The organism is Chryseotalea sp. WA131a (assembly GCA_025370075.1).
Taxonomy (GTDB): domain Bacteria; phylum Bacteroidota; class Bacteroidia; order Cytophagales; family Cyclobacteriaceae; genus ELB16-189.
Genome location: CP073016.1, coordinates 4,555,192 through 4,670,534 on the forward strand (window position 1 = coordinate 4,555,192; position 115,343 = coordinate 4,670,534).

The 115,343-nt window shown below is 41.6% G+C and carries 114 protein-coding genes (2 of these 114 only partly in view); 65 read left to right on the forward strand and 49 right to left on the reverse strand.

Annotation, left to right across the window (positions count from 1 at the left end; all coding sequences use genetic code 11):
- Positions 1-1,440, forward strand: the 3' portion of a protein-coding gene (ftsZ, locus tag KA713_21005) for a cell division protein FtsZ (GenBank protein UXE66877.1). 186 nt of this gene lie to the left of the window's left edge; the window shows 1,440 of its 1,626 coding nt (coding positions 187-1,626); its start codon lies beyond the left edge, outside the window; the stop codon is at positions 1,438-1,440.
- A gap of 368 nt (positions 1,441-1,808) precedes the next feature.
- Here the strand turns inward: ftsZ and KA713_21010 are convergent, their stop codons facing one another.
- A complete protein-coding gene (locus KA713_21010; GenBank protein UXE66878.1) occupies positions 1,809-2,525 on the reverse strand; it encodes an outer membrane beta-barrel protein in 717 nt (238 codons plus the stop codon).
- 113 nt (positions 2,526-2,638) lie between these two features.
- Here KA713_21010 and KA713_21015 point away from each other — a divergent pair, with 113 nt between their 5' ends.
- On the forward strand, positions 2,639-4,267 hold the full coding sequence (locus KA713_21015; protein ID UXE66879.1) for a D-alanyl-D-alanine carboxypeptidase family protein: 1,629 nt from the start codon (positions 2,639-2,641) through the stop codon (positions 4,265-4,267).
- Between the two features lie 390 nt (positions 4,268-4,657).
- Positions 4,658-4,798 (forward strand): hypothetical protein, encoded by a 141-nt coding sequence (locus KA713_21020; GenBank protein ID UXE66880.1) that lies wholly within the window; start codon positions 4,658-4,660, stop codon positions 4,796-4,798.
- Positions 4,799-4,916: 118 nt separating this feature from the next.
- Here the strand turns inward: KA713_21020 and KA713_21025 are convergent, their stop codons facing one another.
- Together KA713_21025 and KA713_21030 are read right to left on the reverse strand one after the other, a co-directional pair.
- A complete protein-coding gene (locus KA713_21025) occupies positions 4,917-6,191 on the reverse strand; it encodes a DEAD/DEAH box helicase (protein ID UXE66881.1) in 1,275 nt (424 codons plus the stop codon).
- Positions 6,192-6,359: 168 nt separating this feature from the next.
- Positions 6,360-7,088, reverse strand: coding sequence for an OmpA family protein (locus KA713_21030; protein ID UXE66882.1), 729 nt, complete (start codon positions 7,086-7,088; stop codon positions 6,360-6,362).
- 216 nt (positions 7,089-7,304) lie between these two features.
- On the opposite strand from KA713_21030, the gene KA713_21035 reads away from it, so the two are divergent.
- The 3 genes from KA713_21035 to KA713_21045 all read left to right on the forward strand — a co-directional run bounded on the left by KA713_21035 (position 7,305) and on the right by KA713_21045 (position 10,547).
- Complete coding sequence (locus KA713_21035; GenBank protein UXE66883.1) at positions 7,305-7,847, forward strand: hypothetical protein; 543 nt, start codon at positions 7,305-7,307, stop codon at positions 7,845-7,847.
- A gap of 150 nt (positions 7,848-7,997) precedes the next feature.
- Positions 7,998-8,906: a hypothetical protein gene (locus tag KA713_21040; protein ID UXE66884.1), complete on the forward strand. Its 909-nt coding sequence runs from the start codon at positions 7,998-8,000 to the stop codon at positions 8,904-8,906.
- A 12-nt stretch (positions 8,907-8,918) separates the two neighbouring features.
- Entirely contained in the window at positions 8,919-10,547 is a 1,629-nt protein-coding gene (locus tag KA713_21045) for a phosphatase PAP2 family protein (protein UXE66885.1), read from the forward strand.
- An 87-nt stretch (positions 10,548-10,634) separates the two neighbouring features.
- Here the strand turns inward: KA713_21045 and KA713_21050 are convergent, their stop codons facing one another.
- Positions 10,635-10,913, reverse strand: a complete 279-nt coding sequence (locus tag KA713_21050) for a hypothetical protein (GenBank protein UXE66886.1) — start codon at positions 10,911-10,913, stop codon at positions 10,635-10,637.
- A 374-nt stretch (positions 10,914-11,287) separates the two neighbouring features.
- On the opposite strand from KA713_21050, the gene KA713_21055 reads away from it, so the two are divergent.
- The 7 genes from KA713_21055 (at position 11,288) to KA713_21085 (ending at position 17,366) form a co-directional block, all read left to right on the forward strand.
- Positions 11,288-11,983 (forward strand): (d)CMP kinase, encoded by a 696-nt coding sequence (locus KA713_21055; protein UXE66887.1) that lies wholly within the window; start codon positions 11,288-11,290, stop codon positions 11,981-11,983.
- Positions 11,984-12,106: 123 nt separating this feature from the next.
- Positions 12,107-13,471, forward strand: coding sequence for a Na(+)-translocating NADH-quinone reductase subunit A (locus KA713_21060; protein UXE66888.1), 1,365 nt, complete (start codon positions 12,107-12,109; stop codon positions 13,469-13,471).
- A 14-nt stretch (positions 13,472-13,485) separates the two neighbouring features.
- Positions 13,486-14,688 (forward strand): NADH:ubiquinone reductase (Na(+)-transporting) subunit B, encoded by a 1,203-nt coding sequence (locus KA713_21065; protein ID UXE66889.1) that lies wholly within the window; start codon positions 13,486-13,488, stop codon positions 14,686-14,688.
- Positions 14,675-15,400, forward strand: coding sequence for an NADH:ubiquinone reductase (Na(+)-transporting) subunit C (nqrC, locus tag KA713_21070; protein UXE66890.1), 726 nt, complete (start codon positions 14,675-14,677; stop codon positions 15,398-15,400). Before KA713_21065 ends, nqrC begins: the two co-directional genes overlap by 14 nt.
- A gap of 6 nt (positions 15,401-15,406) precedes the next feature.
- A complete protein-coding gene (locus KA713_21075) occupies positions 15,407-16,075 on the forward strand; it encodes an NADH:ubiquinone reductase (Na(+)-transporting) subunit D (GenBank protein UXE66891.1) in 669 nt (222 codons plus the stop codon).
- Positions 16,076-16,084: 9 nt separating this feature from the next.
- Positions 16,085-16,699, forward strand: a complete 615-nt coding sequence (gene nqrE / locus KA713_21080; protein ID UXE66892.1) for an NADH:ubiquinone reductase (Na(+)-transporting) subunit E — start codon at positions 16,085-16,087, stop codon at positions 16,697-16,699.
- A gap of 103 nt (positions 16,700-16,802) precedes the next feature.
- Positions 16,803-17,366 (forward strand): DUF502 domain-containing protein, encoded by a 564-nt coding sequence (locus tag KA713_21085; GenBank protein UXE66893.1) that lies wholly within the window; start codon positions 16,803-16,805, stop codon positions 17,364-17,366.
- A 142-nt stretch (positions 17,367-17,508) separates the two neighbouring features.
- On the opposite strand, the gene KA713_21090 is transcribed toward KA713_21085, so the two are convergent.
- Positions 17,509-17,661 carry a hypothetical protein gene (locus tag KA713_21090; protein UXE66894.1) on the reverse strand — a complete coding sequence of 51 codons (153 nt, stop codon included), beginning with the start codon at positions 17,659-17,661 and terminating at the stop codon, positions 17,509-17,511.
- 192 nt (positions 17,662-17,853) lie between these two features.
- On the opposite strand from KA713_21090, the gene KA713_21095 reads away from it, so the two are divergent.
- A complete protein-coding gene (locus tag KA713_21095) occupies positions 17,854-18,519 on the forward strand; it encodes a hypothetical protein (GenBank protein ID UXE66895.1) in 666 nt (221 codons plus the stop codon).
- Here KA713_21095 and mnmA read toward each other — a convergent pair.
- Positions 18,516-19,691 (reverse strand): tRNA 2-thiouridine(34) synthase MnmA, encoded by a 1,176-nt coding sequence (mnmA, locus tag KA713_21100; protein ID UXE66896.1) that lies wholly within the window; start codon positions 19,689-19,691, stop codon positions 18,516-18,518. The two genes, KA713_21095 and mnmA, sit on opposite strands and share 4 nt — an antisense overlap.
- A gap of 50 nt (positions 19,692-19,741) precedes the next feature.
- Entirely contained in the window at positions 19,742-20,956 is a 1,215-nt protein-coding gene (locus tag KA713_21105; protein UXE66897.1) for a TlpA family protein disulfide reductase, read from the reverse strand.
- A gap of 47 nt (positions 20,957-21,003) precedes the next feature.
- On the opposite strand from KA713_21105, the gene KA713_21110 reads away from it, so the two are divergent.
- The 10 genes from KA713_21110 (at position 21,004) to KA713_21155 (ending at position 29,144) form a co-directional block, all read left to right on the forward strand.
- A complete protein-coding gene (locus tag KA713_21110; GenBank protein ID UXE66898.1) occupies positions 21,004-22,176 on the forward strand; it encodes a CoA transferase in 1,173 nt (390 codons plus the stop codon).
- A 78-nt stretch (positions 22,177-22,254) separates the two neighbouring features.
- A complete protein-coding gene (locus KA713_21115; protein ID UXE66899.1) occupies positions 22,255-23,601 on the forward strand; it encodes a Fic family protein in 1,347 nt (448 codons plus the stop codon).
- 184 nt (positions 23,602-23,785) lie between these two features.
- Positions 23,786-24,298 (forward strand): RNA polymerase sigma factor, encoded by a 513-nt coding sequence (locus KA713_21120; protein UXE69215.1) that lies wholly within the window; start codon positions 23,786-23,788, stop codon positions 24,296-24,298.
- Positions 24,288-24,806, forward strand: coding sequence for a hypothetical protein (locus tag KA713_21125; GenBank protein UXE66900.1), 519 nt, complete (start codon positions 24,288-24,290; stop codon positions 24,804-24,806). The genes KA713_21120 and KA713_21125 overlap by 11 nt, the downstream gene beginning before the upstream one ends.
- 30 nt (positions 24,807-24,836) lie before the next feature.
- Positions 24,837-25,364 carry a DUF4252 domain-containing protein gene (locus KA713_21130; GenBank protein ID UXE66901.1) on the forward strand — a complete coding sequence of 176 codons (528 nt, stop codon included), beginning with the start codon at positions 24,837-24,839 and terminating at the stop codon, positions 25,362-25,364.
- A gap of 170 nt (positions 25,365-25,534) precedes the next feature.
- Positions 25,535-26,113, forward strand: a complete 579-nt coding sequence (locus KA713_21135; protein ID UXE66902.1) for a DUF4252 domain-containing protein — start codon at positions 25,535-25,537, stop codon at positions 26,111-26,113.
- Positions 26,114-26,135: 22 nt separating this feature from the next.
- Entirely contained in the window at positions 26,136-26,624 is a 489-nt protein-coding gene (locus tag KA713_21140) for an ATP-binding cassette domain-containing protein (protein UXE66903.1), read from the forward strand.
- 31 nt (positions 26,625-26,655) lie between these two features.
- Positions 26,656-27,696: an IS5 family transposase gene (locus tag KA713_21145; GenBank protein UXE66904.1), complete on the forward strand. Its 1,041-nt coding sequence runs from the start codon at positions 26,656-26,658 to the stop codon at positions 27,694-27,696.
- 139 nt (positions 27,697-27,835) lie between these two features.
- Positions 27,836-28,288: a hypothetical protein gene (locus KA713_21150; GenBank protein UXE66905.1), complete on the forward strand. Its 453-nt coding sequence runs from the start codon at positions 27,836-27,838 to the stop codon at positions 28,286-28,288.
- A 37-nt stretch (positions 28,289-28,325) separates the two neighbouring features.
- A complete protein-coding gene (locus KA713_21155; protein UXE66906.1) occupies positions 28,326-29,144 on the forward strand; it encodes a hypothetical protein in 819 nt (272 codons plus the stop codon).
- 7 nt (positions 29,145-29,151) lie between these two features.
- Here the strand turns inward: KA713_21155 and KA713_21160 are convergent, their stop codons facing one another.
- Entirely contained in the window at positions 29,152-30,312 is a 1,161-nt protein-coding gene (locus KA713_21160; GenBank protein ID UXE66907.1) for an outer membrane beta-barrel protein, read from the reverse strand.
- Between the two features lie 781 nt (positions 30,313-31,093).
- Positions 31,094-32,464, reverse strand: a complete 1,371-nt coding sequence (locus KA713_21165; protein ID UXE66908.1) for a cystathionine beta-synthase — start codon at positions 32,462-32,464, stop codon at positions 31,094-31,096.
- Between the two features lie 428 nt (positions 32,465-32,892).
- On the opposite strand from KA713_21165, the gene KA713_21170 reads away from it, so the two are divergent.
- Genes KA713_21170 through hslV form a run of 4 tightly spaced genes read left to right on the forward strand, consistent with a single transcriptional unit; the run spans position 32,893 to position 36,835 of the window.
- Positions 32,893-34,539 carry a pyruvate dehydrogenase complex dihydrolipoamide acetyltransferase gene (locus tag KA713_21170; protein UXE66909.1) on the forward strand — a complete coding sequence of 549 codons (1,647 nt, stop codon included), beginning with the start codon at positions 32,893-32,895 and terminating at the stop codon, positions 34,537-34,539.
- Positions 34,540-34,545: 6 nt separating this feature from the next.
- Positions 34,546-35,283, forward strand: a complete 738-nt coding sequence (locus tag KA713_21175; protein UXE66910.1) for a Uma2 family endonuclease — start codon at positions 34,546-34,548, stop codon at positions 35,281-35,283.
- 23 nt (positions 35,284-35,306) lie between these two features.
- Positions 35,307-36,290 (forward strand): hypothetical protein, encoded by a 984-nt coding sequence (locus KA713_21180; protein UXE66911.1) that lies wholly within the window; start codon positions 35,307-35,309, stop codon positions 36,288-36,290.
- Between the two features lie 8 nt (positions 36,291-36,298).
- Positions 36,299-36,835, forward strand: coding sequence for an ATP-dependent protease subunit HslV (gene hslV, locus KA713_21185; protein ID UXE66912.1), 537 nt, complete (start codon positions 36,299-36,301; stop codon positions 36,833-36,835).
- Positions 36,836-36,854: 19 nt separating this feature from the next.
- Here the strand turns inward: hslV and KA713_21190 are convergent, their stop codons facing one another.
- Both KA713_21190 and KA713_21195 read right to left on the reverse strand, forming a co-directional pair.
- On the reverse strand, positions 36,855-38,177 hold the full coding sequence (locus KA713_21190) for an IS1380 family transposase (protein UXE66913.1): 1,323 nt from the start codon (positions 38,175-38,177) through the stop codon (positions 36,855-36,857).
- 414 nt (positions 38,178-38,591) lie between these two features.
- Positions 38,592-39,914 (reverse strand): IS1380 family transposase, encoded by a 1,323-nt coding sequence (locus tag KA713_21195; protein UXE66914.1) that lies wholly within the window; start codon positions 39,912-39,914, stop codon positions 38,592-38,594.
- Between the two features lie 18 nt (positions 39,915-39,932).
- Between KA713_21195 and KA713_21200 the strand changes: the two genes are divergently transcribed.
- A complete protein-coding gene (locus KA713_21200) occupies positions 39,933-40,775 on the forward strand; it encodes an IS4 family transposase (GenBank protein ID UXE66915.1) in 843 nt (280 codons plus the stop codon).
- 62 nt (positions 40,776-40,837) lie between these two features.
- On the opposite strand, the gene KA713_21205 is transcribed toward KA713_21200, so the two are convergent.
- Positions 40,838-41,386, reverse strand: coding sequence for a hypothetical protein (locus KA713_21205; GenBank protein UXE66916.1), 549 nt, complete (start codon positions 41,384-41,386; stop codon positions 40,838-40,840).
- 430 nt (positions 41,387-41,816) lie between these two features.
- Positions 41,817-42,770, reverse strand: a complete 954-nt coding sequence (locus KA713_21210; GenBank protein ID UXE66917.1) for a c-type cytochrome — start codon at positions 42,768-42,770, stop codon at positions 41,817-41,819.
- A 484-nt stretch (positions 42,771-43,254) separates the two neighbouring features.
- Between KA713_21210 and KA713_21215 the strand changes: the two genes are divergently transcribed.
- Together KA713_21215 and KA713_21220 are read left to right on the forward strand one after the other, a co-directional pair.
- A complete protein-coding gene (locus KA713_21215) occupies positions 43,255-46,398 on the forward strand; it encodes a glycosyl hydrolase (protein UXE66918.1) in 3,144 nt (1,047 codons plus the stop codon).
- Between the two features lie 312 nt (positions 46,399-46,710).
- The gene (locus tag KA713_21220; protein UXE66919.1) at positions 46,711-47,037 is read left to right on the forward strand and encodes a nucleotide pyrophosphohydrolase; all 327 of its coding nucleotides are present in this window, start codon (positions 46,711-46,713) and stop codon (positions 47,035-47,037) included.
- A 20-nt stretch (positions 47,038-47,057) separates the two neighbouring features.
- Here KA713_21220 and KA713_21225 read toward each other — a convergent pair whose 3' ends face one another.
- The 4 genes from KA713_21225 to KA713_21240 all read right to left on the reverse strand — a co-directional run bounded on the left by KA713_21225 (position 47,058) and on the right by KA713_21240 (position 48,897).
- Positions 47,058-47,384, reverse strand: coding sequence for a hypothetical protein (locus tag KA713_21225; protein ID UXE66920.1), 327 nt, complete (start codon positions 47,382-47,384; stop codon positions 47,058-47,060).
- An 84-nt stretch (positions 47,385-47,468) separates the two neighbouring features.
- Positions 47,469-48,005, reverse strand: coding sequence for an IS630 family transposase (locus tag KA713_21230; GenBank protein ID UXE66921.1), 537 nt, complete (start codon positions 48,003-48,005; stop codon positions 47,469-47,471).
- On the reverse strand, positions 47,986-48,507 hold the full coding sequence (locus tag KA713_21235) for a transposase (GenBank protein UXE66922.1): 522 nt from the start codon (positions 48,505-48,507) through the stop codon (positions 47,986-47,988). The genes KA713_21230 and KA713_21235 overlap by 20 nt, the downstream gene beginning before the upstream one ends.
- A gap of 120 nt (positions 48,508-48,627) precedes the next feature.
- Positions 48,628-48,897 (reverse strand): hypothetical protein, encoded by a 270-nt coding sequence (locus tag KA713_21240; protein UXE66923.1) that lies wholly within the window; start codon positions 48,895-48,897, stop codon positions 48,628-48,630.
- A gap of 216 nt (positions 48,898-49,113) precedes the next feature.
- Between KA713_21240 and KA713_21245 the strand changes: the two genes are divergently transcribed.
- Entirely contained in the window at positions 49,114-50,151 is a 1,038-nt protein-coding gene (locus tag KA713_21245; protein ID UXE66924.1) for a histidine kinase, read from the forward strand.
- A 1-nt stretch (position 50,152) separates the two neighbouring features.
- On the forward strand, positions 50,153-50,854 hold the full coding sequence (locus tag KA713_21250) for a response regulator transcription factor (protein ID UXE66925.1): 702 nt from the start codon (positions 50,153-50,155) through the stop codon (positions 50,852-50,854).
- 4 nt (positions 50,855-50,858) lie between these two features.
- On the opposite strand, the gene KA713_21255 is transcribed toward KA713_21250, so the two are convergent.
- Together KA713_21255 and gcvT are read right to left on the reverse strand one after the other, a co-directional pair.
- The gene (locus tag KA713_21255) at positions 50,859-51,560 is read right to left on the reverse strand and encodes a 2-phosphosulfolactate phosphatase (GenBank protein UXE66926.1); all 702 of its coding nucleotides are present in this window, start codon (positions 51,558-51,560) and stop codon (positions 50,859-50,861) included.
- Between the two features lie 106 nt (positions 51,561-51,666).
- On the reverse strand, positions 51,667-52,749 hold the full coding sequence (gene gcvT, locus KA713_21260; protein UXE66927.1) for a glycine cleavage system aminomethyltransferase GcvT: 1,083 nt from the start codon (positions 52,747-52,749) through the stop codon (positions 51,667-51,669).
- A gap of 242 nt (positions 52,750-52,991) precedes the next feature.
- Between gcvT and radC the strand changes: the two genes are divergently transcribed.
- Both radC and KA713_21270 read left to right on the forward strand, forming a co-directional pair.
- The gene (radC, locus tag KA713_21265) at positions 52,992-53,687 is read left to right on the forward strand and encodes a DNA repair protein RadC (GenBank protein ID UXE69216.1); all 696 of its coding nucleotides are present in this window, start codon (positions 52,992-52,994) and stop codon (positions 53,685-53,687) included.
- A gap of 35 nt (positions 53,688-53,722) precedes the next feature.
- Positions 53,723-54,340 carry a DUF1684 domain-containing protein gene (locus tag KA713_21270; protein UXE66928.1) on the forward strand — a complete coding sequence of 206 codons (618 nt, stop codon included), beginning with the start codon at positions 53,723-53,725 and terminating at the stop codon, positions 54,338-54,340.
- A 33-nt stretch (positions 54,341-54,373) separates the two neighbouring features.
- Here KA713_21270 and KA713_21275 read toward each other — a convergent pair whose 3' ends face one another.
- A complete protein-coding gene (locus KA713_21275) occupies positions 54,374-54,976 on the reverse strand; it encodes a hypothetical protein (GenBank protein ID UXE66929.1) in 603 nt (200 codons plus the stop codon).
- Between the two features lie 487 nt (positions 54,977-55,463).
- Between KA713_21275 and lepA the strand changes: the two genes are divergently transcribed.
- The 11 genes from lepA to KA713_21330 all read left to right on the forward strand — a co-directional run bounded on the left by lepA (position 55,464) and on the right by KA713_21330 (position 68,589).
- On the forward strand, positions 55,464-57,248 hold the full coding sequence (gene lepA / locus KA713_21280) for a translation elongation factor 4 (protein UXE69217.1): 1,785 nt from the start codon (positions 55,464-55,466) through the stop codon (positions 57,246-57,248).
- A gap of 25 nt (positions 57,249-57,273) precedes the next feature.
- Entirely contained in the window at positions 57,274-57,519 is a 246-nt protein-coding gene (locus KA713_21285) for a hypothetical protein (GenBank protein UXE66930.1), read from the forward strand.
- A 1-nt stretch (position 57,520) separates the two neighbouring features.
- Positions 57,521-57,874 (forward strand): hypothetical protein, encoded by a 354-nt coding sequence (locus KA713_21290; GenBank protein UXE66931.1) that lies wholly within the window; start codon positions 57,521-57,523, stop codon positions 57,872-57,874.
- Positions 57,871-58,764: a bifunctional 5,10-methylenetetrahydrofolate dehydrogenase/5,10-methenyltetrahydrofolate cyclohydrolase gene (locus KA713_21295; GenBank protein UXE66932.1), complete on the forward strand. Its 894-nt coding sequence runs from the start codon at positions 57,871-57,873 to the stop codon at positions 58,762-58,764. Before KA713_21290 ends, KA713_21295 begins: the two co-directional genes overlap by 4 nt.
- 128 nt (positions 58,765-58,892) lie before the next feature.
- Positions 58,893-59,474, forward strand: a complete 582-nt coding sequence (locus tag KA713_21300; protein ID UXE69218.1) for a 7-carboxy-7-deazaguanine synthase QueE — start codon at positions 58,893-58,895, stop codon at positions 59,472-59,474.
- 96 nt (positions 59,475-59,570) lie between these two features.
- Positions 59,571-60,533: an aminodeoxychorismate synthase component I gene (locus KA713_21305; GenBank protein ID UXE66933.1), complete on the forward strand. Its 963-nt coding sequence runs from the start codon at positions 59,571-59,573 to the stop codon at positions 60,531-60,533.
- On the forward strand, positions 60,517-61,113 hold the full coding sequence (locus KA713_21310; protein ID UXE66934.1) for an aminotransferase class IV: 597 nt from the start codon (positions 60,517-60,519) through the stop codon (positions 61,111-61,113). The genes KA713_21305 and KA713_21310 overlap by 17 nt, the downstream gene beginning before the upstream one ends.
- Positions 61,110-63,041, forward strand: a complete 1,932-nt coding sequence (locus KA713_21315) for an OmpA family protein (protein UXE66935.1) — start codon at positions 61,110-61,112, stop codon at positions 63,039-63,041. The genes KA713_21310 and KA713_21315 overlap by 4 nt, the downstream gene beginning before the upstream one ends.
- A 120-nt stretch (positions 63,042-63,161) precedes the next feature.
- Positions 63,162-66,440, forward strand: coding sequence for a TonB-dependent receptor (locus KA713_21320; protein UXE66936.1), 3,279 nt, complete (start codon positions 63,162-63,164; stop codon positions 66,438-66,440).
- A gap of 10 nt (positions 66,441-66,450) precedes the next feature.
- Positions 66,451-67,818 carry a RagB/SusD family nutrient uptake outer membrane protein gene (locus KA713_21325; protein UXE66937.1) on the forward strand — a complete coding sequence of 456 codons (1,368 nt, stop codon included), beginning with the start codon at positions 66,451-66,453 and terminating at the stop codon, positions 67,816-67,818.
- A gap of 66 nt (positions 67,819-67,884) precedes the next feature.
- Positions 67,885-68,589, forward strand: coding sequence for a hypothetical protein (locus tag KA713_21330; protein ID UXE66938.1), 705 nt, complete (start codon positions 67,885-67,887; stop codon positions 68,587-68,589).
- 22 nt (positions 68,590-68,611) lie between these two features.
- On the opposite strand, the gene KA713_21335 is transcribed toward KA713_21330, so the two are convergent.
- From KA713_21335 to KA713_21350, 4 genes are read right to left on the reverse strand one after another with little or no spacing between them, the layout of a single operon-like run.
- A complete protein-coding gene (locus KA713_21335) occupies positions 68,612-69,868 on the reverse strand; it encodes a beta-lactamase family protein (GenBank protein UXE66939.1) in 1,257 nt (418 codons plus the stop codon).
- Positions 69,869-69,928: 60 nt separating this feature from the next.
- The gene (locus KA713_21340; protein ID UXE66940.1) at positions 69,929-70,675 is read right to left on the reverse strand and encodes an SDR family oxidoreductase; all 747 of its coding nucleotides are present in this window, start codon (positions 70,673-70,675) and stop codon (positions 69,929-69,931) included.
- A gap of 13 nt (positions 70,676-70,688) precedes the next feature.
- Complete coding sequence (locus KA713_21345; protein ID UXE66941.1) at positions 70,689-71,228, reverse strand: hypothetical protein; 540 nt, start codon at positions 71,226-71,228, stop codon at positions 70,689-70,691.
- Positions 71,229-71,232: 4 nt separating this feature from the next.
- On the reverse strand, positions 71,233-71,601 hold the full coding sequence (locus KA713_21350) for a DUF2116 family Zn-ribbon domain-containing protein (protein ID UXE66942.1): 369 nt from the start codon (positions 71,599-71,601) through the stop codon (positions 71,233-71,235).
- A gap of 185 nt (positions 71,602-71,786) precedes the next feature.
- Here KA713_21350 and ssb point away from each other — a divergent pair, with 185 nt between their 5' ends.
- Entirely contained in the window at positions 71,787-72,125 is a 339-nt protein-coding gene (ssb, locus tag KA713_21355; protein UXE66943.1) for a single-stranded DNA-binding protein, read from the forward strand.
- A gap of 305 nt (positions 72,126-72,430) precedes the next feature.
- Here ssb and KA713_21360 read toward each other — a convergent pair whose 3' ends face one another.
- On the reverse strand, positions 72,431-72,979 hold the full coding sequence (locus KA713_21360) for a biopolymer transporter ExbD (protein ID UXE66944.1): 549 nt from the start codon (positions 72,977-72,979) through the stop codon (positions 72,431-72,433).
- 125 nt (positions 72,980-73,104) lie between these two features.
- On the opposite strand from KA713_21360, the gene KA713_21365 reads away from it, so the two are divergent.
- From KA713_21365 to KA713_21385, 5 genes are all read left to right on the forward strand, one after another.
- Positions 73,105-75,072 carry a BatA domain-containing protein gene (locus KA713_21365; GenBank protein ID UXE66945.1) on the forward strand — a complete coding sequence of 656 codons (1,968 nt, stop codon included), beginning with the start codon at positions 73,105-73,107 and terminating at the stop codon, positions 75,070-75,072.
- Between the two features lie 62 nt (positions 75,073-75,134).
- A complete protein-coding gene (locus KA713_21370; protein ID UXE66946.1) occupies positions 75,135-76,397 on the forward strand; it encodes a dihydroorotase in 1,263 nt (420 codons plus the stop codon).
- Positions 76,398-76,405: 8 nt separating this feature from the next.
- Complete coding sequence (locus KA713_21375; protein UXE66947.1) at positions 76,406-76,942, forward strand: DUF4199 domain-containing protein; 537 nt, start codon at positions 76,406-76,408, stop codon at positions 76,940-76,942.
- A gap of 1 nt (position 76,943) precedes the next feature.
- Positions 76,944-77,495 carry a DUF4199 domain-containing protein gene (locus KA713_21380; GenBank protein ID UXE66948.1) on the forward strand — a complete coding sequence of 184 codons (552 nt, stop codon included), beginning with the start codon at positions 76,944-76,946 and terminating at the stop codon, positions 77,493-77,495.
- An 8-nt stretch (positions 77,496-77,503) separates the two neighbouring features.
- Positions 77,504-78,463, forward strand: a complete 960-nt coding sequence (locus KA713_21385) for a glycosyltransferase family 2 protein (GenBank protein UXE66949.1) — start codon at positions 77,504-77,506, stop codon at positions 78,461-78,463.
- A gap of 17 nt (positions 78,464-78,480) precedes the next feature.
- On the opposite strand, the gene KA713_21390 is transcribed toward KA713_21385, so the two are convergent.
- Both KA713_21390 and KA713_21395 read right to left on the reverse strand, forming a co-directional pair.
- On the reverse strand, positions 78,481-80,205 hold the full coding sequence (locus KA713_21390; GenBank protein UXE66950.1) for a T9SS type A sorting domain-containing protein: 1,725 nt from the start codon (positions 80,203-80,205) through the stop codon (positions 78,481-78,483).
- Between the two features lie 23 nt (positions 80,206-80,228).
- Complete coding sequence (locus KA713_21395) at positions 80,229-81,881, reverse strand: SUMF1/EgtB/PvdO family nonheme iron enzyme (protein ID UXE66951.1); 1,653 nt, start codon at positions 81,879-81,881, stop codon at positions 80,229-80,231.
- A gap of 581 nt (positions 81,882-82,462) precedes the next feature.
- Here KA713_21395 and KA713_21400 point away from each other — a divergent pair.
- The 4 genes from KA713_21400 to KA713_21415 all read left to right on the forward strand — a co-directional run bounded on the left by KA713_21400 (position 82,463) and on the right by KA713_21415 (position 86,268).
- Positions 82,463-83,752: an OmpA family protein gene (locus KA713_21400; GenBank protein UXE66952.1), complete on the forward strand. Its 1,290-nt coding sequence runs from the start codon at positions 82,463-82,465 to the stop codon at positions 83,750-83,752.
- A 24-nt stretch (positions 83,753-83,776) separates the two neighbouring features.
- A complete protein-coding gene (locus tag KA713_21405; GenBank protein ID UXE66953.1) occupies positions 83,777-84,481 on the forward strand; it encodes a DUF1003 domain-containing protein in 705 nt (234 codons plus the stop codon).
- A 149-nt stretch (positions 84,482-84,630) separates the two neighbouring features.
- A complete protein-coding gene (locus KA713_21410) occupies positions 84,631-85,809 on the forward strand; it encodes an OmpA family protein (GenBank protein UXE66954.1) in 1,179 nt (392 codons plus the stop codon).
- A gap of 9 nt (positions 85,810-85,818) precedes the next feature.
- Positions 85,819-86,268, forward strand: a complete 450-nt coding sequence (locus KA713_21415) for a nucleoside deaminase (GenBank protein ID UXE69219.1) — start codon at positions 85,819-85,821, stop codon at positions 86,266-86,268.
- 62 nt (positions 86,269-86,330) lie between these two features.
- Here the strand turns inward: KA713_21415 and KA713_21420 are convergent, their stop codons facing one another.
- The 3 genes from KA713_21420 to KA713_21430 form a co-directional block, all read right to left on the reverse strand.
- Positions 86,331-86,555, reverse strand: coding sequence for a hypothetical protein (locus KA713_21420; GenBank protein UXE66955.1), 225 nt, complete (start codon positions 86,553-86,555; stop codon positions 86,331-86,333).
- Between the two features lie 110 nt (positions 86,556-86,665).
- Positions 86,666-87,334 carry a GTP cyclohydrolase I FolE gene (gene folE / locus KA713_21425; GenBank protein ID UXE66956.1) on the reverse strand — a complete coding sequence of 223 codons (669 nt, stop codon included), beginning with the start codon at positions 87,332-87,334 and terminating at the stop codon, positions 86,666-86,668.
- Positions 87,297-87,704, reverse strand: coding sequence for a 6-carboxytetrahydropterin synthase (locus KA713_21430; protein ID UXE66957.1), 408 nt, complete (start codon positions 87,702-87,704; stop codon positions 87,297-87,299). Before KA713_21430 ends, folE begins: the two co-directional genes overlap by 38 nt.
- 141 nt (positions 87,705-87,845) lie before the next feature.
- Here KA713_21430 and KA713_21435 point away from each other — a divergent pair, with 141 nt between their 5' ends.
- Complete coding sequence (locus KA713_21435) at positions 87,846-89,447, forward strand: Na+/H+ antiporter (protein UXE66958.1); 1,602 nt, start codon at positions 87,846-87,848, stop codon at positions 89,445-89,447.
- Here KA713_21435 and KA713_21440 read toward each other — a convergent pair.
- The 5 genes from KA713_21440 to KA713_21460 are packed head-to-tail and all read right to left on the reverse strand — an operon-like array spanning position 89,444 to position 92,997.
- Positions 89,444-90,376, reverse strand: a complete 933-nt coding sequence (locus tag KA713_21440; GenBank protein ID UXE66959.1) for a bifunctional riboflavin kinase/FAD synthetase — start codon at positions 90,374-90,376, stop codon at positions 89,444-89,446. The genes KA713_21435 and KA713_21440 overlap by 4 nt on opposite strands.
- A gap of 9 nt (positions 90,377-90,385) precedes the next feature.
- Positions 90,386-91,045 (reverse strand): tRNA pseudouridine(55) synthase TruB, encoded by a 660-nt coding sequence (gene truB, locus KA713_21445; GenBank protein ID UXE66960.1) that lies wholly within the window; start codon positions 91,043-91,045, stop codon positions 90,386-90,388.
- 7 nt (positions 91,046-91,052) lie between these two features.
- Positions 91,053-91,844 carry an undecaprenyl-diphosphate phosphatase gene (locus tag KA713_21450; GenBank protein ID UXE66961.1) on the reverse strand — a complete coding sequence of 264 codons (792 nt, stop codon included), beginning with the start codon at positions 91,842-91,844 and terminating at the stop codon, positions 91,053-91,055.
- Between the two features lie 5 nt (positions 91,845-91,849).
- Positions 91,850-92,074 (reverse strand): DUF3098 domain-containing protein, encoded by a 225-nt coding sequence (locus KA713_21455; protein UXE66962.1) that lies wholly within the window; start codon positions 92,072-92,074, stop codon positions 91,850-91,852.
- 26 nt (positions 92,075-92,100) lie between these two features.
- Positions 92,101-92,997 carry a permease-like cell division protein FtsX gene (locus tag KA713_21460; protein UXE66963.1) on the reverse strand — a complete coding sequence of 299 codons (897 nt, stop codon included), beginning with the start codon at positions 92,995-92,997 and terminating at the stop codon, positions 92,101-92,103.
- 165 nt (positions 92,998-93,162) lie between these two features.
- Between KA713_21460 and KA713_21465 the strand changes: the two genes are divergently transcribed.
- The 4 genes from KA713_21465 (at position 93,163) to KA713_21480 (ending at position 97,952) form a co-directional block, all read left to right on the forward strand.
- Positions 93,163-95,022 carry a gamma-glutamyltransferase family protein gene (locus KA713_21465; GenBank protein ID UXE66964.1) on the forward strand — a complete coding sequence of 620 codons (1,860 nt, stop codon included), beginning with the start codon at positions 93,163-93,165 and terminating at the stop codon, positions 95,020-95,022.
- A gap of 447 nt (positions 95,023-95,469) precedes the next feature.
- Entirely contained in the window at positions 95,470-96,786 is a 1,317-nt protein-coding gene (locus KA713_21470) for a beta-lactamase family protein (GenBank protein UXE66965.1), read from the forward strand.
- 152 nt (positions 96,787-96,938) lie between these two features.
- Positions 96,939-97,187 carry a hypothetical protein gene (locus KA713_21475; GenBank protein ID UXE66966.1) on the forward strand — a complete coding sequence of 83 codons (249 nt, stop codon included), beginning with the start codon at positions 96,939-96,941 and terminating at the stop codon, positions 97,185-97,187.
- Positions 97,188-97,598: 411 nt separating this feature from the next.
- Positions 97,599-97,952 carry a hypothetical protein gene (locus KA713_21480; GenBank protein ID UXE66967.1) on the forward strand — a complete coding sequence of 118 codons (354 nt, stop codon included), beginning with the start codon at positions 97,599-97,601 and terminating at the stop codon, positions 97,950-97,952.
- A 115-nt stretch (positions 97,953-98,067) separates the two neighbouring features.
- Here the strand turns inward: KA713_21480 and KA713_21485 are convergent, their stop codons facing one another.
- The 3 genes from KA713_21485 to uvrB form a co-directional block, all read right to left on the reverse strand.
- The gene (locus KA713_21485; GenBank protein ID UXE66968.1) at positions 98,068-98,730 is read right to left on the reverse strand and encodes a transposase; all 663 of its coding nucleotides are present in this window, start codon (positions 98,728-98,730) and stop codon (positions 98,068-98,070) included.
- An 11-nt stretch (positions 98,731-98,741) separates the two neighbouring features.
- Positions 98,742-98,999, reverse strand: a complete 258-nt coding sequence (locus KA713_21490) for a hypothetical protein (protein ID UXE66969.1) — start codon at positions 98,997-98,999, stop codon at positions 98,742-98,744.
- 193 nt (positions 99,000-99,192) lie between these two features.
- Positions 99,193-101,217 carry an excinuclease ABC subunit UvrB gene (gene uvrB / locus KA713_21495; protein ID UXE66970.1) on the reverse strand — a complete coding sequence of 675 codons (2,025 nt, stop codon included), beginning with the start codon at positions 101,215-101,217 and terminating at the stop codon, positions 99,193-99,195.
- A gap of 151 nt (positions 101,218-101,368) precedes the next feature.
- Here uvrB and KA713_21500 point away from each other — a divergent pair, with 151 nt between their 5' ends.
- Genes KA713_21500 through KA713_21510 form a run of 3 tightly spaced genes read left to right on the forward strand, consistent with a single transcriptional unit; the run spans position 101,369 to position 103,025 of the window.
- Complete coding sequence (locus KA713_21500; protein UXE66971.1) at positions 101,369-101,770, forward strand: hypothetical protein; 402 nt, start codon at positions 101,369-101,371, stop codon at positions 101,768-101,770.
- 24 nt (positions 101,771-101,794) lie between these two features.
- Complete coding sequence (locus KA713_21505; protein UXE66972.1) at positions 101,795-102,223, forward strand: TonB family protein; 429 nt, start codon at positions 101,795-101,797, stop codon at positions 102,221-102,223.
- Between the two features lie 13 nt (positions 102,224-102,236).
- The gene (locus KA713_21510) at positions 102,237-103,025 is read left to right on the forward strand and encodes a hypothetical protein (protein ID UXE66973.1); all 789 of its coding nucleotides are present in this window, start codon (positions 102,237-102,239) and stop codon (positions 103,023-103,025) included.
- 3 nt (positions 103,026-103,028) lie between these two features.
- Here the strand turns inward: KA713_21510 and KA713_21515 are convergent, their stop codons facing one another.
- The 9 genes from KA713_21515 to KA713_21555 all read right to left on the reverse strand — a co-directional run bounded on the left by KA713_21515 (position 103,029) and on the right by KA713_21555 (position 112,691).
- The gene (locus KA713_21515) at positions 103,029-103,772 is read right to left on the reverse strand and encodes a shikimate dehydrogenase (protein UXE66974.1); all 744 of its coding nucleotides are present in this window, start codon (positions 103,770-103,772) and stop codon (positions 103,029-103,031) included.
- Between the two features lie 7 nt (positions 103,773-103,779).
- The gene (locus tag KA713_21520) at positions 103,780-104,439 is read right to left on the reverse strand and encodes a DedA family protein (protein UXE69220.1); all 660 of its coding nucleotides are present in this window, start codon (positions 104,437-104,439) and stop codon (positions 103,780-103,782) included.
- A complete protein-coding gene (locus KA713_21525; protein UXE66975.1) occupies positions 104,436-105,242 on the reverse strand; it encodes a phosphosulfolactate synthase in 807 nt (268 codons plus the stop codon). The genes KA713_21520 and KA713_21525 overlap by 4 nt, the downstream gene beginning before the upstream one ends.
- Positions 105,242-106,651, reverse strand: coding sequence for a tetratricopeptide repeat protein (locus KA713_21530; GenBank protein ID UXE66976.1), 1,410 nt, complete (start codon positions 106,649-106,651; stop codon positions 105,242-105,244). Before KA713_21530 ends, KA713_21525 begins: the two co-directional genes overlap by 1 nt.
- Positions 106,652-106,752: 101 nt before the next feature.
- A complete protein-coding gene (locus KA713_21535) occupies positions 106,753-107,736 on the reverse strand; it encodes an SDR family NAD(P)-dependent oxidoreductase (protein ID UXE66977.1) in 984 nt (327 codons plus the stop codon).
- On the reverse strand, positions 107,733-108,455 hold the full coding sequence (locus tag KA713_21540) for a capsular biosynthesis protein (GenBank protein ID UXE66978.1): 723 nt from the start codon (positions 108,453-108,455) through the stop codon (positions 107,733-107,735). Before KA713_21540 ends, KA713_21535 begins: the two co-directional genes overlap by 4 nt.
- Positions 108,456-110,774 carry a polysaccharide biosynthesis tyrosine autokinase gene (locus tag KA713_21545; GenBank protein UXE66979.1) on the reverse strand — a complete coding sequence of 773 codons (2,319 nt, stop codon included), beginning with the start codon at positions 110,772-110,774 and terminating at the stop codon, positions 108,456-108,458. It abuts the gene before it with no gap.
- Positions 110,774-111,460, reverse strand: coding sequence for a polysaccharide biosynthesis/export family protein (locus tag KA713_21550; GenBank protein UXE66980.1), 687 nt, complete (start codon positions 111,458-111,460; stop codon positions 110,774-110,776). Before KA713_21550 ends, KA713_21545 begins: the two co-directional genes overlap by 1 nt.
- Positions 111,461-111,590: 130 nt before the next feature.
- Entirely contained in the window at positions 111,591-112,691 is a 1,101-nt protein-coding gene (locus KA713_21555; protein UXE66981.1) for a glycosyltransferase family 4 protein, read from the reverse strand.
- 179 nt (positions 112,692-112,870) lie between these two features.
- Here KA713_21555 and hflX point away from each other — a divergent pair, with 179 nt between their 5' ends.
- Positions 112,871-114,058, forward strand: a complete 1,188-nt coding sequence (gene hflX, locus KA713_21560; GenBank protein ID UXE66982.1) for a GTPase HflX — start codon at positions 112,871-112,873, stop codon at positions 114,056-114,058.
- A gap of 94 nt (positions 114,059-114,152) precedes the next feature.
- On the opposite strand, the gene KA713_21565 is transcribed toward hflX, so the two are convergent.
- Complete coding sequence (locus KA713_21565) at positions 114,153-115,325, reverse strand: caspase family protein (protein UXE66983.1); 1,173 nt, start codon at positions 115,323-115,325, stop codon at positions 114,153-114,155.
- A 5-nt stretch (positions 115,326-115,330) separates the two neighbouring features.
- Positions 115,331-115,343, reverse strand: partial view of a fibronectin type III domain-containing protein gene (locus KA713_21570; GenBank protein UXE66984.1) — the 3' portion only. 2,174 nt of this gene lie beyond the right edge of the window; only the last 13 of its 2,187 coding nucleotides appear in the window; the start codon falls outside the window, past its right edge; it ends in the stop codon at positions 115,331-115,333.

Consider the following 115,343-nt stretch of genomic DNA (forward strand, 5'->3'; position numbering starts at 1 on the left):
TATAAACTTCAGTTGGGCGTAACACTCACCGAAGGTTTGGGATGCGGTGCGAACCCCGAAGTGGGACGAGCAGCAGCGATTGAAAGCAAAGAACAAATTCGCGAGCTACTGGCCGGAACCAAAATGGTTTTTGTAACGGCCGGTATGGGAGGTGGCACGGGCACAGGCGCGGCACCAGTGATTGCCAAGATTGCGAAAGATATGGACATCCTCACGGTGGGGATTGTGACAGTACCCTTTTCGTTTGAAGGCAAGAAAAAATTGGCGCAAGCAGAGTTGGGCATTGAAGCGTTTCGTGCGAGCTGCGATACGGTGCTGGTGATATTGAATGACAAGTTGCGCGAGATTTATGGAAATCTTTCCATCGGCCAAGCATTTGGTGAAGCGGATAATGTGTTGACCACTGCGGCCAAAGGCATTGCCGAGATTATCACCTTGGCCGGGTATGTGAACGTTGACTTTCAAGATGTGCGCACGGTAATGTTGGGTGCGGGTGCAGCCGTGATGGGCACTGCAGAAACACGTGGCGATACACGCGCGATGAAAGCTGCACAACAAGCATTGGCTTCGCCTTTGTTGGATAACCACGACATCATGGGCTCGAAGAAAATTCTGCTTTCGATTATTTCAGGTGAAGAAGCGGAGTTGCAGATGGACGAGTTGACTACCATTACGGAATACATTCAAGGGCAAGCAGGCGATGATGCCGAAGTGATTTTCGGTCATGGCGTGGATGCTGCCTTAGGCGACCGCATTCGTGTGACGGTGATTGCCACTGGTTTTGCCAATGAAAGAAAGGCTGCAAAAAAAGAAGAAAAGAAAGTGCATGAGTTAGACCGCTCACAGATTTCATTGTTTGGCTCGGTTGATAATTCGGTGAACCAGCGCACGGCCGATTTAGAATTGAAAGTAAAATCAGACAATACTACGCAAGAAGTGAAGCCGGTGGAGATGCCGAAAGAAAGCACTCCTCCGCCAATTAAACCAGGTTTGCCCGTTCTTGAAAAAGAACGAGAAAAGCCCATTGAGCCTATAACAGAGCGCTCGTATGTTTTTGATTTGTTTGATAAAACAGAAAACGTAAAAGAAGAAGACGATGGTGAAGAAAGTTTGTTTGCCGATGACGATGACTTTAAAGTAGGGAAAGAAATTTCGGCCGACCAAGTAATCAATGAAGAGGGTTTGATGGAAGTGCGCAAAACTCGCGAGCGCTTAGAACAGCAAGCAAGGGAGCGGAGAGAAAGATTGAAATCCAATCGCAAGCAAGAGATGACGAAGGAAGAGTTCAACGACAAGTGGACACTGCCTGCGTACTTGCGCAGAGGTGTGAAGATGGATAACGTGCCTCATTCTTCTGAACCATTTATTTCGCGCTATAATTTAAATGACGATAACAACTTGTTGGGCAACAATAAATTTTTGCATGACAATGTGGATTGACCTCACTCCCGTCCCCTCTCCGGAAGAGAGGGGAGGAGTTGGTGAGGAGATTAGTTTTCGATTTGCCATTTGAAAACGTCAAATGGTTTTAAACATGCCTCGAGTAAAGAAATAGCTCCGTCCCCCTCTCCTTTTGGAGAGGGATTAGGGGTGAGGTCATGGCATATCCGGCACGACTGGTTTTTACTCCATTCGTAGTGGTTGTTGGTGGTAAATATTTTTTGCCGGTGCCGGAGTGCCTTCTTAAGACCAGACTTTTGGAATAGCTGTTGGTAATTTTTTGCAGCGTTCTGGTCTGTTGGATTTTTTAGTATGAAAAAGCCCCGTCTACGCGGGGCTTTTTTTGTTGCTAAGAAAATATGCTAGTGCTATTTGGTAATGTAATATTTAAGGCCCAAAGACAGATTGTTAAAGCTGGGCTGTAGCGTTAAGTTTGAGCTTGAATTAGATTGCTCTCCGAGTACTTCTGAATATCCAAGTAAACCAATGCTAAGATCAATGCCCCATTTTTCGTGTGGAAAAAAGATAATTCCAGGATTCAATCCTACACCCCAAGTATTTTGCTTTTCGTTAAGTTTTGTGTTAGAAAAAGTTTGAGATGTTATTGAACCATTCGAAGCAACTTCCGTAATCGTTGAGTTGTTTGTTTGTTCTCTGCTGCCAAATCCGTAAAAGCCATTGAACTCCGCGAAAAATACAAAGCTCTGCGAAATAATTTTGTGTATTCTATAATATGGTTTTACGATGAATTGGCCTCTAGCGTTTGTATTGTCGTACGAGTATAGTGTTGCTGGTTGACCAATCAGAATTGGGCTTGAATTTCTGGATTTTGAGATTTGATCGAAACGATCGTAGCCAATCCCAATTCCAAGGGAAGACGTTTCAGTGACAAAATACCCAATACTTGGTAGAAATGACCAGAATGTATTCGAGTTATTGAAAGTTTGACCTATTGATGATTGGTCTTGGCTATAACGACTGTATCCGAGCGTCCCGCCAAATTGCATGTTCCCTTTTTTGATTTGACCATATGCTCCTGGCAAGGCGAGTATAATCAGACAGCCGATCAATGAGATTTTTTTCATACTGTTTTTTTTAATGGTAGTAGCAAAAGATAGACCAAAGATTAATTTCAATTGGTTGCAAATGGTGTTAATCCTAAATTTTAAAACCCCTATCTTTATCCAAACAAATTTCTATGAACAAAAAGGTGCTTTACTTCACTATCCCTGTTATTTTGTTGGCAGGTATTTATTTTCTTGGCCCTGCTCCATCCAAACCTAAGTGGGATTTAGCTGTACCAATGGTTCCACAAGATCCAATTGCTCTTGAGAACTATGTAGCGACACAAGAAAGTAAACACGAGATAAAACGCGATAATAAGGCACGTATTGTGTGGGCGGACAGTTCTAAAAAGAAAACGGAGTACAGCGTAGTTTACTTGCACGGATTTTCGGCCAGCCAAGAAGAGGGAGACCCGGTGCATATCAATTTTGCGAAGAAGTTTAACTGCAATTTGTATCTGGCTCGCCTTGCCGACCATGGGGTTGACACCACAGAGCAACTTTTGTATTTCACTCCCGACCGGTGGTGGCAAAGCAGTAAAGAAGCATTGGCCATCGGGAAAGCTCTTGGAGAGAAAGTAATTGTGATGAGTACGTCTACAGGAGGAACCATGGCTTTGATATTGGCTGCCGAGTATCCACAAGATGTTTATGCGTTGATAAACATGTCCCCCAATATTCAAATATTTCATCCGCTTGCTTGGCTATCGAATAATCCTTGGGGATTGCAATTGGCGCGGCAAGTTGTGGGTGGTAATTACAATTTATCGAAACCGATACCAGGGGTGGATATGAAATTGCAAAATCAATATTGGAATGATCGATATCGATTAGAGGCGGTAGGTCAGATGCAAGAAATGCTGGAGGATAAAATGACGGAGCATACGTTCAAAAAAATAAAATCACCTTCTTTGTCACTCTACTATTATAAAAACGAAGCTGAACAAGACTCAACTGTGAAGGTTAGTGCCATTTTAAAAATGAATGAGCAACTCGGCACACCTGATTCGTTGAAAGAAGCGATAGCCATACCGGAAGCGGGGACGCATGTAATTGGTTCGTATATCCGATCGAAAGACATTTTTTCAGTCGAAAGAGCTGCGGAAAATTTTGCTGTGGAAAAGTTGGGGATGAAAATTAATTATGGATTGAACCCAATAAAAATAGATGCTTACAAAAATAGTTTGAAAGCAAATCCAGAAAATGAGTTGATTGACTTAGAGAAATTCATACCGAATGTTGTGTTGGACGTTCGCTATGCCACCACTAATAATTTCACCAAAGAGAAAATTTATGATCTACCAAAAGCATACGCGCGCAAACCCGTGGCAGGGGCGTTGAAAAAAGCACAAGAAGAATTCAATAAACTTGGCTACGGCATCAAGGTGTACGATGGCTATCGACCTTATTCGGCCACAGTAAAATTTTATGAAGTGATGAAAGGCGACACCATGTATGTTGCCAGTCCCTACAAAGGCTCGAAGCACAATAGAGGATGCGCATTGGATATCACCTTGGTGGATTTAAAGTCAAAACAAGAATTGAAAATGCCCACTCCATGGGACACAGCCGCCAAAGAAAGCTGGGCCGATGCACCTGTAAGCGACCCAACGATTGCCAAAAATCGGGAGACACTGATTTCAATTATGGAGAAAAATGGATTTAAAGTGTACACGGCCGAGTGGTGGCATTTTGATTTTGTGGGCTGGCAGAAGTATGATGTAATGGATATTGAGTTTGAGGAGATAAGCAAAGTAGAATGATTCTAATTCGCAATTTATTAAGGGTTAAATATCTCTTTGGATTATTCAAAATTTTTGGCGCGATTTATCTTTTTGTAATTAATTGGAAGTTGTTTTTCAGATTTATTAGTAAGTTGAATGAAGACGACTCCGCAACAAACTTAGGTAACTCGCTTTCTTTTTTTCTACTGTTGCTCTATTGTTTCTATTAATTTTACAGTGGTTTGATTGACTTAGGTAAGGTTAGCATCATTGATAAGAAGTTTGTTTGGGCTGGGATATTGATAGGAGGCTTAATTGCTGTTGCATTGTTTTCGTTTGAATCACTTTACTATACAATCTTCGGTTTAATTTTTTTATTAATCTCGTTAATTGAATTAGGAAGACTAGTTAAAAAGAAGAGGTAACTTTATGATGTTGTCTCAAGCCCAATCCCAAGTCGAGAAATGGATAAAGACCCATGGCTTACGCTACTTCAATCAACTTACCAACATGGCGATCCTCACTAAAGAAGTAGGCTTAGCTGTTGCCCAAACAGGCCCAGTATTGTGAATGTCTTATCCAGCTTGATTTCCTGTTGGGGTCAATACAATCAGAAATTTTGAAGCACGTCCCACCTTAACTTGTCTCCAATCTTGGTTACGGGTAAATATCATCGATCCGTCTACCACTACGTATACCTCTTCTGCCTCCCCCAACTATTTCCTGATCTGGTAGATTTACTTGAAGATTGATTAGCGGAAGATTTGTTTCCTCCCGACCGCCTTTGATGCGGTGCGTTGGATTTCTCTTTTGATTCAACGTGCATCACGGTCATCGGGTATTTGTGATTCTCTACAACGGGAATGGGTTTACCGATCAATTTTTGAATGTCCTTCAAAAACTCTTTTTCTTCAAAGTCGCAAAACGAAATGGAGTTGCCGCTAGCGCCCGCACGGCCTGTGCGCCCAATTCGGTGGACGTACGTTTCGGGAATGTTGGGGATTTCGTAGTTGATAACAGTCGATAAGTTATCAATATCAATGCCACGGGCTGCAATATCAGTAGCTACTAATACACGGGTCTTTTGCAATTTAAAATTGCTCAGCGCTCGCTGCCGTGCGTTTTGCGACTTGTTACCGTGAATGGCCTCTGTAAAAATCCCAACTTTGTTTAAGTCCATCGCCACGCGGTCGGCTCCGTGCTTGGTGCGGGTAAACACCAAAGCCGTTTCGATGGATTTGTCTTTCAATAAATCAACCAACAAGTTTTTCTTGTTTTTCTTGTCCACAAAATAAAGCGATTGCTGTATGGTGTTGGCGGTAGATGAAACAGGAGTAACCTCCACACGCGCTGGGTTTGTTAAAATTGAATTGGCCAGTGAAGAAATCTCTTTTGGCATGGTGGCCGAGAAGAAAAGGGTTTGCCTCTTCACGGGCAGTTTGGCAATAACTTTTTTTACATCATGAATGAAGCCCATATCCAACATTCGATCGGCTTCGTCCAGCACAAAAATCTTGATGTGGTCTAACTTCACGTAACGCTGGTTCATTAAATCAAGCAATCGCCCAGGCGTTGCTATCAGAATATTCACGCCCGCCCGCAAAGCATCGGTTTGTGATTTTTGCGATACACCACCAAAGATGACGGTGTGCTTTAATTTCAAATGACGTCCGTAAGCTGAAAAACTTTCGCCAATTTGTATGGCCAACTCGCGCGTAGGGGTGAGGATCAACGAGCTAATGCCTACACTAGCTTTATACAATTCATCTTGATGCAGCAATTGCAAAATGGGTATAGCAAAGGCTGCTGTTTTGCCTGTGCCGGTTTGTGCGCAGCCGAGCAAATCTTTGCGCTCCAATACTATCGGAATAGCCTTTTCTTGAATGGGTGTAGGGGTGGTGTAGCCTTCTGTTTTTAGCGCCCGAAGGATAGGCTCAATAAGATTTAATTTTTCAAATGACATGTTAATGGTTTGAGATGAGAGAGACGAATTATTTGTTTAACGCCTCTTTGATTATCCTGCCTGACAGGCAGGCGCAATGCTAAAAAGCATTATTTAGGGGAATTATGAGGACTGATGTGCAAAGATAGCTAAATAAAGGTGAAGGCTTGCAAAAATTTACAAACCGCCTTATCGGATCATCACGATTTCTACGCGCCTATTTTTTTTGCGACCTTCTTCAGTGTCGTTGGTTGTCAACGGCCGCGTGCTGCCATGGCCTTCAAAACTAATGCGGTCTTCCTCAATGGCATGATCGATCAGATAAATAGCCACGGCTTCGGCACGATCGCGCGATAGCGTAAGATTATATCGTTCGTTTCCACTTTTATCGGTATGCCCGCTGATGCGGATGATGATTTTTTTGTTTTGATTTAAAATCTCGATCAGCGAATCAAGCCCGGCTGTGTGTTGCTCGTTTAGTCGATAGCTATTGAAATCAAAAAGAACATCATCCAAAATAAATACTTCTTCCTTTTTGGGTGATGCGTCAACGCTTGCCGCGCTTTCTGGTTTTTTGAAATCAGTATTTACTTTGGCGATGGGTGCAGGCTTGAAAAGTGTATCGAGCGGTTTGGTTTGCCAGGGCTTTCTTCTTTTTTGTTCGCGGGTGCGGTTGTCTTTCCAACCTTTGAACCTTCGGTTTTGCTGGTAGGTGCGCCACCCTATAAAAGCGCGGCATTTCTTTTTGAAACAAATTACTTTTGAGAACACTGAGTGTTTCGGTGCGCCCTTTCGGTTCAGCAAAATTCGGTTTTCTTCCGACAGATGAGAGACCAAAATAGGCGTGGGGTGCTTTGGCTTCTCTTGCGAAAAACCAATCTTTGGTAATAGGAGCAAAAGCAATAGAATCACTCTCATCGCAAGCATACTGTGTACTGCGCAGTTTGGCCTACAATGCGGTGATGAAAGGTGTTGGTACATAAGACATGCGATGAACAATGTAGCCTAGATGATTAGCATACCTAGTAACGCTGGCAAAAGTTAGTTCTTATTTTTAGGCCTCGTTGTAGTTCATTATATAAAAGAGAAATCATAAAATTTTCACTTTTGGTGATATTGTTTACATTTGAACTAGTGAAAAAAGTATTGACCCTGTTTTTGCTTGCCCTTTTCCTCCTCAACGTGGTAGGTTACTACGGTGTTTTGGTTGGATTGCGATCTTCGGTAACTGAAAAATGGCGACAATCAGTAGACCGGGATGCAACGGGTGCTCAATTAATATTCAAGATTCCGTTGGCCATTCCCTATGCCGTAGATGCGACCGAATACTCCTCAGTAGACGGAGAATTTGAACATCAGGGTGAGGTGTTTCGATTGGTGAAGCAAAAACTTACACATGATACCTTGTACATTGTTTGTGTTAAAGACAATGCTTCTAAAAAAATCAACCAAGCGCTGGCAGATTATGTAAAAACCTTTTCGGATAAACCGTTTAATGCCAAACAAAACAGCAAAAGCATACAACCCATTAGCAAAGATTTTTTCTCTACTACCACTATCCTTAAAACAGATCAGTCCGGCTTCGATGTAGCCATTCACGGCCATGAGGCTTTCAGTTCGTTTTACTCTTACCATTTTCAGGCTTTCATTAATCAGCCTCCCGAACATCTTTCTTAGTTTTCAGGCGGTTGGTTTTACGAATGCGCCTTTCCCTAATCAGGTAGTAATCTGATTATATTCTTTTGCTTGCTTTAGGTTTGATAAAACCTATTGGAGCAATTCAAATATTTCAAAATTAACTCATTTTCAAATTTTCACATTGAACCGATGAATCGATTTTTACTAGTACTATTTTTTTGTGCTGCGCACTTAGCGTATGCACAAACACTGGACGATGGCTTAATGATGCCCAAGAAAGATTTCTGTACAGGCATCTTGGTTACTCATAGTCAGTGGAACAACTATTGGGAAGGCACGCTCAAGCGCGACAACCAAAACGTAGGCACATTGAGTACAACTAACATTACTTGGTTGGGTAATTATGGGGTAAATGATAAACTAAATGTAATTGCGATGCTACCGTATGTTGCCACCAAGGCAAGTCAAGGAACGATGTCAGGCATGCAAGGCATTCAAGACCTGACCATTGGCGGTAAATATCAAGTAGCAAAAAAAGAAGTGGGTACCAACACTTTGTCTGTTTTTGGTGTAGGCGTTTTCTCAACGCCACTTACCAATTACACCCCTGATAACTTGCCCATGTCCATCGGACTACACAGCACCACGCTTTCAGGAAGAGCCATTTTTAACTTTGCCACGAAGCAAGGTTGGTATGCTAATTTTTCACCTGCGTATGTATATCGCACAAATGTAACGTTAGACCGCAACGCCTATTTTACCGATGGCGTTCAATACTACACCAACGAGGTGCGTATGTTCGACCAATTCAACTACAATGTGAATTTCGGTTTTATTAAAAATGGATTGCAAACAGAAATTAATTTTTATCAGCAAGATACGTTGGGCGGTGGCGACATCCGCAGACAGGATGTACCGTTTGTAAGCAACCGAATGAACTTTTCTACCATCGGGGTTTTAGTGATGTATTATCTGCCAAAACCAAAAAACCTTGCGGTACGATTTGCTTCTACTTACACAATGGATGGCCGCAATGTGGGGCAAACATTTTCTGTGATGGGCGGATTGCTGTACACCATTCACTTTTCTAAAAAATAAAAGATATTCGAGATGAAACTGAAATATACAATCGTCCTTGTTGCGTTAGTTACTTTGCCTTTTAGTTGCAAAGACATTAACTCTGGCGAAAAATTAAATCCACTTCAACCGGCCAATCAAGATGAGACTGCTGGAGGTTGGAAACCCATTATTCTTACCAACTATGCTACCCAATTGCCTCTGCCGGCACCAGCCGCCACCAATAGTGCGAGTTACGTTGCTGAGATGGATGTAATCAAAAAAGCGCAAAGCAAATTAACAGACGCACAAAGAAATACAATCAACTATTGGAGCGTGGGCGGTGTTCTTCGGTGGAACCAAGTCGTAAGAAAGTTAGTAGCCCAATATAACTTACCGCCAGCACCACGTGGCGATGGTAGTTATATTTTTCCAGATGCTGAAAATCCATTTGCCGATCCGCAGTTTCCATTTGCCAATCCACCTTATGCAGCCCGTGCCTACAGCTATGTTTCGGTGGCGCAATACGATGCGTTGAAGGCAGCGTGGTATTACAAGTATCTATACAATCGCCCCGCTCCTTATACTGTTGACAGCGGTGTAAAGGCACTCGGGCCAACGTCTGATTTACCCGCTTACCCATCAGAGGATGCCGTACTTTCAGGTGTAACTGCTGAAATGTTAAAGGTTTTGTTTCCCACGGCAGTGGAAGAAATTACGTTGCTAGCAGCCGACCAACGTAATGCTGCACTTTGGTCGGGCAAGGCAACAGATAGTGATATTTCTGCAGGGCTTGCGTTGGGCAAGGCAGTGGCAACAATTTTCACAGCCAACAGCACTGGCGTATTCACCATTCCTGGGGCATCAGGTGCATCCACCACTACCTTGTCAGTTAACATTGCTACAAGGGGCAGATTTAGAACGGATGGAATTGGAGCGGCCATCGGTAATGCAACGCAATGGCAAGCGTTGGCGGATGGGGCAGTGGCCAAAGGAGAGATACCTTGGATAAGCCAGGATTTGCCCGTGCGCCCTCCGATGTTGCCAAATTTTGGTAAAGTAGTAGCGTGGAATATGTCGGCTGGGCAAATCGTGAGTGAGCGACCAGGACCACCGCCCTCTACTTCATCCGAAGAAATGAAAACACAACTTCAAGAAGTGAAAAAGTATTCAGAAAATGCTACGCGAGAAGAGTTGGCGATTGTTTACAAATGGGCAGACGGGGCCGGAACGTATGCACCGCCCGGGCATTGGAATGATATTGCAGCAGAATACATTTCAAATGCACGATGGAGTGAGGTACGCATGGCACGCGCATTTGCCTTACTAAACATGGCCTTGCACGATGCAGCCGTTGGATGTTGGGAAACAAAGTATTTTTATTTCAACCCGCGGCCGTCACAATTGGACCCAAGCATAAAAGTAAAAACCGGGTTGCCTAATTTTCCAGCTTACACATCAGGGCATTCCACTTTCTCGGCTTCAGCTGCCGCAGTGCTTTCGTATTTGTTTCCTAACGATGCCCAATTTTTTAATGACCAAGCAAAGGAGGCTTCCCTTTCGAGGTTGTATGGTGCCATTCATTACCGTGCCGATATTGAAGTCGGTCTCGCCCATGGTAGTCGAATCGGTAGCTATACAGTGAACTTTGCAAAAGACCCTCAAAAAGACGGAGGGGATTAAGTTTTTACAATTTTAGTTTAAGGGTGATAATGCGCCTGTCCGACTGGTCCTCGGCAGGCGCTTATCTTTTTTCTAAGCTTCTATTGATTACGATTTGCTCTTTGAAAAAACTGCCTTGACAGCTTTATTCAATTCTTCACCAGCCTTTTTTAGGCTTTCTTCCACTTCTTTCCACCGCTCTTTGTTTTCGGCTTCTGATTTCAATTTTTCACCGGCCACTTTTAGCTCATCAAATTTCTGTTTGAGGTCGGTCTCCACACGTGTGCCCGCTTCTTTGGCTTCTACCAAAAATTGATCTAGCTTTTTGCCAAAATCCTTGAAGAATTTTTCGGCATTCCCTTCTTGATTCTCAGTATTTGTTTCCATGTTTTTTTATTCAATTGTCTAAGCTAAACAATCTATCAGGAATCACCAAGTTTGAATCTAAATTGAAACTATAGAAAGATTGTTATTTAATAGGTTTCAGAGTAATTTTGATGAGCATCAATTGCGAGTAGACTTACCTTATGAAAACTATTTCACAATCGATTGGTGCAGAAACCATTGAAGGAAAAAAGAAGAATTACTTTAAATTTACATCCTGATGACTCTCCGAAGATTACGCGCTCTTTCAATTTTTGCTTTTTCATTGTTCATTTTATTTTCATGTTCCTCTTCTCGAAACAGTTCGTACCAGCCCAAATACAAAAAACCGAACCCCAACAAACCCTTGCCCTGCCCGCAAAAAGATTGTTAACGGTATGAAAAAAATAATAATCGCCATTGATGGGTATTCTGCTTGCGGTAAAAGCACCACTGCCAAAGAGGTAGCGAAAGAGTTAGGGTATCGCTACATCGACTCCGGTGCCATGTACCGCGCGGTTACTCTTTATTTTTTAGACCATTTGGTTACGCCCACCAATCCACGTGAAGTGAGCAAAGCATTGTTCGATATTCATTTGGCATTTCAGGTCAATGCAAAAGGTATTTCAGAACTTTTTATGAATGGGGTGAATGTTGAGAAAGCGATTCGCAAAATGCGTGTCTCTGAAAATGTGAGCCAAGTTAGTGTTGTCAAAGAAGTTCGAGATGCGATGGTGGCCATTCAACGCAAGTTGGGTAAAGACAAAGGTATTGTAATGGATGGGCGCGATATTGGCTCGGTTGTTTTTCCGGATGCTGAACTGAAACTTTTTTTAACTGCTGATATTCAAGTGCGGGCCTATCGAAGACAGCGTGAATTGTTAGAAAAAGACGAATTGGTAGAGATTGATGCCATCATCGAGAACTTGAAAAAGAGAGATTTGATCGATAGCACCCGGAAAGAGAGTCCACTGGTAAAGGCTGCCGATGCCTACGTCATTGATACCACCCATATCACGATTGAGGAGCAGGTAGACGAAGTGATTAGATTTACTTTGTCAAAGATAGCAAAAGCCCTTAAAACGAAGAGTTAAACAATCGCTTTTATACCGTTTGCACTTTGCCCATCTCCACTCAAATTCTTTGTTTTGTTCCCGCTTTGTCCGTTGGTTTTTATTGCTAATTTTGCCCATTCTAAAATTTATCTCTAGCCGCTCATGGGCAAATTCATCCGTCTTAAAAAAGGTTTTTCCATCAATTTGGTTGGCAAGGCATCAACCAAGGTGGTTGACATAGACCAATCCGAAACCGTTGTTATTAAACCCACCGACTTTTATGGCATTTACATGCCTAAAGTAATGGTCAATGTGGGCGATTCCGTGAAAGCAGGTACACCACTTTTTCACGATAAGCGTCACGAGCAAATCGTGTTTACTGCCCCCGTGAGTGGTGAAATTGTGGAAGTGAAGCGCGGTGAGAAACGCAAACTATTGGAAATTAAAATTTTGGCTGATAAAAAGGTAGAGTTTGAGAGCTTTAAAAAGTATTCGGTATCTGATATCAACAATGCTTCGGCCAGTGAATTGAAAGCACAATTGATGGCATCAGGCGTGTGGACGAATTTGGTTCAGCGCCCTTTTGGCGTGGTAGCAGATCCGAACGCAGCCCCGAAAGCCATACATATCTCCGCTTTTGACACGCACCCGCTCGCACCTGATTACAGCATTTTGTTTAATGGTCAAGACCAATTTTTTCAAGTAGGTATTGATGTATTAAAAAAATTAACTTCGGGGGCAGTACATGTAAACACACATGCGACTAGCGAGATTGCCACCGTTTTTTCACAAGTAAAAGGTGCGGAAGTAAATAAATTTTCGGGGCCACACCCTGCTGGTTGCGTAGGTGTTCAAATTCACCATCTCGACCCCATCAACAAAGGTGATGTTGTGTGGACCATTAGCCCTGCGGGGGTCATTCAAATCGGAAAATTGTTTTTGCAAGGAATTTATGATGCTTCAAAGCTGGTGGCTTTAACAGGGTCTGAGGTAAAGAATCCGCAATATTACAAAACCTATACGGGTGCTTCCGTTAAGCGATTCATTGACGGAAATTTAACAAACGACCATGTCCGTGTGATTTCAGGCAATGCACTGACAGGAACAGCCATTGGCAAAGATGGCCACCTCGGATTTTTCGATCAACAAATTACCGTACTTCCAGAAGGTGACTATGCGGAATTTGTTGGGTGGATTACACCCGGAAAAAGAAAACTTAGCTTCCACCGCTCTATCGGGTTGTTTTCGTTCCTATCACCATCAAAGGAACGGGTGGTAGACACCAATACACATGGTGAACCGCGTGCATTTGTTCAATCAGGTATTTTTGAGCAAGTTACGCCTATGGATGTTTTGCCAACTCATTTGTTGAAAAGCATTTTGGCGCAAGATATTGATGAGATGGAAGCCTTGGGTATTTATGAAGTGGTAGAAGAAGATTTGGCATTATGCGAATTTGTAGATGTGTCCAAGCACAATGTGCAGGAGATTATTCGCGAGGGAATAGAATTAGTTCAAAATAGTTAATCAGGTTAAGTTCCATGAAGTTTTTAGAACATCAGATTGAAAAAATCAAGCCTCACTTTATGAAGGGAGGCAAGTGGGAGAAGCATTATTATTCTTTCGAAGCATTGGAAACATTTTTGTTTGCCCCGGCTACCACCAACGGAGCAAAGGGTGCACAAATTCGCGATGCCATCGATTTGAAGCGATTGATGATGACCGTTATCATCTCCATGGTGCCATGCTTGCTTTTTGGTATTTGGAATGTTGGCCACCAACACTTTTTGGCTATCGGCCAGGCGGGCGCATCGTTGGGCGATAAAATTATGGTGGGTGCCATTCAAGTTTTGCCGATTGTGGTGGTATCCTATGGGGTTGGTCTTGGAATTGAGTTTGTTTTTGCAACCATTCGTAGACATCCGGTAAACGAAGGATTTCTGGTAACGGGTATGTTGATACCGTTGGTGATGCCCCCCGACATTCCACTTTGGCAAGTAGCTCTTGCTACTGCTTTTGCGGTAATCATCGGCAAAGAAGCATTTGGCGGAACGGGCATGAACGTGATGAACGTGGCGTTAACGGCTCGCGCTTTTCTATACTTTGCGTACCCAACCGATATTTCAGGTAGCGTGTGGACCTATTTGGGCGATGCCAAGGCGGTGGCCGGATATTCAGGGGCAACTCCGTTATCAATCGCGGCTGATGCAGCGACCACTGGCACCAATGTAGTTTCACAACTCAATTCATTTGGGTCAGGTTGGAACGAAGGCGTATTCTCGTTCACCAATATGTTTATGGGCATCATGCCCGGTTGCATTGGAGAGACGTCTACTTTAATGTGCTTGATTGGTGCTTTTATCTTAATCGCTACGGGAGCAGGAAGCTGGAAAGTAATTGTAAGCGTGTTTGGTGGTGCTTATGCAATGGGCTTGTTCTTGAATATTTTAGGAGGCAATGCCTTTATGGAAATGCCCGCTCATTATCACTTGGTGATTGGCGGGTTGGCATTCGGTGCTGTCTTCATGGCAACAGATCCGGTAACGGCTTCACAAACAGAAACAGGGAAGTGGATTTATGGTGCTTTAATTGGTATGTTTACAGTAATGATTCGTGTATTTAACCCTGCTTACCCGGAAGGTATCATGTTGGCGATTTTGTTGATGAACGTGTTCGCTCCGCTCATCGATTATTATGTAGTAAGTGCAAACAAAAACAGAAGATTAAAACGTGCGACAGTCTAATTTATACATCGTATTATATGCTGCTGCTATCACGGTAGTGTGTGGTGGCGCATTGGCCATTGCCTCGCAAAGCTTAAAACCTTTGCAAGATGCCAACATCGAGTTGGAAAGAAAGAAAAATATTCTCTCCACCGTAATGGAACTAAAAGACGGGGATGATGTGGAGAAATTATATGCTTCGCGCGTAAAGGAAAGAGTGATTGACTTTAACGGTAACGTAAAGTCTGGCATGAAAGCAAGCACGGTGGTAATAGCCGAGCAGTACAAATTGAAACCCGAAGAACGCTTGTTGCCTGTTTACGAATTTCGCAACCAAGCCGATACGTCTAAAATAGACAATGCGGTAATGCCGGTGTATGGATATGGACTATGGAACAACATTTGGGGCTTTGTGGCCTTGCAGTCTGATCTGAACACTGTGCAAGGCGTAAAGTTTGAGCACGCAGGCGAAACGCCTGGCTTGGGTGCGCGCATCACGTCCGAAGATATTCAATCGCGCTACAAAGGCAAGATGGTATTTGATGGCGAGAATGTTTTATCGGTGGTCATGCAAAAAGGTGAAGGCTTTGACTACTCCTCTGACCCGCACAAAGTAGACGGAATGTCGGGTGCTACCCTTACAGGAAAAGGAGTTAACAATATGTTGAAAGACTATTTTGCCTGCTACCAAAACTATTTGAAGAAAAATAAAAAGACCGCATCACTTAACTAACAACTTATGAGTACCGAAACCGCAGAAGTAGAAGTTGTAGAGAAAAAGTCGGAGCCACTTTTCTCCAAGAAAAACAAAAAGTTATTGACCAATCCGTTGGACATTGACAATCCTATCACCGTGCAGATTTTGGGTGTGTGTTCGGCTTTGGCGGTAACCACGCAAATGAAGCCAGCCTTTGTGATGTCACTTGGATTGATGATTGTAACCGCATCTTCCAACGTGGTTATTTCAATGATGCGCAATTCAATTCCTTCACGCATTCGTATCATCGTTCAGTTGGCGGTAGTTTCCTTATGGGTAATTTTAGTTGATCAGATTTTGAAAGCGTATGTGTATGATGTATCGAAGCAGCTTTCAGTCTTTGTAGGATTGATCATTACCAACTGTATTGTCATGGGGCGATTGGAAGCTTTCGCGATGGGCAACAAACCTTGGCCGTCATTTATAGATGGAATTGGAAATGGTTTGGGCTATGGAATTATTCTAATGATGGTAGCTTTTGTGCGTGAGTTATTTGGTGGAGGCAGTTTGTTTGGGTTTAAGGTTTGGGAAAGCATGGGCTTGCACTATACAGGCAATGGATTGTTGTTGTTGCCAGCGGGCGCGTGTATTTTGGTAGGCATTGTTATTTGGATTCAACGTACGTTAAACGGCCACAGAGAGGCTCATTAATTTTCGATTATGGAAAATTTAGTAAACATTGGTATTCGCTCGATTTTTATCGACAACATGATTTTCGCTTACTTTTTGGGAATGTGTTCTTTCTTGGCCATTTCCAAAAAAGTAAAAACGGCCGTGGGTTTAGGCGTAGCAGTCGTGTTTGTAATTGGTATAACGGTGCCGATCAATTGGATTATTCAAAATAAGGTTTTGGTTCCTGGCTCGTTGGCTTGGTTAGGTGATGATTTTAAAAATGTCGATTTAGGCTTTTTGCAGTTCATTGTTTTTATTTCAGTTATTGCAGCGATCACCCAGTTGACTGAAATGGCCGTGGAGAAATTCTCTCCCGCGCTTTATGGAACCTTAGGTATTTTCCTTCCATTGATTGCGGTAAACTGCTCGGTGTTAGGTGCTGCGTTGTTCATGGTTGGACGTCCGTATAATTTGGCAGAAGCAACCGTGTTTGGGTTGGGCTCTGGAATTGGCTGGATGCTGGCGATTGTAGCATTGGCAGGAGTGCGCGAGAAGATGAAATATTCAAATGTGCCTGCACCTTTGAGAGGCTTGGGGATTACCTTTATTTTAGTAGGCTTGATGTCGTTGGGCTTTTTAAGTTTCCTCGGCTTCTCGTTGTAATAGTTGATTTGAAGACATTCGAAAGGCTTCAAATTTTTGAAGCCTTTTTTGTTTACCAACTTTCAGAGGTCTCAAAGACCTTGGAAAGTTTAATAACCTAAATATGAAAGCTATATTCGGTAGGATCGTTCGCTACTTTTTTAATGGAACATTATTCATTGTTCCGTTGGTAGCCACTGTGTACTTTGTTTTTGTATCCTTTCAATGGTTGGATAGCCGACTGAACTTGCCCTATCCAGGGGTAGGGTTTGTCATTATCCTTTCGGTGATTACCCTGTTCGGTTATTTCACCTCTAACTTTGCTTTCAAAACGTTCTCCACTTGGTTCGACCAAGGTATGAACCGCATACCCTTGGTGAAGTTGATTTATTCTGCAGTAAAAGATTTGCTTGCCGCTTTTGTGGGTGACAAACGGAAATTTGACAAGCCTGTGCTAGTAACCATTAATAAAGAGAACAACCTTCATCGGATTGGTTTTATCACGCAAGAAGATTTATCGGAATTGGGATTGAAAGACATGGTAGTGGTTTATTTCCCCCAATCTTACGCGGTGGCAGGCGACCATTTTGTGATTCCCAGTAGCAGCGTAAAGCCCCTCAATATTTCTGGCCCGGTGGCGATGAAGTTTATTGTGAGTGGAGGAATTTCAGGGTTTAATGAAGGTTGATTTTTTGACAATCATCTTTCGGATATATGCGGATCTTTGCGCTTTCATATGCTTTTTTCATTTTATAGGAATATTCTATCCAATCAAATTCATCACCCGCTTGGTGTCATGGATTATTTGTGATAATCAATCTCTTTTGTGTTTATGGATTTCTTAAACGGGCCGAAGTTTTTTTGTTTACTTTTTCTTCCTCCCACTCCTTCAGCAGCTTTATAGTCATGGTGGCAACGCGGTAGCTGTTTGGACTCAGCGCCACAACATAAGTTGGATGGATGTAATAAGTAAAAATATACATAATGGCTTATTTGAGTGTATTTCAAAAAGGCAAGACCAATCTATCCAAAGCACCCAACTTTAACAGCTAAATTTTAAACTTTCAAAGATGAAAGTTTCTGCGATTTTGTTTTCCTTTAACCGACAACGGAAATATTGATAGTGTTTCTACCCTTGAAATGAATATTTAATGAAGCATAAACTTTTGACATGATTGAAAATTATTTATATTTTCGAAAAAGTAAATTTTATGAAGAATTGTTCAATAGTTAGTGCTCTTGTTATTATTTTAAGCTCTTGTGCATCAACTTATAAATCCTTAAGGCCATCATCTTCTTATTTTGGAAATACTGAAGATATAAATGGAATCAAGTTCTCGTATAAACACGGAGTGTTGGCAGAAACGGGAAATAAAAAGTATGCAAAGAGGGAGGTTAGTAAAGCCATAAAAGTTGTTTCTGTGAAGATTATCAACAACTCCGATAAAACTTTGGTAATTGGTCAAAACGCAAAATTTTATTCAGGAAACAGTGAATTGCGTTTAATTGAGCCAAGCACTATTCATCATCAGTTAAAGCAAGGTGTACCCATTTATTTGTTGTATTTACTGTTGACTCCAACTCAACTAACCACTGGAAGCAGTACAATCAATAGTAATGGAACAATTTCTTCTGCATCAAGACTACCAATCGGATTAATATTAGGACCGGGCATTGCCTTTGGTAACATGGCCGTAGCAGGTACTGCAAATCAGAATTTTCTGAGGGAGTTAAATGAGTATAATTTGATTAACAAAACAATTACACCAGGTCAAACAGTGTTTGGCTTAATTGGTGTAAATGATATTGGGTATAATCCTGTAAGAATTGTTGTTGATTAGGAAATCACGCCCGATCCCACCAACTCATCGCCCTTATACCAAGCCGCGAACTGCCCAGGTGTAACGCCCCGTTGCGCTTTTTCAAAAATAATGTATAACCCATTTTCTTTTTGATGAAGAGTGCAATTCTCTAAGGGTTGGCGATAGCGAATGCGAGCTACATATTTTTTACTTTCTCCAACGGCAAGTTTCAAATCCGTTCGCACCCAATGCACATCGGCTATTGGAATAAATAAACCTTTTCGATACAATCCAGGATGGTCATCTCCGCTTCCGGTATAGATTACATTCTTATTGGTATCAGTGCCGATCACAAACAACGGTTTTTCGTAACCGCCAATGTTTAAGCCCCTGCGTTGGCCAATGGTATAGAAATGCGCACCGTTGTGTTCGCCCACCACTTCGCCCATACTGGGTTGCAACGCGTACGGCTTGGTGAGATTTTCTAAATCATCATCCGCCCAGCCATTACTAAACGTTGCCCTATCAGCAGGCACTTCAATTACTTTACCTTTCTTGGGCTCCAGTCGTTGTTGCAAAAAGTCGGGCAAGTGTACTTTGCCGATAAAGCACAATCCTTGCGAATCTTTTTTCTCGGCTGTGGCCAATCCTGCTTTCTTCGCAATTTCTCGTACTTCGGGTTTTAGCAATTCACCAATGGGGAATAATGCTTTCACAAGTTGGGCTTGTGTGAGTTGACATAAAAAATAGCTTTGGTCTTTGTTGGGGTCTTTGCCTGCCAGTAGTTGAAAAATTTCTTTTCCGCCTTTTTCAAGAATCCCTTTTCGGCAGTAATGGCCAGTGGCTACAAAATCGGCACCCAGTTTTATGGCTGCTTCTAAAAATACATCAAACTTAATTTCGCGATTGCACAATACATCAGGATTGGGTGTGCGCCCCGCTTTGTATTCGGCAAACATGTAATCCACAATACGCGTTTTGTATTCGGCACTTAAGTCAATGGCCTGAAACGGAATGCCCAAATGCTGCGCCACAATCATCGCATCGTTGCTATCATCCAGCCAAGGGCATTCGTTGCTGATGGTTACAGAATCATCATGCCAGTTTTTCATGAACATGCCAATCACTTCGTAGCCTTGCTCCTTCAGTAAATAAGCTGCTACGCTTGAATCAACTCCACCGGATAGACCTACTACAACTCTTTTATTCATGCCTTTAAAAATTGACTTCAAGTTGCTGGCTGCAAGCTTTTGTTTTTAACCTAAGCAGGATTCTCCGCTAAAAGTTCATTGATAACCTGATTAAACCGCTCTTTAAACTGTTCATAATAAATTCCCGTGCCGGGGCCTTCAAACCCCGTGCGAATGTGTTTTACTTTTCCATCTTTACCAATAAAAATGGTAGTAGGGAAGGCAATCACTTTATTTAGCATGGGCAATGTTTCGGCTGCTTTTTCTTTGTCGCTTGTGCCTGCGATCACAAATTCGTAAGGCACGTTCAATTTGGCCTTCATCTTTCTTACTCGTTCACTAGCGTAATCAAAGTCGTCTTTTCGCTCGTAAGCAAGTCCCAATATTTCTACTCCACGGTCTTTGTTCTCGTTGTACCACTGCGTTAAAAATTTTGTTTCGTCCATGCAATTGGGGCACCACGTTCCGAAAATTTGAAGGATCAATACTTTGTTGGCGAATTTTTTGTCTGATGGGCTAATCATATTGTGCTCTACATCTGGAAAGCTGAAGTTGATTTTATCAAAGCCCTCTTTCAAAAAAGTAAGCGACTCTGCATTTGGCAAGGTGGCCTTTTCATTTCTTATTCCTTTGAATGTCTCGTGCGAAGCGTGACCTGAGTAGAAATCACCTTTAAGGGAATCGCCCTCTAATTTGGCGGAGAAAATAAATGCATGGTTTCCATCGAACGTACTTAACTTTAATTGGCCATCAACTACATTTCCTTCCAAGTAACGGTAGTCGCCAGTGGGCGTTAGGAATGTTCCCGTCAGGTAATTGCCTTGTTGTTTGAAAATTCCTACTGAGGGATAGGTTTCTTTTTCATCGTTGAATTCGAGTTGATACGTTCCTGAAAAATCGGGCGATTGGTTATCATTCTTTTTTGCAAAGCGAAAATCTTCTCCCCATGTTGCAGTGAAGGGCAGATTGCCAGCAGTATTGTAATTTTTTATAAAAATGCCTTTGAGTTGATCACCATCTATTTTTGCAGAAAGAGAAGCATCGAAAATATGCAGTTTCATTTTTATGGAATCGCCTTCAATGGAAATTTCATCCAGTAGCAATTGCTCAGTTGCATTGCGCAGATAGGCTTGATACTGATTTCCCTTTTTCTCAACTGAAAAGGTAAAAGGCAGATCTTGACCTTGTAGTTGGATAATGCCTCGCCAATTGCCTGTTTTTAATTCAACTGGCTTAGAGCAAGAAAACAGGAGAGAAACGATTAAAAGAGCAATTAAAAAGCGCATTTTTATAACTTGATTGATAGAACAATAATTTCCAAGCCAACACAACGATGCAAAGTAAAGAAATGTTCGCGGGACTACGAGTTTTAGAGCTAGCTTCTGTGCTGGCCGGCCCCAGTGTGGGGCAATTTTTTGCTGAGCTTGGCGCAGAGGTAATAAAAGTAGAAAATCCTCGAACTGGTGGAGACATAACCCGAAGCTGGAAAAGTGCAGGTGAAGAAACGGGCGACCGCTCGGCCTATTTCTGCTGTTGCAATTGGGGCAAGAAGTCGGTGGCATTGGATTTGGGTATTGTAAAAGATTTGGAGCTGGTGAAGAAATTAGCTAAGCAAACTGATATAGTGATTGCCAGCTATAAACCGGGTGATGCGGAGAAATTAGGTGTTAGCCATGCGCAACTAAAAATGATTAACCCGAAGCTAATTTACGGGCAAATTACTGGCTATGGAAGCGATGATAACCGAGTGGGGTATGATGCTGTGATTCAAGCAGAGTCTGGTTTTATGGATTTGAATGGAGAAAAGGAGGGTACACCCGTAAAGATGCCGGTTGCCTTGATTGATATTTTGGCAGCGCATCATTTGAAGGAAGGATTGTTGTTAGCATTATTGAAACGAGAAAAAACTGGAGAAGGAAGTTTAGTGGAGGTGTCACTGATACAAGCAGCTCTTTCTTCGTTGGCCAACCAAGCCACCAATTGGTTGATAGCAAAAAAACTGCCTACCCGTCAAGGTTCTGCGCATCCGAATATCGCACCTTATGGTGATTCCTTTTTAACGAAGGATGGCAAGCGTATTCTTTTGGCGGTGGGAAGCGATCGGCAGTTTACTGATTTAGTTAACATGTTAGGGATTGAAGATCACGTATTGGATTTAGGAAACTGGGCGTTGGAAATAAAATTTTTAACCAATCAACAACGTGTGGAGAACAGGCCAGAGCTCAATAAAATTTTAGCTAAAGCCATTGCTGGGTTGGAAGCAAAGGAGTTAATCGAGAGAATTAATCGACTAAAGATACCGGCCGGACTCATTCAAAACATGAAAGAAGCATTTTCTACCAATGCAGCAACGGAAATTTTGATTCGTTCTGGAGATTTGACTGGAGTAAAAAACTTTGTCGGTCATTTATCGAATATTGAATCGCCAAATGTTGGCTTGCTTCCGCCACCACACTTAGGAGAGCATACGGAGGAAATTGTGGGAATGGTAAATGAAACTTTATAAACCCCTTGCTAAACCACTTTTTCAAGCTTTAGAATTGGTCTTTTCTTGATTATCTTTAAAGTCAATTGAAAACAAATAATGCCAGAGTTATCATCCTTGATTCAAAAAATAGATTTTCTTAAATCGGAGTTGGATAAACTCTTGCCAATGAAGGCAGAAGACCAACAGCGATTGGATAAAAAATTTAGATTGGAATGGAATTATAACTCCAATCATATTGAAGGCAACACCCTTACTTATGGCCAGACTGAGTTGTTAATTATGTTTGGCAAGACTACCGGTGACCATGACATTCGAGAGTATCAGGAAATGAAGGCGCATGATGCTGCATTAAAATTGGTGAAAGAGTACGCCAATGATAAAACGCGTCACTTGTCTGAGGCAGATATTCGCGAGTTGAATAGAATGATTTTGGTGGAGCCCTATTATGGCGTTGCTTGGACTGAAGATGGCCAACAGACTCGTAAGCTGATTCAACCCGGAGTTTATAAAAAGGAACCGAATTCAGTTCGATTGCAGAATGGTGAGATGTTCCACTATGCGTCACCTGACGAGACACCTATCAAAATGGCAGAGTTGATGGATTGGTTTCGGAAAGTAGAGTCTGATAAAAAGCTTCATCCGGTACAGATAACAGCTCAGTTACACTATGATTTCGTTCGCATTCACCCGTTTGACGATAGCAATGGAAGAACCAGTCGATTGTTGATGAATTATGTTCTAATACGGTATGGGTTTCCACCCGTAGTTATTAAATCTTCTGACAAGAAAAATTACTTGACTGCTTTGAACAAAGCCGATGTGGGTGATTTGGATTCTTTTGTTGAATATGTAGCAATGGAATTGGTTTGGTCTTTGGGGGTTTATCTAAAAGCGGCAAAGGGAGAGAGCATAGAAGAAGGAGATGATGTTTACAAGGAAATTGACTTGCTGAAAAGAAAAGCAAAGAATGAGTTATTAGCAGTTGTTCCTAAATCAATTAATGGAATGCAACAATTGTTAGATTCGTCAGTTGGATTATTGATTGAGTTATTTATTGAGAAACAATCATTATTTAATGAATTCTTTTTAGTTAATGAGATTTGGGTTGGTTTTGATGGAAATCAACAACAAATAAACGATAGTCATTCGGCAAAATCCTTTTTTAAAACTGTATTGAAAAGTTACTCCACGATCCATGACTTTGCCAATAAAGAATCTTCATGGAGCATTTCATTCATTAGAAGGAATTTGAAAATCCCAACAACTGTTGAACTTTTTTTTAATGAATCAATCAGTATTGTATTCCGTCCATTAAAATATGATTTGATTTTGAATAATATTGTTATGGCCTCAAGGAAATATTCAGATAATTTATCCAATCTAGAGGTTGAGGAATTGGTCAGAAGCACGGCAAAAAGTGTAAAGGCAAAGTTACCTGCCTAAGGTTTGTTGTTTTTCTGGCAGCGATTGCAGCTGGAAGCTTTTTTGCTTTATAGAATGTAAGAGATTGCAGCGTAAAGCCCGCCCGTGAGCACGGAATTGTGGGTTGGCAGGGGCCGCCCAATTTCCAACAATAATTTCCTTTTCTTTGTAACATCCGTTAACCACCCCCGTCTTGCCTGTGAAAATCGATAGCGAAATGTTTGAGACCCGCGTACTCCCCACCAAAAACAAGCTTTTCCGCTTTGCCTTGGGGCTTTTGGGAAATCGCGAGGAGGCTCAAGATGTAGTGCAGGAGGTAATGGTGAAGATGTGGAACGGCCGCGAAAAAATGGACACCATCGAAAATATGGAGGCTTGGTGCATGCGCATCACCAAAAATCTATCGCTCGACAGGCTTCGCTCCAAGCAACGCAAAGTTACCGACTCGATGGAGCAAGGGTTTGAAGTGAAACAAGAAAGTTTAACACCGTATGAACGAACAGAAATTGGAGAAAGCATGAAACGGGTAAATGAATTGATGGCCGCTTTGCCCGATAAGCAACGACAGGTAATGCTGTTGCGCGACATTGAAGGTTATAGCTACAATGAGATTTGTGAGATTTTGGAACTGGACATGAGCCAGGTAAAAGTGAACTTGTTTAGGGCACGCAATTTTGTGCGTGAGCGGTTGGTAAAAATGAATGCATATGGACTCTAAAAATTGGGAAGAACTGTTGGAGAAGTATTGGAACTGCGAGACTTCGTTGGAAGAGGAACAGCAGTTGCGCGAATACTTTAAAGGTGACGTGCCAAGCTCGTTGAATGAAACCGCAGAATTTTTTCGTTACCTAGATGCACAACGAAGCCAATCGGTAGCGATAGGGTTTGATGAGCAAGTGAGGAAGAAGATCACAGACCATCGGCCAGCAGGCAAGTCGGTGAAAATGTTTTCGAACTACGCCCGTATTGCTGCAGGAATTTTGGTTGTCGTGGCAGCAGGTTACTTTGTGCGGCAAGAGGTGCGGAAAGCCTACCCGCCAGAAGCGGAAGATACCTACAGCGACCCGCGTGTAGCGCTGGAAGAAACGAAAAAAGCATTGATGATGATTTCAAATAGTTTTAACAAAGCGAAGCAAGAGGCAGGGAAAATAAAGATGTTCAACGAGGCAGAGCAGAAAATTCAGAGGAAGGAAGTGACGGCAGAAGAAGTAAAAGCTAGTATTTAAAAAAGAACTTAAAAACGTAAATTAACAAGTATGAAAAAGTTAGTGTTAGGAATGGTGATGATGGTGGCCGTAGCGGCACAAGCACAAAACGATGCAATTGCAAAATTTTTCAACAAGTATCAAAGTGATGAATCGTTTAGCCAAGTCAATGTGAGTGGTAAAATGTTTAGTATGATGGCAAATTTGGATGGAGATACACCCGAGAACAAAGCGTTGATAGCAGCCATCAGCAAAATTAAAGGACTAAAAATTTTATCGAAGAGCGAGGCGAGAAATTCTCGTGAGCTGTACAAAGAGGCAATGGCAATGGTACCGACCAGCGATTTTGAAGAGCTGATGACGATTCGCGACAAGGATAAAGACATGAAATTCTTTACCAAAGAATCGGGAGGAAGAATAAGTGAGTTGGTAATGATTATGGGTGGTAACGAAGAGTTTTTGGTGATGACCTTGTTTGGAGAAATTGATTTGAAAGAAATGTCGAAAATTGGCAAAGCTGTAAACATTGATGGGCTGAATAATTTGGAGAAGATTAAGGACAAAGGAAAAAAGAAGTGATTGATTAAGAGTTGGGCAGACTGCAGTAGGCAGTGCGCAGGTTGTAGGAAGCAATTGACTGCCGACTGCAACCTGTTGACTGCCTACTTTTTTATTGAGTCATTAAATTTATCTTTGATAATTCGTACCCTTTTAAAAAGACACTCGTTGAGAACCTTATCATTATACTTATGAAATTTCTTTTATTAATACTGATTTTAATTCCCGCGCTAGCATTGGGGCAAACCAAAACTACCGAAGCGTTGGACAAAAAATACGATGGCCTTTCGCTTTTCTTTTATAAGAATACGTTGAAGATGTTAAACCAAAAAGATAGCAAGGAATTGGATGAGATGATTAAGGACATTGAAAAGATGCGCTTTGTGATGGTCGATAAAAAGAAGCATGCGATGGAGAAAACAGAATACTCGACCTTAAAGAAGAGTTATCAAGGCGAGCAATATGAAGAGATGATGACCGGCAGAATGGAGGGAAGGAATTTTGATATTTTGGTGAAAGAGCGAGAGGGCAAAGTGAAGGGAACCATTATCTTGGCCAGTGACTCGGCTAGTTTGTATGTGTTGGATATATTAGGAAGAATTCCTCTTGACAAAGCCAGCGCACTCTTTAATACCATCGACCAAAGCACAGATGTTAGCAAGATGATTAAGAATTTTATTGGTGATGATAAGGACAAGAAGAAGAAAAAAAAATATGATGAAGAGGGAAATAAAATTGAATCGGAAGAAGGCAAGAATAACAACAACTAATAGATAAATCCGTCTAAATCGAATGAGCGAAGTAGTATTATCCATACAAAAGCTAACCAAGAATTTTGGAAAGTTGTGTGCCGTTAACCAACTCGACTTGGAAGTAAAACGAGGTCAAGTGTTTGGCATGCTTGGGCCAAATGGAAGCGGTAAAACCACCACGCTTGGCATGTTGATGGGCGTTACTAATCCAACTTCAGGAACGTTCACTTGGTTTGGCGAACAACCCACACACCTTACGCGTAAGAAGATAGGCGCTGTATTGGAACACCCGATTTTTTACCCTTACCTGAGCGGTCAAAGGAATTTGGAACTAAATGCCATGATCAAAGGTGCAGATCCTGCTAATATTGCCAAGGTATTGGATGTTGTTGAGCTTACTTCGCGTAAAGATGATAAGTACAGAACCTATTCACTGGGTATGAAGCAACGGTTGGCCATTGCCTCGGCATTAGTAAGCGATCCCATTATATTAAGGGTATCTCTAAAAACCCTACGAAATTATCTGTAAATTTTGTTTCTTGAGAAAAAGGAGAAAATAGATGAAAAATAAATCGAGAGGATTATTTGATGAGCAGTTTCGGTTGGATAAAATCGGTAAGCAAAACGACCCATTGTTAAAATTGCAAGCCCACATTGACTTTGGGATTTTCCGCAAACCCTTGGAGGCACATTTTGAATCGGGAAAAGACAGAAGCCAAGGCGGTCGCCCTTCCTTTGATTATCTGATGATGTTCAAAATATTGATTTTGCAGCGCTATTATAATTTAAGCGATGACGGCACGGAATATGCGATTTTAGATCGTTTATCGTTCATGCGTTTTTTAGGGTTGACCATATCTGATACGGTGCCCGATGCCAAAACAATCTGGAACTTTAAAAATGAACTTGCCAAAGGCAAGATGGTGGAGAAATTGTTTTCCTTGCTGGATAAAACCTTGAGCCAACGGGGTGTAATTCTTAACAAAGGCCGAATGATAGATGCCTCCATTGTGGAAGTCCCTATTCAACGAAACAGCCGCGATGAGAACCAACAACTCAATGAGGGGATTATTCCCCCAGATTGGAAAGATAAAGAAAACAAGCTACGCCAGAAAGATATTGATGCCAAATGGGTTACGCACAATGGAAAAAGTTACTATGGGTATAAAGACCATGTGAAAGCCGATGCGCGCACCAAACTCATTACGGGTTATAAGGTAACCCCTGCCAATGTTCACGATAGTGAAATGATTGGACCATTGATTGACAAAAGGGATCGCGGACAAAAAGTATATGCTGATAGTGCTTATCGGAGTGAGAAAATTGAAAAAGAGTTGAACGGAAAAAATATGACCTCCATGATCCATGAAAAAGGATACCGCAATAAACCCCTTACCAATGCGCAGCAAAAGCGCAACAAGAAGAAATCAAAGACAAGGGCAAGAGTGGAGCACATTTTTGGGTTCATGACCAACTCGATGAACCGAATGTATATCCGATGCCGAAACTTTGTGAGGGCCAAAGCAACGATTGGTTTAATGAACCTCACCTACAATTTGTTCAGGCTAACGCAGATAAAAGTGAACTTGAATGGCCGATAGTTTGACCAAATGGTCAATCATCATCCTGCCAAGGGTGAAAAGAAAAAGTCAAAAGAGCCCTTAATCACTATTTTTTAAGATTGCAAAGAAAAAATTCGATAAACTAGGAAGTGAAAAAATTTAAAACGGGTTTTTAGAGATGCCCTTAATATTGGATGAGCCAACTAACGGACTTGATCCGATGGGTATTGCTGAAATTCGTGAGATAGTAAGAAGAATTGCTGCGGATGGCAAAACCATTATTTTAGCTAGTCACCTGTTAGACGAAGTGCAGAAGGTATGTACACACTTTGCCGTGTTGCGAAAAGGAAAGTTGATGCACAGTGGCCCAGTGGATGAAGTGGGAAAAGGAGAGGAGACGGTGGAGGTGATGGCTTACCACGATGACCTTTCGATTTATCTTCAAGAATTTGTAGGCAGTGGTACCATCAAAAAAGAAGAAGGCATTTATCAGGTGATGATGAAAGATGGTTTCCATAGTCAAGATTTGAACAAGTTTTTGTTCGAGAAGGGTATCATTACTTCACATTTGATTACCAAAAAGAAATCGCTGGAGAAACAGTTTTTGGAGATATTGGCAGAGGCGCATTAAATCTTAAATCTTAATTCTTAGATCCCAAATCTTTTCTATGCTTCATCTCGTAAAAATTGACCTAAAGAAAATGACCAGCTATCGCACCTTTTGGGTGATATGCGGTTTGTATTTTGTAACGCTCGCCTTCACTACGGCAAGTGGCATGGAAATATTAAAATGGATTGCGAGCAAGTTTCAGGATTTTGGTTCTGAAATCAACATCAATCGAATTCCGCTTTATCACTTTCCGGATATTTGGCAGAACCTGATATGGGTCAGCGGCTTGTTTAAGCTGGTTTTGTCCATCATGGTTGTAATTTCAATCACCAACGAATATCAGTACCGCACCCTTCGACAAAACATCATTGACGGTATGAGCCGTTGGGAGTTTATCTTTTCAAAGATTCTGATGAACGGATTGTTGAGTTTGATGAGTGTGGTGATGTTGTTTGTCATCATTATGTTTACAGGCCTGATCTATACTCCCGATTTGGCTTTTCAAGATGTGATGATGGGCATTGAATTTTTAGTGGCTTATTTCTTAGAAGTTTTTGCCTTTCTCTCATATTCGTTGATGTTGGGCATCTTTGTACAGCGATCGGGATTGACCATTGTTCTCTTGTTGCTATCGCACATGATCGAAGCCATTATCAAATTGAATATTTTTAGATCGGGCACCGAAGTCTCTATTGGCTGGTTGAAACAGTTTTTTCCTTTGGAGTCAATCACTAATCTGGTTCCGTTGCCTTTTGCTCGCTATGCCTTTCAGGAAATTCAAGACTATGTAAGCATTACCGCGGTGCTTATCGCGATCGTCTGGACGTTTCTCTTCAACTACTTTAGTTATTTGAAATTGAAGCGAGCCGATATTTAGTCTTAATTTAAAAATGATCTTTTAACCCAGGGTCTCGGTTAACTTTTACAGAACCCCAATGCGTAAACTTCATGGCAATTGAAAACATGATGAAAAAGTCTGTTTTACTTTGAGCAATTCCATCTTTATTTGTAAAAATCGGATCTATGTTTCGAGAGTCGCGTGCTTCTAGCCGAAAGGTAATATCATTATTCGGTAAGTATTCTACTGTTACAGTTGATCCGTGGTACTGAAAGCCGTTTGTTAAATTAACGCCTGGTCTGACTAAGTCATTGATGATTTGATGCGGGTCGTTTATATGTTCGTAGCGTGCAGCTACTCCCCATTTTTTATTGATTCCATACCGCAAACTGCCGCCAATCGATTGCCAGTATTTCATTTCATGAGTAACCGAATCTTTGATCATGCCTAAATCAACCATGGGCGCAATAATCCATTTTCCTGCATACACTCTTCCAAAAACATTATGATACATTTTGAAGGAATTTTTTTGTTTGTGATAATCGTAGGTTTCATTACCAACAAAAATTCCGTAGTTGAAAAGTAACTTACCTGGTTTGTCATAGACTTGCGCGATTCCAAAAGCAGGACTGTTATTGTTGTCACGAAACACTTGCCAGCCATTGGTGAATTGGGCTGTTCCGCTCCAATAACTCCCCATCCTATATTTTAATCGTACACCGGCCTCGTAGTCAGGTGCGAAGTCTGTCATCACCGCGCGCGTGGCGTGCAGGTTATCTTTGTTGATAAATGTTTCGGAGCCAAATATGGCTGGGAAAATACCGGTTTGAATCTCAAGCTTGTCGTGTATTTTGTAGGTAAGCGAAAGCTCGCGAATATACTTGAATATCTGATCTTCGTTCACATACATGATATCTACAATATCACCAGCATGGGCCGCTGCTTTTACTTGAATCTTTCCATATTCTAAATACAATTGTCCGTAGGTGTAAGCCAATCCAAATTGATTTACAAATTCAGGATTGCTATTGGTGTAGCGTTTATTGTTAATTGGCTGGTTGAAATCATACGTATAGTGAAAATCAACGTATGTCTCATAACCTACCTTTAGTTTATCGCCCATGTCTTTTTCTTCTTTTTTTTCTTGGGCGAAAAGTTTGGTTAGTGTAAAAAATAGAATGGAAATTAATGCAATGATACGGTTCATATGGAAAATTAGTGAGGTAAAATTTGCGTTAGATTCGTTCGATTAATAGGAACGTTATAATAGCAAAAAATCCTATAGCTGCCAGATGCAGCAAAGCGAATAGCTTAACGTATTGTGATGAGAACCAAAGATGATCTTACGGCTAATGCGTATGAATGGGATGACTTTACTTTTTAACTCGCGCCATTCCGACAATAAAACTAGATTAGTTTTTTTAACTCTATGCTCATCCACCGTGCAAGTAAATACTGCTCCGCTAAATGAGGGCCTTAATTGTAAGGCCGTTGGCAGTGCAGGGGCTAATTGAAAAGTTGATACTGCATTTGATTTTTTACTGGCGTGATTTTCCGATTGAAAATAACTTACACAACTGGAAAGGAATAATATCAACAAAAACGAAGCTATTTTACTTTTAAACGTTGTAATGCCGTGAGTTTGCCAAGTGATCATAGGAAGTGGCAAAGATAGAAATGAATTGGGTTCTCTCGATTATCTTTAAAGAATATGAATCAAGAATTTATTGAGAGTATTGTGATAATTGCTGGTAGTTTTACTACCATTCCTTTTTTTTTCTTAAGTAATCAAAACGTTGCGGAACAAATCAGCTAAAGATTTATCGCTGAAGATGTTTTCACTTTTTTTTAAGGTGATCGTGCTCTGGCTCACCTTCGGTTGAATGATCCAATCCCTTCCAGTCATCATTTCAAACGCTTACAAGTTGGTTTGGCCTTCACTATTTTATTTTTTAAGCTGAGATATAAATAAAAAATAGCTGAAAAGATTATGCCGTTATTGCCCGCAGAATGTCGTGTTGCGTGATGATGTGTGCTTTTTCAGATTCATCGCGCACCAGCAACGCTTTGTTATTTTTATTCAGCAGAGAAGTGAGTACGTCCAAGGTGCTGTCCAGTGCCACCACTTGCATGGGCTTGTCCATAATTTCACCAATTGATTTGTCTTTAAGTGTTGGATCGGAGATAATCTTTTCAATCAAACTTGCGGTGGTTACACTCCCTACAAATTCATTTCCTTCCATTACCGGCATTTGATCAACGCCTTCTTTGTTCATGATTTTTATGGCCTCGCCAATGGTGGATTTTTTAGTTACGGTGAAAAGACTGTCCTTTCCATTTCTTCCGGCAATTATTTCGCGGGCCGTACCATACACGCGCTCTTCCAAAAATCCGTGGTCTTTCATCCACATATCGTTGTACACTTTTCCTAGGTAGCGCGTGCCGTGATCGGGCAGCAGTATCACCATCACATCGCTTTCGGTTAAATTTTCCTTTGCATATTCCAACGCTCCATGCAAGGCAGAGCCGCAGCTCCATCCACCAAATATTCCTTCTTCACGCGAAAGTCTGCGAGCCATAATCGCACCATCTTTATCGGTCACTTTTATAAATTGGTCGATCACACCAAAGTCCACATTCTTAGGTAAAATATCTTCACCAAAGCCTTCTGTGAGGTAAGGGTAAATTTCATTCTTATCGAAAATGCCAGTCTCTTTGTATTTTTTGAAAACCGATCCGTAGGTATCAATGCCAATGGCTTTTAGGTGGGGGTTCTGCTCTTTTAAATATTTGGCCGTACCACACATCGATCCACCCGTACCTACCGTAGCGACATAGTGTGTAATCTTCCCTGCAGTCTGTCTCCAAATTTCGGGACCTGTGGTTTCGTAATGCGCCTTTGCATTCGATGGATTATCGTATTGGTTGGGGTAAATGGAATTAGGAATTTCTTTATTTAATTTTCTCGCCACCGAATAATAACTGCGCGGATCGTCTGGCTCTACATTGGTTGGGCAGACAATTACCTCTGCGCCCACCGCTCTCAAAATATTGATCTTCTCTTGTGATTGTTTATCGGCCATTGTGAAAATACACTTGTAGCCTTTGGCTACTGCCGTAAGTGCTAAACCCATCCCGGTATTTCCAGATGTTCCTTCAATAATTGTTCCTCCTGGTTTTAGTAAACCAGCTTTCTCGGCATCTTCTATCATTTTCAACGCCATTCGATCTTTGGTGGAGTTGCCGGGGTTGAAATATTCAACTTTGGCCAACACAGTTCCCTTTATACCTTTCGGGATTTTATTTAAACGCACAATGGGTGTGTTACCAATAGTTTCGATGATGGAGTTGTAGATCATAACGCCTTTAAAAATTTTGGGTAAAATTAACATTTACAAGGCACATTCGGCAAGTGCTGGTGACTTCACTAGGGGTATATTGTCGATTATAACTTCGTTTGATTGTAACTCCAAAAGTCGTTTGTTCTTTCAATGTCTGATTATTTCCATTAATGTATGTATCTGGAGGAAAATTCCTCGCCTTTAGGTGAGACTTTAGTTTAATAAATTTGCTTGATGAAAAACTAGCGAAAAACATCACAATACATAGAGAACCAAGATAAAGCGAAATACGTGACAAAGTCACCCCTTGAATTTCGGTCAATTTCAGCTATTTTTGAAGTCCAATGACTTGTCAGCCTTAGCTTGGGGAATAAAAAGAACGGTTTCGCCACGCTCAATCTGACATGGAGTTTTTTAACAAGTAAAATAGTAAATTATAAATAGAAATGGCTGAGATTGTACGCATGCCCAAGATGAGCGACACCATGACGGAAGGGGTGATTGCCAAGTGGCACAAAAAAGTGGGCGACACGGTGAAGTCGGGCGAGTTGATGGCAGAAATTGAAACGGACAAGGCCACGATGGACTATGAGTCGTTCAACACGGGCACGGTGTTATACTTGGGTGCCAAAGAAGGCGAGCCTGTGCAAATCAATGGTGTGTTGGCCATTGTGGGAAATAAGGGCGAAGACTACTCTGCTCTGTTGGCCGGAGTCAACGCAGCCACGACCAGCGGTGGCACGAAGGCGGAACAACCTAAATTAGAAGTAAGGGCCGAAGTGGCAGCCACACCTGCAGCCGCTGCGATTGACACAAGCAGCATCAAAGCCGAAATTGCATTGATGCCAAAGATGAGCGACACCATGACGGAAGGGGTGATTGCGGTGTGGCATAAAAAAGTGGGTGATGCGGTAAAGTCGGGCGAGTTGTTGGCAGAAATAGAAACCGACAAGGCCACCATGGATTATGAATCGTATAACACGGGCACCTTGCTATACATTGGCGCCAACACGAAAGAAGCCTTGAAGATCAATGGTGTGCTGGCCATCATTGGAGAGAAAAATGCCGATTGGCAAACTTTGCTGAAAGCACACCAAGCAAAATCATCGGGCGCAGCACCTGCGGCTACGTCAGGCGTGAGCGCAAGTGCCTCGACTACCCCTGTGGTGGCAGCTCCGAGCAACGGTGCATCTAATGGCGCATCTACCAACGGACGTGTAAAAGCATCTCCTTTGGCCAAGAAAATGGCGAAAGATTTAGGTTACGATATCAGCAAGATTGCAGGCACGGGTGAGTACGGCCGCGTGACGAAACACGATGTTGAAAATTATAAACCAGCGACCTCGAGTGCCACACCTACCAAAACAGGAGCAGCAGTTGCTCCTGCTGTGTTGCCGCAAGTAGTGGGGCAAGAAAGTTTTGAAGAAGTAACTCTTTCGCAAATGCGCAAGACCATTGCGAAGCGTTTGTCAGAAAGTATGTACACCGCTCCGCACTTTTACCTAACCATGGAAATCAACATGGATAAGGCGATAGAGGCACGCAAGAGTATGAATGAAATTGCACCTGTCAAGATTTCGTTCAATGATATGGTGATCAAAGCAGTGGCAGCAGCTATTCGCCAGAACCCAGATGTGAATGTAAGTTGGTTAGACACTAAAATGCGCAAGAATCATCACATCCATATTGGTGTGGCCGTGGCGGTGAAAGATGGTTTGCTGGTGCCCGTGATTCGGTTTGCTGATAACAAATCGCTGTCGCACATCGCAATTGAAGTAAAAGACTTGGCGCAAAAAGCGCATGACAAAAAATTGCAGCCGAGCGATTGGGAAGGAAGCACGTTCACCATTTCGAACTTGGGCATGTTTGGCATCGAAGATTTTACGGCCATCATCAACCCGCCCGATGCGTGCATTTTGGCGGTCGGTGGCATCAAAGAAACCGCCATTGTAAAGAACGGTCAGTTGGTGCCGGGCAATGTGATGAAGGTGACCCTTTCATGCGATCATCGCGCGGTGGACGGTGCGGTGGGAGCGGCCTTCTTGAAAACACTGAAGGGACTGTTGGAAGACCCTGTGAGGATTTTGATTTAGTGAATTATGAGAGGTGAGATAAGGAAGCCATTGGTAATAAATGGGAAAACACACTTCACTGTTGAAGAGTATCTTGCATTTGAAAGGAATTCGCTTGAAAAACATGAGTTCTACCAAGGAGAGATATTTGCCATGCTTGATAATGATGAAACACGAATAGATGAACCCGAACCCGCCTATCAAAAACGATTGATGACGGAAGAGGAGTATTTGGCATTTGAAGAAACCTCCGAACAAAAGCACGAATATTTTCAGGGAGAAGTATTCGCGATGGCCGGAGCAAGTGACCAACACAATGAGATATTCACCAATGTTTTCAGTGAATTGACTTTGCAGCTAAAGGGCAAAGTCTGTCGACCTTACGGAAGTGATAAGCGGATGAAAATTCCGCATACCGGACTTTACACATATCCTGATATCTCTATTTATTGTAACACTAGCACACCCTTCGAAACGTCCGCGATACAAAAAAATCCCATCGTATTAATTGAGATTTTATCGGAAAGTACGAAAGACTACGACCGTGGTAAAAAATCTAAGTTTTATCGTGAAATCGCAACATTGAGGGAATACATTTTAATTGATTCGGAATCTATCAGCATCGAATGTTTTCGACTTAACTCATCCAATCATTGGGAATTAGACGAGTACAAATCAATTGAACAAAACCTCGTCATTGCCTCCTTGAATATTGCCATTCCAATGCGTGAGATATACGAGCATACCCATTTAATTTTGAATTGAACATTCGCATTTATTCTAAACTCATGTTAAGAGCATTTATAAATTATTGCCATAAAAGGTTATTCCTAATCATCGGAACTATTTTATTATTTGCTGGTTGCCAAAAACAAGAAGAGACACCTGGTGCATGGACTAGATTGGCAGATTTTCCTGGTGCGTCTCGAAAGTATGCTGGAAGTGTATCGTTGAATGGAAAAGGGTACGTGTTTTTTGGTACTGATGATAAGTTTGATCAGCTAAATGATGTTTGGGAATTTGACCCTTCAAAAAAAAGTTGGACTAAATTAGCAGAATACTTAGAAAATCTTTATGCCGGCCCAGTAATATGTCAGTCAGTAAACAATAAGATTTACCTATTGCTGACCTCCCCTTCATACGACAATACAGTAGATGACCGGTTGGTGACTTTTATTCTGACATTTAATCCAGCAGATAAATCTTTTTCAAAAATCCCGATCCCACAGGACGTTAAGGTAAGAACTACCCTTCTGATTGCCAATAATCGATACCTCTATTTTGCGGGAGATGCGGGTAAGCTTTACAGATATGATTCTGAAAAGAATGAGTGGAGCTTAATTCCCTTTTTAGAACAAGAAGATTATCCAGCCATCGGAAATAGCAATTATACGGTGCCTTCATTTTTGCATAATGGCATGGTACGCTTAATTAATAGCGATGGCGTTTTTTGGACATTTGATTCTGTAAACGAAAAATGGATAAGTCAAGGTAGGTTCTCACAATTTGATGGCAGATTTGGCATGTCAACAGTTAATATTCGTGATTATTTCTATTTTATTTGCGGTGAACTTAGATCTTCTGGTGCAGTCTCTAAACGGGTCTTCAGGTATCATCCAGATACAAACGCAATGAAGGAGTTAAGCGAATTTCCATCTAGTGATAGAGCTGGTTCTCCAGGGTTTGTAATTGACGGAATTGCATACGTTTGTATGGGTGGCAGCTTATCCACTTCAAAAGAAGTATGGCAATTCAAAGGTGACGAAAAGTAATTCTCACAATGACCGAAATCCACTCCACCACCATTCTCGCAGTACTGCACAACGGCCAAGTAGCTATTGGCGGAGATGGCCAAGCCACGATGGGCAATACCATCGCAAAGAGCAACGTGAAAAAAATCCGCAAGCTTCAAGATGGCAAAGTGCTCACGGGCTTTGCCGGCTCTACAGCCGATGCGTTTACATTATTAGATCGCTTTGATGAAAAGTTGAATGCCTATGGTGGCAACATGAAGCGTGCTGCCATTGAGTTGGCAAAAGATTGGCGCACCGATCGGTTCTTGAGGAGATTGGAAGCCATGCTGATAGCTGTGAACAAAGATCAAATTTTAGTTATTTCAGGAACGGGTGATGTGCTCGAACCCGACAATCAAGTAGCAGCCATTGGTTCCGGCTCGATGTACGCGCAGTCGGCCGCCTTGGCCTTGAAAAAACATGCGCCCCATTTGACAGCAGAAGAAATGGTGTGCGAAAGCTTAAACATTGCGGCAGACATTTGTATTTACACCAATCATAATTTGGTGGTGGAGAAGATTTAACCCAGATTTTGCAGTAGAACTATCCAGTCAGACTTAGTGGCAGGTTTATTTTTTGGACATTTGAGAATAATCCATCATACCATTGCCTTCTTTTGAGTGGGACGGACATTTTCAGTACCCATTTTTGGGCTTCCTGCTCCACCCAACTTCCAACTGCAAAGCAGTTGAACCTTAATGTGGAAAGCTTGGGCTGTGGCTGTTTTTGATGGGTTATTTGGCGGAACAGGCTCATCAAATTATAGGCTACCATCACAAAGCGCATAGCTGTTTCAGTAGCACAAAAACTATCCATGCAAAAGCCTTCTGTACCGAAATCTTCTTTCAACTCCTTGATCCTGTTTTCGGCATCACCCCTGCGCTTATATTGTTCCCATATTTCTGTTGCCGGCAGGGCTTGGTTAGTGACAAAGGCATGGTACCTTTTGCGGTACACTTTTTCGTCCGCTATGCCCACGCTGCTGAATAATGTCTTGAGCTTCTTACCCGTTGCCCTGGCCCTGATTTCTTCACTTTGTTTGATGACCACAATCCTACGGGCTTTGCCCCAGCCGCCTTGCTGGTAGTTTATTTCCGATACCCATAAGCCTTCGCCTATCGCATTCCATTGGGTGATACCATAAATGCTGGCTTGTAAATTGGCATACAGCTTACAGGCAATGACGTAGGGGATATTTCTCTGCTCAATGAAATCCAAGACTGTACCGGTACAAAACCCACTATCGGCCCTGAACAACCCTACTGTTTTGTTTTTGAGGATGGCAAAGGTCTCTTCTAAAAAATGGATGCAGTTGCTGTTGCTCCCTGTATTGCCGCTGCGGTTCCAGCAATTGGCCACCATGCGTATGTCATTGACAAAAGCAAACAAGGGATGATGGCTGCCACGGCCAGGCTTCTTGGGGTTGTACCCTTTTTTGCTGCCCTCCTGTTCCCCGTAACGGGTGATCACACTGCTGTCCATATCCAACGTGTAATTGTCGAATTGGATCTGCTCAAAAAACCACGTGTACAGTTCAATGAAAATTTGGTGGTTCATTGAGGGCGTAAACTTTTTAAAGAACCGCCCGAAGGTGGTCCCCGAAGCAACCCGCTTCCATCCAAATATCTGGCGCAACACTTCATCAACCCGCACCACCGCTGTGTGACTAAAACGAAAGCAACCAATCCAGATGCCCACCCAAAAACTCTCTATTATACCCACGGCATCTATCCGGTTGTTACTCTTGCTCTCAGGCAAACCAAGCTCGGCCAACTTCTTGCTGATCCCAGTTTGGTCAATCAATATTTTCATCTCTTTCATCCCGCCCCACGCTGTTACTAATTTATCGGTATAGTGGTGTTCCATATTCAAATATAAGACACCTTGTCACTATTTCATTCTACTGCAAAATCTGGGTTTAATGAGCTATGAGATGGTTGGTTTTAATATCTATTATTTTAAGCCCCATGGTTGGAGCAAGTTTTGGATGCGTATGTTGACAAATATATTAACTGTCCGATTTTTCCGGACGCTTGGATTTAAGTTGTCCGCTGATTGCAGACAACTGGATTAGATATCAATTTAACTTTATTCTTGGACTTAGCAGTTTCAACTGTTACTCCTGCCGATACATTGATTGCAGCATCGCCACAAACATATGATTACGTACTGGCTAATCTCCATTCTCCAAAAAGAGTTCGCAACAGTTTCCGATTGTGTGTAGGCTTGCTGTATTCAGCGGCCATTTTAACCCAGATTTTGCAGTAGAACTATTTTGAACTAACCGGTAAGACTTAGTGGCAGGTTTATATTTTTAATATTTGAGAAAAGGCCATCATACCATTGTCTTCTTTTGAGTGGCACGGACATTTGCAATACCCATTTTTGAGCCTCTTCCTCCAACCAACTTCCAACTGCAAAGCAGTTGAACCTTAATGTTGAAAGCTTGGGCTGGGGCTGTTTCTGGTGGGTTATTTGCCGGAACAGGCTCATCAAATTATAGGCTACCATTACAAAACGCATAGCTGTTTCGGTAGCACAAAAGCTGTCCATGCAAAAACCTTCTGCACCAAAATCTTCTTTGAGTTCTTTTATCCTGTTCTCAGCATCTCCCCTGCGTTTATATTGTTCCCATATTTCCAATGCTGGCAATTTTTGGTTCGTTACAAAGGCGTGATATCTTTTACGGTATACTTTTTCGTCTGCTATGCCCATGCTACTAAATAATGTCTTTAGTTTTTTCCCTGTAGCCTTGGCCCTGATTTCTTCACTTTGTTTGATGACCACAATCCTACGGGCTTTGCCCCAGCCGCCTTGCTGGTAGTTTATTTCCGATACCCATAAGCCTTCGCCTATCGCATTCCATTGGGTGATACCATAAATGCTGGCTTGTAAATTGGCATACAGCTTACAGGCAATGACGTAGGGGATATTTCTCTGCTCAATGAAATCCAAGACTGTACCGGTACAAAACCCACTATCGGCCCTGAACAACCCTACTGTTTTGTTTTTGAGGATGGCAAAGGTCTCTTCTAAAAAATGGATGCAGTTGCTGTTGCTCCCTGTATTGCCGCTGCGGTTCCAGCAATTGGCCACCATGCGTATGTCATTGACAAAAGCAAACAAGGGATGATGGCTGCCACGGCCAGGCTTCTTGGGGTTGTACCCTTTTTTGCTGCCCTCCTGTTCCCCGTAACGGGTGATCACACTGCTGTCCATATCCAACGTGTAATTGTCGAATTGGATCTGCTCAAAAAACCACGTGTACAGTTCAATGAAAATTTGGTGGTTCATTGAGGGCGTAAACTTTTTAAAGAAACGCCCGAAGGTGGTCCCCGAAGCAACCCGCTTCCATCCAAATATCTGGCGCAACACTTCATCAACCCGCACCACCGCTGTGTGACTAAAACGAAAGCAACCAATCCAGATGCCCACCCAAAAACTCTCTATTATACCCACGGCATCTATCCGGTTGTTACTCTTGCTCTCAGGCAAACCAAGCTCGGCCAACTTCTTGCTGATCCCAGTTTGGTCAATCAATATTTTCATCTCTTTCATCCCGCCCCACGCTGTTACTAATTTATCGGTATAGTGGTGTTCCATATTCAAATATAAGACACCTTGTCACTATTTCATTCTACTGCAAAATCTGGGTTAAATGGCAAGCGTAAAGGCGGCCTCAAAGTGCAGGCGCAAATGCCCCTGTCGGGTTTTGTGCCGGATTTAATCACCATAACGGAAGGGGGTCGCAACGATAAGAATTTCCTCGGACAGCCCGCCCCCGCCCCGGGCACGATTTACGTCTTTGACAAAGGCTATGTCAACTTTTCGGTTTTTGATCAATGGACACAACAGGGGATCTATTTTGTTACACGCCTCAACGATAACGCGGTGTATGATGTGGTAGAGCCCAAGGTTTATGATATAGAAGAATTTGCAGGGGGTGGTGTGATCAGGGATGAAATTATCCATCTCAGACTCCCAGATCGTAACCAATGCTTTAAAGCGCGGCTGATCACCTACAAAGACCCACTGACAGGTCATGTGCTGAAGTTTTTATCCAATATGTTCCTCTATCAAGCCATCACCATCACCTTACTTTACAAAAACCGTTGGGGCATGGAGGTATTGTTCAAACGCCTCAAGCAAAATTTTGAGCTCAGTTATTTTTACTCGGACAGCTCAGAAGGAATCAAAACTCAATTGTGGATTGCCCTGATAGCGCACCTGCTTTTTACTGTTATCCATAAGCAAGTGAAAGAATGTGAACAGTTTATGACCATGGTCAGCATGGCTTCAAACAATTTAGGTTCCTACATCTGTTTTGTATCCATGTTATCCATGCGAAATAAATTATCGGCCCCCCAGCGTGAGGTTAATAAAATCCAGCTTGATATGTTTGTGGCTATTAAGGGGGGGTGTTTTTCAAAGCATAGAAAAATCCCCTTAATTTTAACCTATTGACCCTTTATAACACTTACTGAAAATTGGTCGGATGACAGTAATTTTCTCGTAACTTTATTTGCTTAAACCGTATTTGGTAAATTACCAATGTAATCCAGATGGCTTGAAGTGCGGTGCATGATAGATAGATATTCGTTTAGCTGGGCTTCGTATTCCAATCTATAATCTTCATGAAGTTTCTTCTGTAAAATAGTAACGGCTTTACGTAGCAACAGATATACTTTATGATTGTATGCCGTAAAACAAGTGCAAAACATATTGGTGCTCAGGCTAAAGGGTACCTCCAGCACAAACATGATCAGCTTTAGTTCCAACTCTTTATTTCTGCATATTTTATCAAATTCATTAATCCGTTTTAAGCAAGCTGCCAGCATGTTTGCCAATTGCAGTTCTTCAGAAAAACCTTTGTATCGCTTGCCATACAAATATTTCAAATCCGCTTTTGCTTTTTCAAAGAGTTCATCTTCACCAAACTCAGGGTCGGCATGGGTAATCAATAAATAATCGTGAAACTCATTATGTTTTTGAGCCGCCCGTAATACTAAATTTTCCAATTCTTTTTTGGAAAGCTGAGCAATGGTTTGTTTTATGGATTCGTTAATCTTGGCCATATCATTCAATACGTTACTAACTTCGCACCAAACGCTTGCTTTAAATTGTTTTGCCGCAGGGTTTCTGCTTGTTGTAAACTTTGCGTTAAGGTTTCTTCTGTTGTCTTAAACATTATTCAAATAATTGTCATGATCATTAACCAGTTCACCACTGAATGCTTTTTTTAATATGGATTGACTTAGGGTTTCTGACTGTTGAAAACTTTGGCTAATTGTTTCATCTATTTTGTCGCAAACCGTTAGTTTGCTTTCTAATTCTTCAACCAATGCAATTAAGTTAAGGAAATCAAACTGATTTGTAATTGATGGTAAATTTAGTGAACAGTTTTTTATGTCTGAGTATGGATTTTACTTTTCTGTAGAACTGTGGTTTAAATGCAGTGTCGGTTAGAAAAATTTCTATCCGCAATCTTCAAACCGATAGGCAAATTCAATAGGCTTGAGCAACCTGCTTACTTCCGCCTGCCAACTTTTCTTTCCAGGGTCCATACTTATGCTCTACCTCACTCAGCGTATCGGCATAAGGCCCAAAGGGGTGATCGAATGGCTTGGTTTCAATTTTTGGCCAATCATTTTTAAATTCTTTGTGCGGCCTTGGTTGAGAGATGATATAGGCGGCCACATCCCACGCTTCTTCTTCCGTCAATATTGGTTGCGAATAGGTGGCACCTTGCGGCATGTTGGCGCGAACATATTTCGCGAAATTAGAAAGACGAAAAAGTCCAGCGGCCGTGTTGAAACTTTTATCTCCCCACAACGGAGGAAAAGCAAATCCCCTTCCGCTGCCCAAGGGCATGCCCCTTCCATTTTTTTGATGGCATACACGACACTGCTTTTCATAAATAATTTTTCCTTTTAGCGTGTCGGCAGATCGATTTAAAAAAGCAATGTCTTTCAATCCTGAGCCCTCCGCTTTTTTTCCTTTCGCTACATCTTTCCCCACCCATAAAATATACGTCACCATCGCGCGCATTTCTTCGGAAAGTGAATCGAGTGGCTGGCCATTTAAACTACGCTGAATACAATCGTTGATTCGTTTTTCTACGCTCTCCAATCCGCCAGAGCGTGCCCGGAATTTTGGATACAGCGAAGCCACCGACCCAAAATTGTTTGCAAACGGTTTCGTACCCGCATTCAAATGGCAGTTTTGGCAATTCATTCCGTTCGAGATGGCAGCAACCGTTCCTTGGGGGCCTAGGTAGTAACTTGTATTGGCAATCAACTTGCGACCGTAGCGCACTTGATGATTGGGCATAGCGGAAGTATCCGGAGCTTGCCAGAGTGAATCGGCCGTTGGATTTGCCACTCCTCGTTTTTCCTTTTGAGCACACGAGAAACTCATTACAAAAATAATTGCTATGGTAAATAAATAGCCAGATTTCATTGATTGAAAACGATCAAAACATAAATGTAATGAATGATAGACTTCAAAAATAAATTAAGGATATTGCTTTCATTAATTTTAATCGCAGCTCTTTATGAAACTATTTTGATTTGGTGACGATAGCAAAGAAAAACCCTTAGCATTGCTGGAAGGCAAACACCATGATGCTTCTGCTTTTTTGGCAAAGGTTTTGGCGAAGAGTTTTTTGAATCAGATGGATTGAAAAAATTGGAGACCTGATTATCCCAACACAAAAGTTCACTTCCGTTGGCCAAAGAAGGCACTCGATTTAGAACTTGCTTTCGCAGGTCATCTAAAATGATTTGTGGGTTTAAATTATACCAAGCATGCAGGGCAAACGAATCTAAAATCATAGGAAGATAGTGGTGATTTGGTATAGTGGCGAAGATTTCTGTGCTCCGTGCAGCCCTCACATTGCAAAACTGTCGCGCACCCCTTATATTGTCGGTCAAACCCATTCCTTATGCAAAGAATTATTTCAGTTATCCTCTTCGTGTTCATCGCTAGTCTGTCAGCCGCCCAGAACCTTGATAGCCTCTTTAAATATGTAAAATACCGCAACATTGGTCCCTTCCGTGGCGGGCGATCGGTGTGTGCGAGCGGAGTGGTGGGCGATCCATTGACTTATTACATGGGCACCACGGGTGGTGGCTTATGGAAGACTGAAGATGCAGGAGTTAGCTGGAGAAATATTTCAGACGGTTTCTTTAAGACAGGTTCTGTAGGTGCTGTGGCGGTTTCTGAAAATGAACCCAATGTGGTATATGTGGGTATGGGCGAGCATGCTCCGCGCGGAGTGATGACTACTTATGGCGATGGCGTTTACAAATCTACCGATGCGGGAAAGACTTGGAAGAAAATGGGTTTGGAAAAAACGTTGCAGATTGCGAGAATCGTTATTCATCCGCGAAATTCCGATATTGTGTATGTAGCAGCGCAAGGAGCGATCAATGGCCCCACGCAAGATCGGGGCATTTACAAATCAACCAATGGCGGAGTAACCTGGACGAAAGTTCTTTTTGTCAATGACCTTACGGGATGCGCTGAACTTTCTATGGACATGAGCAATCCAAAGGTGTTGTATGCTGCCATGTGGCACCATCAACGCTTGCCGTGGAAAGTGATCAGCGGTGGCCCTGGCAGTGGATTGTACAAATCGGTGGATGGTGGTGATACGTGGGAGAAAATCCATAATGGCCTGCCGAAGGAATTGGGTAAAATGGCCATCGCAGTAAGCCGCGCCAATCCTGAAAAAGTTTATGCGGTCATTGAAAGTGACACCGAAAAAGAACAAGGCGGCTTGTTTGTATCTAACGATGCTGGCAAAAGTTGGAACAAAGTCAGCAGCAATCATGAACTGGTGCAACGCGCATGGTATTACATTGAAGTATTTCCTGATACACAAGATGAGAATACTGTTTATGTCATGAGTGCTTCAGCCTTGCGTTCGATTGATGGAGGCAAAACATGGGATCACATTTATACACAGCATGGCGATTACCACGATGTGTGGATCAATCCGCACAACTCTAAGAATATTGCCGTATCGGATGATGGCGGCACCAGCATTTCTTTCAACGGTGGAAAAACTTTTTCCCTCATCACCAACAACATGCCAACGGCACAAATTTATCGGGTGAACGTTGACAACAGTTTTCCTTATAGGATTTATGGGGGGCAACAAGACAATACATCTGTTCGTATTGAAAGTTTGGCGTTGGGCAAATGGGGGATAGGCGAGCGCAATTGGGATTACTCGGCTGGTGGCGAGAGTGCGTTTTTGGCATTTAACCCAGATGACCCGAAATTGGTTTTAGGAGGAAGCTATTTGGGCACTATTGAAGCATTGCAACCACATGCCCATGCTGGAACGGGAGTGATGGCCGCGCCTATTCAATACTTGGGCCGCGCTAGCAAAGACATGAAGTACCGTTTCAATTGGAATGCGCCCATCATTTGGTCGAAGCACGAGCCAAATACGTTTTACCATGGTGCTCAAGTACTCTTGCGAACGCGCGATAACGGCATGAGTTGGGAAGAAGCTTCACCTGATTTGACACGCAACGAAAAAGACAAGCAAGGCAAAGGTGGTGGCCCTTACACGGTGGAGGCAGTTGGTGCAGAAAATTATGGAACGCTTAGCTATGTGTTGGAATCGCCCGCGGAAAAAGGAGTCATCTGGACGGGCAGTGATGATGGCTTGGTGCAACTGACACGCGATGGAGGAAAAACCTGGAGCAATGTAACCCCGAAAGGTCTGGCAGAATGTCTCATCAACTCCATTGACGTTTCTCCGCACGATCCGGCCACGGTCTACATCGCTACTACACGCTATAAATTCAACGATTTCACACCCGGCCTTTACAAAACAACCGACTATGGGAAGACATGGGTCAACATCAGCAAAGGCATTCCACAGGGCGCTTACACCCGCGTGGTGCGCGAAGACGAAGTACGAAAAGGATTGCTTTTTGCCGGAACCGAATTGGGTATGTATGTAAGTTGGAATGGTGGCAATACGTGGCAGCCACTGCAATTGAATTTGCCGATTACACCCATCACTGATTTAAAAATTCACAGAGGTGATTTGGTTGTAGGAACGATGGGGCGCGCTTTTTGGATTTTGGATGACTTGGGTTTGATCCGTCAACATAATGGAACAACTGACGAAAGTTTTAAAGTCTATCTACCCGAAGATGCCGTGATTGGCAATTGGGGTAGTGGGTTGAACCGAACTTCGGCAACCTATGCAGGCACGGATGAGTTCTCAGGAGTAAATCCGGCCAATGGAGTAGTGCTATATTATCAGTTGCCTAAGTTGCCAGACTCCGTTCACGTTACACTTGAGATCAAAGATGCAGCGGGAAAGCTTGTGCGAACGGTAAGCTCAAAAGCAGACCCCTCTTTTCACTTGTATGATGGTGGCCCCTCGCCTGAGCCAAAGCTGACCAAAGAAAAAGGACTGAACCGTTTTGTGTGGGATATGCGCTACGCCACCATGACGGGCGCACCGGAAGTGTATATTGAAAGCAGTTTCCGTGGGCATAAGGCTTCGCCCGGCACTTATTCTGTTACTTTGAGCTATGGCAAAAACCAAAGCAATACCGAATGCAAAATCTTGCCGAACCCATTGTACAACCTCACCGCGCAAGAGTATGCCGACTACCACAATTTTATGAGTTCGATGGAGGAAACGCTCAACGATATGCACCGCAAAGTGAACAGCATTTATAAAACACAAAATCAATTGAGCGATGTGCTGAAGGAGTTGGAAGGAGACAAGTATGCGGCACTGAAGAAAACAGGCAACGACCTGATTCAAAAAATGAAAGTGTGGGATGAAGAAATGGTACAGCGCAAAGCAAAAGCCTATGACGATGTGGACAACTTCGAAAACAAGTTTACGGCCAATTATCTATTCCTTATCAACCATGTCGAAAGCGATATTCCTCGTATAACTAAACCCAGTAGAGACCGGAATGAAGAATTGACAAAACAATGGACTAACTTGCAGGCGCGGGCAAAAGAAATACTCGAAAAAGATGTGCCTGCATTTTCAAGATTATTGTGGGGTGTGGGTGTTGGGGCAGTTAGAGCGGGAAAATAAATTTTGAACCTGATCACGAATTCAGCGATCGAAAAATTTGGTAATTCCAATAGAGCATGTCCATTTTTCCTTAAGTCTTCTGTAGAAGTCAGTCGGAACGCGGTCTTATAATAGGAAGTTGGCAAAAAGATGTTCCTGAATGTTTTTAGGCTTTGCATGCTTTAAGATAATTTTCGTTTGTATATTATTTAAAAGTAGTTATGTGACAAGCGCACTATGTTTATCAGCCAATAACTTAACTTCATTTTAATCCTAAACTAAATTTTTGCTATTTTGTACAGCGGGTTTAGTGCAACTACTTAAAACTATCTAATGACTTTACAAGATACCCAAACCCAAGTAGACCAATGGATAAAAACCCATGGTGTTCGCTACTTTAATGAACTTACCAACATGGCCATGCTCACCGAAGAAGTAGGGGAGGTGGCGCGCATCATTGCGAGAAGGTACGGAGAGCAATCTGAAAAGGAATCCGACAAAGGCAAAGACCTTGGCGATGAAATGGCCGATGTGCTTTGGGTGCTGATTTGTTTGGCCAACCAAACCGGAGTGGATTTAACGGAGGCATTTAGGAAAAACTTGGAGAAGAAGACGCAGCGGGATAAAGAGCGGCATCACAATAATCTTAAACTAAAATAGTTTCCAATTTTAAGAAGTTTCTAAATCTTTCGGTAGGTCGCTATTAGCGAGAAAATAATACCCGTTAAGGTGATGCTTGAAGTGATCAGTAGTGATAGTAAATCGATTAACAACGGTTTTTCATTCTTTTCTATGTATGCAAAAACAAAAAAGAAAGAAAAAAATAACGCAAAACATGCCAATGCAATCAACAAATTTCTTACCGCACTTTTTATCGAAATGTCTGACTTGAGGATATTCAGTTTGGCGGTGCGAACCCAAAAAAAAGTGAATAGCAGTATAATCAATAAGACCGAAAGCAAGAAGAAATTGACTTGGTTTAGGTTCATTCTAATTTCTTCTTGCATAACTGGCTTTTTCCGATTTGAGTCTAGTTTTTCTTAATGATAGATAAAGCAATATAGGATACCAGACTAATTATACATAGCGACTTAAATAATGCAGCATAATTTATGTATTGTTTCATTTGGCTTTCCCCACTCTTTCATTTGTTTTTTTATAATTAACTCTACTTCGCCCAGTGTGGAGAAATATTTATTGTGGGTACATTTCCTGCGTGTTATCTTCCAAACCCGCTCAATATTGTTTAGATCGGGACTGTATGGTGGCAAAAACATTAGGCCGATTTTATCCTGGTTTTCCGATAGCCACGACTTCAACAAAATAGCATGGTGATATCTTGCGTTGTCCAGAACCACGATCAATTTCTTCCCGCGTTTTCTTGTCTTGAGGACTTTTTTTAAGAACGCCAAAAAGGTCATTGCGTTGAACACTTTGGTTAGCATTGTTGTCATCTGTCCAGTACTTGCACTTACCACCCCGAAAAGTGATATGGTTTTCCGTGTGGGGGCATGAAGCAAAACGGGGTCTTTATCTTCGGGCGGAAACCACATTTTGCACCTTGAACCATGCTGCTGAAAATGACATTCATCCTCAAAACGCAAATCGTTATTTTTGTTTATTGCCATCAAAAGGAGTTTTTTTAAAAGCCTTTTTGGCTTTTGGGTCTCCATTTGCAATTAGTGGGCGCGGCTTTCGTAGTCGAAATCCCATCGAATTAAATATCCGTTGGCATTGACGGACGCCCAGTTCAACCTTATACTTTTTTTTAAGGTGGGCGGACATCAACTTACCATCCCAAAAATTCTGTCCATAAGAAAAATCGACAGGGCTTTTGCGTAAGTCATCACCTAATTGTTGCCATTGCTTCTCGCTTAGACTACCAGGCCGACCTGACTTTCCTCCTTCTGCCAAACCAGAAAACCCTTTGCTGTTAAAACTTTTTACCCATCTCTGAATAGTAGTAGGGGATTGACCAAACAATTCTCCCACGGTATAACAATCATAGCCGTTAAGAACCAACAATAAACCGTGTAGCCTATGATCGTACTTGGAATCATCCGATCTGTGTATCTCCTGTTGGATGGCTATGTGCATGTTCTTGTCGTCTTTAATAAATAACCGTTTCATTTGTCTTCATTTTTAGTTTGTTGAAAACAAAGATAACAATTTAATAATTATACTGCATTACTTATGTCGCTGTGTATAAATAGACAATAAGTCCGTAGAGGGTTGAAATCACAGCAACTCTCATTCCTCCAAAAAAATGTTGTATGAAACCATTTCTTTTGCATTCTCCAACCAACGAAACGCTTCAAACAATCCTATTAACGTAGAAAATGCTCCCCAAGCAACAGCAAACCCACCAACATGCTTTAATGCTTGCAACGCTTTTTCGTTCATGGTCTGTTTGGTGGTGTGTGAAAAGATTAAATAGCCGATCAACGCGAGGTTGATAATAGCTGCCAAATCGATCACATACATGAACATGTCGCCTCCTTCTGTGTGTAACTGTAACATAAGTTTAAAGTTTAGTTTTTGTTTTTATGGAAGCAAGTATAACTTGATTTCTATTTGAAAAAGTTTATTGTCGACCAACCCATTAAAGAAGGTTGGAAACATACCATTGACGATACTTTATGGCGAATCCCCTTCGTAAATTGTCGAAAAGGACAGAACCAGTGAAGAATGGAGTTGTTTCTTTAAATTGTTTCTGATTTTGAATATCTATGCGAAATGGCAGCTCCCATTAGTTTGTTGCATTCAATCAATTCTAAAAATCGTTGGGTCGTTCGCATGGCTTTTTGGGTTTTTGTATTGGTGTTCTATTCATTGCTTTTTGCGCAAGGTTCAAATCAATTTTGGCATACAGTTCTTTTTGTCGGATTGTTGATGCCCGTTACTATTTCAGCTACTTATCTCTTAAATTATTTCTTGGTGCCTACTTATTTGTTGCGCAGCAGGTATGCATCGTTCGCTCTTTATTTTGTTTATACCTTGGTGGGTGCATTGTTTTTTGAAATGTGGATTGTGGTGCTGACATTTATTGTAGTGGCCGAGTTGAACATAAAGGCCATGAGCCCGGGGTCGATTAATCTTACTTTTTTGCTTACCTCTTTGTTGATGATTGTTTTTCTTGGGGTAGCCTTAAAGATGCTTTCGCATTGGCAAAAATCAAAAGACGATTACAATCATCTGATGCGCGACAAAATAGAAGCAGAGTTGAAGTTTCTAAAGGTTCAACTGAATCCACACTTTCTCTTCAACACGTTAAACAACCTCTATTATTTAAGTATCGAAAAATCGGATCAAACACCCAAAGCGATTTTAGCGTTAAGCGAAATGCTGGATTATGTTTTGCACGAGGGCAAATCGCAATTCGTTTTGCTTTCGCGAGAAGTGATGCAATTGACAAATTATATTGAGCTGGAGAAATTGCGCTATGGAAATCGATTGGTGGTCGAGTTAACGACCAATGGTAATTTGGAGTCGGTCACCATTCCACCTATGATGTTGATTACGCTGGTGGAAAATTCTTTTAAGCATGGTGCAATGCCTACAGCCGATAATTCTTGGATAAAGATTACGGTTAGTAATTCAGATGTGTTAAGAGTTGAAATTCGGAATAGTTGGAAGAGGATTGCGATGGGCGAGGGCATTGGTCTCGCCAATATCAAAAGCCAATTGGAAATACTTTTCCCACAAAAGCACTCTTTGGAAATTGATAGTAGTCATTCGAATGAATTTGGTGTAGTTTTAATCATTAAGCCGTAACATGAAGTTCAAGTATTTAATTATTGATGATGAACCCTTTGCTCGCAAGTTGATTTATTCGCATACATCAAAAATAGAGGGGTTGGAGTTAGTGGCCGAATGCAGCCACGCTATTGAGGCCAATAATTATTTACAAAAACATGCAATTGATTTGCTGTTCCTCGATATTCAAATGCCGGAGATGACAGGCTTGCAATTGATGGACACACTGCGTAGGCCACCTGCGGTGATCATCACTACTGCCCATCGCGATTTTGCCCCCGAAGCGTTTACCATCGATGCGATCGATTATTTATTGAAGCCCATTGCATTTGAACGATTGTTAAAAGCGGTAAACAAGTTTTTTAATTCTCGACAATCGCAATCAAGTCCGGTTTCGTTGGCAAACGAATTCATTTATGTGAAGGCCGATCGGAAAATGAATAAGATACTGGTCAGCGATATTTTGTATGTCGAGAGTTTGGATGACTATGTAAAAATTCACCAACTCAATTCAATATTGATGGTGAAAGAAAACATTAGTCAATTGGAGGAAAAACTTAGCAAATATCTTTTTGTAAGAATTCACCGCTCGTTTTTGGTTTCATCCAAAGTGATCAAGTCCATTTCGGCAGAAGGTGTTGAGGTGGGAAATAAAGTCCTTCCGTTTGGTCGAGCCTTTAAGAATGGTGCGATGGCTTTGTTGGGTATCGATCAGAAATAAAAAGCTAAATCGTGATTACGCCATTCTTCAGCCGCGGCAAAACATTGTATTTATCAACAGTTAGGCAAAACTCAAAATCTTCGTGAATATTCAGGCGGTTCAACCGCTTTATATGCGATGACTCACCTAAAAACCCTGACATGTTATCTTTTGCTAGGTTATACAAATGGCGCGCAGCCAATGGCGCATCGCAATCGGGCCCGAGGTAATCTTTTAGTTTTTCAACTACTGCGCCTGCAAATAGCGTGTCTTCTAAATTTACCCGTCCTTTCCAGCCCGCGCAAACAATCAATACACTGTTTTCTCCTAATAATAGATTTTTCACAACAGCCGTAAGATTTAAAAACGAACCAATAATTACTTGCTTCGCGTCCTTCGATTTCTCAATTGCTTGCGTGCCGTTGGTGGTGGTAAATGCGATTTTCAACCCGCGCACTTCATCACCCATGTATTCAAAAGGAGAATTGCCTTTGTCGAATCCTTCCACTTTTTTTCCTTCGCGTTCGCCCGAGGTAACAAATCCGCGGGTTTTCATTTTCCTGCATTCGTCCAGATCGGCAAAAGGCATAATGCTTTCGGCACCATTCGCCAATGCAGTAACCATGCAAGAAGTAGCACGAAGAATATCGACTACCACTACTGTTCTATCCTTCACATTGTAAAGGTGCATCAGTTCGGGACTTAGGCAAACGTCAATTGTTTTCATAGGCTAATTTGAAAATGAGTTGATTTGAAAATTTGAAAATTGAAGCACACAGCTTGTAAGAAGTCCATTTTCAAATTGGCTAATTTTCAAATCTTCAAATTGATAGTTAGATCAAGGGTAATTTTGATACTAATGCTTTTAAAGAACGTCCCCTCACATCCACAAATATCTCTGTCCCCACTTTTGTATTAGCAGTTGTTACATATCCTAACCCAATGCCAATTCCTAACATGGGCGATTGCGTGCCAGATGTTACTTTGCCAATCACATTTCCTGCGGCATCTTTCAGTTGATAGTCGTGGCGCGGAATGCCCTTGTCAATCATTTTAAACCCAACCAATTTTTTGGTCACACCAGTCTCCTTTTGTTTTTGCAAGTTGACCGAATTGGTAAACTCTTTCGTGAACTTGGTTACCCAGCCCAAGCCAGCTTCCAAAGGTGAAGTCGTGTCGTCAATATCATTTCCATACAAACAGAAACCCATTTCTAATCGAAGGGTATCACGCGCACCCAAGCCGATCGGTTTGATGTTCTCATCTTTGCCCGCCTCAAAAATGGCGTTCCACACTTTTTCGGCCGATGCCTTGTTCACATAAATTTCAAAACCTCCTGCACCGGTGTAGCCCATCTTAGCCAGCATTACATCACGTTCACCAGCAAATTCGCCAACGATAAAATGATAATACCCAACAGCAGATAGATTGATCGATGTTAACTTTTGCAATACACTTTCCGCTTTCGGGCCTTGCACGGCAAAAAGGCAAGTATCATCCGAAATATTTTTCATCTCCACACCTTTTGTATTGAACTTCGCAATCCAATTCCAATCCTTTTCGATATTGCTGGCATTCACCACCAACAAATAATCGTTGTCTTTGATTTTATAAACCGTTATGTCATCCACAATCCCGCCCGTTTCGTTGGGCAAGCACGAGTATTGCACCTGGCCATCTGTCAACTTACTGGCATCGTTGCTTGTTACGCGCTGAATCAGATCCAATGCGTTCGGTCCCTTCAATGTAAACTCGCCCATGTGGCTCACATCAAACACACCCACTCCATTGCGCACCGCCATGTGCTCTTCAATGTCGGATGAATAGCGCACTGGCATGTTAAACCCCGCAAAGGGTACCATTTTAGCGCCTAGTTTTTCATGCACATGATTGAGGGGTACTTGTTTTGTTTCCATATGATTGATGCAGTAGATTTTGAGAAGTGCAAAAATAGCCATTGAAAAGCAGAGTTCTGCTTCCCGACAATCCGTTTCATTAAATTATTTTGGTGGCTTGCTGTTAAACCGCAAAGAACGCAAAGAATCGAGGAGGAGGTTGATTGCCCAAAACCGTAGTCTCTGCGATCCTCCGCGTCCTCTGCGGTTTCAAAAATCTGATAACTTTTCTTCATCAAAACACTAAATTGCAGACTGTGAAAATACAAGAATCCAAACCCCTCAACATCAAAGATTGGTCGCCCGAAGATAGGCCGCGCGAAAAGCTTTTGATGAAAGGCACGTCAGCACTTTCGGATGCTGAGTTGATTGCGATCCTCATTGGCTCGGGTACGGCCAATGCCAGCGCGGTGGAAGTCTCCAAAAAAATTTTGCAACACGGAGGCAATAACCTGAACGACCTTGCCAAACTTTCTGTAAAAGAGTTGATGAAAGTAAAGGGCATAGGCGAAGCCAAAGCTATTACCATTGTGGCCGCACTTGAGCTGGGCCGGAGGCGCAAAGAAGTAGATATAGACGAGAAGCCGAAGATTGCTTCTTCCAAAGATGCCTACCATTTGTTGAGCGGAGATTTAATCGATTTACCACACGAAGAATTTTGGGTGCTGCTGGTGAACCGCGCTCATCGAGTTATTAAAAAGAAGCGTATAAGCGAAGGCGGAGTCTCAGGCACAGTTGCCGATCCGAAAATTATTTTCAAAATGGCGCTGGAAGAGTTGGCGAGTGGTGTGGTGGTGGCACACAATCACCCGTCTGGAAATCTACAACCCAGTCAAAGCGATATTGACCTGACAAAAAAACTTAAGGAAGCTGGAAAATTTTTAGAAGTGCAGTTGCTCGATCATTTGATTATTGCGGGCAATAAGTATTATAGTTTTACAGATGAGGGAGTTGTTTAGCACCACGTCACCAATGACGAGTAAAGTAGATTATTATGAAACCAAAAACTATTATCATCATTGCTGCATTTGCGTTGCTGTCCACAATCGTTTACTATTCGATGAAAGGGGGCGAATCGCCAGAGGTGTATGCCCAAGGCATTTCGAAAGAGCGCGAAGAAAAAGAGTTGTTTATGAAAAGCGATGCCGGCTCGCCTTTTGTGAGCGATTCCATTCCTTACGCCAAGCTCAACTATTTTGAACCCGATATGAAATACCGAGTCAATGCCAACTTAGTGCCTGTTGAAAACAAAAAGATAGTTCTTCTGCCCACCAGCGATGGCGAAGAAAAACAATACAAAGAATATGCGTATGCCGAATTCTCGCTTGACGGAGAAAAAAATAAATTGTTGATTTTGGAAATTTTAGATGTTGGCCCTTACCGTGGCACCTTGTTTTTGGCTTTTGCCGATGCCACCAGCGCCAACGAAACCTACGGTGCCGGCCGCTACCTCGACTTAAAAAAAGTACCGGGCGCCACTACTGTTACGTTAGATTTCAACAAGGCCTACAATCCATATTGCGCCTACTCCGATAAATTCTCCTGCCCGTTTCCACCAAAAGAAAATGTTTTGAAGGTGGCCGTGCGGGCGGGGGAGAAGAGTTTTCATTAATTGAATTGTCGCATCGATAGCCAAGTATTTCTATTAATTCTTCATTACACTGATTTGAAACTTCAAAGGGTTACTCCATGTGATGTTTCGCTTTGTTTGATCCTTTGAACCTATTTTTAACAAACCACTTGGTTTTGTAGGGTTGTTGATAATACCAACCTTCGTTTCCAATAAAACACTTTTATAGGTGCAGTCAGAACATGCGAGATCGAATTTTACAGACTTTACAAGAAGGCCTTCAAATTCTTTTTTCCCGTTTGGTGGAATGACAAATGCAGTCGGGTGATTCTTATCACATGGCCAAACATCGAACTTGATGTATTTGTTGTTTGTTACAAAATCATCAGTCCAAGAGCAACTCATCATCCATACCATCAGTGTATCATGAGAATCATTACTCAGAGCGATTCCTACTTTAAAAAACTGTTGCTCAATAGAATCTACCTTGACTTTTGGATATTGTTCAAAAAGATTGTGGTAGTAACTCTTATGAAATTTAAGCGTGTATTGGTTGAGGGTTTTTATCTCGATTTTTAAAGGCGTATATTCTATTTGTGTGAACGCCAAGGAAGGAGCAAGCACAAAAAGCAGGTTACAAATTAGAATACCTATAAAATGTTTCGAGTTACTCGTCATTATTGATTTAGCTTGATTTTTTCCTTTAGTAATAATAGTGAAAATAGTCCGCAAACAACTTGGATGCAAGCATAGCGAAATGATTTGTTTGGTCTGAAGTCACTTTAATCCATTACTCTTTCCTGTATGATCGGCTAGGGATTGCAGCGGAAATCCTTTTGCCTGCTAGGGGACTGGCTTGGGTGGCAAAAGATTGAAGCGAAAAGCCCGGCCCTTGCGCTCCGCCCTCAAGCGGAACGCAAGGGAAGCCGCCAAAAGACTTACCAAAACCGAAAATGATTTGTCCCTGCTAGTCGCTGGGCAGGAATTTGTGAGTTTTGAGTGGTGATTTTTGATTTGGGCTACGCTACCAAACTAGGTGCAAGCATGTAAATCTAGAATCACAAGTCACCCATCAAAAATCCCAAATCTTGCCAAAAAGCGTTTCCCATCGCTAGGGTCTAATCACTATATTTGCCTTTTAAAACTGTAAGATAGAATGACGGGCATGGAGAACATCCGCAATTTTTGCATCATCGCACACATTGACCATGGTAAAAGTACATTGGCCGATAGGCTGTTGGAGTTTACGGGCACGCTGAACAACCGCCAAATGCAGGCGCAAGTACTTGATAATATGGACTTGGAGCGTGAAAAAGGTATCACCATCAAGGCGCACGCCATTCAGATGATGTATAATTTTGAAGGCGTTGAATACACCCTCAACCTGATCGATACACCCGGCCACGTTGACTTTTCATACGAGGTGTCGCGGTCGATTGCCGCGTGCGAAGGCGCGCTGTTGATTGTAGATGCCGCGCAAGGCATTCAGGCGCAGACGATTTCAAATTTGTATTTGGCGCTTGAGCATAACTTAGAGATTATACCCATCTTAAATAAAATCGATTTGCCCGCGGCCATGCCTGAGATTGTGACTGACCAAATTGTGGATTTGATTGGCTGCGACCCTTCGGTGGTGTTGAAGGCAAGTGCCAAAGAGGGCAAAGGCATTGAAGAAATTTTGGCGGCCGTGGTGAAGCGTGTGCCAGCCCCCAAAGGCGACCCGAAGGCTCCGTTGCAAGCGATGATTTTTGATTTGGTGTTCAACTCGTTTCGGGGCATTGAAGTGTACTACCGCATCTTCAACGGTACCATGCGCAAAAACGATCAGCTTCGTTTTGTGAACGCGGGCAAAGAATATGGCGCGGATGAAATTGGTGTATTGAAATTGGATAAACATCCTCGCCAAGAATTGAGTGCGGGCAATGTGGGCTACTTGATTTCAGGAATAAAAGTGGCGAAGGAAGTGAAGGTAGGTGATACGATTACATTGGTCTCCAACCCAGGCGAAGCACTACAGGGTTTTGAAGAAGTAAAGCCGATGGTGTTTGCGGGTATTTATCCCGTGGACACGATTGAGTTTGAAGAGCTGCGTGCCTCGATGGAAAAGTTGCAACTCAACGATGCCTCATTGGTATGGGAACCAGAAACGTCTGCTGCCTTGGGTTTTGGTTTCCGCTGCGGATTTTTAGGAATGCTGCACATGGAAATCATCCAAGAAAGATTGGAGCGCGAGTTTAATATGACAGTGATAACAACCGTGCCTACTGTGCAGTTCAAGGCAAGGTTGACGAATGGAAAAATGATTGAAATCAACGCGCCCTCTGAAATGCCCGACCCCACCACCATGGATTATATTGAAGAACCGTTCATTGCTGCGCAGATCATCAGCAAGTCAGAATTTATTGGCGCGATCATCGGGTTATGCATGGACAAGCGCGGGATTATCAAAAACCAAGTGTACTTAACTTCTGACCGGGTAGAGCTTTCCTTTGAAATGCCGCTGTCGGAAATTGTATTTGACTTTTTCGACAAACTGAAATCCATTTCACGTGGCTATGCTTCGTTGGATTATCAATTGATTGGTTTCCGCGAAAGCGACATGGTGAAACTGGATGTAATGTTGAATGGTGATAAAGTGGATGCACTTTCAGCGATTGTGCACCGCGCCAAATCGTATGAATGGGGAAGGAAGCTGTGCGAAAAATTGAAGGAATTGATTCCACGCCAGATGTTTGAGATTGCCATTCAGGCCAGTATCGGGCAAAAAATTATTGCGCGCGAGACGGTGAGCGCCATTCGCAAAAACGTGTTGGCCAAATGTTATGGTGGTGATATTTCGCGGAAGAGGAAGTTGTTGGAGAAACAGAAGAAAGGAAAGAAGCGCATGCGGCAGGTAGGCAACGTGGAGATTCCACAAGAGGCGTTTATGGCCGTGTTGAAGATTGAGTAATTTGAAAATTTGAAAATGTTATCGTATGGAGCGAAATTACGATGAGGAGCTTGCGGAATTGACAATCCAAGTTGTCGGGCTGCAAGATAAGTTTGATGAGATGAAAAGCAAAGAGGTGCTCACGACTAAAAGAGTAGCTAAACTTGAGAATAGAGTTGAATTTCTTCACAACAAAGTCGATTCTTTGAAGATTGCTTTTGATGAATACATCGCATTTCAGTCGCGTTTAAATAGCAACTTCCAAGACTATATGAACCGAAATCCCAAATAAAATGGAAAAAAAGAGACACTTTAAAAGCACCAAGGAGATGCTCGATTTTTTAAGGGCAAGGTGGAAACGTTTTGAAGCTTCGACAAAGAAGGAAGATGAAAAGCTAGAAAAGGAAAAGAAAGCGTGGGAAGAGTATGAACGTTCGTATGATTTGGAGCTTGAGAAAAAGAAACACGAAGATTTTCTTAAAAGAATCAGGAAAGTAATTCGTGAGCAAAAAGCACTTGCTGAAAAGGCGGAAAGAATAATGATGAGGCAGGCAGAAAGGAGCAGTCAATCAAAACTAAAAAAGTACAAACTGAAATCAGGTGAATCAATAGCCGCTGAGCCTTTGGTAAAATACAAAAAGAAATGAGTGCTGTGGTAGATACAACGTATACATTAATTGACGGCAAAAAAGTAGCTGCCGATATCAAGGCAGAAATTTCTGTCAAAGTTGCCGAGCGTAAAAGCTTAGGTAAGAAGATTCCGCACCTCGCCATTATTTTAGTGGGCGATGATGGAGCTAGTCAGACCTACGTAGATCACAAAGTGAAAGCATGCAAAGAAGTGGGCTTTCATTATACGATGATGCGCTTTGCCGATACCATCAGCGAGGAGAAGTTGATGAAACACATCGACCATGTGAACGATGACGAAGACGTGGACGGATTTATTGTGCAATTGCCATTGCCGGTTCATATTTCGGTTGAACGAATTACAGAAAAAATTAGATCAGACAAAGACGTAGATGGGTTTACCAACCATAATTTTGGTAGCATCATTTCTAAAAATCCATTGTTGATGCCCGCCACGCCTTTTGGGGTAATGGAATTATTGCGCAGATACAACATCGAAACCGAAGGAAAAAATTGTGTGATTGTGGGGGCGAGTAGGCTGGTAGGTGCTCCGTTGAGTATGATGCTAGTGGAGCAGGGCCGAGCAACGGTTACGATCTGCCATAAGTTTACGAAAGACTTAGCCTCGTGGACAAAGCAAGCAGATATTTTAGTAGTCGCAGTGGGCAAGCCCGGCTTGGTTACAGCCGATATGGTGAAACACGGTGCCGTGGTGATTGACGTGGGCACTACCCGTGTGGAAGGCCCGCAGTATAAAAGTGGTTATTCCTTGAAGGGCGATGTTGAGTTTAAAGAAGTGGCTGCAAAGGCTTCGTACATTACGCCAGTACCTGGTGGTGTGGGTCCCATGACAATTGCTTCGTTGTTGATGAATACACTGAAGGCTGCAGAGAACTTGAATCCTTGATTTAATTTTAGAATTAAGATGTTTGAATTACGATTTAGCGAGGTAAGGAAACAACATAGAATAATCATTGGGTGAAGCAGCAAATCTCACATCTCACATCTCACATCTCACCTCTCACGTTGCCTGTGATGGAACATTTCTACACCATTCAGGGAGAAGGCTTTCATCAGGGTTCGGCTGCCTATTTCATTCGTTTGGCAGGATGTAAAGTTCGGTGCGTTTGGTGCGATGTAAAAGATAGTTGGGAGGAAGGTGCTTATCCAAGTTTCGAAACCAACAACATTGCTTCATGGGCGAAAGAAAGCAAAAGCAAGATAGCCGTGGTGACGGGAGGTGAGCCATCGATGCACGATTTGGAATCACTCACTAATGAATTGCATCAAGCTGGAGTACGAACACATATTGAAACTTCTGGTGCCTATGAGCTAACAGGTAATTGGGACTGGATATGTTTTTCTCCGAAGAAGTTTTTACATCCTCATCCTTCCGTTCCTGCTCAAGCTCATGAACTAAAAGTGGTAATCTTTCATAAAAGTGATTTTGAATGGGCAGAAGAATATGCGGCCAAAGTAAATTCAACTTGTTATCTTTATCTGCAACCGGAATGGTCAAAGGAAAAACAAATGTTGCCCATGATCATTGAGTATGTAAAAAAAAATCCGCAATGGCGCATTTCATTGCAGGTGCATAAGTATATGGAGATTCCATAGTCGGATGGAATATAGGAGTTAGGAGCTGAATGTGAAGGGATCCAACCAGAAAAGAAACAATCATAAATCAAAATTCACCAATCAAAAATCGTACGATTGACGAATTTCATTTCAACCGTAAACAATTGGTCTCAAAAGAGAATACCCTTTCTTTTTTTAATTGACTTTGAATTGCAAAAACCACTTGCCATTAAGTTGAGCGATGTAAACCCAGCGGAAATCCTTTATGAGGTGAATGGATTTACAAATGCAGGTTGCTCAGGTAATTTTGAAAAAGAATCACTTGAATTCAAAAAGAATCCGATTTCACTTACTGACTATCAACTAAAATTTAGTAAAGTAATGCGTGCGCTTCGGCAAGGCGACTCTTATCTTGCCAACCTCACCATTCAAACCCCGATTCAAATTAATCGAACACTGCAAGATTTGTTTTTTCAGGCAAAGGCAAAATACAAATTGTGTTATCGGAATCAATTTTTGGTTTTTTCACCGGAGTCATTTATAAAAATTCAGAATGGCATCATCTCCTCTTTCCCCATGAAGGGAACGATTGATGCTTCGCTACCCAACGCGAAGGAAATCATTTTAGATAATCCGAAGGAAAAATCAGAACACGTCACTATTGTAGATTTGATTCGCAACGATTTGAGTTTAGTGGCCACCGATGTTACGGTCTCTCGCTTTCGCTATGTAGAGGAATTGAAAACCACGGATAGAAATCTTTTGCAAGTGAGTTCAGAAATCACAGGTAAACTGAATACGGACTTTTCGTTTGGAAATTTGTTGATGGGCCTTTTGCCAGCGGGCTCTATCAGCGGGGCACCGAAACGAAAAACAGTTGAAATCATTCGAGATGCAGAAGGCGAGCCGCGCGGTTATTTTACAGGGGTATTTGGTATTTTTGATGGAATAAATGTGGATAGTGGAGTGATGATTCGCTATATCGAGAATACACCAAACGGTTTTGTTTATCGGAGCGGGGGTGGGATTACCGCTCAAAGCGATTTAGTACAAGAGTATCAAGAAGCCATCGATAAAGTGTATGCCCCAGTTTATTGAATCCATTAAATTGTTGGACGGTCAATTTTATCATCTTCCACAGCATGAAGAGAGAAGGCGAAAAACGTTGTTGCACTATTTTGGGATGGGCCCGCAGCTTACGCTATCCCAGATTTTGAAGAGGGAGTTGATTCCTTTCACAGGTTTGTACAAATGCCGTGTTGTGTATAATGAAGATAGTCAGTTCGTAGAATTTATACCGTATACTGCCAATCAAATTTTTTCGTTGAAGGTTGTGCAAGATGATTCCATTGACTATTCATTTAAATTTGAAAACAGGAAGCGGTTAAAAGAATTGTTTGAACTTCGAGGCAGTTGTGATGATATCATTATTGTTAAAAACGGATGTATTACCGATGCCTCGTATGCCAACGTAGTTTTCAAAAGAAAGAATGAGTGGATTACGCCAAAGACGTATCTTTTAAATGGCACGATGCGCCAACAATTAATAAAGGATAACATGATTGTAGAGGAGGAAATTCGAGAAAAGGATATTCCTAAATTTGAGAGCGTGAAGCTGATTAACTCCATGCTTGGATTTGACGGAGTTGAGCTACCCATCACCAATATTTTTTCATGAAAAGAAAGAGCCTTGATATTGTTTTGTGCGTTTGTGCCTGCCTGCCGGTAAGACAGGCCTTCGTGATAATTTTATTATTGTTTCCGCTTTATTCCAATGCCCAAACCCTTTCCACCAAATCAAAAAGAGCAATTGAGTACTACACCCAGGCTGATAACTTTCGCGTACGAGGCCAATTAACAGAAGCTATTGCTTTGTTAAATCAAGCTATTGAAAAAGATAGAAAGTTTGAAGAAGCGCATTTTCGTATAGGGCTTACCTATCGGAGTGCGGGTGAGTTGAATAAATCCAATCAATCGCTAGAGAATGGAATGGCACTCACCACCAACCCCATCAAACTGAAAAACTATTTCTATTTATTGGCAGAGGGCTTTTTGCGCGTAGGCAATTACTCCAAGTCACTTGCGTTAGCCACTCGTTTTTTGACAAGTGAGAAGTTTGATAAAAAGAAAATACTTCAGGTAGAAGTATGGAAAAAACAAAGTCAATATTCGCTGGATAATGCCGATCGAAAATTTGATTATCAAATAAAACCCTTGAGCGATACGGTCAATTCATTTCCAACACAATATTTTCCAACCATAACGCCTGACGAAAACGAGCTGATTTTTACAGTCAGTTTTGGAATGACCGCCAGCGATAACGAAGAGATTTTCATTACCAAAAAATCAGAAAACGGAAGTTGGGGAAAACCAATTCCCATATCCAATCAAATCAACACGAATTTTCGCGAAGGCGCATCAACTATTTCCGCAGATGGCAGGTTGCTTATTTTTACTATTTGTGGATATCAAGGCTGCGATTTGTATCAAAGCACGAAGTTGGGAAGCTATTGGAGCAAGCCTGCAAGTTTGGGAACTAATGTCAATTCTAATGGCTGGGACGCACAGCCAGCGCTCTCAGCCGATGGTAATTTGCTGTTCTTCGTATCTAGTAGAAGCGGAGGATTCGGAGGTTATGATATTTGGTATTCTACCCGAAATGAAGACGGCACTTGGGCAAAAGCTGTTAATGCAGGCAAGACCATTAATACTGCGTTTGATGAGTTGGCACCTTTCATTCATTCCAATGGGTTGAATTTGTATTTTGCTTCCAACGGGCTGCCTGGATTTGGTGGCTACGATATTTATATGTCTGAAAGAGTCGATTTTGGCTGGAAAGATCCAATAAATTTAGGTCAACCGCTGAACGATTTTACAGATCAATATTCTTTTGTGGTGAACGGAAAAGGCGATTTCGCTTACTATTCCAAAGAACAGGGAAAGGGTAGCAAAATATATTCCACCACCATTCCTGCTCAATTGCAAATAAAGCGAAAGAGCAACATCGTAAGAGGAATAGTGGTCGATGCCACAACCAAAAATCCATTGAAGGCGAAAATTGAATTGCACGATCTGTCTGCCAATAAATTGATTTCAACCTTTACCTCTGATTCCACTTCTGGGTCTTATTTATTTGTTTTGCCGAGCCAATCGGACTATGCCGTTCATGCCAATAGTGCGGGATACCTATTTGCAAGTTTAAATTTTAATGTAGCTGACGAGACTTCAGAAAAGATTGTTAACCTAGAACTTCCTCCTATCGCTAAAAATGCTGAAGTAACCCTAAAAAATATTTTCTTTGAATTTGATAAATATGAATTGAGTGAGAAGTCTACAGTCGAATTAGAAGAAGTAAGAAACTTCTTAAAAGTAAATCCCATGCTACGAGTTGAGATTGGTGGGCATAGCGATAATGTAGGTTCTGAAAAATACAATCAACAACTTTCTGAAAAGAGAGCACAAGAAGTATTTAACCATTTAATATTGTCTGGTATTCCAAAAACTCAACTAGCGTTTAAGGGGTATGGATCATCAAAGCCAGTTGCAAACAATAATTCAGAAGAGAGCAGAGCTCTGAATAGGCGAATTTCGTTTATTATTTTATAGAAAACATTGAACAAATTAAACAAACGTTAGTTTTTTATTTAATTTTACCTTGATTATTTGGTAGCAATACTATCAAATTGTACATTTCTGCCCCTATTAAATAAATTAAAATAATAAACTATGAGAAAAAATCTACTAAAAGTGGTTTTTGCGTTTCTCTTTGCTACCCTGTCAATTATGACTTGGGCGCAAGAGAGAACGATTACGGGTAAGGTGACGTCTTCGGATGATGGAAGTACCTTACCAGGTGTTAATGTGGTGGTTAAAGGCTCCACCAATGGAACTGTAACTGATTCTGAAGGCCGCTTCTCTCTTTCTGTCTCTCCAGGAAGCACATTGGTTCTTTCTTTCATTGGATTAAAGACTCAAGAAATAGAAGTTGGTGAAAGAACAGTTATTGATGTTCAAATGGCCAATGATGTAACTCAACTTTCAGAGGTTATAGTTGTAGCCTACGGAACCCAAGAAAAGAAGACAATTACAGGTTCGGTAGCCTCAGTTAATTCTGAAGCGTTTAAAAATCAACCAGTGACTGGTTTAGATCAGGCAATGCAAGGAAGGATGGCTGGCGTTCAGGTTACACAAAATTCAGGTACTCCTGGTAGCGGTATTGCCGTTAGAGTAAGAGGTTCCAGCTCTATTACCGGTAGTAATGAGCCTCTATACGTTGTTGATGGTGTTCCAATCAATACTGGAAGCTATTCCAATATTGGGGTAGGAAACCAACAAACTAGTGCAATTAACGATATTAACCCTAATGATATTGCTTCCATTGAAGTTTTGAAAGATGCAGCTGCTTCAGCACTTTATGGGTCACGGGCCGCTAATGGTGTTGTTCTGATTACAACGAAAAGAGGTTCTTCTGGAAATAAGACAAAGATTAGCTTCAACTATTATGGTGGAGTACAAGAGACTTGGAAGAGACTAACACCCCTTACTGGACCTCAGTTTGTTGATGCCCTAGCTGATGGGCTCGTTAGCCGCTTCGGAATAGGAAATGGAACTGCTGCTGCACCAGCAGGTTTAGAGAATGCAGATGGTACAGTAACAACCGGTAGCATTTTTGGCTCTGGATCCCAAACTTGGTTGAACAAAAATCATTTGGCTTCTTGGTTTTGGGCAGGCAACTCAAATTTTTCTGTTGACGCGAATGGAAGAGCGGTAGTTGCTCGATCCGGAACGCCATTAGAAGTACGCGATGCAAACTTCTTTTTGGATCCCTCAACTTCGCCTAGTACAAATTGGCAAAATGAAGTTTTTCGTTCAGCGCCAATAGCTAATTATGAACTGTCGGCTCAAGGGGGTAATGATAAAACGAAATTTGCCGTTTCAGGGAATTACTTCAATCAACTGGGAATTGTTAAGGGTTCTGGCTTTGAAAGAATGTCAGGGAGAATAAATTTGGATCATGCGATTAGTGACAAGTTTAGCATTGGGACTAATACAGCATTCACCAGCTCTATAAATAACCGTATTAATAATGATAACAATATTTTTGGTGTGGTTTCTGGTGCGATATTGATGGCACCAGATGTGCCTAAATATTTAGCGAGTGGCCTTTATGGAAGAGACCCATCCTCTACGGTGGATAACCCTTTAGCTTCTGCCTTAGAGCCGACAAATAAAGCTGTAAGCAACAGGTTGCTTACAGGTGCTTTTGCACAATATGAATTTATTCCTGGGTTAAACTTTAAGACTTCAATATCCCTTGATTATCTCTATTTCAGAGAGCAACGTTTCTTGCCTACAACTACGAACCAAGGGTTAAGTACAAATGGCCAAGGAAATGCAAATACATCGCAGGACGTGAACTGGATTAATGAGAATGTGTTAACTTATCGGAAGGCTTTTAACCAAGTTCATAATTTTTCGGCTCTGCTTGGAACCAGCTTCCAAGAATCTAACTTCAGTAACATACAAGCCTCGGCAACTGGCTTTCCTGGCAATGACATTCGTCAAGTTTTTGCTGGAGCAGTTAAAACCGATGCCCAATCATCTGCCACTAGTTGGGCTATTCGCTCCGGATTCACTCGCCTTAGCTATGACTTTAAAGGGAAATACTTCTTTACAGGTAGCTTCCGAGTGGACGAATCATCACGCTTTGCTCAGAATAATCGTACCGGCTATTTTCCTTCGTTTTCCGGAGGATGGAGGATTAAAGAAGAGTCATTTATGGATGGCCTAACCTTCATCAGCGAATTGAAACTGCGTGGTAGTTATGGAATTACCGGTAATCAAGAGATTGGTAATTTTAATTACTTAGCTTTATTTGGTTCAGGCTCTCCAGCTAATGCAACTGGTGGAAGTAACTTTAACCAAATTGGTGGATTTGCCCCAGTGCAATTGCCAAATCCAAACTTAACTTGGGAAAAAACAGCTCAAACTGACATCGGTATCGATATTGGATTGATAAAGTCACGTCTGAATATCAGCGTTGATTATTACATCAAAACGACCACAGACCTATTGTTGACAAGACCGGTTCCTGGTGTTTCTGGCTTCGCTACGTATTCTCAAAACATTGGAGAAATGGAGAATAAAGGTTTTGAGGTAGTTATAAGCGCTACTCCAATATCCTCAAATAGTGGTTTAGTTTGGAATTCTGATTTTAACATATCTTTCAATAGAAATAAAATTGTTTCACTTGGAGCAGATGTTGCGCCCTTTGCTGCTGGTTTTGCAAGTTGGGTTACTCCAGGTGAACCAATTGGGGCATTTAGAGGCTTCAAGGTGGTTGATTTGATTAGAACTCAAGAGCAATTGAATAATTTGAATGCTGGATCACCAAATGGTGTATATCAATCAACCGCAACTAGAGTCGGAGATATTCAGTTTGAAGATGTCACTGGTGACGGCCGAGTAACCGGAGATGACCAAAAGATTTTAGGAAATGCGCAGCCAGATTTTATTGGAGGATGGACAAACACACTTCGCTACAAGGGTTTTGATTTTTCTGCCTTTTTTCAATTTGTCTCTGGCAATAAGATTTACAACAATACGAGAGCATTTTCTGAAGGTATGAATAGTATTTTTGGTAGCACTGAGGCTGTTCTAAGAAGATGGACACCCACCAACACAAATACAAATGTCCCAAGAGCCATTAATGGTGATGCTCCAAATAATAGAAGGACATCTGACCGTTGGTTAGAGGATGGATCTTTTGTTAGATTAAAGAATGTGGTGTTTGGTTATACTTTGCCTGCATCTTTAACTTCTAAAATGAAAATTAGCTCTTTGCGAGTTTATTTTTCAGGACAAAATTTACTGACTTGGACAAACTATTCTGGTCTAGATCCAGAGGTAAATACCTTTAGCGGTAGCAATATTGCGCTAGGGACTGACTTCTTAACATTCCCACAGGCTCGAGTTTATACATTTGGAGTGAACATTGGATTTTAATTGAAAAAATATGAAAAGACTTATTAAAATTTCCCTGGTGTCGACTTTGGCAATTATACTTTCAAATTGCTCAGTAGTAGAAGATCAGAATCCCCAGAATTTTCTTCCCTCTAACACCGCATTTTCAAATGCAGCCGGGGCGAGAGCCGCATTAACTGGTGCTTATGATGCAATACAATCAACCAACTACTATGGTCGGTTGTATTTGATTTTTCCTGATTTGCATGGAACAACCAATTTACGTTGGACGGGAACCTTCGCCACTTGGGCGGCCATTGGCAATAGGGGCATATTGGCAGATAATACTGACGTTACTGCGATGTGGCTGCAAATTTATCAAGCAATTAATAGAGCTAATCAAATTATTGATAAAGTTCCCGCAATTACAGATCCTGCTTTAACTGATAAAAATGGCATTTTAGGTGAAGCCTACTTCTTGAGAGCATTCCACTACTTTAACTTAGTTCGTTACTGGGGAGGAGTACCTTTGAAGCTTACACCTACAGATGAAGCAAACATTTCAGCTTTACAATTGCCAAGAAGTAGCATAACAGAAGTATATGCACAAATCTTAGCCGATTTAGGTCAAGCTATCACCTTAGGCTCTGCTGCCACAAATAGATTTAGGGCGCGTGCTAATGCCTTTAGGGCTCTTAAGGCTAGAGTTCACCTCTATAGATCGTCTCCTGGCATTGCTTTGGCAAACGAGTGGGATTTAGCAATCTCAGAGGCTACAGATGCTGGAGCCACTTTACCTGTGCCTGCTACCTCATTGGTAACTCCTTTTTCGGCCTTGTTCTCTGTTAAGAATACAGTTGAGTCAATCTGGGAGATTCCATTTGATCCAGTGGATAATAACTCAATTGCTTTTCACTTATTGCCAGCTGCAAACGGTGGACGCAATGAGGCTAGGCCCACAACCGGTCTTCAAGGAATCTATGCAACAAATGACACTAGGCGTATAACCACAGGTTCGGTCGATGCAAGTTTGAAATACTTCAGACCTCAAACCAATGATGACAATGTTATTGTCTTCAGAAATGCTGAGATGTATTTGATCAGAGCAGAAGCAATGGTCGAAAGAAATACGGGCACAGATTTAGCTGACGCGGTCACTATTGTTAATGCATTACGCACACGTGCCACTCTTCCAGCTTATTCAGGGACGGTAAATCAGGCATCACTTAGAGATGAAGTATTTAATCAACGTAGAGCAGAACTAGCTCTTGAAGGTCATTACTTTTTTGATATTGTGAGGACGAACCGAGTTGCTGGTATATTGACAAGTCCAGTTTGGGATCCTAATCAAGCTGTATTGCCAATACCTCAAAGGGAGATTTTTGCGAGCCCAGGTTTAGTTCAAAACCCCGGGTATTGATGTGTTAATTTGTTTTTAGAAAAAAAGAGGTTGGTAAAATCCAACCTCTTTTCTTTACTTTGAATTATGAAACCTCAACTCTTCTTATTGCTTTTATTGATTGGTAAAACTGTTTTTGGGCAGGGTGTGGAGTCACAAACCAATATTAACCAATTAGGTGCAACTAATGACCCGACCCAAATGGTTCGGCAATTCGATAATCGTTATCAAGGGATAAAAGGAAGCCCGTTGTTTTGGGATGGGTATGTTTCTGGTGTTTTAAAGTTTAAAGATGGAAGGATTTACAGAGTAAAGTCTTTGAACTATGATTTAGTGGATGATTCATTTATCTATAAACTGGAATCTGACAATCGGGTGTTGGTATTAAAGAATGCGGAAACTTTTAAAGCTGATTCTTCATTATGCCCAGAGGATTTTTGTTTTTTCAAAAGATTCGATTTCTCAAATTCAGAAGCACCTTCAGGATATTTTGCAGTATTGGCAGAAGGGCGAAATTTTTTTTTGTGTAAAATTTCTAAAACCATACTTAAGGCTGATTTTAAGGGGGCATATAGCGCTAATCAGAATATGGATAGATTTATTGAGGAGAGGCGATTTTATATTGTAGACCCTGATGGAAAAATTTCTTTATTTAAAAATTCACAGAAATCCGTTACCGAACTTTTTCCATTGAATAAGAATCTGATAAAGGATTTGATTTCAAAGAATAACTATAAGCTAAAGAATCCAAGAGATTTAATAAGTCTTTTAGAATCAATAAAAAATCTTTAGTAACTAATAGAGATATAGGTGTTTAATCCCCTATCCCCTGATAAACCATTACCTTAAACTTATCCCCAATATTCCAAACAGGCGAAGCATACATATTAGTAAAAATCAGCCCCACTAATTTTTCCTTTGGGTCGGCCCAATAGTGCGTGTTGAATGCGCCTCCCCACGAGAACGAACCGAGAGATACAATACTTTGGTAGTCGTTTTTATCGGTTTCCAATCCAAACCCTAACCCAAATTGATTTGTCAAGGGTGGTTGTATTTGATTAGTCAACATCAACTCTACTGTTTTGCGGCTCAATAAACGCACACCATTATATTCGCCCTTATTTAAAAATAGCTGAAGGAACTTGGCATAGTCTTCTGTGGTAGAACTTAACCCCGCACCTCCAGAAAAATAACGACCTTCTAATTTTGGGTATTGGGGATCTGAGCCATCGTAGGTGGGTTCAATCATTTTAGATAGGGCACCTTTTTTGGTTTGATAAAGATAAACGAGCCGATTGTGTTTTTCCTTTGGTAAATAAAAATAGGTATCGTTCATACCCAGCGGTTGAAATATTCTGGTTTTGAAAAACTGATCAAGTGATTGGCCTGATAAAACTTCAACCAAATAGCCAAGTACATCCGTATTTAAGCCATAGGTATATTGTTCGCCCGGATGGTGTTTCAGAGGAAGCCCTCCTAAAACTTTCACCTTGTCGGCCAGCAACATGTTGCTCGAACCAATACCGCTGGGAATTTTTGCTTTTGCATAAATCGCTTTGAACTCTTGGCTTCCAATGCTTGCATAATCGATGCCTGAAGTATGCGTAAGCAATTGGCGTATGGTAATCTCACCTTTTGCAGGAACAGTACTGTAAGTGGTATCTGACCAATTGAGATTGCTCAATACTTTTGGGTTTTTGAATTCAGGAACGTAACGCGAGAGCGGGTCGTCCAATAAAAATTTACCTTCTTCAAAAAGCATCATCACGGCCAGGCTGGTGATGGCTTTTGTCTGAGAGGCTATTCTAAAGATATCATCTTTTTTAAGCGAAACCTTATTTTCAATGTCGCTGTAGCCGTAGGCTTTGTGAAAAACAATTTTTCCGTTGCGTGCAATAAACACAACAGCTCCTGGTATTTGTCCTTTGATGATATGTTCGTTTATCAAATTGTCAATACGTTGAAGCCGCTCGGGAGACATGCTATTTTCTTTTGGAGAGCCAACAGTTAATGTTTGGCTTTTGCCAATGAATGAGATGAGTAATGTTGAAATTAATAGATAGTTCTTCATAGTCTTTTGTTTTCAACGCTTAATTCCTAATGCCCAATCCCTAATTCCCAAGTTCTAAATTCAAAGTCCCTTTACACTCAATCCTCCATCTACCATTATGTTTTGCCCCGTAATGTAACTGGCTTTATCCATAGCCAAGTAGGTAACCAAGTTGGCCACTTCTTCAGGCTTACCTACGCGATTAAGCGGAGTGCGTTCTAAAATTTTCTTCAATCGTTCTGGCTGCGCCAATACCGCTTCGGTCAAAGGTGTTTCAATATACCAAGGCGAAACGCAATTAACACGAATGTTATCAATAGCCCATTCGGCTGCCAGGTGTTTGGTCAATTGAATAATGGCCGCTTTGGTCATGCCATACGGTGGGCCAGTTTGTACATCGAAACTCCCGGCAACGGAAGCGATATTGATGACACTTGCGTCATTTGATTTTTTTAGCAAAGCATGGGAGAGGCGTGAAATTTCTACCATGCTGAACAAATTTACTTCAAAAAGTTTACGGTACTCTTCTTCTGTGTATTCGACAAATTTCTTGCGAATATTGGTACCAACATTATTTACAAGAACATCTAACTTGCCCCAGTTTAATGTTACCCTATCAATTAAAGATTTTCGGAAAGTGGCATCCGTAACATCGCCATCCATGGTAAAAAGATTGGCGGAGTTTTTAACTTTTCCTTTAATGCTTTCGGTCGTTCGTGCAACCACCAATACTTCTGCGCCTAGCTCTAAAAATTCTTTTGCGATGGCGAGGCCAATGCCTTTGGTGCCCCCCGTTACCAATGCTTTTTTTCCTTGTAGGTTCCACATATCATTCCACTAACTAAATTTTTATTCTTCCCCAGTTTTCCCCTGTTTTTATCCGGTGTACTTGCATGTCGCTGACGCCAAATTTTAGGGCGATTTGCTTAAGTGTTGTTTTGCCCAGGCTTAGTTTTTGTTTGATGGTGAGTACTTGCTTCTCGGTCAGTTTGGCGTTGGCCTTCGCATAGTTAGGATTGCTTCGGTGGTGAATGGCTCTTTCTTGGAGTGTAGCCCATTTCAAATTTTTATAATAATTGTCGTTCCTTTTGTAATTCAAATGGATGACAAATTTATGTTGCTTACTAGGTTTTTTTAAAAAATGGATAGCCACCAATCGATGGATCAGAAAGCTTTTGGTGATTGGCTTACTTCGAAAAGAAATCCCAGGATAATTAGAGATGACACCGGGCTTTAAAAAATGTCCGCGGGTAGGTTTGTCTATGAAACTGATTATCCGACCATGATTGGTTACGGCATATCGATTTCCTTTAGCGGACTTCTTAAAGGGTAGAACGGCTACCTTTTCGTTTGGATAGAGTTTGATTTCTTTTGCGCTCATAATATTAAAAATTTTCTTTTCGTTCGACCAACAAGTACCAATTGTTTTCAATGGGCAAATAACCTTGTTCGTAGCAATAATAGTAAATAGTACCCTCTTTTGTTTTATAAATGTTGGTAAAATAGTTAAAGTCAAATCCTTTTTGAGTCAGTTTCTCGCGGCTCATCTTCGTTTTACCGCTAGGGTTTGCTTCCATCAATATGCGTCTGTTTTTGCGTAAAACGTTATTCACATTACGGATGTAGTTTGTTTCATCACTGTTCAGTTTGTTATTGTAAGACACCCGGCATTGATCTGAACAAAATTTTTTATCGGCTCGGCCTTTTATTTTTTCACCACACACCAGGCAGGCTTTTTCATCGATTTTGGTCATAAAAGGGCATTTTAAGTAATACAGGCATTCGTTTTTAAACGTTTACAAACGAATATAACCGAAAGTAATTGAATAACAAACGACTTTGATTTTGGCCACCCTCCACTTTTGCATCGTCAATCGCTGAACAACTCAGCCGAGGACAAAAACAAAAAACACTTTTAACCATTTAAATTTTAACCATTATGAAAAGTTTAAGAAACAGCGTGCAGTTAATCGGCAACTTGGGCAAAGACCCGGAAGTGAAAGAGTTCAGCGGAAGCAAGAAGGCTTCCTTCACGATCGCTACCAGCGACAGTTACAAAAATGCCAAGGGCGAAAAGATTGAAGATACTCAGTGGCACAACATAGTGATTTGGGGCAAATTGGCCGATGTAGCGGGCAAGTATTTAAAAAAGGGCTCTGAAGTGTGCGTGGAAGGCAAGCTGGTTCATCGCAACTACGAAACAGACAAGGGTGAGAAACGCTACATTACTGAAATCAATGTAAATGACTTGGTGATGCTGGGGGGGAAGGGGAAATAACCATTCTTCATATCTTTGTTTTGAAGGCCATCAATTTCGATGGCCTTTTTTGGATCACATTCAAAAGTTGGGGAGTAAAGGCACTAACAAGCTTTTATAAAAATGGGTTGATATTGAAATGTGGATAACTCCACAGATTGGTTTTTGGCTCTTTCAAAGGTTTGACTGTGTGGGAGTTACCCACATTCCAACATCACTATTATTACAATTGGATTTTTAAATGTTTAGATATGGTTTGATAAGACTTACTCCCCAACTTTTAATGCTGACCCCCTTTTTTGTTTTAATTGAATAGCGTGCCGATTTCAATTAACCTTACTTGGCTCTGCCATCGATATATTCATCGGTATTCCTTCCTTTGCCCGATTGTGGATTTGCAGTTGCTTGGGATCGTTCAAATTCAATTTCCTAAATGCTGCCGGAGTAATCCCTGCTCGCTCGGCATAAATTTCATAATACGCAGCTTGTATTTCATCAAGTGCTGCCATAAAAGTAGCGTAGGTTGTGCCGCGATCCGTTTTTAGCGAAACCACCGCTTCTTTTGGACTATCAGATGAAGAGCGATCTTTTCCATTGTTCAAAATAAATCTTTGAATCTCTTCCCTCACGCCATCCAAATTTTCCCGAGGCTCCTTCTCAATCAAAAATTCATTGGCTGAATTGATTTGAATGGCAAAAAGATTTCTGTCGTGTACAGGAGCCGTGATCGATTCGTTTGAAAACGCTGGCAATATCATCAAAATGCCTTGGTGGTTTTGAATTACGGTAGTAATCAAGAAAAACGTCAATAACAGAAATGCAATATCAGCCATGGAGCTGGTGCTCACTTCAGGAGACGGGCGCTTGGTATTCATAGGTAATCTGGTTTGTATCGATAATCCAGATGTGCTGGGTTAGTCACAAAAAATTTCTTGATAGGGCCACAAGCTTGTGACATTTGGCTGAAGCGAGTAGCACTTTTTATCTTAACTTTACCACAATGATTTTTCAGTACCCTTCCTTTCTGTGGGCATTAACCGCGCTGTCCATCCCCATCATCATTCATTTATTCAATTTTCGAAAAACCATAAGAGTTTATTTTTCCAATACCAGGTTTCTAAGGCAAATCAATCAAGAAAATACTCAAAAGCGAAAGCTTAAACAGTATTTGGTGCTGGCCGCTCGTTTGTTGTTTATTTTCTTTTTGGTGATGGCTTTTGCTCAACCGTTTTTAAAAGCGACTGAATCTATCTCTTCTCCTAATCTAGTATCCATTTACCTCGATAATTCATTTAGCCTTTCGGCTCCCCTCAACGATAAGACCCGCGCCCTCGATGATGCCGTTGAGCGCATTCAACAATTGATGGAAGCTTTTCCGGCCGATGCCCGTTATCAACTAATCACCAACGATTTTGCGCCTTTCTCTAATTCTCCTAAAACAAAGGCAGAGGTGCTGGACTTCCTTTCGCAAGTCCGATTTTCGGGTGTGGGCCGCTCGGCATCTGAAATTGTAAAGCGCCACAACAAAAATTCTACGCTCTTTTGGTTTTCAGATTTTCAAGCTTCCACATTAGGGGCGGCACCCAAAATTGATTCTGTCCAACAGATTCGTTTGATTCCGATCGATTACGGGAAGCCCAACAATGTGTTTGTGGATTCCATCCGATTGGAAAATCCGTTTATGATTGGTGGCGAAAAAAACTCCATTCACATTCGGTTGCGCAACGATGGTGAAAAATTAGTGGAGGGATTGGTAGTCAAATTATCCATCAACCAAAAGCAAGTGTCGGCCACTTCCATCAACATTGAACCACAAAGTTTTGCAGAGGTTGTTTTTGATTTGTCGGGTGCCCAGGCCGGCCGCAACCGTGCCACTATCTCCTTTAGCGATTACCCCATCAGCTTCGACAACGAATTTTATTTTACTCTTAACTATGCTGGCAAACTTAATGTAATGGAGATCAAGCAATCATCTGAGCCCACCTTCATCAGTAAAGTTTTTGCCAATCAGCATCTTTTCAATTTTTCTAGTTACGATATCAAAAATGTAAACTACAGTTTGTTTCAGCAAGCTGATCTGTTGGTCATCAATGGCATCGATCAAATCAACCCATCGCTTGCCAGCGCATTGGCGAGCCACCGCACCTCGCATCATCTTTTGTTTGTGCCTGGCCACAAACCTGATGTAAATAGCTATCAGCGCGCTTTGAATTTGCCCGTTCAAGTAGTGCCCGATGCAAAAGAATTTATCGCACTTGAGCGGCCCGATTGGGAGAACCCCCTCTTCCAAAATATTGTGGAAGAAAAATCGGCAGCCTTGGCCATGCCTGTTGCAAAAAAAAATATCGATTGGGGGATCGAGCGCTCTGCGTTGTTAAAGCTCAAAGATGGTCGCCCTTATCTTTCGCAATTCGGCAATTTGTTTGTTCTCAGCAGCCCCCTCGATAAATCGTATACCGATTTTTATCAGCATGCGCTATTTGTTCCGTTCATGTATCGCTTGGCCGCTTCTGGCAAAAAGCAACAAGAGCCATTGTACTATTCGCTGTCGTCTTCTCAAATTGTTTTTCATGCCGATAGCCTTTCTGGCGAAGAGCCTGTAAAGTTGGTGGGCAGCCAGGAGGTGGTGCCGGCTCAGCGTAAATCCAATGGCCAAATGGTCATGGAGTTGCCCAAGTTCTCTTTGAGCCCTGGTTTTTTTGCGGTCAACCATGGATCGGATACACTCGGCTGGTTGGCCATCAACACCCATCAAGCGGAATCAATGTTAAAATGCCTTTCGGCCGCAGAGGTAAAGCAGCAGTGGGGCGGAGGCTCAAACATCAGTGCGGTAGAGACTTCGTCACCCCAAGCCTTTGGCGATCAAATCAAAGCGCGCTATCTCGGTAAGCCTTTGTGGAAATTCGCGATTGTATTGGCCTTGGCCTTTCTGTTGGCCGAAGTTCTTTTGCTAAGATTTTTAAAGTAGATTTGCCTTTCGAAATAGTGGTATAATTGGCTGTACACTATGCCTAACTTCCAACCTAGCCTATGAAAATACTCATTCAATCTGCCAAGATAATCTCACCGGGCTCACCGCATCATTTAAAAAAACGAAACGTGTTGATTGCCAATGGTAAGATTGCTGAGGTAGGCGAAAGAAAATACAGTGCCGATAAAGAGATTGATGCCGATGGTATGTTGCTCAGCATTGGCTGGTTTGATTTGGGCGCGTTTGTGGGCGACCCGGGTTTAGAGCACAAAGAAGACATTGCCTCGCTCGTGCGTGCGGCCGCGGCCGGGGGTTTCACCGAAGTAGCGGTGTTGCCCAACACCCATCCAGCTGTTCAAACCAAAAACGAAATTGCTTACCTCACACAAGGCAATGCCAACCGATTGGTGCAAATACATGCCCTGGCCAACGTTACCAAAAATGGCAAAGGCGAGGAGCTTACGGAAATGATTGACCTGCACGAAGCAGGTGCCATTGCCTTCACCGATGGACTAAAATCCGTTTGGCATACCGACATTTTTTTGAAATCGCTTCAATACCTTCAAAAGTTTGATGGCCTTCTCATCGACCACCCCGAAGACAATTGGCTGAACTTGTTTGGTCAAATGCATGAGGGTGAAGTGAGCACCTCGCTCGGGTTAAAAGGTATGCCTCGCCTTGCTGAAGAAGTGGCGGTACGCAAAAATTTAGAATTGCTTGGCTATGCTGGAGGTCGATTACATTTTTCAAAAGTATCTACTGCCAAAACAATCGAGATGGTGCGTGCCGCTAAAAAGAAAGGCTTGAACATCACGTGCGATATCACCAGTTATCAGCCTTTGATGGAAGACAATTTGTTGGTTGACTTTGATACGAACTACAAGCTTAATCCGCCCTTGCGCGAAAAAAGCGACAACGAAGCCTTGATAAAAGGTTTGAACGATGGCACCATTGATGTGTTGACAAGCGGCCATTTGCCACAAGACGAAGAAAGTAAAATGGTGGAGTTTGATATGGCCGATTTCGGTATCACCAATCTGCAGACGTTCGCTTCGCAGTTGGTCTTACTTTCCAAATCGGTAGATATGGAAGACTTGATTGCAAAAGTAACGGTTACCCCACGACAGATTTTAAAGATGGAAGTACCCATCATTGAAGAAGATTCCAAAGCCAACCTCACACTGTTTGACCCCAGTGCCGAATGGACATTTGATGCAAGCCAAAACTTTTCGAAGTCAAAAAACTCACCTTGGCTGGGGCAAACGTTGAAGGGCAAGGTCGTAGCAGTTTTTAACAATGGTAAAATGAAAATGGAAGAATAATCGCTCCCGTGTCTTTTCTGCAAAACCCTATCGCAAAAATCTCACTTCGCAATGGCGCCATTGCGGGTGTACTTGGCTTTGCCATCTTATTGGCACTTTATGCCATTGGTAAGCACCCCATGCTGTTTCAATTGTTTTTTGATTTTCGGATTATTTTGTTTGGTGTGTTTTTGTCGCTAACGGTAAAGGAGATTCGAGACAATTACCAGAAAGGTATCATCTATTTCTGGCAAGGAATGATTGCTTGCTTAACTTTCACTATTGTTTTTGCTTTTATTACCAGTGGACTGATTTGGGCCTGCTGCCTTGTGTACAAGCCTTTCTTATCAACTTATATTGTGCTGGCAATAGAACAAATGAAGGCCATCCCATCGGATGCTATTCAACAAATAGGAAAAGAAGTGTACGAAAGTAATTTAAATGCCTTACCTGTTACTAATGGGTATAATTTGGCAAAACACTACTTTTGGCAGAGTTTTGTCATCAGCTTTTTTATTAGCATCATTATATCCGTAATTTTAAGACGTCAACCAAAAAACGAATAACATGGAAAAAACAACTACAAATGAAAGTTCTTTATTTCAACACGCAATTAAATGGGGAGCCATTTTCGGTGGTGCGAGTATTGCACTAACAATTTTACTCTATGCAATCGACTATGCTCTTCTTGCAGATTGGAAAATGTTACTATTGCTTTTTGTATTTTTAGGATTGGTTATTTTTTCAGGCATTAACTACCGAAGTCAGATTGGTGGATTTTTGCCATATGGAAAAGCCTTTCTCCACGGATTTACTGTATTTGCAATTCTTGGTGTGGTTTCTACTCTTTTCACGGTAGTTCTTTACACCGTAATTGATCCGGAACTTCCAACAAAACTTGTAGACGTTTCAATTGAGAATGCTCAAAAGATGATGGAAAGCTTCAAAATGCCAGAGGATCAAATTGACAAGGCATTGGAAGACGCAAAAAAGAGGTCTGTAGATCAATTTTCTGTGGTTGGCCTCTTTAAGGGTTATGCCTTTGGTCTTATTCTTTACGCAATACTTTCTTTGATAAGTGCTATTTTTGTGAAGAAGAATCAACCAGTAGAGTTTTAAAATCCTGAATGGATATCTCCCTTGTTATTCCTGCCAAAGACGAGCAGGAATCGATACCCGAACTAAGTCAGTGGATAAGCCGTGTGATGCAAACGCACGGCTTTTCGTATGAAGTTATTTTTATTGACGATGGCAGTACCGATAGCACATGGGAGGAGATCAAGAAAATAAGTGCGGCAAACCCACGTTTCAAGGGCCTTCAGTTTAATCGAAATTTTGGCAAATCGGCCGCTTTACACACGGGCTTTCGCGAAGCAAAAGGGGAGGTGGTCATTACGATGGATGCCGACTTGCAAGACAGTCCCGATGAAATTCCAGACCTGTACAAACTCATCAAAGAACAAAAATTTCATTTGGTAAGTGGTTGGAAAAAAAAGCGCCACGATCCCATCTCAAAAACAATTCCGTCTAAATTTTTTAATTACATCACACGAAAAATTTCGGGTATTGCCTTGCATGACTTCAATTGCGGGCTAAAAGCGTATCACCATTCCGTCATCAAAAACATTACCGTGTATGGTGAAATGCACCGTTACATTCCCGTGTTGGCCAAGTGGGCAGGCTTTACCAAAATCACTGAAAAAGTGGTGGAGCATCACGAACGTAAATATGGGCATAGCAAATTTGGGTGGGAGCGTTTTGTGCGGGGATTTTTAGATCTGCTCACCATCACTTTTGTGGGCAGGTTTGCTCAGCGCCCGATGCATTTTTTTGGCACGTGGGGCATTGTTTCTTTTTTGGTAGGCTTTGCTTTTACCACCAAAATTTTGTGGGATAAAATCGACTCTGTCTTTATTTCAAAAATCCCACTCAAGCGTGATGTAGCGGAGCAACCTATTTTCTATTTGGCCTTGGCCGCTGTGGTGATTGGCGTGCAACTTTTTCTGACGGGTTTTTTAGCCGAGCTGCTTACACGCCAATCGATTTCAAAAAAAGAGTACTTGGTAATTGATCGGGTAGGGAGTTGACCTAGCCGTTATTCTTTTTACTGAATTACCAATCGATTGATCACTTTCTTTTCAGCATGATAGAAAATGACCAAATAGACACCTGGTTTTAAAGATTCATCAATCGGTTTGATAAAAAGAGAACCCGTAACGTTGAATGTCTTTTTGAATATTGTTTTGCCTGTAATGTCCTTGATGTCCATGGTTACATCACTTCCTTCCCACGAGGTATTGAATCGCACATTGAAGGTTGAGCCGACAGTGGGGTTTGGATAAATCAATACATTAAAATTATCGGTTGTTCCATTGTATTCAACACTTAAAGTAGATGAATACTCAAAGTGTTTATCAAAATCAACTTGCTTTAAGCGATAATAGGAAATGCCTTGATAGGGTTGTTTATCAACGAAAGAATAATTCTGTACTGTTTTTGAGTTGCCAGCACCTGTTACTTTTCCAACGGGCGAAAAGACCCGCCCGTCTTTTGATTGTTCAATTTCAAAATAGTCGTTATTGATTTCAGTTTCTGTTACCCATTTTAATTCAATTGCATTTTCAAGTGCCTTGGCTGTAAATGAAATTAATGTAACAGGCAATGGAACATCAATGACTTGTGCCATAGCAAAACCATCGTTGACTCCGCCTCGCGCAACCAAACAATTGACACCGCTTACTAATAAAGATTTGGTATCTGAATAACAAGAGTTGCTGGCAATTACGGAAATAGTTCCGCTCGATCCGCCAAATGTGATAGTGCTCAAACTTGATGTGAAGGTATTGATAGCTGATGTTTGTGACGCCCCAGTGGGAACAGTCCAAACAAAAGAGTTTGCATTGCCAGTGGTAGTTATTACTGAATAATTATCTCCCAAATCAAAACAAGGTGTAGTGTTTCCTGAAATCGCGCCTAGCGTCAGTGGAGTAATCGCACCGCCCGTTAAGTTACTTCCACAAAAAGTGACATTGGAAAACCCATCATCATTACCCCCTAAAGCGTTATCGCAGCTTTGTCCCGTTACGGCAATACTTTTAGAGTCACTAAAGCAACCGTTGGTGGCATCCAATTGAATAGATCCACTTGCACCAGGGAAGCGGATACTCGCAATGCTAGAGATAGTAGTGCTCACTGAGCTTGAGGCAGTGCCGCCACCGCTGGTTACTTTCCACACAAAAGAAGTAGCCAAACCACTAACGACAGTTGCCGAATAGTTCTGACCAAGATTGAAGCAATAAGGGCTTGCACCTGTAATAGCCGATAAAGTGATAGGGCCTAGTGCGCCTCCTGCAAGATTCGTTCCACAAAAAGTGCCATTGGAAAATCCATCAGCACTTCCCCCTAATGTGATGTTACAATTCGTGCCCGTAACGGCTAACAATGCAGTGGCACTCGAACAGCCATTCGTGGCAGTTACCTGCACAGTGGCATTTGCAATTCCAAAACCAAAACTAGCAACGCTGCTCGCTGCACCATTCTGACTTGCAAAAACAGTTCCTCCAGATGGGCTGGACCATACAAACGAAGTAGCTATTCCAGATAAAACATTAACAGAATAATTTTGGCCGCTGTTGAAACAAAAAGTAGCTTCACCAGAAATAGTACTTAACGAAATAACACTGAGCGATCCACCAGTTAAATTGCTTCCACAAAATGTGCCATTGGAAAATCCATCAGCACTTCCCCCTGTATATTGGGCAAAAGAAAAAAGGGGCAAGCACAAAAATGCCACCAATAACCAATAGTGCACGCTTGCCCTCGATTTCATTTTTAAAAATAATTTTTGTAGATCTATGGAGCTGTTCTAAAACCACGGCCACCAGTATTATTATTTCTATTGACTAGGCCGTTCCACCCAGCTCTGAACTGCCGATCGCTGACAGGAGCGAACTGCGTACCATTAGCAAAAGAACCCAAAGCAATGCCGATGCCCGCGTAACCAGTTACACCAACAGTTCCATTTGTTCCATTGGGGGCAGTGGGGTCATTATTTCCATTGATGCCCGGCCAATAATCAACATCCGCATGGCCGAAAGCATTGAGGGCTCCATTTCCATTTGTTCCTCGAAATGATCTGCCCGCCACATTTCCAACTGTAACGGTGTTCTCTAAAACATTTCCCGTCATATCCATGATACCATACCACGTAGCACCTGCTTGGCTTCTGGTGGAAGTACCTGTAGCAAACATACCTGCACGAGTAGGACCTGAAAAACTGACATTGTAGTTTGCGCCTACTGTAGCTGATAACTCGTTGTCGGCTCCAGCATTGGTTAAGGTGGTAACATTAGTAGCTATGGCATTGCCCCACGCAAATTCGCCAGGTACAGGGACCAACGCACCACGGCAAGCTTTTTCCAATTCTAACTCGGTCATCGGCCTCAAGCCTGACCAATCCAAATAGGCCAATACATCAGGCGAAGAAAGAAATGGCATGGCAAGATACCTACCATCTCCGTTAACTTCATTTACTGTGCCGTTGTTATTTAAATCGCAGGCATACTGTCCCGGGGTCGCACCAGATGGGGGTGAAATGCACTTTACCCCACAACGGGCGCTGGGCGATGATGAGCCACTTCCGTGAAAGTTACCTTGAACTATTGCATTAGTTCTACTTGCTTGCTGCGTTCCTGTCAACGTATTTAAAAATTCCATATACTGCTCCTGTCCAATTTCATACTTCATAGAATAGAATTTATTGAATCCGTTAGGGAAGCCGTTGGTGTAAGAAGCAACCATGGACCGACTAGTGGCAGTATTAAAATCATCCACAATCAATTGGCCGGTGGTGTTGTTGTTTCCCAGCGATCCAGCTCCCCCCCCTCCAAGGATGGCTGGCTCAGTTGTGCTAGTCACTTGAAATACATTCCCAACTCCATAGGGGGTTCCTTCAAAACGGCCGTTTCCTGGAAATATACCGTCACCAAGGTAAAATGAACCAGTGGGTACGTAAACCATTTCTACCGCAAAAACTTTCACTGTTACACTGCAAGCATCAAGAACTCCATCGGTTGCATAATTCCATCTAATTTGAAAATCAGTCCACGTGTTTGTTCCAGAACCATTCGATGATCGATATATAAAAACGCCTCGTGTATCAGATACGCCATCAATAGAGGCAGAGGCCGGGCCGGAGTGACCAGAAGTAGCAATGGTAGCATGTTTCCATACGGTGGAAGCTGTACAGCCAGAGCCAGTAGTGCCACCTGTAATTTGAAATTTTACAAACACCCAAGCAGCATCCCAGTTATTGGGGCCGCTGCCTAACCGAAAGGAGTTATCCCAAGAAAGATTAAATTTAACAAAAGTAAAATTTGCTGCGTTGTTTAGTCCTGCCGATGTATTTTGCCCGGTAAGGCTTACATTAGACACTAAAATGTTGTTCGACTTTGCAACGGATACAATCATTGTAATGACTAAAAGACTTAGGCACAAGCGTTTCATGTTAGTTAAGTTTTAGATTTAGCTTTCAATTATAGTGAAAAGAATCATGATCCTCAATTTTTTGCATTAAAAATTAAACGATTTTTTTGTAAAAAGAAGCTTTGCAACCGCTTGCGCGGAAACAAAATAAACAATGCTGCCATCCTAATAGCAGAGGTGAATAGCGTTAAAGTGTTGGCATAATGTAGGCAATAACGCTTAGGTGCAGAAAGCAATGAGCAAGTTGATCTCATGCAATTGCCCCGAAGTTCGGGAAGTATTTTAAAGCCTTTTCTGCATGCTGCACTTTTGGATGATGGCAAAATGTTGCCGCACACACTTCAACCCGATGTTCCCACCTTCATCAATGGATTTACGCCTTAAATTTTTTCGTATGAGTTGGATGTTGGGCCATTTCATTAAAGCCTGGGAGCCATAAGATCGCCCTGGTTGACGATTCTGGAGAGGTAATCGAGTGCTTGTTTTGGGTTTATTCAAAATAAATTTTGGTATAACTGTTTGAAGTTTAATGTTTTGATTATATTTGCTTAAATTATTTGATTAGTATGTTTCAAATTTCTACTCAACCAAAAAAACCCGTTATGAAAACAAAGCTGTCTCTTTTACTTTTTGCTTTGACGGTCATTTTGAATTTGAAGGTCTCAGCCACCAATGGCCAGATAGACGAAAAGAATTCGAATTACGTAGTCATAGGCGTCTTTTCAATCCCAAAAAATGCGATTGAATTTACTGAGAATGCGAGAAAGAATAATCTTTCGGCAGAGTATTCAATTAACCCGCTGCGCAAACTATTCTATGTTTTTGTGCTGCATACAGACGACAAAAGCCTAGCCTTTGAAGAGGCCAAAAAATTGAGAGAAAAAACTCCATATTCCGATACTTGGGTTTACACCGGCTTACTGGGTGAAAATCAAGTGAAAGGGAATGACAGCAACCCGATTGCAGTTGAAAAGATCAATTTGGTAGTGGCGCAAGACAATGTGTCGCTAACTGAAAGCACCAAAGTACCAAACCATTCTTCTGAAGGAGATAAACCTGGCAGTGCAAGTACTTCAACTGCATCAGGAACTTTAACAGCCCAACCTACGGAAACGATGGTGCCTCCTACTGAGCAAGAAGATTCCATGCGACATAAAGCAACTCAAATCGAAAAAGTGGAGGCAGGAAGCAAGCGGATGATGTTTAAAGTATTCACGCATGTAGACGCCCACGATATTCAAGGCGATGTGGATGTGATAGATTTAGATAAAACAAAACCCCGCAAAGTCGCCAGCTATCCTGGGAATGAATCTGTAAATGTCAAGGCAGTCAATAAATCTGGCAACGTTTCTTTTGTGTGCGAAGTATTTGGCTATCGAAAAATTACCACCATTGCTAATTTGAATGACTTATCAGCTACCGAGGGTATTAAACTAGAAGAAAACCAGGCTGTAGTGCCCTTCGAGTTGGTTCGTTTGAAGAAGGGCGATTATGCAGTAATGTATAATGTCTTCTTTTATAAGGATGCGGGCATTATGCGACCGGAATCAAAATATGAAATGAACAGCTTGTTGGATATGATGAAGGAGAACCCCACGTATAAAATAAGAATACATGGCCACACCAATGGCAATGCCCACGGCAAAGTGATTTCCATGGGTGAATCAAAAAACTTCTTTGCTATCACCACTGATGTAAAAGAAGGTTTTGGTTCAGCCAAAAAGCTTTCAGAAGAGCGCGCCAAGGTGATTCAATCTTATCTGATCAAAGAAGGTATTGACCCAACCCGTTTGAAAGTAAAGGCGTGGGGTGGTAAAAGGCCGTTGTACGAAGAAGATCACGCCCAGGCGCAATCAAATGTGCGGGTTGAAATAGAAATTATTGAAGAGTAGTTTTTTCTACTGAACTTTCTGTCAATGGAAAAGTTCAAAAGCGACCTTACGGGCAGAGAATTTGCAGCCAATCAAAAAGTAGATGGCCGCACAATCAGACTAGGCATTCTCAATCAAATTCGGCAAGAGCATCCTCATTTCAATGAGGATTGCTGCTTGTCGATGTCCGAGCTCAACCAATTCCGAAACAAATACATTGAGTCTTCTTTGCGCAATGATGTGGGCACGCTATCGCAATTAGAAAAGGAAGTAATTGAAGCGCTCCACAAAAACGAAACGATTGCCAATGATGTCGATCAAGCAGTAGAAGAAAAACTAACCTATGGGCAGAGGCTGGCAGATCTCATTGCTGAATTTGGCGGAAGCTGGACGTTTATCATTTCATTTTTTATGGTTCTTTTTGCGTGGATCGGGATAAATCTTTATCTCTTTACCAAGCCATTCGATCCCTATCCATTTATATTGCTCAATTTGATTTTGTCTTGCTTGGCAGCCCTGCAGGCACCCGTTATCATGATGAGCCAAAATAGACAAGAAGAAAAAGACCGAGAGCGATCCAAACACGATTACCAAGTAAACCTAAAAGCTGAATTGGAAATCCGGATGCTTCATGAAAAAATGGATCATTTAATATTGAACCAACAACAAAGGTTATTTGAGATTCAGCAAATACAAGTGGAGATGCTGAAAGAGATTACCGATCGATTGGGTAAGACACCAAAATCTTAGTCTGGAAAGTTTGTTACCATGCACCACGCAAAGGAATCTTTTGCCCAACTATTAGATTAAAGTAAATTACCTGATTGGTAGAAATAGCGTTACGAATTGGAATGTTTGCGCATAAATGGTTAACTTGCAGAATCCAAACCCCTACGTTTATGAAATCTTACCTACTCTTTGTATTTGCTTTTATTCTATCCGCATCACTCTATTCTCAAACGAATTACAAGGTTACCATAGGTGTCTTTAAGCGAACTGTAAATGCGCAGCGTTTGTTTGAAAAAGCCAAAAGCCAAGGCTATGAGGCAGGGCAAGTAATAAACCCAGCCAATAGGTTGAATTATGTTTTTGTATTGAATACAATAGAAAAGAGAAAGGCCTATGCATTAGCTGTAAAACTACGTGTCGAAACAGAATACAAAGATGCGTGGGTGTATGAAGAGTCATTTCAAAATTCCGTTCCTATTGTGAAAGCAGAGCCTATCGCAGAGCCTGTGGAAGAAAAGAAACCAGATCCAATAGAGGAGGTCAAGCAAATAGAACCTCCAGTGGTAACTCCTCCAATCGATTCTTCCACAACAAAAAAAGTTGAACCAGAAAAGCCTGTAGTAGTTGAAAAACCAAAGCCAAAGGGCAAGCCATTTCAAATTAGGTTACTAAACACCTCCGATAATTCTGAAGTTAGGTCAGGCGAGATACATGTACAAGAGGCCGTAAAGGCATCCCAATACCAAGTCTTTAAAACGGGTGAGGTAATTTACTTGGAGCCCCCAAAAAATAAGCGAGGCACTTATGCCATCGTTACTCAAGTGGCAGGCTATAGCCCGGCTAGCATTGTCTTCAATTACCAAAATCCAATTGGGGAAAAAGGATCAGACGGAGAGACCATTATCGAGCTGCCGGTGGTAAGGGCCAAGAAGGGAGACTATGTGGATTTTAACAATGTAAAGTTTTTTAAAAATACTTCACTTCTTTTGCCATCGGCACAAAATGAATTGGATGGTGTAGTCGATTTGATGAAAGAAAACATGAAGTATAAAATTAAAATACATGGCCATGTAAACGGAAACCAACCACGCGAATCATTTACGCGCGGTCCTAATTCTTCTTTTTTTGGCACCAATCCTTCCACTGATGTAACCACCAAAAAAATGTCGGCCAAAGACCTATCGTTAAAACGGGCTGAATCTGTTCGCGATTATTTGATCAGTCAAGGTATTGAGGCAAACAGGCTCAGTGTAAAGGGCGAAGGTGGAAAAATTCCGTTGTACGCAGAAGGAGGAACGCTAGGTCAATACAATGACCGGGTTGAAATTGAATTCGTAAGGAGTAAATAACGGCTTTTGATTTCTCTTGTTAAGTCCGATGACCAGTACATGGAGGAAGCTTTGAAAGAAGCTCATAAAGCATTGAATGCTGGCGAAGTGCCTGTGGGCGCGATTGTGGTTTGCAAAAATAAAATTATTGCACGCGCACATAACCAAGCCGAAAAGCTTACCGATGCTACTGCACACGCGGAGATGTTGGCCGTTACCACCGCATCTTACGAATTAGGATCAAAGTACTTAAATGAATGCACGCTCTATGTTACGCTGGAACCTTGCGTGATGTGTGCCGGTGCGCTGCATTGGGTGCAGTTACAGCGATTGGTAATCGGGGCCGAGGACGTGCAGCGTGGGTACTCGATTATTAAAAGTCCTTTGCTGCACGGTAAAACAGAAGTGGTGAAGGGCATCAAATCAGCCGATTGTTCTTCGTTGTTAATGCAGTTTTTCGATCGGATTCGCGCTAATTAGCTTAGCATAAAAAGAAAGCCTTAGCGTTTGCTAAGGCTTTCATATCAAAGGGTAAATGGGTTTTATAACGCCTTTACTTTCTTTGCTTTTTTATCTTCTACTTTTTTTCCGTTGCGGTGCTCGCCCAATATGAGCACATCTTTGGTGGTCTCATATTGTTTGGCGGCCTGCATCATTGCTTGCTCGCTATCGCGGATTAAAATAAGGCCAGACTTTGCGCCTTTGTTGCGCACTTCTATGTACCAGCCATCTTTCTTCTTTTTTGGTAAAATTGGAGGTCTTCCCATGTTTTTTGTTGATTTATGAGCTAAAAAGCCCGTTTTTGAGAATTGCAGCGCAAAGATAACTTTTTTGCTACCCCTTTCAAAGACCTAATCAGACGATTTTAGGGAAACGGTTAATGGTTCACGTAATTCAAAAACTCGCGCTTGGTGTTCTCGTCTTTGAATTTACCAGAGAAATAGGCAGTGCCTGTTTTGCTGTTAGTATCGCTAACCCCTCGCGATGCCACGCACATGTGGTTGGCATCAATCACCACGGCCACATCTTGTGTATTTAATACGCGCTCTAGCTCTCTACCGATTTGCACCGTCAATCGCTCTTGTACTTGTGGACGCTTGGCGAAGTACTGAACAAAGCGATTGATCTTGGAAAGTCCAATCACTTTGCCTGATGAAAAATAGGCTACGTGCGCTTTGCCATAAATAGGCACAAAGTGATGTTCGCAATGCGAGAAAAAAGTAATGTCTTTCTCCACCAGCATTTGATCGTAATTGTATTTGTTTTCGAACAGACGTGTGCTGGGTCTGTTGGCAGGATTCAAACCACTAAAGGCTTCTTGCACAAACATTTTCGCCACGCGCTTGGGTGTGCCTTTCAAACTATCGTCTGTTAAGTCCAATCCCAGCACGGTCATGATTTCACGAAAGTGGGTTTCTATCTTTTGAATTTTCTCTTCATCTGTTAAATCAAAAGCATCTGGCCGCAAAGGGGTATCGTGCGATGAGACCGGGTGCTCATAGTCATCGTCATGCAGGATATTCAACGAAATTTCTTTCGGTCTCATAGAGTTTTATTTTTAGTTCGTAACGATTATCAATCAATTGCCTCAGTATACGCCAAATCACTACTGCAATGTTTTCGGCAGTTGGGTTTAAGTTTTTAAAGTAGAGTGTATCTAAATTAAGGTTTTTGTGGTCAAAATGTTTTAGAATATTTTCCCTTATCAAATCGCTGAGCACTTTTAGGTCATATACATATCCAGTTTCAGGGTCAGATTCACCAATTAAGGTAACAATCAATTCGTAATTATGACCGTGATAATTAGGATTGTTACATTTCCCAAAAACGGCCTCGTTTTTTTCAAATGTCCACTCGGCATTAAACAAACGATGGGCTGCATTGAAGTGTTCTTTTCGGGAGACAGATATTCGCATGGTTGATTACTAAACATGAAGTTATGCAAAAGGTTCAATCGCCTAAATCATTACCCAAAATATTTTAGCGTGTAATACTTTCATGCTGAATAGATTTTAATCAATACTGTATATTAGCAACTGTCATAATCAGATTATCGGATGCATTTAGAGAACATTACCGTCATTCTATTGTTACTGGCCGTGGTTACTGCCTTGGCAGAAGTTACCGATAAAATAAAAATTCCATATCCGGTTTTGTTGGTATTGGCGGGTATTGGGATCAGTCTTATTCCAAACCTGCCGGTGGTGGAGATGAGTCCTGAGGTAATCTTTTTAATATTCTTGCCACCTGCGCTTTACTCATCAGCTTGGACTACCTCGTGGCCCGATTTTAAGTCGAATATCCGATCGATTTCATTGTTGGCAGTTGGTTGCGTTCTGTTTACCACCACCGTGGTGGCCGCTATCGCCCATTATGCAATTCCGGGTTTTGGTTGGCCCGAATCGTTTGTGTTGGGCGCAATCATCTCTCCGCCAGATGCGGTGGCAGCCTCTGCAGCTACCGTTGGCCTAAAAGTGCCTAAGCGATTGATTACAATTTTGGAAGGCGAGAGCTTGGTGAACGATGCCACCGGTTTGATTGCCATGCGCTATGCCATTGCGGCTACATCCACTGGAACTTTTATCTTTTGGCTGGCAGGCATCAATTTTATTTATGTGGCAGCGATAGGTATTGTTATTGGACTGGCGATAGGCCAATTGTTTTTTTGGATTCATAAAATCACGCCAGACAATCCCACCACTGATACAGTGATGACCTTCATTGCACCCTATGTTGCCTACGTAATTGCTGAGCATCCCATGCTGCATGTTTCAGGTGTGCTAGCCGTTGTTTCGTGTGGTTTATTTTTAAGTCAGCGATCGTCTCAAATATTTAAACACGAGGCGCGCATGCAAGCGTGGGCTACCTGGGATACGGTAACTTTTATTCTAAATGGCTTGATCTTTATCTTGATTGGTTTGCAATTGCCGCATGTTCTTTCCAACATTACCCAGCATTCGTTTGCTACACTTTTATGGTATGGTGTGGCGATTAGTTTGGCTACCATTGTGGCCCGAATTCTGTGGGTGTATCCGGGTGCTTACCTTCCACGCTTTTTTAGCAAGCGCATTCGCGAACGTGAAAAACGCCCACCAGCGGCCAATGTTTTTATTGTTGCCTGGTCGGGTATGCGCGGAGTAGTTTCGTTGGCTGCAGCCTTGGCGTTGCCAATAGTATTTGGTGATGGCACCGCCTTTCCCAACCGCGATTTGATTATATTTTTAACCTTTGCCGTTATTTTTTCCACGCTGGTTTTTCAAGGTATGACACTGCCTGGGCTGATAAAAAAATTGGGGATTCAACCCGACCCCAGCACGAAAGAAAGTGAAGACAAGGCGCGCTATGCCATGGCTGCATCGCTGATAGAACACATTGAAGAAAATTATTCGCTGGGGCTCGATGATCGGATTTTGAACAAGATCAAAGTGAAATATGAAATGAGAATTCAACGGTTGAAAAAGGAACCAGACGAAAAAAAGTTAACCGAAGAACAGATCAAACAATTTTTAGATATTCAACATGCCTTGATTAGCCAAGAGCGAATGTTTTTGGAGAATATGCGAAAGAAGGGAGAGATTGGTGATGAGGCACTGCGAAAGATTGAGCGAGAGTTGGATTTAGAAGAATCGCGGTTGATGCTAGAATTAGACGAAAGCTAGCTATTTTTTAGAAGGTTCAATGCCTTCTCTTTATCATCGTGCAATTGCTTTTTCAATGCTTCCAAATCTTGAAACTTACTATCCAAGCGAATTAATGAATGGAAATAGATCGTTAAACTTTCGCCATAAATTTCTTTGTTGAAATCGAACAGGTTTACTTCAATCACCCGTTTTGTTCCGTTTACTGTTGGTCGGTTACCAATGTATAACATGCCTTTGTAAATGGTGGATTCATATTTGACTGTTACTGCATAGATACCGTCTGAAGGAATTAATTTTAGACGTGAATCTAAATCGATGTTAGCCGTTGGGTAGCCTAACACCCTTCCCAACTTGTCTCCTTTCACAACTTGGCCTGTCATGGAATAAGGCCTTCCTAAAAAATGAATGGCTGTTTCAATGTCACCACTTTCCAAAGCATATCTGATTTTTGAAGAACTTACAGCGATGTGATCCACATCTTGCCGTTCAATTTCTTCTACATCAAAACCATAGGTAGGACCGTTTAATTTCAATTGCTCAAAACTACCTTCGCGGTTGTTGCCAAAACGATGATCGTAACCAATTACCAATTTTTTAGTGCCGATCGTATCCACTAAAATATTCTTGATAAAGGCTTGTGAATTGATCTGTGAGAATTCTTTGGTAAAAGGAATCCGCAGGAGGTGTTGAATGCCCTGGTGCTTTAGAAGATCTGCTTTTTCTTCGAATGTATTGAGCAACCGAAGGCTATCTTCTTCTGGTTTAAGAATAAGCCGAGGGTGTGGCCAGAAAGTAATCACCACCGTTTCGCCCAAATGCTTACCCGCAATTTCCTTGAGTCGGTTCAGAATTTTTTGATGGCCCAAGTGCACCCCATCAAACGTGCCGCTGGTAACCACGGCATTTTTTATTGATGCAAAATCATCTAGACTATAATAAATCCTCATGGCGGGCTATCAATTGATTTCTTCTAAGGTCTTTGCTTCTTCTAACTTAAAATTACCAATTCTGGTTCGGCAAAGTGAAGCGAGGTAAGCACCTACGCCCAACTCATTTCCAAAATCGCGAGCAAGGCTGCGAATGTATGTTCCTTTCGAACAAACAATCCGAAAACAAATTTTTGGTTTTTCGATGGAGGTAATTTCAAATTCAGAAACCGTCACTTCTCGAGGTTTCAATTCGATATCTGCACCTTTGCGAGCCAATTTATAGGCACGCTTTCCATCTATTTTAATGGCCGAATGCAGGGGCGGAATTTGTTGCAAGGTGCCCGTAAGCTTCTTCGCTGCCGTGTAAACTTGCTCTTCTGCAAGGGACGAGATATCAACTGGAAGAGATACTTCTGTTTCCAAATCGTGAGAAGGTGTAGTCTGCCCAATTACAAAGTGGCCTATGTATTCTTTTTCCTGCGCTTGATATTCATCAATTTTTTTTGTGAGTTTTCCCGTACAAATAATCAAAAGCCCGGTCGCTAATGGATCGAGTGTGCCGGCATGTCCGATTTTTTTGATTTTCAGTTTATAGCGAAGTTTATTCACCACATCAAAAGAAGTCCAATCCAATGGTTTGTTCACTAGTAGCACGCGCCCTTCTGCTGGTGATGGAAAGGTTTCCATAAGGAAATTACACCGAGAGTTTAATTCCAGATAGATAAAGCACTAGAATGATTACACCCAAAACAATGCGATAGTAGCCAAACAATTTAAATCCATTGTTGGTCAAAAATTGAATGAATGATTTGATTGCCAACATGGCCACTATGAAAGCAACTGCGTTGCCAACAAGTAAGATCATTATTTCATCCGATGAAAATCCATTTCCGGCTTTGTAAAATTTTAGAAGTTTATAACCGGTGGCGGCAGCCATGGTAGGCACGGCCAAGAAAAAGGAAAACTCCGCAGCTGTCTTTTTGGTGAGTTTTTGTGTGAGCCCCCCAATAATGGTGGCGGCTGACCGAGATACTCCGGGTATCATGGCAATAGTTTGAAAGAAACCAATTTTAAGTGCAGTGGTATAGTTGATTTCTGGCACCTCATTTTCTTCGGTCTTTTTAAACAGCTTATCGATGAACAAAAAAACAATCCCGCCAAGGATAAGCATGACTGCTACCACTTCTACTCGCTCTAAAAGTTGATCGATGTAATCATTCAACAAAAAACCAATCACTGCGGCCGGCAAAAAGGCCACAAACAGTTTTATATAGAAGTTGATTGTTTGAAAAAATCTTTTCCAATACAAAACCACCACTGAAAAAATCGCCCCTAGCTGGATGGCCACCGTAAAGGTTTTAGTAAAGGGATTTTCGGCAATGCCCATCAAAGAAGAGGCAATGATCATGTGCCCGGTGGAAGACACTGGCAAAAATTCGGTTATACCCTCCACGATGGCGAGTATAATGGCTTCAATAATCGACATGGAAATTATTTGTTCTCTTTGGTACCCTTCGTTTCGGCCGGTGTATGAAGGATGGCATAGATTTCAATTCCGAATCCCGCAAGCACCACGATGGGACCGAGCGTCAATCCCAAAAAACCAAATCCATACGGTTCTTTATCCATTGACATAATGAGGAAGCCAATCAGCAATACCGCCACACCAATGATCATGAATTGGTAATTCTTTTTTCCGAAAGCGAGCTTGTTCATAAATAGATTGTTCTAATAATACGGTTCTAGTAAAGTTCGTCCAATGATAAATTCAAATATTTAGCTACGGCCCGATAGGTGCTGGTTACCGCTACCACCATACCCATCAAAATCAATGAGCTCATCAGTAAAAAGAGTCGATCGGTATTTTGAATCAGTGTCAGTTCTTCAATGCGCCTGGTGGCCAGCGATAGCAAAACCATCAGTAGCCCAGAGGCAACCAAGCCGGCAATAATTCCATGCAAAACAGCACGTAACAAAAATGGTTTTTGAATGAACCAACGGTTGGCTCCTACCAATTGCATACTGCGGATTAAAAACCGTTGCGAGAATAAGGCGAGGCGAATGGTATTATTGATGAGCAATACAATGGTAACTAGTAGCAAGGATACCAATGCCATCACGATTAAACCAATTTTAGTAATGTTTTGATTAATCGAACTTACCACTAAGGGCACGTAGTCAACTTGAAATACACCCGCAATTTGTTCTGCTTCTTTTTTTACTTTTTTTAGGAGTGTGGTGTCTTGAAAGGCAGGATCGATCCTCACCAAGAAAGCATTCCGCAACGGATTTTCACCTAAGAATTTTTTAAAGTCTTCTCCTGTTTCTTGAATAAACTTTTTGGCTGCTTCTTCTTTGCTGATGAACTTAATAGCATCTCCACCTTTGCTGACAAATGATTTTGCTGTCAGTGCTTTTTCAATTTGCTTCGTCTGTTCGGGAGTGAGCTGGTTTTTGAGATAGACTTGAACTTTTATATTCTCACGAACGGTTCGTTCTAGCTCTTTGGAGTAGATGACCAATGCCCCAAATACGCCAATCACAAAAAGTGCAAGCGTGATGCTAAAGACTACACTCACAAATGGGTAGCTTCCCAACTTCTTCTTACGGAACTTATTTTTAGTTATTTCGCTGGTCATGAAAGGGCAAATATAGCAACTTTGTGTGGTTGCTAAATCCCGCTATTCGCAAATCATTTTAGTCGGTTTTGTCTTTTGATCCAATCGATTTTCCGCCCATGTAATCGGGTACCAGAGTAACACCTAAATTGGATTACTTTACCTCACTAATTTAAAAGCAACTTTATGAAATTAAGGCTAGCCATCCTTCTCACAGTCCTTCCATTATTTTCATTTGGTCAATCGTTCAACAACCTACCAGTTACCACACAAAAGCCACCGCTGCACGGCAGGCATTGGATGGCCGTTACGGGCAAGCCACTGGCGGCCACGGCCGGTGCCATGATTTTTACCAAAGGCGGAAATGCGGTGGATGCCTCGTGCGCCATGTTGGCGGCCAGTTGCACCATGTGGGATGTATTGAGTTGGGGAGGAGAAACCCAGGCACTCATTTACAACCCGAAAACCAAGAAAGTGATTGCCATCAATGCATTGGGGGTTGCGCCAACAGGTGCTACGGCCGATTTTTTCAAAGGCAAAGGAATGAAGTACCCGCCTGAATTTGGACCTTTGGCAGCCGTAACACCCGGCACACCTGGTGGTTTGATGACAATGTTGGCAGAGTATGGCACCATGAGCTTGAAGGAAGTACTAGCACCTGCTATGCAAATGGCAGAGGGTTATCCAATAGAAGCGCAGACCGCCAATTCGATCGAACGTGGAAAAGATCAGATTAAGCAATGGCCGTACTCAAAAAAGATTTTTCTTCCTCATCTGGGGGAAAAGCGTGAGGCGCCAAACGCAGGTGAAGTGTTTGTGCAAAAAGATTTATTGACAACGTTGCAAAAGTTGGTAGAGGCCGAGCAGCTCGCATTGAAGAAGGGCAAAGATCGTAAGGCGGCCATCTATGCGGCTTACGACCGGTTTTATAAAGGAGATATTGCCAAAGAAATTGCTCGTGGCACACAAGAACAGGGCGGCCTGATCACCGAGCAAGATCTAGCCACTTGGAAAGTGAAAATTGAAGAACCACTATCTACTAATTATAGAGGCGTTGAGGTGTACAAATTGCAGCAGTGGACACAAGGCCCTGCCTTTTTACAGACACTGAATATTTTGGAAAATTATGATTTGAAAAGCATGGGCTATAATTCTACTCGCTACATCCACACCGTGTATCAAGCAATGAACTTAGCTTTTGCCGATCGAGATTTTTATTATGGTGATCCGGCTTTAGCACCGGAAGAACCCATCAAAGGATTGTTATCAAAAGAGTATGCGAAAGAGCGCATGAAGTTGATTAACAACGACCGCAATGATGCCAAGGCAAGTCCCGGTGATCCTTATCCATATGAAGGCAAACAAAATCCGTACAATGACTTATTAAAAAACTGGGGCAACTCGCAAGCAAGTAACTTTCAAATCACTAATCCGTTGGACGAAAGATTTTTGGAATCCTTTACTGCTGGCACCACTTCTGTGGAGGCGGCCGACAAGGAGGGGTGGGTGGTTTCAATTACTCCAAGTGGTGGCTGGGTGCCTGCCTGCGTTGCAGGGAATACGGGTGTGGGCTTGAGCCAACGTATGCAATCATTTGTGTTGGATGCAAAAGAAAATCCCTTCAATGTGGTGGAGCCTGGCAAGCGACCTCGGGTAACGCTCACGCCAACGCTGGCATTGAAAGACGGAAAACCATTTTTATCTTTTGCGAAACAAGCGGGTGACGAGCAAGATCAATTATTACTGCAGTTCTTTTTGAACATGGTGGAGTTTGGAATGACGGTGCAAGAGGCATGTGAGGCACCGAGCTTTAAAACTTTGCAGATGTACAGCAGCTTTGGCGATCATGAAAAAATTCCGGGAGGCCTCACACTGAACAGCGCAATGCCGGCTTGGGTGCGCAAAGATTTAGGTAGAATGGGTTACAAGATTACTTACCAAGAAAGAACCAGTGGCCCGATCAATGCCATTTGGTTCGATTGGGTGAACGGCACGTTTTGGGGCGGAAGCAGTAACCACGGAGAGGATTACGGGTTGGGGTGGTAAAAGGAGAGGCAGCTGGAGAATCGAGCTGCCTTTAAGTTTTTATTTTTAAGTAAAATCAATACGCCCGATCCACCAATCCAAAGCCTGAATTCTGTAGTGCATAATCTTGGATTATTAGATGCGATGGAAAAATACATGGTAGTATTCATTTAATAGGTACTGGTTTCGATAAAATCACTTGGTAGCCGATCTAAAGACTAATTTGAAACATATATTTTGTAGCCTTCTCTAATTTAGTGAAGGACTACTTTTCTCCCTAGACGCCTACTTTTTTATAGCATAGAAGCTTTGCGCCAGGCGGGGTTGACGCGTAATCCAACGTTTTCGTATCTTTAGTGCGTTCGGTGTCGGGGACACCGCGCGGCTTCGGAAGCCCCGCTCGAACGCAAATACTCACGTTGGCGGCTATTTCAAATAAGAGTGGACTAAACGATAAACGAAATAAAAATGACCCGACAAATTTTAACAGCTCTATTAATTAGTTTTTCTATCCAACAAGGCTTCTCACAAGACTTTGACAAAGCGAAACTAGACAGTTATTTCAAGGCGATTGAAACAAACGACAAGTTTATGGGAAACGTTGCGGTTATAAAAGATGATAAGATCATTTACAGCAAATCAGTTGGTTACATTGACAGGGAGAATAAAGTTAAGGCAAACGAAGAATCGAAATATAGAATTGGTTCGATTTCAAAAGCGTTTACGACTGTTTTGATTTTAAAAGCAGTTGAAGCTGAGAAGTTGGACTTAAACCAAACTATTGGAAAATGGTTCCCAACTATTAAATATTCCGACAAAATCACAGTAAAGAATTTGCTTAATCACAGAAGCGGAATCCACAACTTTACAGACGACCAAGAGTATTTGACTTGGAACACTCAACCCAAAACAGAGAAAGAAATGATTGAAATTATAACAAAAGTTGGAAGTGATTTTGAGCCAAACACAAAATCTTCGTACAGTAATTCAAATTTCGTTTTGTTGACATACATTCTTGAAAAGAGTTTCAAAAGTTCATACTCAACAATATTGGCTAAGTACATCACTCAACCTATTGGATTAATCAATACTTATTTTGGTGGACAAATCAATACCTCTAAAAATGAAAGTAAATCTTATAGATATATGAATACTTGGAAACAAGAACCTGAAACAGATATGTCAGTTCCATTAGGAGCCGGGGGAATAGTCTCGACAGCAAATGATTTAGTGAAATTCAGTAATGCATTGTTCACAGGTAAACTATTGAAGAATGAAAATCTTGAATTTATGAAAAGCACGATTGACCGATATGGAAATGGACTTTTTCAAATTCCTTTCTATAACAAAATTGGTTATGGACATACAGGAGGAATTGACGGGTTTTCGTCAGTATTCTCGAACTTTGATAATAATGTTTCTTATGCTTTAGTTTCAAATGGAACGGGTTTCAACAACAACGACATTTCTATTGCCGTGTTAAGCGCTGTTTATAATAAACCATACGACATGCCTGATTTCAAGAGTTTCAATCTTACTTCAGAAGACCTAGACAAATATCTTGGTATTTATTCGTCAACACAGTTCCCCTTAAAAATTACTATTACAAAAGACAGTGCAACTTTAATTGCACAAGCAACAGGACAATCTTCATTTCCACTGAAAGCCACAGACAAAGATATTTTCAAATTTGACCAAGCAGGGCTTGTTTTGGAGTTTATTCCGTTGGACAAAACAATGATTTTAAAACAAGGTGGCGGACAATATACCTTAAAGAAAGAATGAGAAACAGCCGCCAACAATGTATTTGCGTCAAGCGGGGTTGACGTCTAGTCCAACGTTTTCGTATCTTTATTCCGTTCGGTGTTGGGGACAGGACGCAGTTTCAAATTCCCGCCCGATCGCAAATATTCACGTTGGCTGTAAGTAGAAAAACTATGCGAAAACATATTGAACAAAATAAAAATTTACTCAATAACTTTAACCCATTAGAAGAAAAACACCTATTGGAGGAGCTATCCTGTTCTATTAAAATAAAAGAGATCAAAAAAGATGAGCATATTTTAAAAGAAGGTAATTCGTGTGATACACTTACGTACATTATCAAAGGGTGTTTCAGACAGTATACAGAAATAGAAAGTAATGAAGTTAATTTTCTTTTTTATTTTGAAACCGATTTTGTTTAGATTACTTAAGTTTTTTAACAAAGAGTTTTTCAAAATATAATATCATAGCCATTGAAGATTCTATCGTCTTACAAATTCAACATAATGATCTAAATGCGTTAAAGAACAAGAATATATTATGGGATGTTTTTCTAAAAAATGTAGCAGAAAAAGAGATTATTAGATTATATAAAAGAAACGAAGTATTACTCACCTTGACACCGGAAGAGCGCTACTTAAAACTTTTAGAAGTTCATCCTCAAATTATGCAGCGTGTATCTCAAAGAAAAATAGCAACTTTTTTAGGTATTACAGAGCAATCTTTGAGCAGAATTAGAAAAAGAATTGTTACAAAACCACCGAACTTACCTTAAGTTAATACGACTTACTTTGGATTGATTGTAATTTTGTCTAAAATTAAAATTTAACATTATGAAAATCAATTCAAAAATTCACGGCATATTGGACTATGCATCTGTATTATTTCTTTGGGCATCACCAACTCTTTTCGGATTGCCAGAAATTACATCTTATTTTACCTACATTTTAGGTTTTATACATTTGACCCTCACAATTTTAACCAATTTTGAATTAGGGTTAATTAAAGTAGTTCCACTTAAAATACACGGTATTATTGAAGCTATTGTAGCTGTTACATTAGTTGTTATTGCATTTTATTTTGGAAGTATTGAAGGTGCCATTGCACAAAATTTCTATCTCATTTTCGCAGCTGTATTAGCTGGTCTATGGTTTTTTACTGAGTACAAAGTAAACTCTTTAGATTAAATAATTGAATACAAATGTAAATTACCTACAGCCAACATAAGTAGCTGATGCGCAACTCTTAAAAAAAAGGTGGGTTTAGGAAATTCAAGCCAAAAATGGCTTTATCAGGTTCGTTTTAAGGGACAGCGATGTGAGGGGCGGAAAACAGAGTGCGGAAAAATGGTGATGCCATAACCGATTTTACGAAGCACAGGAATGGCGATGAAAATGTGGCCGTGGTTTCCCCCAACAGTTCCATTTTCTTTATCATGGCAGTGACTTTTGGAGATTCAAAACGTAAATACTTTTTCAAGTTGTATGCCGGTGCGGCCATGATCACATGCTTGTTGGCTTGGCGTATGCCCCGTGTGTTCACACGCTTCATGTTCATAAAGTTGATCAACGTACCCAACACGGGCTCAACTGTTTTGCTGCGGATGCGGCCCATTTGTTTGGCATAGGGTGTTTGCATTTTTTTATGCATCAAATCGTAGAGTGGTTTATGGATGTTGTCCTCTATCTTTTTAAACTTGGTGCTCTTGCCGCAACAGGCCACGCGCAGGGGACAATCTTTACAAACCGATTCGCTGCTCCGATATGTTTTTTTCTGATACCCTTTGCGATCTGATCTTTCGCCTTTGCAGGGCAGTATTGCTTTTTTCCCACGCTGGCATTCATACTGATCTTTCTGTTGATTGTAGATAAACCCTTCGCGTTGCGCTCTATATTGCCCAATGTTGGGGATGTAGGCATCCACATTTTTTTCCTTCAGGTACTTTATATAAATTCCGAACAGCACTTCTTTGAAGACTACACTGCTCCCAACGTCTTCGCATCCATCTTCACAATGTGCTTAGCCGCTTTGAAAGTTTCGTTGTTGTAGAAGCCAGATAGTATGCGGTGGGCGATTTGTTCCATCACCAACTCATCATCTGTTTTTCCTTGTTTGCCTTGCCAGTACACACGTTGCGGATTTTTCTTCATGTCATCCACATAGCTGCGGGCATGTTGGTATTGATCGCTGGTGAAGGTGATGGTGAAGCAGGTTTTTACTTGATGTGTTTCCATAGTGAATTGGGTTAATTCAATGAATGTGCCAAAAAATAGAATTCGATTTTACGAAAAAACACAGTTCCGGAAAAGAGGTTGTTTTATTCTCGGTCAAAAATGTTCGGAGGTGGGAAAGGGGATGCAGGATACTTGTTGCTGGTCTTGCGAACTCGAAACCGAAAACTAGCAACTTAGAACCAGTAACCAGTAACTATTTTTTGCCTTCCAACAATTTCAAAATCGCCAAATACTCATCCCTCAACCGCGCGGCTTCCATAAACTCCAATTCTTTCGCGGCCTTTTCCATCGCCTTGCGGGTTTGGTCGGCCATTTTGGTTAGCTCATCTTTGTTTAAATAAGCTGTTACCGGGTCAGCAGCCAACGATTTCTCTTCGTCTTCGATGTAGTATTGTTTCAATGTCTTTTTAGAATCGGCCACTTTGGTTTGACCCATGATGGAATCGATGGATTTTAAAATTGTTTTAGGCGTAATGCCATTGGCCGAGTTGTAATCCAACTGCACTTTTCTTCTGCGGTCGGTTTCGTCAATGGCCAGTTGCATCGACTCAGTTATTTTATCCGCGTACATGATTACCCGGCCATTTTCATTACGTGCCGCACGCCCAATAGTTTGCACCAGCGAGCGTTGGTTGCGCAAAAAGCCTTCTTTGTCGGCATCCAAGATTAGCACTAACGAAACTTCAGGCAGGTCCAATCCTTCACGCAACAAGTTTACACCTACCAATACATCAAACACACCCAATCGTAGTTCTCGTAAAATCTCCACACGGTCCAGGGTGGAAACTTCGGAGTGAATGTAGCGGCACTTGACGGAAGCGCGCTCCATAAACTTGGTGAGCTCTTCGGCCATACGCTTTGTAAGTGTGGTAACGAGTACACGTTCTTTTTTCTTTACGCGTTCGTCAATTTCTTCTAGTAAATCATCAATCTGATTTTTGCTGGGGCGCACGTCAATCATCGGGTCGAGCAAGCCAGTAGGGCGAATGAGCTGCTCAATCACAACGCCTTCTGATTTTCGAAGTTCGTATTCTGAAGGTGTGGCACTTACATAAATGACTTGGCTCATGATCGACTCAAATTCATTGAATGTAAGCGGACGATTGTCCAACGCAGATGGCAAGCGGAAACCATAGTCGACTAGGTTTACTTTGCGGGAGCGATCACCTCCCCACATGGCACGCACTTGTGGCACCGTTACGTGACTTTCGTCAATCACCATTAAAAAGTCATCGGGGAAATAATCGATTAAGCAAAAAGGTCGGGCGCCAACACTTCTTCTATCGAAGTACCGCGAATAATTTTCGATGCCACTGCAATAGCCGAGCTCGCGCATCATTTCCAAATCAAACTCGGTACGCTCCTTCAATCGCTTGGCTTCTAAAAATTTCCGCTCTTGCTGAAAGCTTTCTACTTGCAGTACCATGTCATCCTGTATTTCACGAATGGCTTGGTTCAGCATATCCTTTCCCGTCACGAATAAGTTGGCAGGGAAAATAACCGCCATTTTTTCTTCTGATATCTTTTTTCCTGAAACGGGATCTATGTTTTGGATAGATTCGATTTCATCACCAAAAAAATAAATACGAATGGCATAATCGGCATACGCCAGAAAAACGTCTACTATATCGCCCTTTACGCGAAAGGTACCGCGCTTAAATTCTGCCTCTGTGCGACTGTACAAAATATCTACCAGCCCAAACAAAAAGCGATTGCGCGGAATAGATTCACCCACTTTTAATTGAATCCTGTTTTTTCCAAACTCTTCGGGATTACCAATGCCATAAATGCAAGAAACCGAGGCTACCACCAATACATCCCTTCGGCCGGTGAGCAGCGAGGAAGTAGCACTCAATCGAAGTTTTTCAATTTCGGCATTGATGGATAAATCTTTTTCGATGTAGAGATTTGACGAAGGAATAAACGCCTCGGGCTGATAATAATCGTAGTACGAAATAAAATATTCGACCGCATTCTCTGGAAAGAACTGTTTGAACTCACCATACAATTGTGCTGCCAGTGTTTTGTTGTGACTAAGCACCAACGTGGGGCGATTGAGGTTGGCCACTACGTTGGCGATGGTAAACGTTTTCCCTGACCCGGTAACACCCAACAATGTTTGGTGTTGCTCGCCTTGGGAAATGCCTTTTACCAATTGCTCAATGGCTTTGGGTTGATCGCCCGTGGGCACGTATTGGCTGGTGAGTTTGAAATCCATTGGTGCAAGATACGAATGGATTTTGGTATGATTTACAGATAAACTAGTTGACCGACCTTATTGTAAAATGGTGAGTTATTCGAACCAAAATTGCATAAAATTTTTCTGCGACATAAATTACTACTTTCAAAAAATAAATTATTTTTAGAGGATGAAGAAAAGTACCCTTTTGTTTCTACTATCAGTGATTGCCCAACCTACTTTTGGCCAAAGCAATCCACGCATTGTTGAATATTTTGATGAGTTTTGGCAAACTACCCCTTATAAAGAAAAAGCCCATTATTACCGCACAATTGATAAGCAGGGTAGCTTATTCTTAGTGAAGGATTTCTATGTGGCAAGTAATTCAATTCAAATGGAGGCTTTATGTAGTAGCGTGAACCCACTTACACAAATTGGCAAAGTAATTTGGTATCATCCGAATGGATTGGTTGAGCGGGAAGGGGAATATATTTCTGGAAAAGCTCAAGGTATCCACAAGAGATATTATGAGAATGGCCAGATTCGAAGCGAAACTTTATATAATGGAGAGAATTCATTGACGCTGCAATAGTGGTCGGAAGAAGGAAAGCCTTTGTTGGAAAAGGGCACAGGTCTAGTAGTTTCGAGAGAAGAAAACAATGAAACCATTTATTTCGAGGTTGAAGATTCAATAATGGTTGCCTCTTACACGGTGTCCGATTCATACGATACATTGTATGGGTTTACTGATGTTATTCCAACATATAAAGGTGGAATGCAAGAATTTTATCGTGGCATAAGTAAGTTGATTAGGTACCCCAATTACGCAAGGCGAAATAGGATTGAAGGTAAGGTATTCATAAGATTTACGACTAATAAGAAGGGACTAATTGATTCTGCAAAGGTAATTAAGGGAATCGGAGGTGGCTGTGACGAGGCAGCCTTAGAAGCTTGCATTAAACAAACTCGGTGGATACCGGGCACTCGTAAAGGCAAGCCTGTGAAAACAAGTTTAGTTTTGCCCATTATTTTTAAATTAACATAAATATCCTTGTCCCATGAAAAAACAAATTCGATATCTGTTTATTATAACTTTGTTTGTATCGGCTTGTCAGGCTTATGGCCAAGACTCTTTAGCTACTATTTATTTTTATCGAGCAAGTAAATTTGCTGGATCGTTTGTAGGGTATAACCTCAAGCACAATGGAAATATAATTGGTCCAGTTAAATCGGGCACTCTTTTAACTTATCAATGCCCTGCTGGGGTTCAAATATTTAGTGCTACTACAGAAAGTGAGTCTTCAATTAAAGTAGAAGTAGCATCTGGCGAAACTTATTACATAGAGTGTGGGATAGCAGTAGGAGTGATGGTAGGAAAACCAACGTTCCGGCAGGCATCGGCAATTCAAGCAAAAGTGGATATCGAAAAGCTAGATAAAGCAATTGCCTCCGCATTACCTTCTAAAGTCTTGGAAAGTAACCAAGCAGCCGATACCATTCGTGCACTCGCCAATTTATTTCAGCGCAAGCGCAAAGGTGGCACTACTCGTGCTGTGGTGTTTGGAGCACTGGGTATCGGCTCTATAATTGGTACAGCTAATTACAAACCGACCACTGTTACTATAAATCAAGGTTCGGCAGGTTCACAAATCATCGAAATCAGCTCTGGTCCGCCAGCCATTAATTATGTTTTTATCGGTTTCAATGCAATAATGGTGGTCACAGGCATTACGCAAGCCTCTAATTACAGCACCCAAAAATTAGATGCACTGATAAACAATTATAAAGAGGGCAATCCATTACCTGCTAAAATAAAAAGTAAACTAAAAGCGAAGGACTTTAAATAAAAGTCAATTATTCCAAATCGCCCACGCTTTCTCTGCCTGAATGTGCAGCATCTCCAACCCGTTTTTAATGTTCGCCCCGCGCATTTCTGCTTTTTGTAAAAACACGGTGCGGGCTGGGTTGTAAATCAAATCGTACACATAATGCGTACTGTTGATCAATTCAAAGTTGATAGGAGGGAAGGCATTGGCATCAGGGCTCATGCCGAGGGGTGTGGTATTGATGATGAGCGGAGTTGCTGTTAACAACGAGCCATTTTGTTCTAACTCTTCATATGTAAGGTCACCACTGGTTTTTTCGCGCGAAACAATTTGAAAGGGTATGGACAGTTTTCTCAACGCTTGACGAACAGCTTTCGAAGAACCTCCGCTTCCTAGTACCAACGCTTTTGCATTTTCAATTTTAGGAAACCATTTCTCTAAGGTTTCATAGAAGGCATCGCTATCGGTATTGTAGCCTACTAATTTTCCGTTTTGGATTTTGATGACGTTGACTGCTCCAATTTTTTTTGCATCGTTGTCAATGTCGGATAGAAATTTCATCACCTTTTCTTTGTAGGGAACCGTTACGTTCAATCCGCAGAGTTCTGGATTTTCGTTCAATAGTTTTTTTAACTCTTCTACTGTTTGTAGCGGGTATAGATCGTAGTGATAGTCTCGCAATCCTTCTCTAAAAAACTTTTCATCGAAATATGATTTGGAAAATGAATGAGATACGGTTGAGCCGATTAAGCCAAATTTCTTTTCCATAGTTTTTTTAGTTAGCGGTAGTGCTCTTTTTTGTTTTCGCTCGGAAAAACCCGACAATCATTGGAAGAACAGAAATAAAAATGATAGCGATGATTACTTTTTCAAAATTTTCTTTAATGATGGGCAAGTTTCCAAATAAAAAGCCCAAGGAAGTCAAACCGGCCACCCAAAGTATGGCGCCAATAATACAATTGATAATATAACGCTGGTAGGTCATGCTGCCAGCACCCGCCACAAAGGGAGCGATGGTGCGCACGATGGGAACAAACCGCGCCATGATAATGGTTTTAGCACCATGCTTTTTATAAAATGCTTCAGTCTGTTCGATGTATTCCCGCTTAAAAAATAAAATGCGCTTTTTGCTTTTAACGTACGATCCCGCAAAACGGCCTACAAAATAATTAGTATTATCGCCTAGAAGTGCAGCTAAAATCAAAAGTGGAATGATGACAAAAACATTCAGCACAGAATTGGGCAATGCGGCAAGCGCCCCTGCGGCAAACAACAATGAATCGCCAGGTAAAAAGGGCATGACTATCAATCCAGTCTCAGTAAACACAATCAGAAACAAAATGATATACGTCAAGGTGCCATATTCATTTACAATCGTAATTAAATGCTGATCTAAATGAAGAATAAAGTCAATCAAAAATTCGATCATGATCAGTCTGCTTCGAATGGCGGTGCAGCGTTCGTATCTTTCCTTCTCTCCAAGCCAAGGAAATGCAAAAATGTATCGCCACGCAACCCCAACCGAATGGTTTCTAATGGGATGACTTCATTAGGTGCGATGTTCCCCAAGTTTACGTTTGCCCCCAATAATTTAATAAACCACACCTGTTGTGCTTTTTGTGGGGCTTCCCAAATGATTTTCTCAAAAGGAATTTTCGTCAAGATTTCTTGCACCAAACCGGAACGCACTTCACCAGAAGAACGGAACAAACCAACATTTCCGCCTTCTCTGGCTTCGCCAATCACTTTCCACGCACCCGCATCCAATTCTTTCTGCATCAGGTCGATCCATAGGTAAGGTGGAATAATTTTGTCGGCATCTTTTGAGCCTACCTCCGATAAAACCGTGACTTGTTTTGAAAGCTTGGAGATATAGTCCAATTTTTTATCGTGATCCAAATCAATTGAGCCATCTGATACTTCGGCAAACGACATATCAAATTTGTCCAATACTTTTCGGTAATCGTCAAATTGATCGCGGATGATGAAGGCTTCAAACAAAGTTCCGCCAAAGTAGCAGGGGATACCCGCATCTTTATATACTTTTAGTTTGTCTTTTAGCTTCGGTGTAACATAGGAAGTGGCCCAACCAAGTTTTACAATATCCACATGGTCGGCAGCAATGCTCATGAAATCTTCGGCTTCGCGCACACTAAGGCCTTTGTCCATGGCCATGGTAAAACCCATTTGCCTGGGCTTTGTGGTGCGCTCAGGTAAGTTTTTTAGATTGTAATTCATTACGGATTTTCTTTTCTAAACTGATCGATAATTTTAAAGAAGGCTTTTTGCTTTTCTAACTTCGGGAAGAAATCGAAAAGCACTTTATGTCCTTCAAAGTCCAAAATTAATGCATTTTCCAAAAACGTGAATGCTTCCTTAAACTGCCCAGCCTCTACTAAATAAATACACATGCGGTAAAGCAAGTCTGCATCTTTGGGCATATCGTTGAGCGCTTGCGCCAAAATATCACCCGCTTTCAATGGCTCGCCTTGTTCATAATAAATAAATGACCAGTTCAACCAAATTTCTTTGTCATCGGGTGCCAGGTTCGCTGCTTCTTCGTATGCGCTAATGCTCGAAATGGTGTTGCCGATTTTAAATTCTGCATGTGCCGCGGCTTTCCAATAATCAGGAATCAGGTGATTGATTTTTATGGCTTTGTTATAGAAGTGCAATGCTTGGTACCACTTTTCTTGCTTCTCTAAACAACTGCCTGCACCAAACCACGCTTCGTCATACAAGGTATCGAGCTTGGTGGCTTTTTGATAATATTTTAGCCCAAGTTCTAATTGATTGATGTTTTCATAGGCAGCACCAATACAACAATACACCTCTGGGCTGGGGCCTTCAATTTCGATCGTCTTGTTGAATTCTTCCAGCGCATCTTGGTAGCGCTCTACGTTCATGTAAGAGTTGCCCAAATTGAAATGAGCCGAAGCAAAATTTTCTTCAATAGCGATGGCAAAGCCATAGGCATCAATGGCTTCTTCAAATTTATTGAGCTTGTTGCAAACGATACCCAAGTTGTACCACGCGGCCGAAGAATACGGATCTTCGTCAATAAATTTTTTGTAGTACGACAAACTGTTTTCCAGTTGGCCAACCACGTCTAAACAAAATGCTAATTCATACAAAGAACCTTCATGCGAAATATTTACATCAATTGATTTTTTGTAGTACTCAATGGCGCGATCGTAATCTTCCAAACTTTGGTATGCTAAACCGATGTTGTAATACACATCATCGTGTTCTTCATCTGTGAAGGTAAGAATGCCTTCGTACACTTGAATAGCCTCTTGGTGCTTTCCTTGCAAGGAAAGGATTGAACCAATGGAAAGGTACACTTCTGGATCGGTGGGGTGTAAATTGCGTGAAGTTTCTAACAATTCAAGCGCTTCATCGTATTGCTGAAGGTTGGAGAGCACTTGTGCTTTGATGGAAATTAATCCGGTAGAAAAGGGAAACTGATCGATGGCTTGGTTTACGGCAGTCAATGCTTTTTTGAACTTTAACTTCTCCATGTAATGGTCGATGATGATCTCGTATTCATCGATGTCAAAATAAGCTGGTGAGGTTGCCCTGAGATTTTCTTCGTACCGTTTAATCAACTCCTCTTCTTCTTCCCTTTTTCTAAATTCGTGGCTCATCTGTTGAAAGGTTTTCCTAAAGTAGGAAAAATTTGGGCTAAAAAAAACCCTTTTTTCCAATACAAAAATCGGCTAATAAATAGCCAAAGGCAACCTTGCGTTTATGATTTCTTTGTGGTATATGCAGTTAAAAAGAAATTGCAGCAGGTATCGAGGGTTTGCGATAGTGGTTTGAACTGTGCACCAAGTTGTTCAACTGCTTTTTTGTTTGAATAAACAGATTTTGATTGAGCCGATTTAATGGATTCTCGAGAGATCAATGGCTCTTTCCCGGTCAGCCAACTTCTTGCTTCTTCTAATCGCGCAAAAAGTGGTAGTAGCAAATTGGTGACTTGTAAGGAAGGGCTTTTTTTTCCAAAGCGTTTTGCGATTTCCATAAATAGATCGCGGTAGGCAATCGACCCTGCAGAAGCGATGAAGCGCTCACCATTGAAATTGGTTTGGTAAAGTTTATAGATGATGTCCACCACATTGGCAACATCTACATAATTGGCGGTGCCACCCGAGTAGAATTTGTTTTCGTTCCAAACGTAATTAAAAATTTTAGCACTGCTTTTGTCCCATGCAACGGGCGCAAGAATAAAAGACGGATTGACAATAGAAGTATGTAAGCCTTCTTCCATCCCGCGGTATACTTCCAGTTCAGCTAAATATTTAGACTTTGCATAATCCGAATTCAGGGGACTCTCTACCCATTGTGTTGATTCGTCAATGGTTTCAATTCCCTTCTTTCTTCCCAACGCGGCCACCGAACTGACGTGAATCAATTTTTTGATCCCATGAGTCAAACAAGCATCCACCACATGTTTTGTTCCCAATACATTGGTTTGAAAAATTTCATCTTTTGCCCGCGGATCAAAAGAGACCGATGCCGCAGCATGCACAACGGTGGTTGCTTTTTGGATGCATTCTGAAATCGTTACGGCATCACGCACATCCGCATCCATCCATTCGATGTTGCCCTTCAGGGAGGTATCTACTTTGCTGGAACTTCTTTTTAAGGCGATAACCGAGTGCCCTTGTGATAAAAATTGGTTTACCACAAAACGCCCTAACAAACCCGTGGCGCCCGTTACTAAAATCATATTGAATTGTTGAGCAAAGGTAATTGGATGGCTTTTTGATAGTACTTATTTCTCTGGCCGTTGGCAATAAAATTCGCTTGCAACGGGCTGTGGCAATCACTGCCCAAAAATTCTACCCAGCCTTTGTCGATAAATTGATAGGCCATTTTTTGCACAGGCCGAGAGTAGAAACCAAGTATTGATAATGTATTGAGCTGAAACAAAACACCACGGTTGCGCAAATCCTCGGCTTTTTCCAAGGTCATGTACTCATACCTTTCGGGATGCGCCAAGATCAGATGATAACCTTTGGAGGAGGCTTGAAAAATAAAATTTTTTAGTTGAAGCGGCTCGCTCAAAAAATTTGTTTCGAACAATAAATATTTCTTTCCGAAGGTTAAGAGTTGTTCGTTGGCATCCATTTTCTTTAATAGGAATTCATCTAAGTAATATTCTGCAGCAGCTTCAAGCTGTAGCATGATTTGGTTTTCGATCAGAAGGCCTTTTAACTCTTCCAATTTCGCCATTATTCCCGCTGGCTCATTTCGGTAAATATCGCTCATGATGTGTGGCGTGGTAATAAATCGTTCAATGCCCAAGCCACTTAATATACGAAGCATCTCTAATGTTTCGTTCCAATTTTTTGCACCGTCATCAATGCCAGCCAACAAATGCGAATGAATATCGGTTGAAGGCGGAGGTGTGAGGTGGAGATTTGCTTTTTTTAGAAAGGAGAACACTTACAAATGGAATAAACTTTTCAAACGTGATTTTTCTGGAGTCTCTTCGTAATAGCCATATCCGTATGTTTTGCCAGAGGACGGTTGGGCATTTAATACTACTGCCAAACCTTTCAGGCGATGCAGATTTTTAATACGGGTGATGTTCGCTAAAAATTCTCTCTTAGAATAATTGGCACGCACCACGTAAATGGAAAGATCTGACTGTTTCATCGCCATGATCCCATCGGTTACGAGTCCAACAGGAGGTGTATCGATTACTACAAAATCGTATTTGCTTTTAAGCTCTTCCAACATATCGGTAAATTCACCATTGAGCAATAACTCAGATGGATTGGGCGGATGAGGGCCTGCCGCTATAAAATCCAAGTTCTCAATTTCGGTCGGTTGAATACACTCTTGAAGTGTATTTTTTTTGATTAGTATAGTACTCACGCCCTTGGAGGTATCACGCGAGAGAAAATGACTTTCGTTTTTTTGCTTCCGCATATCCAAATCAACGAGGACTACTTTCTTTTTTGACATTGCCAGCACTGCACCTAAGTTAGCCGCTAAAAATGACTTTCCTTCACCTGAAATGGTAGAAGAAATAGTAATCACTCTTTTGTTGCCAATGGCAGTAAAGAAATCCAGATTGGTGCGCAACGTTCGGATTGATTCACTCACCACCGATTTTGGATTTTCATTGACATGAAAAGGTACGGCAGCCAATCGTTTGGATACGGGGATAACGCCAAGTATAGGGACAGTAATATTTTTTTCAACTTCGTGTAAGCTGGTAATCTTATTGGTGAGTAGATAAGCGATACCAATGAAAAAGAAATTAAGTACCAAGCTGGCTACCAATCCCACCCCTCGAATCAAATATTTTTCTGGTGAAATTGGTTTGGCTGGTAAAGTAGCACTTGAAAGTATTTTAAAATCAGGTGTGTTACCTGCTTGCGCTATTTCGAATTGTGCTTTACTCTGCATCATCGATAAGTAAAATTCTTCATACAGTTTATAGAATCGCTGGTTTTTCGAAAATTCGGTATTCTTGTCGGGCATCGATGCAAATTCCTTTTCCAACCGTTGCTGTTGAGAACCAATTTCCGCCAGGGTTTTTAACCATTCTTTTTTTAATTGTGTCAACTGACTAAACACCTGTTCTTTTAGATTAGTGGCTTCTTTTTGTTTTTGTTTGAAGGCAAAGGTGTTTTCGTTGTAGGCAAGCCCTAACTTTTCGCGCTCGTGAAACATTCGGTTCAAGTCATTCAATTGTTTGTTGAGATAGTCAGGCAAAAACAAACGCGATTGAAATTGGTGATTCACGTTTTCGTTGTTGATTAGGTCGATTACTTCATTTAGTTGCGTAACCCGTTTGGTTAGTTGATATTTTTGCGAATCTAACCGGTTGATTAAAACGATGGTTCTCTTCAAATCTTGTCCCAAGTCGCTGCTTCTATTTTTTAGAGTGAAATTTTCAAAATAGGTTTCGAAATTTTGCATTCGCTTCTCAACTTGACTTAACTCATTGTTTAGCCAGTTGATTTTTTGTTTGTTGGCAAGGTTTTTTTGTTCGTTGCTGTATTGGATATAAAGCGTATCCGTTTTATTAACAATGTCGTAGGCTTTCAGTGCATTGTTATCCTTAAAAGAAACACTGATGGTATTTGCGCTGAAATTGAGAGGAGTCACATCAATATTGGACGATAAGTAATTGATAAGGTTACTACGGCTGTTGATGACAAAGTAATAATCATTACTATCGTCTTCTTCAAAATCTCCATTCAATTGGATGAGCAATTCATTACCATCCATCATAATGGGTTTTCGAAAAGTGCCAGAAACAAAATTTCCGTTTTCATTGAGTTTAATTTTAAAAGACTGTTTGTCGATAAACTCAAAAAAGATCGGTTGATCTAAGATGCTCTTTGGAATTTTTTTATAGCGGACTTGAATGGGTGATTGTTTGTATAGTTCATTTCTTAGCACATTACCCAAACTGTAGTAGCTTACCCAAATGTCAAGCGAGTCAACCAAGCGATTGAAGAAAACCTTGGATTTTATCTGCTCAATTTCCCCAGAGACGATATTTATATTCTGATCTTCCACCATTGTTTTGATTCCTAGCTCAGTGGCATCACGTTTAATGTCCAACTTCATTTCAGAGTCGGATTGATAAACATCCTTTGTGTAACGAATGGTGAGGTAGGCAATCAGATTACAAGCAATAAAAATCGACAAGATCCACCATTTATTTTTATTGACAACAGACCACAGTTTCGTTTTGTCGATTGATTCAAACGAGTCAATATTTTGAGATGTGTTCTCCACCATTATTTGAGGCTTCGGATAAGTACCAATAAGGTAGTTAAGCTGACCACCAAGCTTACTACAATAAAATTGTCTTGTAGCCCCTCTGCAAATGGTCTGCGAATGGGTTCTACATAAATAATGTCTCCGGGTTCAACTAACAAGTTGCTTTGTCGATAACCTTCAATGGTGCTAAAGTCCAATTGGTAGACATGTTCGCCACGGATTAGCTTTATTTGATCGGCCTTGGCATCTTTCGAAAGTCCTCTGGCCATGGCCAAAACTTCAATCACGGTTATGTTTTGATTGGTTAGTGGCAGCACCAATCCTCCAGGCGCGCCCAAAACCGTTACGCGTTTGTTCACAAAATTGATTAACGTAAAAGACTCTTTAAAGTATTTTGAATATTCTTTTTGCGTTACTTCTTCTGCTTGTCGAAGCGTAAGTCCTTCCACCTTTATTTCCCCGATTACGGGAAACTTAACGATGCCATTCAATTCAACTAAGTAGTTGAACTGTGGTGCCTGAACGTTGTTAGCGGCTAGGTTTGGATTCGAAAGTTCTGGATTGGGGTCAATGATTCTTTCGCCTTTGTTGGTGAATACGTTGATGGTGAGTAAGTCATTTTTTTGAATCACATAATTTTTTTCAGCCAACGAAGCTTCACGCTTAAACACTTCAGGCTTAGCTGTATCGGTAGCCTTGAACATGATGTTTTGCTTATACGAAGCGCAGGACGCAACAACGATGAAAAGAAGAAAATATAACTGCCGCACGGTCGGTATTTTTTATAAAATAAGGCCTAAAATACTGACTTTTTGGAAATGTTGAGTTTTATAGTTACAAAGAGTGAAGGGTAGTCAAATATTTTTCTGCCACAATCTTTTCATCATACTCGGTTTCCATTTTTGCTCGGCCATTCTGGCCCATTTTACGAAGCGTTTCGTCATCGTAATTGGCCATTTCAAGCATTTTAGAGGCTAGGTCATCGGCATCTTTTAGTTTGCACAGCAGCCCATTGTATTGATGCTTAACTACATGATGGCAACCGGGCACATCCGTGGTTACAATTGGTTTGGCGGAGCTAGAAGCCTCTAATAAAGTCCGCGGGGTTCCTTCACGATAGGAGGGAAGTACAATGCAATCGGCTTGTTGAATGAAATGCCGAACGTCTTTGGTTGTGCCTAAATATTCTACTGTTCCGGCTTTCACCCACTCATCGATTACGCTTACTTCTATCCCCCGCTTGTGCTTTGGGTCCTTCGCGCCAAGCAATTGAAACTTGGCTTGCATGCCGGATGATTTTAGTTTTTTCGCGGCCTCTACAAATTCTAAAATTCCCTTGTCGGTAATCAAGCGAGAAATTAATAGAAAAGTAAAAGGTTGGTTTCTTTTAAAATCAACAGGTTGAAACCTCGATAGGTCGATGCCAGATCCTGGTAACAAATCGCAAATTTTTTGGTCAATCAATTTACGCTCGACAAACAGATTTAAATCATCCGGGTTTTGAAAGAAAACCTTTTTAGGAAAACGAAAAGCAATTTTGTAAAGCCAAAGGGCAAACTTGGCTACCACGGTATCTTTCAAAAAGATAGTCCCTAAACCGCAAATATTGTTCACCACAGGTATCTTCAGCATGGCGGCTGCCAGTGTGCCATACACATTTGGTTTGATGGTGTAGTGAAGAATAACATCTGGCCTTAGTCTTCTATAAATAGAAAACAATTCAAAAATCAGTGCGGTATCTTTTATAGGATTGGCTCCGCGGCTGTCCATGATTACATCGTGGTGAGTGCATCCTGCCTCTTCCAGAAATTTTGTGTATTCATCGCGCGGGGCGATGGTGTGAACTTCATGGCCTTGTGCCATCAGTTCTTTCACAAAGTTCATCCGGAAGTTGTATATGTTCCAAGATGTGTTCAATACTACGGCTACTTTCATTCGGCCAACGGGTGCCCCAAATTGACGGTTTGGGAAGGTTTAGGTTTACGATTTAGCACTCAATAACTCCTGATTATCAGTACTTTTTTAAGTAGTAAATTTCACAAAAGTAGCAAAAAGTAACCCGCCTAAGCAACTAACTTATCAATAAGCAATCAATAAGCTACTTTTGTAGGTACATGACGAATAAGAAAGCAATATTAGTAGCCTTGGCGGAACCCAAAACGCTGCCCGAGCAAACCACCGAACACTTGGATGAGCTGGCCTTTTTGGCGGAAACGGCCAAGATTAGCACCATTGGCAAGTTTGTGCAAAAACTGCCCCATCCCGATGTGCGCACCTTTGTGGGAAAGGGCAAGCTGGAAGAGATAAAAGAATTGGCTTTTCGAGAAAATGTGGACCACCTCATTTTTGATGATGACCTTAGCCCCTCGCAGTTGCGAAACCTTGAAAAGGAGATGAATCCTGCCGACCGTGAGGAAAACAAGATACGCGTATACGATCGAAGCTTGTTGATTTTAGACATTTTTTTGATGCGAGCACAAACGGCCCAAGCCAAAACACAGGTCGAATTGGCGATGAACCAGTACTTGTTGCCTAGGCTTACGCGGATGTGGACGCACTTGGAGCGGCAGCGCGGTGGCACAGGCTCGCGCGGTGGCGCGGGCGAGAAAGAGATTGAAACCGACAGGAGGATGATCAAAAATCAGATTTCGGTTTTGAAGGAAGATTTGAAAAAGATTGACAAGCAACGGATCACCCAACGCAAATCGCGGCAGAGTTCGGTACGTGTGTCGCTGGTCGGTTACACCAACGTGGGTAAGTCTACGTTGATGAATGTGCTTTCCAAAGCCGATGTAAAGGCAGAGAACAAACTCTTTGCCACCGTAGATGCCACCGTGCGCAAAGTGGTGATTGGTGATATTCCTTTTTTGTTATCGGATACGGTGGGGTTCATCCGAAAGCTGCCGCACCATTTGATTGAGTCATTCAAATCTACTTTGGATGAAGTGCGCGAGGCAGATATTTTATTGCATGTGGTAGATGTAGCACATCCGTTTCACGACAATCACATTGAAGTAGTAAAGCAAACGTTGGCCGAGATTGGGGCGGGCAATATCCCCACGGTGTTGGTATTGAATAAAATCGATTTGTTGAAAGATAAAGAAATCAACTTAGAGGAACTGAAAGGCTACTACCGCGAAAAAGGTTTTGGGCACGTGGTGTTTGTTTCGGCATTATCGAGAGAGAACCTGCAACAGTTTAGGCAACTGATTTTTGATATGGTAAGGAACAAGCATATTCAGATTTACCCGAATTATGTTTTGTCTGATCAGGTTCAATATTTTGGGGAGAAATTAGAATAGGGTCAAAATGAATTGGTGAGTGCTTCTTTAATCGAATTCAAGATTGATTTAATTTAATGAAGTTTCAATCTGGTCACCAAAAATCTCCCCTATCCTAGTTAGCCTTTGAAACAAAAACAAAATCGCTCGCTACATTATCTTCGCCAAAACCACCAAAGCGTGGCTCTGGTGTCAGCTTTTCAACATACGATTTCAACTCAGACAGCGTCAATATTCGGTCAGAGCCTCCACCTTCTTTTAACGCTTGCAAAAACTTCAACGCAAAAGGTGAATGTTTGCCAGCAATTCCATCTGAAACATATGTCTTTCCGCCAGAGGTTATGTACTTTCTAGTTCTGTGTGAAAGCTTGCGAACTAGGTATTCGTTGATGTTGGTTTCTGAATACGTGTCATTGCCACGCTCCTTAGCTACCAAAGGGTCGAACGTGCCACCAAAGCACACATCCATTGCTAAGAATACATGCTCGCTTGGAATGTTATTGATAACCGTGCGAAGTCGACTGTGCGAAATATAGGACGTTTTGCTTCGGTCATTTTCAAGTGAGTTCTTGGCTACGACAAAGCCCTCGCCAAAAGTATCATCAAAATAACCATGGCCTGCAAAAAATACCATGAGTTGATCTTGCGGCTTATATTTTTTTACTGAATAATCGGCCAGCTTGTTGAATACCTCTTCTTGACTCGCGTTTTCGATTATCTCCACTTCGAAACCATATTTTTCTTTCAGCTCGTTGGCAATCGTATTGGCATCATAAACGGGGTTAACAAGATCGCTCCAATTGTCATACTTATCGGTGGCAAACAAAATAGCATAGTCTTTTCTGTCAATGGAAATGGCATCTGCAATGGCATCTTTGCCCACTACTATTGTTCGCGCGCTGCTTACCTTACCCCCTTGTATGTTCGTGGCTGTCAATTTTACTGTATACGGCCCGTCTTGCAAATGCAACTCTTGTTTGTAGTTTTTAGAAAATGTGTTTTTCTCAACCGCCACACTCTTTTCATGTGTGTTTTTTTCTGGATCAGTAATCTGTAAGACAATTTCCTTCAAGGCAGTTTCGCTCTTAATGGAAACTTCAATAGCAAAGTCACCTTTTTGACTATTGGTAAATTCAAGCGATGGCGTTTGCCAACGGATAACTGGAAGCACCGCGTTTATTGATGATCCTTTGAAATCAAAGTTTATTTCATTCGTTTTTCCTGTGAAGGATTGCGACTGGCCACCTAATGCAATTGCAACAAAGCTGAAAATGATTAATACTCTCATAAGCTCTATTTTTTTATA

Excerpts from the sequence above, each read along its gene's own strand:
- KA713_21010 (UXE66878.1), bottom strand. The coding sequence starts at position 2,525 with ATGAAAAAAATCTCATTGATCGGCTGTCTGATTATACTCGCCTTGCCA.
- KA713_21015 (UXE66879.1), top strand. The coding sequence starts at position 2,639 with ATGAACAAAAAGGTGCTTTACTTCACTATCCCTGTTATTTTGTTGGCA.
- KA713_21020 (UXE66880.1), top strand. The coding sequence starts at position 4,658 with ATGATGTTGTCTCAAGCCCAATCCCAAGTCGAGAAATGGATAAAGACC.
- KA713_21025 (UXE66881.1), bottom strand. The coding sequence starts at position 6,191 with ATGTCATTTGAAAAATTAAATCTTATTGAGCCTATCCTTCGGGCGCTA.
- KA713_21030 (UXE66882.1), bottom strand. The coding sequence starts at position 7,088 with ATGAGAGTGATTCTATTGCTTTTGCTCCTATTACCAAAGATTGGTTTT.
- KA713_21040 (UXE66884.1), top strand. The coding sequence starts at position 7,998 with ATGAATCGATTTTTACTAGTACTATTTTTTTGTGCTGCGCACTTAGCG.
- KA713_21045 (UXE66885.1), top strand. The coding sequence starts at position 8,919 with ATGAAACTGAAATATACAATCGTCCTTGTTGCGTTAGTTACTTTGCCT.
- KA713_21050 (UXE66886.1), bottom strand. The coding sequence starts at position 10,913 with ATGGAAACAAATACTGAGAATCAAGAAGGGAATGCCGAAAAATTCTTC.
- KA713_21055 (UXE66887.1), top strand. The coding sequence starts at position 11,288 with ATGAAAAAAATAATAATCGCCATTGATGGGTATTCTGCTTGCGGTAAA.
- KA713_21060 (UXE66888.1), top strand. The coding sequence starts at position 12,107 with ATGGGCAAATTCATCCGTCTTAAAAAAGGTTTTTCCATCAATTTGGTT.
- KA713_21065 (UXE66889.1), top strand. The coding sequence starts at position 13,486 with ATGAAGTTTTTAGAACATCAGATTGAAAAAATCAAGCCTCACTTTATG.
- KA713_21075 (UXE66891.1), top strand. The coding sequence starts at position 15,407 with ATGAGTACCGAAACCGCAGAAGTAGAAGTTGTAGAGAAAAAGTCGGAG.
- nqrE (UXE66892.1), top strand. The coding sequence starts at position 16,085 with ATGGAAAATTTAGTAAACATTGGTATTCGCTCGATTTTTATCGACAAC.
- KA713_21085 (UXE66893.1), top strand. The coding sequence starts at position 16,803 with ATGAAAGCTATATTCGGTAGGATCGTTCGCTACTTTTTTAATGGAACA.
- KA713_21090 (UXE66894.1), bottom strand. The coding sequence starts at position 17,661 with ATGTATATTTTTACTTATTACATCCATCCAACTTATGTTGTGGCGCTG.
- mnmA (UXE66896.1), bottom strand. The coding sequence starts at position 19,691 with ATGAATAAAAGAGTTGTAGTAGGTCTATCCGGTGGAGTTGATTCAAGC.
- KA713_21105 (UXE66897.1), bottom strand. The coding sequence starts at position 20,956 with ATGCGCTTTTTAATTGCTCTTTTAATCGTTTCTCTCCTGTTTTCTTGC.
- KA713_21110 (UXE66898.1), top strand. The coding sequence starts at position 21,004 with ATGCAAAGTAAAGAAATGTTCGCGGGACTACGAGTTTTAGAGCTAGCT.
- KA713_21115 (UXE66899.1), top strand. The coding sequence starts at position 22,255 with ATGCCAGAGTTATCATCCTTGATTCAAAAAATAGATTTTCTTAAATCG.
- KA713_21125 (UXE66900.1), top strand. The coding sequence starts at position 24,288 with ATGGACTCTAAAAATTGGGAAGAACTGTTGGAGAAGTATTGGAACTGC.
- KA713_21130 (UXE66901.1), top strand. The coding sequence starts at position 24,837 with ATGAAAAAGTTAGTGTTAGGAATGGTGATGATGGTGGCCGTAGCGGCA.
- KA713_21135 (UXE66902.1), top strand. The coding sequence starts at position 25,535 with ATGAAATTTCTTTTATTAATACTGATTTTAATTCCCGCGCTAGCATTG.
- KA713_21140 (UXE66903.1), top strand. The coding sequence starts at position 26,136 with ATGAGCGAAGTAGTATTATCCATACAAAAGCTAACCAAGAATTTTGGA.
- KA713_21145 (UXE66904.1), top strand. The coding sequence starts at position 26,656 with ATGAAAAATAAATCGAGAGGATTATTTGATGAGCAGTTTCGGTTGGAT.
- KA713_21150 (UXE66905.1), top strand. The coding sequence starts at position 27,836 with ATGCCCTTAATATTGGATGAGCCAACTAACGGACTTGATCCGATGGGT.
- KA713_21155 (UXE66906.1), top strand. The coding sequence starts at position 28,326 with ATGCTTCATCTCGTAAAAATTGACCTAAAGAAAATGACCAGCTATCGC.
- KA713_21160 (UXE66907.1), bottom strand. The coding sequence starts at position 30,312 with ATGAACCGTATCATTGCATTAATTTCCATTCTATTTTTTACACTAACC.
- KA713_21165 (UXE66908.1), bottom strand. The coding sequence starts at position 32,464 with ATGATCTACAACTCCATCATCGAAACTATTGGTAACACACCCATTGTG.
- KA713_21170 (UXE66909.1), top strand. The coding sequence starts at position 32,893 with ATGGCTGAGATTGTACGCATGCCCAAGATGAGCGACACCATGACGGAA.
- KA713_21175 (UXE66910.1), top strand. The coding sequence starts at position 34,546 with ATGAGAGGTGAGATAAGGAAGCCATTGGTAATAAATGGGAAAACACAC.
- KA713_21180 (UXE66911.1), top strand. The coding sequence starts at position 35,307 with ATGTTAAGAGCATTTATAAATTATTGCCATAAAAGGTTATTCCTAATC.
- hslV (UXE66912.1), top strand. The coding sequence starts at position 36,299 with ATGACCGAAATCCACTCCACCACCATTCTCGCAGTACTGCACAACGGC.
- KA713_21190 (UXE66913.1), bottom strand. The coding sequence starts at position 38,177 with ATGGAACACCACTATACCGATAAATTAGTAACAGCGTGGGGCGGGATG.
- KA713_21195 (UXE66914.1), bottom strand. The coding sequence starts at position 39,914 with ATGGAACACCACTATACCGATAAATTAGTAACAGCGTGGGGCGGGATG.
- KA713_21205 (UXE66916.1), bottom strand. The coding sequence starts at position 41,386 with ATGGCCAAGATTAACGAATCCATAAAACAAACCATTGCTCAGCTTTCC.
- KA713_21210 (UXE66917.1), bottom strand. The coding sequence starts at position 42,770 with ATGAAATCTGGCTATTTATTTACCATAGCAATTATTTTTGTAATGAGT.
- KA713_21215 (UXE66918.1), top strand. The coding sequence starts at position 43,255 with ATGCAAAGAATTATTTCAGTTATCCTCTTCGTGTTCATCGCTAGTCTG.
- KA713_21220 (UXE66919.1), top strand. The coding sequence starts at position 46,711 with ATGACTTTACAAGATACCCAAACCCAAGTAGACCAATGGATAAAAACC.
- KA713_21225 (UXE66920.1), bottom strand. The coding sequence starts at position 47,384 with ATGCAAGAAGAAATTAGAATGAACCTAAACCAAGTCAATTTCTTCTTG.
- KA713_21230 (UXE66921.1), bottom strand. The coding sequence starts at position 48,005 with ATGGCAATAAACAAAAATAACGATTTGCGTTTTGAGGATGAATGTCAT.
- KA713_21235 (UXE66922.1), bottom strand. The coding sequence starts at position 48,507 with ATGAAACGGTTATTTATTAAAGACGACAAGAACATGCACATAGCCATC.
- KA713_21240 (UXE66923.1), bottom strand. The coding sequence starts at position 48,897 with ATGTTACAGTTACACACAGAAGGAGGCGACATGTTCATGTATGTGATC.
- KA713_21245 (UXE66924.1), top strand. The coding sequence starts at position 49,114 with ATGGCAGCTCCCATTAGTTTGTTGCATTCAATCAATTCTAAAAATCGT.
- KA713_21250 (UXE66925.1), top strand. The coding sequence starts at position 50,153 with ATGAAGTTCAAGTATTTAATTATTGATGATGAACCCTTTGCTCGCAAG.
- KA713_21255 (UXE66926.1), bottom strand. The coding sequence starts at position 51,560 with ATGAAAACAATTGACGTTTGCCTAAGTCCCGAACTGATGCACCTTTAC.
- gcvT (UXE66927.1), bottom strand. The coding sequence starts at position 52,749 with ATGGAAACAAAACAAGTACCCCTCAATCATGTGCATGAAAAACTAGGC.
- KA713_21270 (UXE66928.1), top strand. The coding sequence starts at position 53,723 with ATGAAACCAAAAACTATTATCATCATTGCTGCATTTGCGTTGCTGTCC.
- KA713_21275 (UXE66929.1), bottom strand. The coding sequence starts at position 54,976 with ATGACGAGTAACTCGAAACATTTTATAGGTATTCTAATTTGTAACCTG.
- lepA (UXE69217.1), top strand. The coding sequence starts at position 55,464 with ATGGAGAACATCCGCAATTTTTGCATCATCGCACACATTGACCATGGT.
- KA713_21285 (UXE66930.1), top strand. The coding sequence starts at position 57,274 with ATGGAGCGAAATTACGATGAGGAGCTTGCGGAATTGACAATCCAAGTT.
- KA713_21290 (UXE66931.1), top strand. The coding sequence starts at position 57,521 with ATGGAAAAAAAGAGACACTTTAAAAGCACCAAGGAGATGCTCGATTTT.
- KA713_21295 (UXE66932.1), top strand. The coding sequence starts at position 57,871 with ATGAGTGCTGTGGTAGATACAACGTATACATTAATTGACGGCAAAAAA.
- KA713_21300 (UXE69218.1), top strand. The coding sequence starts at position 58,893 with ATGGAACATTTCTACACCATTCAGGGAGAAGGCTTTCATCAGGGTTCG.
- KA713_21310 (UXE66934.1), top strand. The coding sequence starts at position 60,517 with ATGCCCCAGTTTATTGAATCCATTAAATTGTTGGACGGTCAATTTTAT.
- KA713_21315 (UXE66935.1), top strand. The coding sequence starts at position 61,110 with ATGAAAAGAAAGAGCCTTGATATTGTTTTGTGCGTTTGTGCCTGCCTG.
- KA713_21320 (UXE66936.1), top strand. The coding sequence starts at position 63,162 with ATGAGAAAAAATCTACTAAAAGTGGTTTTTGCGTTTCTCTTTGCTACC.
- KA713_21325 (UXE66937.1), top strand. The coding sequence starts at position 66,451 with ATGAAAAGACTTATTAAAATTTCCCTGGTGTCGACTTTGGCAATTATA.
- KA713_21330 (UXE66938.1), top strand. The coding sequence starts at position 67,885 with ATGAAACCTCAACTCTTCTTATTGCTTTTATTGATTGGTAAAACTGTT.
- KA713_21335 (UXE66939.1), bottom strand. The coding sequence starts at position 69,868 with ATGAAGAACTATCTATTAATTTCAACATTACTCATCTCATTCATTGGC.
- KA713_21340 (UXE66940.1), bottom strand. The coding sequence starts at position 70,675 with ATGTGGAACCTACAAGGAAAAAAAGCATTGGTAACGGGGGGCACCAAA.
- KA713_21345 (UXE66941.1), bottom strand. The coding sequence starts at position 71,228 with ATGAGCGCAAAAGAAATCAAACTCTATCCAAACGAAAAGGTAGCCGTT.
- KA713_21350 (UXE66942.1), bottom strand. The coding sequence starts at position 71,601 with ATGACCAAAATCGATGAAAAAGCCTGCCTGGTGTGTGGTGAAAAAATA.
- ssb (UXE66943.1), top strand. The coding sequence starts at position 71,787 with ATGAAAAGTTTAAGAAACAGCGTGCAGTTAATCGGCAACTTGGGCAAA.
- KA713_21360 (UXE66944.1), bottom strand. The coding sequence starts at position 72,979 with ATGAATACCAAGCGCCCGTCTCCTGAAGTGAGCACCAGCTCCATGGCT.
- KA713_21365 (UXE66945.1), top strand. The coding sequence starts at position 73,105 with ATGATTTTTCAGTACCCTTCCTTTCTGTGGGCATTAACCGCGCTGTCC.
- KA713_21370 (UXE66946.1), top strand. The coding sequence starts at position 75,135 with ATGAAAATACTCATTCAATCTGCCAAGATAATCTCACCGGGCTCACCG.
- KA713_21380 (UXE66948.1), top strand. The coding sequence starts at position 76,944 with ATGGAAAAAACAACTACAAATGAAAGTTCTTTATTTCAACACGCAATT.
- KA713_21385 (UXE66949.1), top strand. The coding sequence starts at position 77,504 with ATGGATATCTCCCTTGTTATTCCTGCCAAAGACGAGCAGGAATCGATA.
- KA713_21390 (UXE66950.1), bottom strand. The coding sequence starts at position 80,205 with ATGAAATCGAGGGCAAGCGTGCACTATTGGTTATTGGTGGCATTTTTG.
- KA713_21395 (UXE66951.1), bottom strand. The coding sequence starts at position 81,881 with ATGAAACGCTTGTGCCTAAGTCTTTTAGTCATTACAATGATTGTATCC.
- KA713_21400 (UXE66952.1), top strand. The coding sequence starts at position 82,463 with ATGAAAACAAAGCTGTCTCTTTTACTTTTTGCTTTGACGGTCATTTTG.
- KA713_21405 (UXE66953.1), top strand. The coding sequence starts at position 83,777 with ATGGAAAAGTTCAAAAGCGACCTTACGGGCAGAGAATTTGCAGCCAAT.
- KA713_21410 (UXE66954.1), top strand. The coding sequence starts at position 84,631 with ATGAAATCTTACCTACTCTTTGTATTTGCTTTTATTCTATCCGCATCA.
- KA713_21420 (UXE66955.1), bottom strand. The coding sequence starts at position 86,555 with ATGGGAAGACCTCCAATTTTACCAAAAAAGAAGAAAGATGGCTGGTAC.
- folE (UXE66956.1), bottom strand. The coding sequence starts at position 87,334 with ATGAGACCGAAAGAAATTTCGTTGAATATCCTGCATGACGATGACTAT.
- KA713_21430 (UXE66957.1), bottom strand. The coding sequence starts at position 87,704 with ATGCGAATATCTGTCTCCCGAAAAGAACACTTCAATGCAGCCCATCGT.
- KA713_21435 (UXE66958.1), top strand. The coding sequence starts at position 87,846 with ATGCATTTAGAGAACATTACCGTCATTCTATTGTTACTGGCCGTGGTT.
- KA713_21440 (UXE66959.1), bottom strand. The coding sequence starts at position 90,376 with ATGAGGATTTATTATAGTCTAGATGATTTTGCATCAATAAAAAATGCC.
- truB (UXE66960.1), bottom strand. The coding sequence starts at position 91,045 with ATGGAAACCTTTCCATCACCAGCAGAAGGGCGCGTGCTACTAGTGAAC.
- KA713_21450 (UXE66961.1), bottom strand. The coding sequence starts at position 91,844 with ATGTCGATTATTGAAGCCATTATACTCGCCATCGTGGAGGGTATAACC.
- KA713_21455 (UXE66962.1), bottom strand. The coding sequence starts at position 92,074 with ATGAACAAGCTCGCTTTCGGAAAAAAGAATTACCAATTCATGATCATT.
- KA713_21460 (UXE66963.1), bottom strand. The coding sequence starts at position 92,997 with ATGACCAGCGAAATAACTAAAAATAAGTTCCGTAAGAAGAAGTTGGGA.
- KA713_21465 (UXE66964.1), top strand. The coding sequence starts at position 93,163 with ATGAAATTAAGGCTAGCCATCCTTCTCACAGTCCTTCCATTATTTTCA.
- KA713_21470 (UXE66965.1), top strand. The coding sequence starts at position 95,470 with ATGACCCGACAAATTTTAACAGCTCTATTAATTAGTTTTTCTATCCAA.
- KA713_21475 (UXE66966.1), top strand. The coding sequence starts at position 96,939 with ATGCGAAAACATATTGAACAAAATAAAAATTTACTCAATAACTTTAAC.
- KA713_21480 (UXE66967.1), top strand. The coding sequence starts at position 97,599 with ATGAAAATCAATTCAAAAATTCACGGCATATTGGACTATGCATCTGTA.
- KA713_21490 (UXE66969.1), bottom strand. The coding sequence starts at position 98,999 with ATGGAAACACATCAAGTAAAAACCTGCTTCACCATCACCTTCACCAGC.
- uvrB (UXE66970.1), bottom strand. The coding sequence starts at position 101,217 with ATGGATTTCAAACTCACCAGCCAATACGTGCCCACGGGCGATCAACCC.
- KA713_21500 (UXE66971.1), top strand. The coding sequence starts at position 101,369 with ATGAAGAAAAGTACCCTTTTGTTTCTACTATCAGTGATTGCCCAACCT.
- KA713_21510 (UXE66973.1), top strand. The coding sequence starts at position 102,237 with ATGAAAAAACAAATTCGATATCTGTTTATTATAACTTTGTTTGTATCG.
- KA713_21515 (UXE66974.1), bottom strand. The coding sequence starts at position 103,772 with ATGGAAAAGAAATTTGGCTTAATCGGCTCAACCGTATCTCATTCATTT.
- KA713_21525 (UXE66975.1), bottom strand. The coding sequence starts at position 105,242 with ATGAATTACAATCTAAAAAACTTACCTGAGCGCACCACAAAGCCCAGG.
- KA713_21530 (UXE66976.1), bottom strand. The coding sequence starts at position 106,651 with ATGAGCCACGAATTTAGAAAAAGGGAAGAAGAAGAGGAGTTGATTAAA.
- KA713_21535 (UXE66977.1), bottom strand. The coding sequence starts at position 107,736 with ATGATTTTAGTAACGGGCGCCACGGGTTTGTTAGGGCGTTTTGTGGTA.
- KA713_21545 (UXE66979.1), bottom strand. The coding sequence starts at position 110,774 with ATGGTGGAGAACACATCTCAAAATATTGACTCGTTTGAATCAATCGAC.
- KA713_21550 (UXE66980.1), bottom strand. The coding sequence starts at position 111,460 with ATGTTCAAGGCTACCGATACAGCTAAGCCTGAAGTGTTTAAGCGTGAA.
- KA713_21555 (UXE66981.1), bottom strand. The coding sequence starts at position 112,691 with ATGAAAGTAGCCGTAGTATTGAACACATCTTGGAACATATACAACTTC.
- hflX (UXE66982.1), top strand. The coding sequence starts at position 112,871 with ATGACGAATAAGAAAGCAATATTAGTAGCCTTGGCGGAACCCAAAACG.
- KA713_21565 (UXE66983.1), bottom strand. The coding sequence starts at position 115,325 with ATGAGAGTATTAATCATTTTCAGCTTTGTTGCAATTGCATTAGGTGGC.